This window comes from Acinetobacter sp. AR_0276 (assembly GCF_003000705.1).
Taxonomy (GTDB): domain Bacteria; phylum Pseudomonadota; class Gammaproteobacteria; order Pseudomonadales; family Moraxellaceae; genus Acinetobacter; species Acinetobacter nosocomialis.
Window position 1 is genome coordinate 634038 of sequence record NZ_PSQO01000004.1, and the last position, 115343, is coordinate 749380.

Sequence of the window (115343 nt, forward strand, 5' to 3'; positions counted from 1 at the left end):
ATCGCGATCTAAGCGTAATTTACACGGACGGCCTGTTTTTTTCGCTGCCAAAGATGCAATACACGCCCACTGCGCCGACTGCGATTCTTTACCACCAAACCCCCCCCCCATACGACGGCTTTCTACACTGACCTGATGCATATTCATGCCTAGTGCATGACAAATTAGTAACTGCATTTCGGTTGGATGCTGTGTCGAGCAATAGATTTTTAAGCTCTGATTTTCTTGTGGAATCGCATAGGAAATTTGCCCTTCTAGATAAAAATGCTCTTGTCCACCAACCTGAATATTCCCTGAAAGATGATGTGTAGCATTTTCAAAAGCCTGTTCAACGTCACCGTGGCTAAATTCAACAGGCGGTAACACCCACGATTCTTTTTTAATCGCATCTTGAATTGTTAAAATCGGAGTTTCGGGCACATACTCAATTTTTGCTAAGCGAACTGCCTGACGGGCTTGCTGATAACTCTCGGCCACAACCACAAATAAGGCTTGTCCATAAAACTCAACCTGCTCCTCGGCAAAAATTGGGTCATCTTTAACAATCGGCCCCCAATTATTTTCAACCTCAATATCCTTTGCCGAAAAAACTGCATGGACACCATCGGCCTGACGTACTGCATCTAAATCAAACTTACTGATTTTGCCTTTGGCACAATTTGAAAATCCAACTGCCAAATGCAACGTATTTTCAAGCTCGGGTAAATCATCAATATAAGTTGCCTGCCCCGTCACATGTAAATGCGCACTCTCGTGTGGAATCGAATCACCTGCTTTAGCGGATTTTTTAGAAACCCTTAAGTCAATATTTTGATTCATGTCAGATCTCCACCATAGCAATCAAGTCATTTACTCGAGTGATTGTCCGAGACAGAACTTTTTCTACATAAAAACGCTGTAAACAGTTTTTTGCGACGTGTAAACGATATGCAGAGCTAGCACGTCCATCATCTAGAGGCTGATAGTCTTGCGACAATGCTTCTTGTGCCTGAACGATCAATTCTGTTGTAAGTTGTTGGCCTTCCAATACGGCTTCTGCATATTTTGCACGTTTGGGAATAGCAGCCATGCCACCAAAAGCAATTTTCACATTGTGAGCGACACCATCATTATCTAGCTCACATGAAATAGCAGCGCATACTGCAGAAATATCTTGCTCAAATCGTTTGGCAATTTTATAGCTGGCAAATTTAAAACGCGTCTGTCCGTCACGAAGTGGAATAACAATCGACTCTATAAACTCACCAAGCTGTAATGCTGTTTTTTGATAATCTAAATAAAAATCTTCCAAGGCAATTTCACGAGTCTGCTCACCAACGCGCGAAATCAATCGTGTACCTAACGTAATTAATGCTGGCATTGAATCACCAATCGGCGAACCATTGGCAATATTTCCCCCTAACGTTCCTGCATTTTTAATGGGCATGGAAGCAAAACGGCGCTGCAATTCTTGAAAGTCGGGATAAAAATTTGAAATTTTAATGAGTGCATCACTCAAACTTACATTTGCCCCAATTGTTAAAGCATGGTCTGTGACTACAATCTTTTTGAGCTCTTCAACCTGACCGATATAAAGCATATCGCCCAAATCACGGCCCTGCTTTGTTACCCACAAACCGACATCGGTACTCCCTGCAACAATACGCGCATGCGGCAACTGTAAGCGTAATACGGCAAAATCCTGCAAAGTCCTCGGTGCAAAAAATTGCTGCTTTTGATCATTCAAATGCAATGCTGGTAATGCTCGTATCTCTTTTAATACATCAATTACTTTTTGACGCTTTAATGCCACACGTGGATAGTCATAAGCTTTTTGTGCTGCATCTAAAATAGGGCGATAACCCGTACAGCGACATAAGTTTCCAGAAAGATAATCACTGATTTTATCTTTGCCTGGGGGCTGTTGTTCATTTTCGTACATTGACCATAACGACATGATAAAACCGGGTGTACAAAAACCGCATTGTGAACCATGCATATCGACCATCGCCTGTTGTACCGGATGAAGCGTGCCATCTTGTACAGGCAATAAGCTATGAAGGTCTTCTACTGTAAATAGCGCTTTGCCATCTAACGTCGGTAAAAACTGAATACACGCATTCACGCTCCGCAATTGCAGGTTGTCATTGACTAACTCACCAATCACTACTGTGCATGCACCACAATCGCCCTCAGCACAGCCCTCTTTTGTACCAGTCTGTCTGGTTTTACCAGTTTGGGTATATTCTCGTAGAAACTGTAAAACCGTCATTGTGGGTAGAATATTTTCTACTTGCTGCTGACCGCCACGAAAAAAGAAGGTGATTGGACGTTCTGACATGTTTTATCCTTATGTTTTATAATAATGCTTTTGTGCAAATATGATGCCATGAAGCGATCATTTAGAACTTACCTATATTAAACGCACATTTCATATCCAACCACTTGACTCTTAACGATAAAAAGCATGAATTTTATTCATCTTTTACTAAGCGTGCGCAAAACCAAAATAAATATAGTGTGAGGATTTATGAACATCAGGGCATGTTTCTGATACAATGCCGAGCTTGTCTAATAGAGTAAATTTATACGTCTTATGTCAATGCAGCAATCGTACGCAAATATTCTGACTGCCGTCGGTGAAGATCTTAATCGTCCCGGCCTTAAAGATACGCCTGTGCGTGCGGCTAAAGCTTTTTCATATTTAACTTCTGGCTATAGTAAAACTTTAGAAGAAGTCACCAATAATGCTGTTTTCCCATCAGATAACCATGAAATGGTATTGGTGAAGAATATTGAATTTTATTCGCTCTGCGAACACCATCTCCTCCCATTCTATGGCCGTGTTCATGTTGCCTATTTACCAGAAGGCAAAGTGCTTGGCTTGTCTAAATTTGCACGTATTACCGAGATGTTTGCTCGTCGTTTGCAAATTCAGGAAAACTTAACTCAGCAAATCGCTGAAGCTGTTGCAGAAGTCACTGGCGCTCGTGGTGTTGCTGTAGTCATTGACTCTGCACATATGTGCATGATGATGCGTGGTGTAGGTAAACAGGAATCTACTACTCGTACAGTTTCATTTGTCGGAGATTTTAAAACCGATAAAGAAGCACGCCGTGAATTTTTAAGTGCTGTACCAGAAAGCTACTAATATAGTTTTACTGCAAAAAGCCCGACCATGTTGGGCTTTTTTTATAGCTAAACGCTATAAACCTTCAATCCAACTCTATAAAACATAACAATTAAATTAGATGATTTTTGTTATAAAAGTACGCATCTTTCTTTTTAAATGATTTATGAGCGAATCATGCAATTTAAAAAAATTTCTTACTTACTTTTACCTTCTCTTTTTATTTTTAATACCTCAATTTATGCGGGCAATACTTCTAAAGACCAAGAAATTAAACAATTGGTAGATCAAAATTTTAAACCCTTATTAGAAAAATATAATGTGCCGGGTATGGCGGTAGGTGTTATTCAAAACAATAAAAAATATGAAACGTATTATGGTCTACAATCCGTTCAAGATAAAAAAGCTGTAAATAGCAATACCATTTTTGAGCTAGGTTCTGTCAGTAAATTATTTACTGCGACGGCAGGTGCTTATGCAAAAAATACAGGAAAAATCTCTTTTGATGATACGCCGGGCAAATACTGGAAAGAGTTAAAAAACACCCCAATTGATCAGGTCAATTTACTTCAACTTGCCACCTATACAAGTGGTAACCTCGCCTTGCAATTCCCAGATGAAGTACAAACAGATCAACAGGTTTTAACTTTTTTTAAAGATTGGAAACCTAAAAACCCAATCGGTGAATATAGACAATATTCAAACCCAAGTATTGGCCTATTTGGGGAAATAGTTGGTTTATCAATGAAGCAGCCTTTTAGTCAGGTCTTGGAAAAAACGATTTTTCCGGACCTTGGCTTAAAACATAGCTATGTCAATGTGCCTAAAACTCAGATGCAAAACTATGCATTTGGCTATAACCAAGAAAATCAGCCAATTCGAGTTAACCCTGGCCCACTCGATGCCCCAGCATACGGCGTCAAATCGACCCTACCCGACATGCTGAGCTTTATTCATGCCAACCTGAATCCACAGAAATATCCGGCAAATATTCAATGTGCAATTAATGAGACACATCAAGGTCGCTATCAAGTAAATAGCATGTATCAGGCACTCGGTTGGGAAGAGTTTGCTTATCCGGCAACGTTACAAACTTTATTAGACAGTAATTCAGAACAGATTGTGATGAAACCTAATAAAGTGACTGCTATTTCAAAAGAACCTTCAGTTAAGATGTACCACAAAACTGGTTCAACAAATGGTTTCGGAACCTATGCCGTATTTATACCTAAAGAAAATATTGGTTTAGTCATGTTAACCAATAAACGCATTCCAAATGAAGAACGCATTAAAGCAGCTTATGCTGTGCTAAATGCAATAAAGAAATAATTTTTCCCTAAAACAAAAAGAGAGAAATAGTCTTCATCTATTTCTCTCTTTTTTATGAATATATGATTTAAAAGAACCAAACATATCCAAGACTTGATTTCATCCAGTCCAGATGATTCTGTTTTTCATAATCCCAATTAAGCCGAATAGCATTATTGCTATTAATGGCATATTGCCACTGTGTATTTAAACGTAAGTTCCATTGGTTTTTGTCTTCCCAATATGGCAACTCCACTTGCACCACTGAGTTAAACTTTTCAAACCATTGATTCATACACCCTAATGTCGGCCCTACTCCTACACGCCAACCTTTATCTAAATTTGAACCAGCTTGGACGTAAGTTTGTACCTGCCCATAGCAAATATGTTTGCGCTCATAATCTGCAAGACTGTAACCAACCTGAGCATTAAAACTCGCGACGCCATGCTGCTTTTCATCACTATAAACACCGTCATGAACCGCTTCCTGACGCCAACCTAAGTTAAATCCCCAAGTCAGCGGTGTTTTAAATGGTTGAATCGGGTTATAGGAGTTCACCTCTAATAGATCAAGATGCTCAAGTTTTAGATGATCGTTACGCCACTGCGCATTACCATTTAAAAATAATAATTGAGTACCGGCACGGTATCCGCCTTGAGGATCTATTAAGTCATGATAAGCCTGTCTATGACCTATCTCGATAAACTTGTCACCTTGCACTTCGCCCAGTTTTAGCGAAACATTACGTGCATTATGGCCTTGTGTTGGCTCGGTAGAAGGTCGTTTCGGTTCTTGGCGCTGTTTATCTAAATCAATCTGACTTCGTAGTGCTAAAAGCTGTCTAAGCTGTGGCTGGGCAAAGCTTTCTTCAACTTTGCGACCAATAAATTGTAGATATAAATCATCGTAAGCCATCTCAAGAATTTTGGCCTGATCTGATGGGCTAAATGATTTAAGTGTTTCTGTAGACTGTTGAATTGGCTTCATTGCTACTTGATGAGCAACTTTTGCTAAAGACGCACCATGTTGATGAGCTTGGGCCAATAATTGAGTTTCTAAAGCGGGTCGATACACAGGAGCTTTGGTGAGTCCTTGTTGTTGCATCGCTTTAATGGTTTCCATTGGAATGGAAGCATAATTAAACTTTTCTTGTAGATGAGACTCAGGTTTAACTAAATCGACTAAGCCCAGTAACCGATAGGCACAGTTGTCACTCACAAAGTAATAAGGAAAGCTCACATGTTGCATTTCCCAAATATGGCTCACCAAAAAACGTGTTTCTTCAGGAGATAGATTTAACTCATATTCCCATAAATCACGGCTTTCAAAATCACCATACTCTTTTACCTTACGATAATAAGGCATAAGTGAATATTCACCCGGATACTGCCCTGTTAAGCCTTTCCAAGCATATGACCAGTTGTCATTGCCTGCAACAGTGGCCGCATAATTTACAGCATAAGAAACGAGGTTTAACTGCTTTTGATCTTTAGGGTCTAAGCGTAATAAGGTATGTCCAAACATTGAGCTTGGATTGCCCATAAAGTCAGTCGCATAAATTAAAGTCGCTTTATAAGGCTTAATCTGGCTAATCCAGTTTTCAAACTCTGAACATTTTACTTGTGGCAATTCATTTTCCTGAATGCCTAATTGCTTTATAAGCCACTGACTACGTGCCGGAAATTTACAACGTATTGACTGATTATCTGGCGCAGGTGTAAACAATGCCGCGATATCGGCTTTTAACTCTTCTTTTAAATTATTTTTTCCATTTGCTGCAATAAAATAACCTGAATAACTCACTTCACTCTTCTGGTTTTTATTGGCATACATGAGCCGTTGCCATGTAATGGCTTGGTCTAATTTTTTTTGTTCTGCAATAGACCAATAGTTTTGAATAGATGGATTTATTTCTGCAGAATACGCAATATTAACTGCCAATGAGGCAAAAATTAAAGCAACCGATTTCATTAAGCTCATCAATTTTTATCATTAAATATAAGAAAAACCCTGCCAAATGGCAGGGTTTTCAATTTCAAACTTATACGTAAGCTTTTAAAACTTCGTCTTTAGCCATTACGTTTTGTAATGATGCTAATACTTGAAGTGTGTTTTGGTTGTTTGTTGAATAGATTTCACCGAAGTTTGCTTTTGAAACTTTGAAGAAACGGTCTTTGTCTTGTGGTTTAATTTGCATTAACTCAGCAAGTACGTTCAGGCTTTCACCTTGGCCTACAGCCATATCACGCGCTAAAGCTTCTGCATTTTCATTTGTGAAGGTAACAACTTGAGCTGTTACTGTTCCGCCTTGACGGCAACCTAAAGTACCGAAAGTAATACCTAATAATTGGTTAGTAAAAATACCGTTTGTTGTTGCAGCAAGAATTTTCGGCACCACTCCTTTTTGGCCAGCCCATACTTGCGTACCCACACCACAACCTACATCGTTATCAGCCATAGCAACACTTGAACCAGCTGCTAACAAAGCAGCTAAAGCTAATTTTTTTAACATAGATGTATATCTCCAAAATCATTATTGATTGTTTCTTATGTATTGTTATGTGTAACTATTGTTACACCCTTCAAAGATAGCGATATGCTTGTCATTTAGCAATTAAAAATTAAATAATATGATAAAAAGTAAAAAGGAAATTTTTATTTTAAATTCCAATTACCTTGATTATCTCGATGACCTAATATTTTAAGAACTAATACTAAACTTAGTAGTAATAATAAATACCATGAACCAAGTTTACCCCATCCCACCATATGCCAAGCATTAATCTGACTTGGATAAACCCAAATTTTATAAAATGTACTAATATTTTCAGCAACCCAAATTATGAATGCGAGTGTCACCAACACAGGGAGCATTGGAGTTTTAAACTTACGTTCATTTATTTGAAAATAAAGTGTAGTTTTCCAGAAAATATAAACACTAAAAGCAAATAAAATATAGCGAATATCTGGTATAAAAAATTTACTCATAAAATTAATATATGAGAAAAATGCGAGAAAAAGCATACTTCCAAAACTTGGAAGTTTTTCAAAAGAAACTTGAAATAAACGGATTGAGCGAGCAAAAAAGCTACCTACAGCCGAGTACATAAAGCCTGCAAATAAAGGCACAGTAATAATTTTAAACACAGCAGGCTGCGGATATTGCCATGAAGCAATGCCAGGGTGTGTCAAAAAGATTTCCATGACCATTGCCATGATATGAAATAAAGCAATGACCTTGGCTTCTTGCCAAGACTCAAGCTTTAAATACAACAGGCAAATCTGAATAATGAGCGCATAGATGAGTAAATAATCATAACGATAAAAACCCATATATTCATGGCTTCCCATCGGCGCGGTTAAAGCAAAAGCAATTAAAAGCAAAATACCAAACAAGGCTGCCGAAACAGCCTTGCCAATAAATTGAAAGGTTAAAGAGAGATATTGCACAAAAAACTATCCTAGATATTTAGCACTATACTCATGTACTGTATCTACAAAGATTTTTGGCTGGGCCGGATCTACCCATTGGGTAATGCCATGGCCTAAGTTTGCAACATAGCCTGTCTTCTCACCATTTGCATAAGCATCATCTAGCATGGCTTTCACTGCTTTTTCAATTGAAGCCGCTGAACCATATAAAACAGCCGGATCAAGGTTTCCTTGTAGGGCAACACGGCCTGCTACAGTTGTACGAGCTGTATTTAATGGTGTGGTCCAGTCTAAACCTAATGCATCTGCACCTGTTGTAATCATTGGCTCTAGCCACTGACCACCACCTTTAGTGAATACGATGACAGGAATACGGCGTCCATCTTTTTCACGTTGCAGACCTGCAATAATCTTTTTCATATAGTTCAGCGAGAACTCTACATATTCACGGTGTGCTAAAGCCCCGCCCCAACTATCAAAGATTTGAATTGCTTGAGCGCCTGCATCAATTTGCGCATTTAGATAATCAATGACTGAATCTGCTAAATGGTCAAGCAACGCATGCAAAACTTCCGGCTGGGCATACATCATTTGCTTGGTAAAACGGAACTCTTTGCTTGAACCACCTTCAACCATATAAGTCGCCAGTGTCCAAGGGCTACCCGAAAAACCAATGAGTGGAACCTGACCACCTAAAGCAGAGCGAATTGTGCTTACTGCGTTCATGACATAATCAAGATCAGATTTAGCATTTAACTTGGGTAAGTTTGCTACGTCTTGTTCAGTACGAACCGTTTTATGAAACTTAGGGCCTTCGCCTGTTTCAAAATAAAGGCCTAGTCCTAACGCATCCGGAATCGTTAAAATATCTGAAAATAAAATTGCTGCGTCTAAATCGTAGCGACGCAAAGGTTGTAAAGTTACTTCACAAGCAAACTCTGTATTTTTACATAAAGATAGAAAGTCACCAGCTTTTGAGCGTGTTTCCCGATATTCAGGCAAATAACGTCCTGCTTGGCGCATCATCCATATTGGAGTGGTATCTACAGGCTCACGTAATAAAGCACGTAAGAAACGATCATTTTTAAGTGTCGTCATTGCCGATCTCTATCTTTTTCATGTGGCAGCATCATATCAAAAAGGTGAATGTTTTTATAATTTCAATTTCATACAAAAAACTTGTCAATCTACTAAAAAATGCATATTTACACAAAAGTCTACTGCAAGAAGCTCGGTTTTCTGCAATACTTGCAACATGTTACATCGGGTTTATTGATCTTCCTTTAATGATTAAATTCACCAATACTTAAATACGCATACATTGCGTTATCGGTGATTTTATAAACTTTAGGATCAGTCTCCTTACCCTATTGCTTATATGAAAATTCTTAAGGTTGAATTACATGTTTGTTCGCTCATTACTCGCTATGAGTTTAAGTTGTATTATTGCTAATGTTGCTTTGGCTGCGTCAACAACTGAGCAACCAGTCACTCCTAAAAAAGTATCTGCTCCTGTAGAAGATCCGATTGATCCGCTTGCTGTAGATGCTGCTTCAACTGTTAAAGCCCAAACTCAAGCTCAAGCCCAGACACAGATTACAGCTCAAGAACAAAATGACTTAAATCGAGCGTCTACAACATTACAAAATTTACAAAAAGCTGAAGATCCAAATGCCGATTCAGGTATTGCTGCTTCAGAACCAACAGCGCCAGCTAAAACAACAACAGCATCTAAGACTGCTACTTCTGCTCCAGCCGTTTCATGGACATTAGATGGCTTAAACAATGCTGTTTGGTACGAAAATATTGGTAAAGGTCAATTACCAGTTTATGCACGTGCCCATGTCATGCTAAACAATGCGCATGCTTCACCGGGTGCAATTGATGGCATGAGCGGTAAAAACACGCTTAAAGCAATTGCATCTTTCCAGCAAATGAATGGTTTATCACCTACTGGTGAACTTACTAAAGAAACTTGGGATGCACTTGTTGCAAAACAGACAAAACCAGCATTTATTGAATACACCATTACTGATGCAGACCTCAAAGGTCCGTATGCTGAGTCAATTCCTTCTGACTATGCATTACAAGCCAAAATGAAAGGTTTGTATTACACTCGCGTGAGTGAAATGTTGGGCGAGAAGTTCCATATTGATGAAGGTTTCTTAAAGAAACTAAACCCGAAAGCAACCTTCAAAAAAGTTGGTGAGAAAATTATTGTTCCTAACGTACGCAATGACTTACCAGAAGACATTCATTTAATTATTGCGCATAAAGGTGCTAAACAGTTGTATCTGTTTAATAGCCGCAATCAAATGATTGCCTCATTTCCTGCAACAATTGGCAGTACTGATACGCCATCTCCGACCGGTACTTATAAGGTAGTTGGTATTGCGCGTAACCCTTGGTATAGCTATTCACCTTCGAACTTCGTACAAGGTAAAAACTTAAAACCACTTTCTTTACCACCAGGTCCTAACGCTCCTGTAGGTAACATCTGGATTGGTTTAAGTAAAAAATCATTCGGTATTCACGGTACACCAAACCCGTCTTTAATTTCTAAAACTGCATCACACGGTTGTATCCGTTTAACAAACTGGGATGCTAACGATTTAGGTAATAAAGTACGTTCAGGTGTCACTGTTAAATTCTTAGAATAATCTTTTAAAAGAAAAAGCCTGCTTTATGCAGGCTTTTTTTATATCTAAAATTTAAAACGAAAATTTCTAGATGTCTTGATCATATTAAAAACGCAACAATATGTTGCATCTACTCTATTTTTAGCTTGTTTCTACAGGTTTAACATAGTCCTCAAGAGATCAATAATAATTTGAGGAGATCGAGTCATGAATGCTTATTTGCATCGTAGTGAAGATCGTGGTCATGTTAAAGCAGGTTGGTTAGAGTCTTACCATAGCTTTTCATTTGGTAACTGGTATAACCCTAAATATATGGGTGTAAGTGCATTACGCGTGATTAATGATGACCAAATTGATGCCCATAACGGTTTCGGCACTCACTCTCATGACAACATGGAAATTTTAACATGTGTGCTCGATGGTGCAATTTCACACCGTGACACGATGGGAAATGAAGGCCAAATTAAGGCAGGTGAATGGCAACTTATGAGCGCTGGTACAGGCGTGGCTCATAGTGAAATTAATAACACTGATACACCCGTACATCTCTTACAAATATGGATTATTCCAGACGTAAAAGAAGCCGAGCCAAATTACCAACAAATTAGTTTGGACCCACGTAAAGATCCAAATAAATGGCATTTAATTGCAGGTCCCGATGCAAATGCTCCAATGCACATCCGCCAAAACGCAGAGGTCAAATCTGCTGCATTGAAAAAAGGAAATGAACTTCCTGTTGAAACATCAAAACGCGTAAATTACGTTCATGTCATTTCAGGTGTAATTCGTATTGGTGATCAAGAAGTTAAAGCGGGTGATGCTTTAGTGTTTGAAGATAACGCCGTGATTCATGCACTTGAAGACAGCCAATTCATTTGGTTTGATTTACCTTAAATAGCTAAAAGCCCTTTTATATGAAAGGGCTTTTTTAATCGCTTCCTCCACCCCCATCGCAACTACCTGAATCTGAAGACGATGAACAATCATTTGAATAATTAGAGCTATGATGATGACTAGAACTATTATCGTGTAAATGATGTGTTGAAGATGAATAATCATGATCACTCGATGGTGAATAACTTTTTAAATTTCTGAGTAGCGCGATTAAACAGATCAGTCCAATACTCGAAAAAATGGCTATAAATATAATAATAAATAACTTCAAATAACGACCTCCTTGATTAGGCTATAGAGATACTTATTGTGTCCCTATCCATTTATTTAAATGAGCTATGTTGAATAAACAAGTTGTTTTTTGATAGATAAGATAAATCTATTAAGTTTCTTTTACATACAAATAGGCACTGGCTCTTGATATACCTAAATGTTGTGCCACTGTCTCGACAGCCTTTTTAATATCTAACAAACCGTTATTTTTTAACTCATGTACTAATTGTTTACGCTCATTGAGTTTTAACATACGCGGTGTCGTAGCATGCTTTGAGGCAAATTGGTCAATATATCTTCGAATTGCCTCTGTACCATTCGGTTCTAAATTTTCAATAATGTTGTCAGTTTCAATTTTAGTAAACTGCTCTAAAGCGCTTTGCATCCCCCTAAATAGGGTTAAATCAATATTCATACATAAAGCGGCTACATACTGGCCTTCTTCATCTTTAATTCCAATAGACGTACTTTTGGCGGGCCGACCATCAGCAAACTGGTTTGCATAGTTTGAAATGAGGTTTGGAAACTCTGGAGACATGATTCTAGCCAGCCCTAACTCGGTTGCCGGATCTCCAATTTTTCGACCAGATAAATTGTTATGTATAGAGAGTATGGCATGCTCAGGATTTGTTAAGTCATGGACAACGACCTCACAAAAAGGAAATAGCGTTTCACTTAACCCCTTCGCGATGGTATCTAGTTGAGTGAGCAAATGTTTATCACGATTTCCCAAGGTATTTCCTCCAAATGACTTACTTACTATTTCAAACTTTAGAATGAAGCATGTAATAGTAATTTAGACTTTTTATCTAATTTTAAACTTAATGTAAATCAAAATCTTATATCTCATTGTTATCACATTAGAAAATAAAATTAGACATTTTATCTAAACATATATATTTTATCTAAACAAGGCTACTATCTTGTGTATTCCTTGAGCAATACCAAATCTTGCATCCGAAAACATGAATAGAATTAGGTTTAATTATGAAAAATTTAACCCTTCCCACTTATGAAGATGTCGCAGCCGCTGCTGAACGTATAAAAGGTTTTGCAAATAAGACTCCTGTTTTAACTTCACGTACTGTTAATAATGAATTTAAAGCAGAAGTATTTTTTAAATGTGAGAATTTTCAGCGAGTTGGTGCTTTCAAATTTCGTGGTGCAATAAATGCGCTTTTGCAATTTAATGAAGCTCAGAAGAAAGCTGGCGTGGTCGCTTTCTCTTCGGGAAATCATGCACAAGCGATTGCGCTCGCATCAAAAATTCTTGGTATTCCAGCAACAATCATCATGCCTAAAGATGCCCCTGCTGCAAAAATGGCAGCGACCCGAGAGTACGGCGGCAATATTGTTGAATTTGACCGTTATACCGAAGATCGGGAAAAAATTGGTAAAGAGATTGCCGAAAAAAATGGCCTGACACTCATTCCATCTTATGACCATCCACATGTAATTGCGGGTCAAGGAACGGCTGCAAAAGAGTTATTTGAAGAAGTCGGCGAATTAGATTACCTGTTTGTATGTTTAGGTGGTGGCGGTTTATTGGCTGGTTCTGCCCTGTCTGCTCGCCAGCTTTCTCCGAACTGTAAAATATATGGCGTTGAGCCTGCTCTAGGAAATGATGGACAAATGTCTTTTAGAAAAGGAGAAATTGTTCATATTGATACACCGCAAACTATTGCCGATGGTGCTCAAACGCAATATTTAGGCAAATTAACATTCCCTATAATTCAACAAAAAGTTGATGATATTTTGACAGTCACAGATGAAGACCTCATTAGCTGTATGAAGTTTTTTGCTGAAAGAATGAAAATGGTCGTTGAACCGACAGGATGCCTCGGATTTGCTGCTGCGCGTAATTTAAAGCATGAGTTAAAAGGCAAACGTATAGGCATCATTATTAGTGGTGGCAACGTTGATATTTCTAAATATGTAGAGTTTTTATCTGCTTAATAAAAGTCGATGTCTATCTATGAGGTTAGGTAAAGCTTCATAGATAGACCTCCAATCTGTATCAACTTTTCGATTTATTTCGTCTTAATTTAAATAAAATGTAGTGTTAAATCAGTCCTCGCAGAAAATACTCAAGCATCTTCTCTTTTTGAGTTGTCTTATCTGAACTTAAAAGCTGAATAATGGCGCCCTCAATCATATATAAAAAGAGTTTGGCATCGGTAAAAGAAGCATCGGTTTTAAGTAATCTAAGCTGACTATAAACTTCATTGGTCAGCCATGTTCTGTATCTCACCGCGGTTTTATAAGCTTTTGGATAACTATTTTTAGTTTCAAAAATAGCCTTAAATAATAAATAGTACGGGCCTTCTAAGTCGGTATGTAGAACATACAACTTCTTGAGTTTATCGATAGTGCTTGTGTCATGGTCATACTCGACCAGTGCAACCACTTGGTCTTGGAGGCGTTCTTTTTGTACGATTAAACAGATTTCGATGAAGCGTTCTTTAGAGTGAAAATAATTATAAAATGTCATTTTATTCACTTCGGTTTCCTTCACAATTTTGTCGACACCGACCATGTGAAATCCACCGTGATGGAACAAATTTATTCCTTTTTTTACAACTTCTAAAGCACGTGTTGGGAGAATAAAATTTGACATAGTTTTACCGTTATAAAATAAATTTTTGTTGTATATAAATGAGATAAAAAAAGCCTGTGCCCTTTCTGGGAGAAAAAAGGCACAGCAAAGCCTATAAAGACTGTGCTTGGCACATCTCAAGTTTTATTGTTGATGCAAGTTTTATGAGCCGTAATGACTGAAAGCCTGAAAACCCTATAGGTCATCAAGCTGCTTTAAATTTTTAAGTGGTGTCGTTATAGCTTTTGGCAACGGCTGCCAAGAAATAATGGATGTGCAAAGCCAACTCCTTTTTATAGAGAGTTCTGCCAGACATTTATAGAATTATGGTGGCAGAACGGAAGAAGGTTGACAGACTAGTAATAACTCAAACTAGCACACCCGAAGGTGTCCCTCTCCCGTCCTACCGCTACGGGAGGGAACGAGTGGTCCACCACACACAAAACTATTCCTCAGAAGGAAAAGCTCTGATGCGGGAGTTATTATTCAGCCTGTCAAAGCCGGCTGGCAATGTGGCCAGCAGGCAAAGAATAGTGCCCAACCCTTTTGCAGTCAAGCACACAAAATGACATTTGCTTTAATTTAGATCATTAAAAAGTAAGAATAAATAATGAGTAAGTTATTGTTTAAGAGGGGTTTATAAAGGGGGGTGGGGGGTGGTTTTTTTGGAGGTGAGAATGTGATTATCTAGTTTTCATCAGCCTCTATTTATAACTAAGCCTATAAAGCTATTTGAGTTTAATGGCTTGATAGATGTATCTAACATCAAGAATTATTAAATTAAAAGCTTTTAGTTACAATAACTTTAGTCAAATTTAAGTAGTACTAACTCATAATATCTTGTAAATTAAAACATAATATCTAATTCCCATAAATTTTCAGATAGAACTCATCATAAAATCGCTAAACTTAGAAGTTATTTTCTTATAGGTCAGGACGGCACAGATGTAATTCTTTCAAAAGAAGCTTAGGTGAATGAATAATTAATTTGTTTTAAAGAAACAAAAGAGATTGTAACAGCATGGCCTGACCAATGGTTTCAGATTAGGACTATGAGACTTAACTAGTATAATTTTAGGGGATTATTAATGAAAGACAATGAGTTAAGAAAATTATATACTATTGAAGCTTTCCTTAACTATGGAGATCTACCCAATACTTTTAGAGAGGGTTGGTCCCCAAGTTATGGTCTTCACTTTGAAGAAAAGAATATTAGTTTCAATGAAAAAGCCCAAGTCTATATCAGCTTGAATGGCAGATTAAAAAAGACAAAATGTGAATTTATTCAAGATAGGATTTTGGCTGAAAAGCTTTTAAATTATGTTGAAGTAAAACTTAAAAAGCTTTATCCAAGTATTATATTAAATATTAGAACTGTTGAATCAAGGGAATTAGACTACAGGAGAAAAAAAGCACTAGAAGAAGCAAAATTGAATAGTGTTAAACTTAGAGAATTATTAGAATAGAGATTATTAAAACTCGTTTTATAAAGTATAGAATTTAGGATACGGTAATGGCAATTAACACATCACTTGAAGGGAGACTAAGAAATACTACTCTGCCATACAATCAATGTTTAATGCCATTATTTGAAGCCGTAGTTAATTCAATCCACTCTATAGATGAATGTACAAATAATCCCGACCCTTCTATAAAAATCTATATTGATCGTAATATTCAAAGCACGCTAGCACAAGACATCGCAGCTGAAAACAATTCACCTATTTATGGGTTTACAATCATTGATAACGGTATTGGATTCAATGAGGCTAATATGAACTCATTTGAAACGTTAGACAGTGAATATAAAGCAAAGAAAGGATGTCGAGGTGTAGGTCGTTTAATGTGGCTAAAAGCTTTTACGAATGTATCAGTCGAAAGTAATTTTATAGATTCAAAAAATGAAGTACAAAAGAGGAAATTTAACTTTAATAAAAAAAATGGTATTTATCTTTCATCAATAAATGCAATAGAGAAAACAGAACCTCTGTCAACATCTATTAAACTTGAAGATTTTATTGATAAATATGAAAAAAGATCACCTAAATCTTGCAGTGCAATCGCAAATCATATCCTAGAACATTGTTTGTGGTACTTTGTCAGAGAAGGTGGAGCTCCAAATATAACTATCTATGATCAAGATGAAACTATTAATTTAAATGAATTATTTGATACACAAATGTTTGAATCTGCCTGCCCAGAAAGTTTTGAAGTTTCGGGGATTAAATTTGAACTTCTACATATTAAATTGAAATCAAAAACCCGCCCCCCGTGTATTGCTTGGTGTGCTGCAGGACGAGTTGTTAAAGAAGAAAATCTGATAGGAAAAATTGCAGGTTTACATGGAAAAATTCAACACACAAATGGTGACTTTACATACTGTTGCTATCTAACATCTACATATCTTGATGATGTTGTCAGACCTGAACGAATAGACTTCAATCTCGATCAAGACGAAACCGATTTATACTCGAACGCTATAAATGAAGTTCAAATTCGTGAAACTGTGTACTCGAAAATCACAGCTCATCTCAACGAGTTTTTAATTCAGTATAAAGAGTTAGGTCGTCAAAGAGTGTACAACTATGTTTCAACTAAAGCTCCTCGCTATAAATCAATTTTAAAATATATTCCGAACGAAGTTTTTTTTGTTAATCCAGAAATTTCTGACAAAGAATTAGATCTACTTTTACATAAATATTTGACTGATATTGAAAGCCAAATTCTTTCTCAAGGACATGATCTTATTGAAGATGTGGATAAACAAGAGAAAGACATTCAATCTCGAATTACTGATTATATGCAAAAGGTAGATGATATAAAGAAATCTGACCTAGCTGGTTATGTTTGCAACCGTAAAGTAGTTTTAGACATTCTTGAAAAAGCAATCCAACGAGGAGTCGATGGTAAGTATTCAAGAGAGGATTTAATCCACCAACTTATAATGCCTATGCGTCAAACTTCCGAAGATATTGGTTTAGATAAATGTAATCTATGGCTAATAGATGAGAGATTAGCATTCCATGATTATTTGGCTTCAGATAAAACATTGTCCTCAATGCCTATTACAGACTCAAATGAAAATAAAGAACCTGATCTTTGCGCATTGAATGTATATAACGAACCCCTTCTTATATCAGAAGGTAAAAAACTACCTTTAGCATCTTTAACAATTGTAGAAATTAAACGCCCTATGCGTAATGATGTTAAAAGTGGCGAAGATAAAGATCCTATAGAGCAAGTATTTGGTTATTTACGTCGTATAAGAAATGGAAAAGCTACTACTGCTACAGGAAGACCTATTCCTGACTCTAAAGATGTGCCAGGTTTTTGTTATGTAATCTGTGATTTGACACCAAGTATGAGTGACAGATGTAAAGAAATCCATGATCTTACTGAAACCTCCGACAAGCTAGGTTTTTTTGGTTATAAGAAAAATTTGAACTGCTATATTGAGGTTATTTCTTTTGATAGATTAGTTAATTCTGCAAAAGAGCGGAATAGAGCTTTCTTCGATAAACTAGGTTTACCATGCAATTAAATAATGATTTAAACAATATGCAAATCTACTGTGATGAATCAGGTTTTACAGGAAATAGATTATTAGATGCAGATCAGCCAATTTTTACATTTGCATCTGTAGCCTCAAATGAAGAAGAAGCTCAATTTATTGTAGAAAAAATCATCAAGGATTATGGAATTCAAAATGGTGAAATTAAATCGGGAAATCTAGTAAAAAATCCGAAAGGTTTAAGAGCACTTGATGAGATTCTAGAAATCTTGGACGGAAGATATAAGATATGCATTTGTGACAAAAAATATACTATCGCTGGTAAATTCTTTGAATATATTTTTGAACCTGCTCTATCAGCAAAAAATTCTATTTTTTATGGAATGAATTTTCACAGATTTATTACTGATTATCTTCATTTAAAATTAGTTACTCAAGATAAATCAGCTGAAGTTATTTTTGAAGAATTTTATAAGGTTATGAAAGAAGGAGTAGATACGCCTACAAAATCTTTATTTCAAATAATTAACAGCCAATCAGATCTAGTTTTAGATCAAATTCAAAAGTTTGCTCATTATAATAAAGACTCCTTTTTATCTGAAATGGATGGTTATTTGGGAGAAGGTTCAGGAAAATGGATTCTAGATATCACAACTGAATGCTTATTTAGTAGTTTAGGCAAGTGGGGACAGAAAATTGATATATTGGATGTTTATTGTGATTCCTCAAAGCCATTAAATGCCAATCAAGAAATTTTTAATAGTATGGTTGGAAGAACTGAAAGAAAATCTCAAATTTATGAACAATTCAACCTAGAACTACCTCTTACATTTAATTTAAAACAACCTATACAAATGGTAGATTCTAAAAGTTTTTACGGCATTCAATTAGCAGATGCTATTGCAGGTAGCTTTAATTATGCATATAAAAACATTAAAGATAAACAAAATACATTTTCCCTAAAATGGATGAACAAAATCTTTCAAGATGAAAGTATTTTAGCAACTTATTTAGGCGGTGATTATGAATATGCCAATATTAAAAACGCCAGTGCAATGTTGAACTGGCTAACTCTAAATCATATAGTCCAAAAGTGTGATAATGGATTACCAATTTTAGATAATATTAGTGATGAGATTCTTTCCTTAAGACAGCTTATGTTGTTAAATCCCCCTCCAAATGTAACATTGTGGAATATATAAAATAGACAAAATTATTTTTATAAAAATTTTCAAAGAACTATAAACCAGCAATTAGAAAACCCGAGAATTTCGGGCTTTCTAATAGAGCCTTAAAAGCTGTTGTGTGCACATTCAGGGAATGTATTGATCCTCTTAAATTCTATCCCTATAACATTCTTCGCAACGACAGAGTCTATCTGCATCAAATATAATACAACATCCATCACAAATGAGCACTCAGAGGCCACCACCTGTGCACCTACTAGGCATTTAGGCGAAACATCTTTTTATAATAGTCACCAAATTACCTAGTTCTCATCTCATATAAGAGTTTTTGAATTTCATTTGGATCTAAGAACTTAATGATATTTAAAACTGAATCTGGATTAATTTGATAGAAACCATCAATCGAGTAGTTATGAACCGCTACGATAGTAGCGATAGTTGGCCATGGCGTTATAGTAAATAGATAATCATTAAAGTCGTTACGTGATGCTATATTTCCACAATTTTTCCAATCTTTTTCATCTAGAAATACGCTCCCATCAAATATAGGATTTATAGAAGTGTCATTAAGATAGGAATTATGCTTTACATTCCTTGACAATCTTTTTGTTAAAGAAATCAATGGATTTTTCTCGTCACTGTGGAGAGACAGCAAACAATCCTCCACGACATCAAGTACATCATTAGAAATTTGGAGACGAGAAGCCCTTTCAGTTAATTTTTTCAAATCAACCTTAGGTACATTTTGGTATTTGTCTTTTGAAAGAACACCATTTGCTTTTAATGCAGCATAAGTATTGAAACCAAAGAAAGCTGCTATTAACTCAAAGCAGTGACCATAGCAAATATGTAAATTAGATTCTTGTACTGCATCTTTAACTGTATCAGCAAAGTAATCTTTCAGCGAAATAAAATAAGAATAATCAGGCATGAAAACACCCCTAAAATTGAATCATGTATGTGTGCTTTAGTTTTTGTATTGGTGGTTTTTTTATGCAATACAAATGAGGCACACGATTAACTCAAAATAAGGCGCTTCAATTTGTGTTAGATCAAATTCGACCATTTAGGAAGTTAGCTTAACCACTCGCTGGTTACCAAGTCATTGATCTAGAATTATTATGTAAAAAAATTAATTTGATGTAAATATTTTTTGGCAAAATCATACAAAAAGATTTTTTTATTTCAAGCTTATCTACTAATCAATTGTCAATGTACTAAGCTAGTCTCATTGATCCTCTTATTTAACTATACTTAAATGATATAAATTCAGAAATGTCATATCTATTTATATAACATTATACAAGCCCATAAAAAAACCATAAAATATAATAGTTTAGGGATTTTTAAGTCATGTAAAGCTATTTAATTTTATATAAAAATAGACAGATCTGTATATTTTTATTTATTATCATTTACCCAATTCATGAAAATAAAAGGCTTAAATCTTCTAAATTTAAGCCTTAAAAAGCCTCTTATTTCCGCATATATAAAATCAATCAAGACATCCCTAAATCTCTACTTGGCTCCCCATTTCCACCACTCGGTTAGCTGGTATCTGGAAGAAATCACTAGCAGGACTCGTATTAAGTTGCATAGAAATGAACAGTTTTTCACGCCATGAAACAATACCATCACCTACGTTATGAATTACACGTTCACGTGATACAAAAAAGCTTGTGTCCATAATGTTATATGGTTGATTCAACTTAGTTAAAGCTTGTTCTAATGCTTGAGGTACATTTGGCTGCTCTTTAAATCCATAATAAGCACTAACACGTAAAAAATGTTTATCTAATACTTCGACATCCATACGTTCAGATTCATCTACATAAGGAATGTCACGAGTATTTATGGTGATCAAAATATTACGTTCATGAAGTATTTTGTTATGTTTTAAATTATGTAATAAAGCATGAGGAACAACTTTTGGACTACTTGTCATAAATACAGCCGTTCCACTCACCATATAAGCACTAGACTCTAAGCTCTTAATAAATAAATCTAATGGCATAGTGTCATTTTGCAACTTGTTCAGTAGTAATTCACGTCCACGGCGCCATGTTGTCATAATTATAAAAGTGATCGCACCCATCATTAATGGGAACCAGCCGCCATCTACAATTTTTAGTGAAGTTGAAGCAATAAAGAGGAGATCTGGAATTAGCAAAGGTATCGCAATTAACAACATGACCCACGAAGGCCATTTCCATAAGTGATACATGATGAAAGCAACTAAAATCGTATCGCAAAACATAGTCAAAGTTACTGCAATACCATAAGCCGAACCTAGATTAGCGCTAGATTGAAACATAAGTACTAAACTAATAATCATACCAAGCAACATCCAGTTCAATGCTGGTATATAAATCTGACCAATTTCAGATTCAGAGGTATGGTCAATCGCAAAACGTGGTAAATAACCTAATTGCATAGCTTGACGTGCCATAGAAAACACACCTGAAATAACTGCCTGAGAGGCAATTACTGTCGCAGCAGTTGCTAAAGCAATCATAGGATATAATGCTATTTTAGGTACCATCATGAAAAAAGTATTCTCGATGGCCTGCGGGTTTTGCAAAATTAATGCGCCTTGTCCTGCATAGTTTAATACCAAGCATGGTAGCGCAACCAAAAACCAAGCTAATTGAATTGGCTTACGACCAAAATGGCCCATATCCGCATATAGTGCCTCTCCACCTGTAATCGTCAATACTACTGCTCCCATAACTACAAATGCAGTCACGGGGTTATTTTCAATGAAAGGAAAAGCCCAATACGGATTAAGCATATTTAAGATATAAGGGTTCTTGATAATGTGAGATAGGCCAATAAAACCTAATGATAAAAACCAGATTAGCATGATTGGTCCAAAAAAACGGCCTACGGATCCAGTTCCCTTCTTCTGGATCATAAATAATCCAATTAGAATCACAATCGTAATTGGTATTACATACGGTGTAAAAATAGGGGTTGCTACCGACAATCCCTCTACTGCTGACAATACTGAAATAGCGGGGGTAATAATGCCATCACCCAAAAACAATGAAGCACCAAATAAACCAATTGTAATTAACCCAAAGCGCACTTTAGGCCCAATTTGCTTATTGTGCATGTTAAGAGCTAATAAAGCTAAGATGCCCCCTCACCATGATTATCAGCACGCATAATTAACATACTAAACTTCAAGGACACCACGATCATCAGTGCCCAAAAAATCAATGATAAAATGCCTAGAACATTCACTTCATTTATAGGAACATTATGTGATGTATGAAAACATTGGGTAAAAGCGTAAAGTGGGCTAGTACCTATATCACCAAAAACCACCCCTAAAGCACCCAATGTCATTACAGACATTTTTTGACGTCCAATCTCATGTGAACTCATCCATATCTACTTGATATGAAATTATTATTCTTATTTAAAAAGCACTAACACCTATAACCCACTATCATTGATCAAAATATAAAAATCAAGAGCATTAATAATCAATAAGATATTACTTCCTATAATAAAGGGGACTAATAAACACAAAAATTAGTCTACTCTCATAGTATTTGAATTCAGAATACTTCTATCAACTTTACCTCTCTTACTTATGTGGTAGATAGCTATGTCACATTAATAAAGAAAAAATATATCTATTCAAATATCGTTATATAAAGCAATAAAAAGCCCTAAACCATTGTAGTTTAAGGCTTTATAAACCATTTAGAGCTATTCAAGTTTACATAAAAATAGACAGATCTGTATATTTTTCTTTGTTATCATTTGCCTAATTCATGAGAATAACAAGGAATGATAATTTGGCTACACCCTATATAACCATAGGTTGCCCAACCACGGGCGGCGGTAAAGTAATTAGTGGAAATTCATTATTTCTCATTGATGGGAAAGCCGTAGCTTGCACAGGTGATAAAGCCACCTGCCCTACACATAAATTAGTAGCCACCATTGTATCAGGCGATCCGTGCATGAATATTTTTGGCAAACTGGCTGCGCGTGTTGGTGACTCTCTGTCTTGTGGCTGTAAGCTACTTCCGCAACAAAGTTTAGTTGTTCAAGATAACGGTGGTGGAGCGGCTCAAGGTTCATCTTCAAGCACAGCACAAACTCAAAATAGTTTTGCACCTCAAACTGACGAACACGGACTTAAGTTCCAACTTAAAGATCAAGAGACAGGCAAACCACTTGCACAACAGTATTTTAAATTAAAGAGTCCTGACGGAACCGAAATTGAAGGATTTACTGACAAAAGTGGTTATACAAAATTAATTAAAACGGGTACTGAAGCCAAAGAAATTGATTTAACAACTTTTGATTTATCCGAACCTATGGCTGAGTGGAATTAATAATGTCAGATAAAAATTTAAGAAACCCTTATAGTCGTAATATACCTGACACCTCGCCCGCTTGGGATGCTTATCCAACCGAACAAAAAGTTTGTGAAATTACTGAACCACTTTGTAATGAACATATAAAAATTAGAAACTATTACATGGCAAGACCATACAATTTTATGATGAACATAAATCAATGGTCAGAAGTCAAAAATGATATTGAACTATTAATGGCTGTACGTTTTGGTATGGAATGGGATGTAAATAAACTTCCTTCAAGTAATATGTCTGATCCTGCTTTTCATACAGGAATGTATATAAAGTTTCATAATTATGTACTCAAACATGCAATGAAAGAAGGTGCGCGAATTGTTGGTGAATTTCAGCAAACAGCATTTAAAGTTCGCTTCTTAAGTACATTTGCCGTAGATGAACTTCTTGAACTTCGTAATTTAAGCAAATTCGACCAAGGCAAGGAAATTTACTCAAAAATTGGAGACTTAAAAGATACACTTTCAAAATTAAATGCTGGATCAGCAAGTGCCGATTTGACAAAATTACGAAGAAATAATGGTCCACTTTTCATCAATAGAGAAATGTTTAAAAAAGTATTCAATCAGGATTACAACCCTAAAATGATCCAGATTATGAAAGAAAATAGAGAATACAATGGAGATCCTCACAGTGTTGGCAATCAGCAACTTTTCTAAAAAATTTATTGTACCTTTACTATTACTTGCGATTACTGGCTGTGCTAATACACAAGTAAATAATGACCGTGAAGCTTTAGTAAATGCGACACGTGGAGCAGTGAATATGGTGATCACAGATCATCATGTTTATCAAAAGGCTTTAGCTTCTGAAACAAGTGAAGTAAAGAAAGCAATGATCTACTCCACTTTAGAAAAAGCAGATATTTTGCGAACTTTTGAAACGGAAATTGGAAAGGATTTCGTTATTGAAGAAAGTTTGAATACGCGTAAATTAAATGATTTATGCTGGATGGCTAAATTTATTAGACAATCTAAAAATGAACTACCATCTAAGGATCAGACTATCTACAGCGATATTTTTACTTGGATTGGTGAGAAGGAACAGTCGTGGTTAAAGAAACTTAATCAATCATATAGTAAAGACGAACTCGGTGAAGACGATTGTCGAAAGTGAGTAATAAAAAAGCCCTAATTATTTAGGGCTTTTTTCTATATCTGCTATATCTATAAAAATACTTATTTAGCTGGTAAATATATGCTTTGTATATACTGAAAATTGATTGCTCATAAAGAAAACAAATCTTTCAAATTAAGCCAAAACAACCTATGTATAAGTAAAGCTTGAATGCTATATTCGGCCCATGACTTAGCTCTATTTGCTTAAATGCTTAGGTGGGCTAACTTGCCAAAGCCATTTTATGAATAGCTTAATGACCTGCTTCTTGTCGTGATCATTTTTACAACTTAATCTCAATGGGGGCAGGTCGCCATCTCACCCACTATCCCGCTTCAATCTTCGCTGTTGATTTTAACTCTAATCAGTTTAATTCCAAAAACAGGCATTAAAAAAGGGCTTACATGTTATTAAAACAATGTAAACCCTTTATAAATCTTGGTAGGTATATCCAGACTCGAACTGGAGACCTCTACGATGTCAACGTAGCGCTCTAACCAACTGAGCTATACACCTAGAATGGAAAGCATCATATTCATTTTTCAAAAGCAAAACAAGAGATTTGCCATTGAAAAAAATACAAATGAGCAGACTTTGAGCAAACTCTTTTTCATTTCCCAAAAAGTAAAACGGTACATGGTTCAACCACATACCGTCTTTGGTTAGCCAAATATCAAGCTCAACTTAACATGGGCATTTCTTCAAAGTACCACCTGCCGATGGATAACGCACATCAACACAATGTCGATAGAAAGTCTTTGCATCCATAGGTGTTAAATCTGGATGATGGGCTTTCATATGCTCCAAATATGTTTGATAGTCCGGCACACCAACCATCAATCGGAAGCTTTGCTGTAAACGTTGCCACAAGGTTGCTATACGCGACCAGTTCTTTGGAGAAAGTAATAGCTCTTTTTGCGAGAGCACTGTCATTTTGATGATTTTCGCAATAATGACAGTTCCATTTTTTGCAAATTTAAAATTCATCTTTATTCTCCTCGAGTGGTAACCACTTCAGGATCGGCATATACCGCAGGCGCTTCATTTACAGTCGGTTTTGGACTCGCTAAAGCACGGCGAACAATACCAATTGAGGCAATAATCATGACAATCGAAACAATCATAAAGAAGCCACAAAGCGCAGCATTAATCTGATTCGACATCACAATGTTTTGCATCTCAGCAATAGTTTTGGCTGGTTTAATAATTTCACCATGAGCAATCGCGTCAGAGAACTTATGCGCTTGCGCCAAGAAACCAATTTTTGGGTTTTCGTGGAAAATCTTTTGCCAACCCGCAGTCATACAGGTCACGAACAAGAAAATAGTCGGAATAATCGTTACCCATACATATTTTTCTTTTTTCATTTTAAACAGAATGACTGTACCTAAAATGAGTGCCATAGAAGCCAGCATTTGGTTACCAACACCAAACAGAGGCCATAATGAGTTAACACCACCAAGTGGGTCAATTACACCTTGATAAACGAAGAAGCCCCATCCACCTACTGCAACCGCTGTACCAACCAAATTACCAAAGAATGAACCTGATGCTTTAACCGCAGGAATAACAATACCTACCGTGTCTTGCACCATGAAACGACAAGCGCGAGTACCGGCATCGACAGCAGTTAAAATAAACAATGCTTCAAACAAAATGGCAAAGTGATACCAAAATGCCATCATTTGGCGGCTATTAAAAATTTCAGAAATGATATGAGCCATACCAATAGCGAAGGTAGGTGCACCACCTGTACGTGAAAGAATCGAGCTTTCACCTACTTCTTGAGCCAACACGGTCAGCATTTCTGGGGTAACAACAAAACCTAAGTTACGTACAGCCTCTGCCGCAGTTTCTACAGTTGTACCGAGTACTGCCGCTGGCGCATTAATCGCAAAGTACACACCTGGGTCTAACACTGTCGCACAGATCATTGCCATGATCCCGACAAAAGACTCCATAAGCATACCGCCATAGCCAATCATGCGCATGTCAGCTTCGTTATTGACGAGTTTTGGTGTTGTACCACTAGAAACAAGCGCATGGAAACCAGAGATGGCACCACAGGCAATGGTAATAAATAGGAATGGGAATAAGCTACCTGAGAAAACTGGACCTGTACCATCAATGAAGTGGGTTACAGCCGGCATTTTCAATTCAGGTAATGCAATGATAATACCCACCGCCAAACCAAGAATCACCCCGATTTTGAGGAAGGTAGATAAATAATCACGCGGTGCTAATAACAACCAAACTGGCAATACCGATGCGATAAAACCATAAATGATGAGACACCAAGTAAGTTGTGTACCCGTTAAAGTGAAGAACTCACCCCAGTACGGATCTGCTGCAACATGTCCACCATAGACAATTGCCAGCATCATTAAAACAAAGCCAATAATTGAAACTTCTGCAATACGTCCCGGACGGATAAAGCGCATATAAACGCCCATGAACAATGCAATTGGAATGGTTGCTGCAATACTAAAGACACCCCATGGACTATGTGCAAGTGCTTTAACAACCACTAACGCCAGTACGGCAAGGATAATAATCATTACCCCGAGTGCACCGAGCATCACCACAACACCAGCAAAAGAACCAAGTTCCTGCTTTGCCATTTCACCAAGTGAACGACCATCACGACGTGTTGAGATAAATAAAACTAAAAAGTCTTGTACTGCACCCGCCAACACAACACCGACCAATAACCAGATCGTTCCTGGTAAAAAGCCCATTTGTGCAGCCAGAATTGGTCCAACTAACGGTCCTGCCCCTGCAATTGCAGCAAAGTGATGACCGAAAAGTACATATTTATTAGTGGGTACATAATCCAGACCATCGGCTAAACGATGTGCTGGGGTTAAACGTCTTGGGTTTAATTCAAATACTTTAGTTACAATAAATAGACTATAAAATCGATATGCGATGCTATATACACATGCTGCAGCCAGTACAAGCCAAACCGCGTTAACATGTTCACCACGACTGAGTGCCAGCATCCCAAAAGAAATTGCACCTATAATTGCCACTAGGCTCCAGACCAGCTTGGAGGGAAGCGTAGATTTCGCTTGCATTGTGTCCATTCTTAACCTCTCAATAAATAACTACAGCATTTTTATATTGTTATGTACTGTTTCTCTTAATCCCTGTGACTCTACTCCTCCTTTTTCTTTTTTCCTCTTATACTTTCGCATAAAAAAAGGGATGATTTACATCATCCCTTCGATAATAGTTTATTTTTTAACTATTATGCACGCTCTAAATACTCACCAGTACGAGTATCTACACGAACGCTTTCTTCTTGCTGAACAAATAACGGAACACGAACAACCGCACCTGTTTCAAGCTTAGCTGGTTTACCGCCACCGCCAGATGTATCACCACGTACGCCCGGATCAGTTTCAACGATTTTTAATACAACGAAGTTCGGTGGGTTTACAGTTAAAGGTACACCGTTGAACAACATAATTGTACATTTTTCATTTGAATCGTCTTTTAACCATTTAGCAGCATCGCCCATTGCAGTTTTGTCTGCAGCGATTTGCTCAAAAGTTACAGGATCCATGAAGTTCCACATTTCACCATCGTTGTATAAGTAATCCATTTCAACTTCAACGATGTCAGCCGCTTCTAAAGAGTCACCTGATTTGAAAGTTTTTTCTAATACTTTGCCAGTTTTAAGGTTACGTAATTTTACACGGTTGAACGCTTGACCTTTACCTGGTTTTACATATTCGTTTTCCATGATAGAACATGGGTTACCATCAAGCATAACCTTAAGGCCAGCTTTGAAATCATTTGTAGAATAATAGGCCATGAAAGGCACACTCCAAACTTAACAAGTCAACTATGCGATATAATGCGTTGTTGCATTATCTTAATCGTGTCAAATGATAAACTATTTATACCAAGAGCAAAACTGGCAATCACAACTCAGTGACCTTATTACTGATCCTTCTGAACTGCTAAGCCTACTCGAGTTATCCTCAGATCAGCTATTATCAGGTGCGATTCTGGCTTCTGAAAAGTTTAAATTGCGTGTTCCTCGTGCGTTCGTCGGAAAAATGAACGCTAAAAACCCGCTTGACCCGCTTTTACTACAAGTATTACCTCATCATTTAGAGCTTGAAGAGCATCCCGAGTTTGTAACCGACCCTTTAGGTGAAGAAGCAGCCAATCAGTTACCGGGTGTTTTACATAAATATAAATCTCGTTTTTTACTGACCTTAACAGGCGCATGTGCTGTGCATTGTCGTTACTGTTTCCGCCGTCACTTTCCCTATCAGGAAAATCTGCCAAAAAATGATGATTGGCTCAATATTAAAAATTATATCGAAGCTAATCCCGATATTAATGAAGTGATTTTAAGTGGAGGTGACCCCCTTACACTTTCTAATCGTAAGCTTGCACTTTGGCTAGAACGCTTATCATCTCTCAAACAAGTTAAGATTTTGCGAATTCATTCACGAGTTCCAATTGTCATTCCAAATCGAATCGACGAAGAGCTTATTTCTTTATTAAAAAACAGTAGGCTGCGTATTATTCTGGTGGTACACTCAAACCATGCTTCTGAACTCGATGACTTTACTTGTTCAAAGTTGATGGAGTTATCTTCGCACCACATTACTGTACTAAATCAGGCTGTATTGCTAAAAGGTGTCAATGATTCTGCTCAAACTTTAACTGATTTAAGTTATCGTCTATTTGAAGCTCGCGTTATGCCATATTACTTACACGTATTAGATAAAGTAAAAGGCGCACAACATTTTGATTTAATGCCATCTGAAATAGATGCGATATATCAAGACGTGTTAGCGAGCCTACCTGGATATCTGGTTCCTAAACTCGTCAGGGAAATTGCGGGCGAAAAGAATAAAACACCGCTTTTTGGGGCTACAACTTTTTGAGTTATATAATAAGTGATGATGAATAATGCACTTTCGGACATTTTTCACAATCAAACCTCACGTACCCGTGAACGGTTAAGCTTTTGTGAAGCCAACATTAAAGATCTTAATGAATGGGTCACTACCCTTTCTATTATGCAATTGGGTGATACTTCAAAAGCGCTATTTACCGCAATTTTGGAGTTAAATGAATTAAATTGCAGTGAAACGCTCCGCTTTGACTTAATTCAAACGCTTCACCCAACTATTAATAATGTTTTGGCAAGCTTAGAAAAAAACTTCTTTAACCAAGGGGTGATTAGTACCGACCGTAACGAGCATATTATTGAGCTGGCAATGCTGCTGCGTTGTTATTTTGCCAGCATTTATTTAAATATTGCACAGACCAGCCACGAGCAGCTACAAAGACAAAAATTCTCTTTATTTTCTTTTAAACAAAAGAAAAACTTACAAACTGCGCGTATTTTGGCGACATTCCATGCATTGCAGCAACTCACCAACCTTTTATACCAACAGCATATGCTCTACAGCGAACCTGTAAAAGGCCAATGGTTAATTGCACATCAACTTTATGAAACAGCCGTTCAGTATAAATATCATTTAACCAATATTAATCATATTCAAGGTGTACAGCACCCTTTAGCAAATATTACACAGGCATATGCTCAGCTGATTTTATTAGATATTTTTAATACCAATCAGATTCGTCAATCAGAAATTCAAGCTTTGTTTCAATGTAGTTTTGACTGGGCACGCATGATTCAAATCTTGCCTAAAGACTCTGCTTTAACTAAATATGTAGTCGATCCGACTAAAGACCATCCACCTGTATATAACAAAAAGCAAAGCTCAAATTTCAACCCAAGCATTTTCATTAGTACACAAGCCTTGCTTGAGCATGTGACTGCCACCATGCATAAAAATGCTCAATACATGTCTAAAAATGAAAAGATTTATTTGAGTCCAGCACTAAAATTCCACGTTCAAACCATTTTGGGTACCACAGCACAGCGCCGTCATGAACGTTATGAATACAATGCTGCATTGCAAATCTGTTTTGGTTTAAGTACTGCTCATTTTTATTTATCTAAAGCAAAAAACTTTGAAGAAACGCTACAGCTTAACAACAACTATAATCTACAAAGTGAATCGAAAGTCTTATCAAACTTAGAAAAAAAAGAGCAACAGACCAGCTCGTATCAGCGCTTGAGTCGTGAGAGCAAGACGATTTACCAAACTACAGTGCTTGATATTAGTGTTAATGGCTATCGTATTAAATGGTCTGGTGAAGCTCCTAAAAACTTAAGAACTGGCGAATATATTTTAGTCAAAGAAACGCTGCATGGTCAGTGGCGTGGCGGTGTGATTCGCTGGATTAAACAATCGACTGAAAAAAGTCTGGAGCTGGGTTTAGAAATTCTTTCGCAAGCCATGTTCCCTTGTGCCGTACATATTCAGGCAGAGCGCCATACTCGTAATTACCACCCTGCACTATTACTACAAACTCAAAACCTAGAAGAAATACAAAACACGCTTATTTTACCGGGGTCTCAAATTTTTAGAGAGCAACAAACAATTCATTTACGATTGGGGACAGAAGAAATCAAAGTGTATCTACTCAAAGCACAACTCATTACTCAAAGTTTTATTCAATTTCAATTTGAACTTTTGAATGAGCAACAACAACATCTGCTTGATCAGTTCATGCTGAAAAAGAATAGTAACGCGAATAACCAAGATTTATGGGAAGCATTAAAGTGAGAAACTCTTTACTATCTAAAAAGTTAAAACGTACTGAAATACGTTTACTCATTATTGATGATAACCAGTTACGTTATAACCAAATTTTAACTTTATTATCGGGGAATGATTATCAAGTTAATGCCTTATTACTTGATGATTTAAAAAGTTTTGAAAAGCAGTTAAATACATCGTGGGATGTCATTATTTTTGGTCGTGCGTATGATTTGAAAATTGAACAAACTCTCTCCCTTGTTCAAGCCTCAGAACAGCCGCAGCTTCCAATTTTACTTTTACAACCAGATGACTACCAATCATCGCAATATCAAAACTATATTCAAAAAGGTATTTATGATGTAGTTCCATTAGAACCTTTGGACTATTTCTATATTACGCTTGTTCGAGCGCTGTCATATAGCCGCCTTTTACAGAAAGAACAGCGCCTTTTGGCTGAGCTTGATACCATTCATACACATACGCAAACACTGGTCGATAGCAGCCATAAAGCGGTCGCTATTTTTCAAGAAGGTATACATATTAAGGCAAATACCGAATATTTGAATCTTTTTGGTTTCCAGCAAGAAGAAGATATTATTGGTTTGCCGATTTTAGATGTCTTACAACCTAACGATTTAAATATTTTTAAACAACGTTTTAAGAAAATTTCTTTAGGCCAGTTTGATCAAGCACGTTTCGAAATTCAAAGTCAGCATCAAGCTATTTCTGGTAATAATGCTTTAAAACTGGAATTTATTCCGAGCCAAGAAGAAGATGCTGTACAACTGACCATCGACTATCAAGTTGATTTAAAAACACCAGCAAATACAGCACTAACCGAGAAAACGACTGGATTAAGTGCAGCTTGGCCACAGATTAATCGTCATTTATCGACCCACCCTGCCCAAGCAAATGCTCTAGTTCTATTTAGACTTGCACAGTGTCCAGAACGACTTTTTCAACAAGGTTGGCAAACTTTAGGACTTTATTTCAATGAGCTACATGGTTTTTTAAAAGACCATGCTCAGATGCCGATTTTCCAAGTCGACTTGGGCAGTTATGTCGGGATTTTACAAGCTGAAAATAGTACGGTTTTAAATTCTCAGTTGACGAGTTTACAAACTTTGCAAAAAGAACACTTGTTAAAAGTGAATGAGCAAAACTTTTCGGTACAGTTAAAACTTGGCTATGCTCAACTTAACCAACCATTAACTGAAACTACATTTAGCTCATTACTTAATGAAGCTGAAAAGCAGAACCTACCTCAAGTTACTCCTCAGCTTGAAATAACGCCTATTGTAGAAAAACCAGTTTCGCCGAGCATTGAAGCTGTTCCTCTTGATTTAACGATTGAGCACTTTGAGGTGACTTCGCAGTCTTCTTTGCTACAGCAATTAAGACAAAAATTAGCTAAAGGTGAGATACATCTTAAGTATCAGCAAATTTACGATAAACATGATGAAGAAACTCATAACTATGAAGTAACGAGTGGCTTTATTGCAGACGAACAATGGCATGATTTAAATGACTTAGCTGAATTAAAAGAAGATGCTGAACTATCAATTCAACTAGATCGCTGGATATTAGTAGAAGCCTGTAAACAGCTTCATAATTTCATTGCTCAGTATCCTAAAGCAAGGCTCATTATTAACCTTAATATTGATATTTTGCTGAAAGATAAAACCTTCCCTGAGCTGATTTCCAAACTGCTTACTATCATTGGTAGTAAACTTGAATGTCCTTTGATTTTGCAATTTTCGGAACAAGCTCTTCAGCACTACCTTCCAACAGTACAACCGCTGATTGGTCGTTTACGTCAACATGGTGCAGAAGTTTCAATCCGAGACTTTGCTTCTTCTATATATAGCGATTCAATTTTACAGCAGCTTGATATCCAGCTTGTAAAACTGCAGTCTAGCAAAACTGATCTATTAAGCTCAGACCAAGGACTCAATAGCTTGCAAGAAAAAGTATTGAACTATTTGACTGTAAAACCAATTGGAATTTTATTAGCTAACTTAAATGATATGAATCTGTTTGCCAATGCATGGAATGTGGAAACACGTTTCTTACAAGGTGATTATTTTCAGAAGAAGCTTGATCGTTTAACAGATGTGCAAGACCAGTAATGGTCTTGGACGCTAAAAACAAAAAACGGGCATAAGCCCGTTTTTTGTTTCGTTTTGAAGTATTAACGCTTGATAGAGCGAGACATACCAGCAAAACGTTGTTTGAATTTGTCGATACGACCACCAGTGTCTACATTCTTTTGTTTACCAGTGTAGAAAGGGTGGCAAGCTGAACATACGTCAAGGTAAATAGTTTCTTTACCTAAAGCAGAACGAGTTTCGATTACGTTACCGCATGAGCAAGTTGCAACTAATTTTTCATATTTTGGGTGAATATCGGCGCGCATCGTCGATTACTCCTAATTGAAGAAAGGCTTAAGCTGTCATCGCAATTGATCACTCTCAATTAAATTGAGGAAAGCTTTTACAAGCAGATCAACACCACAACAGACCATTCTTTTGGCCCACCGAAACCTCTAGGGTTAGAGCTAAGCACAACAAGTGGACAGTATTATACGCCATATAATTTTTTTTTGCGAATTAATCTTGGGATTTAGCCCAGTAATTTGCGATTACTCCACACACCATTAACTGTATTTGGTGAAATATCATAATTGGCAATACAATCATTCCTAAAGGCTGACCAATAAATAAGATTTGTGCCATTGGTACACCACTTGCCAAGGTCTTTTTTGAACCGCAAAAGAAAACAGTAATCTGATCGGCACGACTAAAACCAAAAGCACGCGGTAAATACAGGGCAAGCAACATAATAATAGTCAGTAATACAGAGCAAGCGAGCGCCAAAAGAAGTAAGGTTTTCCAGTTTACTTGATGCCAAAGTCCAGCAACCACCGCCCCACTAAATGCGCCATACACCACCATCAAAATTGAGCCTTGATCGAACGCTTTTACAATACTTGGTACTTTTGCCATATATGGAAAAACATAAGGACGAAGCAATTGCCCTAAAACAAATGGTACCAATAATAACAGCGTAATTTCTATAATAGATGATGTTGGATCAAAGCCATGCTGACTTTGTCCTAAAATAAAGAAACTCACTAAAACTGGTGTAATGAACATGCCAACCAAGTTTGAAAAAGATGCACTACATACCGCACCTGCTACATTTCCTTTTGCCACTGAAGTAAATGCAATAGAGGACTGAACCGTAGAGGGCAAGAAACACATAAACAGAAAGCCCCAATAGAGCTGCTGTCCTAATAAGGGCAAAAGAATAGGTTTAGCCAATAAACCAAGGGCAGGAAAAATAAAGAACGTAATTGCAAATACCAGCAAGTGCATTTTCCAATGCAAAATACCTTCAATGACTGCCTCACGAGATAACTTAGCACCGTGCAGGAAAAATAAAATTGCAATCGCGACTGTAGTTAGTGTATTGAAATACTGCGCAGCTTGACCACTGACTGGAAAAAATGTTGCTAGTAGCACCATACCAACTAACAAAATTGTAAATCGATCAAGTGCCAAGAACTTCAGCATGTTCACATCCTATGATTATTTTAGACAAATAAAAACCCAGTTGATAAATTGACCATTTGGTCAAGCCTTCATCATACTGGGCTATAAAAATAAAGCTAGGCTTTTAAGACCTAAATCTTAAAGCGCCTGAGTCAATTACTTAATTATTTCTAGCGTTTGCATCTTGCTGAATGAGTTCGATTTTATAGCCATCTGGATCTTCAACAAACGCAATCACTGTTACACCACCCTTCATTGGGCCTGCTTCACGCACAACTTTACCACCACGTGCTTTGATTTCTTCACATGCTTTGTAAGCGTCTTCGACACCAATCGCAATGTGACCATAGGCATTGCCTAAATCATAACTTGATGTATCCCAGTTATGCGTAAGTTCAAGCACGGTATTATTTTCTTCATCGCCATAACCAACAAATGCTAGTGTAAAACGACCTTCTTCATAATCACGCTTACGAAGTAACTTCATCCCTAATACTTCGGTATAGAACTTTAAAGATTGTTCTAAATTGCCTACTCGCAACATTGTATGAAGCATTCGCATGTTTATTCACCTGCCTTTTCTGTTTCATGTGTTTGATGATCTTTGAGTAGTTTGCCAACCCAAACCACTAAAATTAAGATTGGAATCCCGATCAATGTGGTCATCAAAAAGAAGTTTGGATACCCAATATTACTCACTATGGTACCTGAATATCCACCTAAAAGTTTTGGTGTAAGGGTCATGAGTGAACTAAAGATCGCATATTGAACAGCGGTAAATGACACACTGGTTAGGCTCGAAAGGAATGCAATAAATGCTGCACCCGCGAGGCCCGAAGCCATATTATCCACAACAATTGCAAAGTAGAGCCACAGCGAACTATAAGGCTTAATGACTTTACCGCTAATCTCGACCTCTTTACCTGACTGAGTATCAATGTATGGTAGAGGATCAATATTTACATCTAATTCAGCTTTGGTTACAGAATTTGAAGCAACATTATAATGATGGGAAACGGATAATACTTTTTGGTTTCCTTCTACAACTGAAGCAATAATTTGTTTGCTTGGTGATGACAGTAATTTCTGCATATCAATTGCAGCGTTAAATACACCTTTTTGATCTGTCATTTTTGCATCAAAATTCTGTCCATCAAGATTCAACACAATCTTTTGGTTAGGCGATAAAGCTTTACCAAAATACTGACCACGAACAACCACACTGCCTTCAGAAGATTTAGCAGTGATTTGGTCACTTCCCATTAAAGGTAAAATCTGTAGGGGTACATGTTCAGCATGCGTTGTTACTAAAGGTTGAACTCGGACTATGGTCTCTGCTTGTTGACTTTGCAAAGCATAGCCAGCTTTTACATCAACTTGTTTTGTTCCATCAAAATTGGAACTCGGGACTTTAATCTTCCAATAACCGACTTCATCCGGCTGAGCTTTATAATGTTTGTCTCCCACTTGAACATCTACCATATCAAGGGGTTTGCCAGATTTCACTAAACCAATGAAAATGAGGTTAGTAGAACTTGCCAATACAGCACCAACAAACATCAGTTTCATGATGTTCATACGCTGTGCTAATAAGCCTCCTAAGAAGCCTCCAACCAAGCTAAAGATCACACCATAAACTTTTACAGCTTCAGCAATTTGTTCTTTGCTAAAGTTTAGATCTTGATAAAAGACATTTGAGATCACACCGGCAATAATGTCTGAAATACGGAAAAAACCAATCAAAAATAGAAGCACTAACGCGAGTTTGACACCATAACGTTTAAAGAAATCCAGAATTGGAGCAATCCAAGTTTCTTTTGCCATTTGCTGGTTGACCACCCCCATCTTAACTAACACATAACCAACTAAAATGGCAGAACCAGTTGCTGTTAAGAATCTTAAAGCCTCTAAACCAAATAAAGCTGCACTATCTTGAATATTGCCAGCTTTGGAAATTGCCTCGGTAATTTGACCTGAGTAAATATAAGTTATGACAAACGAAATGACCGCTACAAAGAAGACTAAAACCAGACGGTAATAATCAGTAGTTTTATAGTTTTTATATACGCGATTAACCTTAGGTTCACGGACAAGCAAGGTTGTAACAATACCAACCAACATGACTGCTGCCATGGTTAAATAGGTGGTTTTCCACGCCTCGTAAATATAGTTACCTTTAGCTGTTCCTAAATGTGCTGCTAAAAATAATGCACCAGCACCAGCTACAATCATACCAATACGGTAGCCAGCATTATAAGTCGACGCCAACACCGTCTGCATTTCAGTTTCAGCTAATTCGATACGATAAGCATCAATTACGATATCTTGCGTTGCTGCCGAGAAGCCAAGCAACACTGCACCTGCTGCCATTTGAACCAAATAGCTATGGCCTAAAGCTGGGTCGGCAAAAGCCATGGTACAAATCGCAAGCACAATTAAACACTGAGCAATAAGCAGCCAAGCACGTCTTCGACCTAAAGCCTTGGTCAAGACCGGTACTGGTAATTCATCAATGAGAGGTGCCCAAACAAACTTAAAGGAATATCCCAAAGCTGCCCAACTGAAAAAAGTGACTGCACTTTTATCAATGCCCGCTTCACCTAGCCATAAAGAAAGACTAGAGAAAATTAGTAAAATAGGTATTCCGGCAGAAAAACCCAGAAATAGCATAATTAATGCACGACGGTCTAAAAATGCTTTAAACGCCGAGACCCAACCAGAGGTTTGTGTGGTCATTCGTTTTTTATTTTCCATAAATTATAAATGCGTCTATTCAATCGCTTCTTACAATTGCTTTCAAGATTCTTTCTGCAATCAAGTTTTGTTTTGGTGATAAAAGCAGCAAGTTTGCTTGATATTTTATGCTAAACCTGTATACCTTTAATCTTCAACCTTCGTTTTCTTTTGCTGGATATCAACAGTGACACAAAAACTTGATCAAGTGACAACTTCAACTTTATCACTCGCTAAAACAAACACCACAAACGTCACAATAAATGCATTTCCTTCAGCTTTTGAGCAACCTGATATAAAAATGACTTTGGATAAAACAGCCTTAAAACCCGAACAACTTACACATATTCCAGATTTTGAAAATATTCCAGCCTCAACAAAACGTATAAAACCGCTTAATAACTTTTTAGGACAAGATCGTGCCAAAGCTTCAGTAGAAGCCGGCATTTCTTTACCCTACTCTGGTTATAACATTTTTGCAGTAGGAACGGCAGGTTTGGGTAAACGCACCATGATTAAGCGTTTACTACAACAACATGCCAAAACAATGCCTACTCCAGATGATTGGGTATATGTTTATAACTTTAAGCAAGCGCGTCAGCCAATTGCGCTACGCTTCCCTGCTGGGCAAGGAACCAAGTTTCAACATACTCTTCATCAAACTTGGCAAATTATTTTAAAACAGCTTGAACGCCGCTTTAGTGCCGAGACTTATCATAACCGTATTGAGCGAATTCGTCAGGAAACTGGAGATGAGCAGCAAGAAGCGCTTGTTGAGTTAACAAAAGAAGGCGAAGAGCTCGATTTAAAATTAATTTCTCGAAATGAGAAGCATGGTTTTGTGCCTGTCCAAGTAAAAAATGATCAGGTTCAAGAACTGACCCAAGCAGAAATTGATGCTTTAAATAGTAAACAGCGTGCTGAAATCGCGGCGAATATTCGCTATATGGATAAAAAGCTTGAGCGTCTTGGTTTGCATTTAGGCGATTTAGAAGACGATGCACGAGACAAAGTCTCTGTTTTAAATCGAGACATCGCGACTCAAGTGGTTATGCCACGAATAGATTTAATTTTAAATAAGTATGGTCAAGTTAAAGGGCTTGAAGATTATTTAAAACAATATGCACAAGATGTAATTGACAATGTTGAGCTCATTTTAGAGCAAGAAGAAGATGACTTTGCTCCTGCTATGTTCAATCGTGTACCAGCACGTTATCAAGCAAATGTAATTGTTTCAAATAAACCAAACAGCGGTGCACCGGTTATTTTTGAAGATTTCCCAACTCACTACAACTTGCTTGGTCATGTAGAACAGCTTACGCACAACGGTACAATTACCACAGATTTCACACTCATTCGCCCTGGTGCTCTACATCAAGCGAATGGTGGTTTTTTAATGCTTGAAGCCGAGCAATTACTCGAACAGCCTTATGCATGGCAGGGTTTAAAGCGTGCTTTAAAATCAGGCCAGCTCAAGCTTTCTTCTCTTGAACACATGTTGACGTTAACAGGCTCTATCTCGATAGAACCTGCTGCAGTTCCACTTGATATTAAAGTGGTTCTTATGGCAGAACCTGAAATTTATTATGAAATTTTAGAAGTAGAACCAGAGCTTGGTAGTGTATTTAAAATTCGTGCAGATTTTACCGATACATTACAGCGTAATGACGAAAATGAACAAGCTTACATGCAGCTAATTGCTGACTATGTACAAGCAGATAAACTACTTCCATTTGATCGTAGTGCCTTAGCAGCTTTACTTACCGACTCAAGCCGTCAGGCGGAAGACCAAAGCTCACTATCATTACATGCTTCAACTTTGGGTGACCTCATTCGTGAAGCACATCATCATGCATTTAAAGCCAATGAAAAGATTGTAACTGACCAACACATTAATCTTGCATTACAACATAGACAATATCGCTTAGGCTATTTAAGAGAACTTTACTGGCAGGATCTATCGCGTGGAACTCAGTTAATCGAAACTTCGGGCCACCGTTTAGGTCAAATCAATGCCCTCTCCGTTATTCACTATGCAGATGTTGAGTTTGGTTTACCTTCACGTTTGACCGCCTCAGTTTATCAAGGTGGTGGTGATATTCTTGATATTGAACGTAGTGTAGAACTAGGTGGTTCACTCCATGCCAAAGGCGTGTTGCTCATGTCTAGCTTCTTGAAAGCTCACTTTGGCCGTGAACAGATTTTACACTTCTCTGCTGCGCTTGCATTTGAACAAAGCTATGGGCAAGTCGACGGTGACAGTGCAACGGTTGCCGAGCTTTCTGCATTAATTTCTGCAATTAGCCAAATACCAATTGATCAATCATGGGCAATTACTGGTTCTATGAATCAGTTAGGCCAAGTTCAACCAATTGGTGGTGTAAATGCAAAAATTGAAGGCTTCTATGATGCTTGTAAATTACAAGGTTTAACTGGCAAACAGGGTGTCATTATCCCACGTCAAAACATGCAACATTTGATGTTACGCCAAGATGTAATTGATGCAGTAAAAGTTGGTCAGTTCCATATTCATGCGATTGATACGATTGACCAAGCACTTGAAATTTTAATGGCTCGTCCAGTCGGTACACTCGATAAAAAAGGCAAGTACAGTAAGCACTCTATTTATGCGGCTGTAATGGAGCAACTTGAATATTGGCAAGCCATCGAAGATGGTGCAGAAATTGAAGAGGAACCAAAGAAGAAAAAGAAAAATAAGAAAAAAATCAAAAAGCATGAAGAGCTCACAGCTGATGATCTTCCACAAGAGACTCAAGAAGAAGTTGCGACTCTGAAGCAAAAATAGCACTAAGTAAAAAAGGGCTTGTAATCACAAGCCCTTTTTTATGAATAAGGTAAAATTAGCGAACAATTTGCATGGCCCTTCCGCCAGCCAATTGACTAAAATACTGTTTAAGCGCTTCAACACAACGCTGAATCTTCATCGGCTGTTGATCGTGTTTGGCGATCTCTGCATATAAAGTGAAAGCTGGAAGTTTCCAATCTGGAAGAATTTCAATTAAAGAACCAGCCTTCAATTCTTTTTGAGCATCTAAATATAAAATTCTAGCAATACCATGTCCTTGCTGACATAAGGCTTTAGCAACTTGCAAATTATTACTTTGCAAACGGCTTACCATCTCAATATTTAATTTTTCACCTGTTTTAGCATGCTGGAAGTTAAAAGTGCGTGATTCGTTCATTGCATTGATAGAAAGCAACTCATGGTTGTTTAAATCGTTGGGATGCAAAATCGGGCTTGATTGATTGAGATAGCTGGGAGAGGCTACCAAAATCTGATCGACAAAAGCCATAGGAACTACAGAACTACTCTCTTCTACTGGCGTAGAGCTCATACGTACTGCAATATCAATTCGCTCTTCAATTAAGTCGATATAACGATGCCCCACTTCAAAATGAACAGATAAACCGCGATGGGCAGACATCCAGTGAGATAAAGCAGGAATAATGTGCTGAACTGCTAAGTCTGGGGTTGTTGCAATACGCAAATCACCAATCAAGTCATCTCGCAATTCATTGATTCTGATTTTGCCTCTTTCTGCTGCTGCCAACATTTCTTGGCAACTTGAGAAAAAAGCCTGTCCAGCCTCTGTCAAACTAAGTTTTCGAGTAGAACGGTGTAATAAAATTACATCCATTTCATTTTCAAGAGAACGTATTTGCTGACTGACAGCACTTGTTGTAATGCCTAATTCACGTGCCGCACCACTAAATGAACTTTTTTCAACCACACAAGCAAAAACACCCATCGCACGAAGCTGATCTAACATAGGTTTCCTCAAATCTAATTCTAAATTTATAAAAAATGCTTATTGTTGTAATGAAAGCAACCAATTACATTATACGAGGAAACCTATATTTATTGCATTAGCTAATTTGGTAAAAGATTTGCCGGATTGATTGGTTTACCGTCAAGGCGAATTTGGAACTCAAGCATGACACGAGAAGCCCCTGAAGACCCCATTTCAGCAATCTTTTGGCCTGCGGTTACATTGTCTCCACTCTTCACCATCATCTTGCTATTGTGGGCATAGGCACTGATATAGCCATCAATATGTTTGATTAAAACGAGATTACCATATTCTTTTAAACCATCGGCTGCGTATACAACTTGACCGTCAGCTGCCGCATAAATAGGATCACCTTGGTTACCACCGTAACGAATTCCTTTGACATTATTCGCCAAATTAAATCCTTGGATAACCGGACCATTATTTGGTTTCACCCAACGCAAGCTTGAACTTGGAATTGAAGCCCCTACGCTAGTATTGGTTGTTGGTGCAACTGTTCTTGGCGGCGGTGTAGTAACCGTTGTTGTTGGCGGAGTTGTGGTTGTCGGTAATGCAATTGTTTGGCGCTTAATTGGCTCTTGTTGCGCCATGACTTGTGTCGACACGGTTTTTGGTGAAGAAGATTTTTTCAATCGTAATGATTGATTAACATAAATACGATATGGCGGAGCAATATCATTCATCTCTGCAATACTGAGATAGTCCAAACCATAACGCATTGCAATGCCACTTAAAGTATCACCTGAACGAACGGTGTAATAGTTAGGAGCCATTGAATAGCGAGAACTATTATTAATTTGTGGTTTAGAAGCACATCCTGCCATTGCAACAGTAAAACCTACAGCTACAGACAACATCATAATTTTCATTATATTGTCTCTTTGAATATGCGATCTGCTTTGTTGCCCAGTTAAATGCATCGATCTCCCTCACTAAATGCTACAAATCATTTCGGCTAAGAGTACCAAAAAAGTAAGAGGAAACATGTTCCTCTTTTTCTATATTCACAAAGTTATAACATTCGGGCCAAATTATTGACCCAAGCTTGCCTGTAAATCCTCTAAAACCGCATAGTTTGTTGCATCCATCTGAATTGGGGTCACACTTACAAAACCGTTTGCAACCGCAAAAAAGTCAGATTGAATTTGGCTAGCAATACGCTGCGGGTCCGTAACTGCTTCACCTGCCAGACCAATCCAGTAAACCTGTCTTCCTCTTGGGTCGACATGACTTGTGATGGGTTTAGACTGAGCACGGCGTCCTTGATAGGTAATTTGAGTCCCTTTAAGCTGTGGCACATCCGGAATATTAATATTAAAAATATGTCGAGGTGGTAGCGCAGGTAAACCTTTGGCAATAAAGTCATGTACCCATTTGGCTGCTTGCGCATAATCATCTTTATGGTTGTATGAACGCACATCAGAACCCGCTAAAGAAACCGCAATTGCAGGCTGTTTCATTAAGCGTCCTTCAAATGCAGCGCCGACTGTTCCCGAATACAGAACATCATCACCTAAGTTTGCACCACTGTTGATTCCACTAACTACCAAGTCAAATTCGAAATCAAACAATCCATTCATAGATAAATAGACGCAATCGGCTGGCGTTCCATTTACAGCCCATACATCTTCAGCAATTTGAATAGGACGTAAAGGACGATCTAATGTTAACGCGCTCGAAAATCCACTTCTTTCACTTTCTGGAGCAACTACTACAACACGGCCTAATGGTTTTAACGCTTCAGCTAAAGCCTGTATACCTGGTGCAAATACACCGTCATCATTCGCAATTAAAATATTCACAAAAAATCTTTCTCGACAAATAAACCCGAAGGTTTTCTCAATTGAATTATTTGTTGAATTATATATATTTATGCCTCCATAGCATTATAAAATTGTGAAAAAATGAAAACTTTCGCTCCTTTTTTTCAAGTATTGGGGATCAGTATCACATTGTGTACGCAAACGGTTTTTGCTGATGAGGGTATCTCGACACAAGAAGCTGATAGCTTAATTAAAGATGACATTGCATCTACTCAAGTTTTACAAGAAATTTGCCCTAGTTTTGTTGGCGCAAATAAAAATCTTGAAACGAATACTAAAAAGATTATTGCAATGTACCTTGGTGGTTATTCCAATAAGTCAATTACCTTTTCTGCCCTACAAAATGATGCAGAATACAAGACACTTTTAAGTGAAGCTCGCCAAGCTGCAAAAGAAATGGATCACCATGAGCAACACGAACTTTGTCAGGAAGTGGTAAATTACAAAGATTAAGTTTATTTGACTCAATACGCTTTTCTTTGAAGGGTTTTCTGTTTATGTAAAGCAGAAAACCTACATAACAATACATTTTTTCCATTTTTTTAGCGTTTAAATTGTTTAAGCTATCGGCATATTTCAAATTTTTGTTTCAGGTTATCCATGTTTATGAAAAAAAGCTTAGTTCAATCACTTTCTGTTGTTTTACTCATGACAATGGCAACAGTGGGTTATGCTGCTGACAAGAAAAAAACAGCTGAAAAGAAAACTGAAAATGAAAATGTTGTTGAAGTTACGCCGACTAAAGGGACTACACCCGAAGAATTAGCAGCAATTCAAGTACTTTCTGAAATTTGCCCAAGTTTAATTGGCAAAAAAGATGCTGAATTTGCCCAAGGTTATGAGCGCCTTGTGAAAGATTATTTACCAAATGAAGCAGACCCAGTTGCAGCTTTAGAAAAACGTAGCAAAGACAAAAGTTTCAAGAAAGTCTTAAAAGAAGCACGTAATGATGCAAAAGCTGCTGGTAACGAGCAAAACAAGTTAGTTTGTCAAGACGTAAAAGCTTATCAATCGCAAAACTAAATTAGTTAAAAACTCTCTAGTTACAATACTGTTTGAAAAAGCCGACTTCCCCCATAGAAGTCGGCTTTGCTTTGTCCTAAAATGCTAGGTTCTTCTGCTTCACACAAGATATTGGAATTACCTAGAATGACTCGAAAAAGCGCTATTGCTGCACTCCTCCTCTTACCAAGTTTTTCTTATGCAGCAACTGTCTTATCAGCTCCGCCAGAATTAAATAATAAGTCTTATGTATTAATGGATTACGAGACAGGACAGATTCTCGCTTCTAAAAATGAAAATGAAAAGCTTGCGCCTGCTTCTATGACTAAAATGATGACAAGCTACATCATTGAACAAAAACTATTAAAAGGTGAGCTTACCGAGAATGAAAAGGTTCGTATGAACGAATCTGCTTGGTGTAAAGGAAGCAGCGCTGAATCATGTATGTATGTACCATTAAATGGTACTGCAACAGTTTTAGAAATGCTTCGAGGTATTATCATTCAGTCTGGTAATGATGCGTCAAAAGCAATGGCTGAACATATTGCTGGAAATGAAGGTACTTTTGCTCACCTCATGAATCAGGAAGCAAAACGTATTGGTATGACAAATACCCAGTTTATGAACTCTACGGGCTTACCTGCAGAAGGTCATTATTCAACTGCAAAAGATATGGCTGTTCTAGCTCAACATATTATTAAAGACAGCTCAAGATACTACCCAATTTACTCTGAGAAAGAATTTACATTTAACGGTATCAAGCAAGGTAACCGTAATGCGTTACTTTATACTGACCCAAGTGTTGACGGTTTAAAAACAGGCCACACAGATGAAGCTGGTTACTGCTTAACAACTTCAAGTAAACGTGGCCCAATGCGCTTAATCTCAGTTATTTTTGGTACTGACAGCGTTAATGAACGTGCTAACCAAACACGCGCGTTGTTGTCTTGGGGCTTTGCGAACTTTGAAACTGCAAATGTTCAACCTGCAAACCAAGTTCTTGCAAAAGCTAAAGTATGGTTCGGTAAAGAAAATGAAGTTCAAATTGGTTTAGCAGAGAACTTCAATGTCACTATGCCAAAAGGCAAAGCAGGTGGTATAAAAACTCAATTGGTTGTTCAACCAAATTTAAATGCTCCTCTTCAAAAAGGCCAAGTGGTAGGTAAACTTGTTGCAAGTTTAGATGGCAAGGTTATTGCTGAAAAACCTCTTGTTGCATTAAAACCAGTTGAAGAAGCAGGCTTCTTTGCACGCATGATCGACCATATCAAACAATTCTTTAGTAACTTATTCTAATTTTAGAATAGTTCAATTAAGCACTCATGCTATTAGCTTGAGTGCTTTTTTATTTTATACTTCTATTAAATTTTATTTTGATGCTTCTCATGACAAAAAACATCCGTCCTTATTTAGATCATCATCCACAAATTGATCCAAGTTGTTACATTGATGAAATGTCCGTGGTTGTCGGTGATGTTAAATTGGCCGAAAATGTTTCGGTATGGCCTTTTGCAGTCATTCGCGGAGATGTAAATAGTATTCAAATTGGTAAAAATAGTAATGTACAAGACCATTGTATGTTACATGTCAGCCATAAAAATGATGCCAAGCCTAATGGTTCACCTCTTATTATTGGTGAAGATGTGACGGTGGGTCATCATGTGACTTTACATGGCTGTACTATTGGTAACCGCGTACTAGTCGGGATCAATACCGTCATTTTAGATGATGTCGTTATTGAAGATGATGTAATGATTGGTGCGGGAAGTTTAGTTCCACCTCGTAAAGTCTTAAAAAGTGGTTATCTCTACGTTGGAAGTCCAGTACAGCAAGTACGTCCTCTAACTGAAAAAGAATTGGCATTTTTACCTTATTCAGCAAGACATTATGTAAAAGTGCAAAATAACCATAAAGATAACCAAACCAATTAGTACATACTCAATTTTTCAAACGATAGAGCTTTTATAGTTCTCTATCGTTTGTAAGATCACCGTAGCCAAAAACCCCTAAATTTCGTATCATACGACTTTTAAATTCATGGTGCTTTTTTATGGCCGCATGGACTCCTCATGTCACTGTCGCTACAGTCGTAGAAAAAGATGGACGCTATCTTTTTGTCGAAGAACATAGCGAAGGTTTTGTACACACTGTGTTTAATCAACCTGCTGGTCATGTGGAATGTGGTGAAACGCTAATAGAAGCTGCTATTCGTGAAACACTTGAAGAAACGGGTCATCATGTTGATATAGATGCCTTACTTGGTATTTATACATATACTCCGCCTATGTTTCCGGATCGTACTTACTATCGCTTCTGCTTTTTAGCACATGTCACTCATGTCGAAAGCGACCCAAAACTTGATACAGGTATTGTTTCTGCTGTCTGGATGACTCTAGATGAGCTTCAAGAATCTGCCCGCGCTCGTAGTCCTCTGGTCATTAAAGCGATTGAAGATGCCATAAAAGGTCACCATTATCCTTTAGCTCTTATTTATGAGCACCCTTTCTCTCCCTCATTAACTTCTCATTTGGATGCCTAGTCCTATGCAACAACGTGTCATCGTCGGTATGTCTGGTGGCGTAGATTCATCTGTTTCTGCGGCACTCTTACTTCAACAGGGTTATCAAGTTGAAGGTCTCTTCATGAAAAACTGGGAGGAAGATGACGGCACGGAATACTGTACAGCAATGGAAGATTTAGCCGATGCTCAAGCAGTAGCAGATAAAATCGGTATTAAACTTCACACTGCAAACTTTGCGATGGAATATTGGGATCGTGTATTTGAACACTTCTTGGCTGAATATGCAGCTGGCCGCACTCCAAACCCAGATATCTTATGTAATAAAGAAATTAAGTTCCGTGCGTTTTTAGACCACGCCATGACTTTAGGTGCCGACTTTATTGCAACAGGTCACTATGCTCGTCGTGCTGAAACTGCATACAACTCTAAAGGTGAAGCATATGCACCTTTATTACGTGGTTTAGATAATAATAAAGATCAAACTTATTTCTTGCATGCAGTGCATGGCCGCGAAATTAATAAAACGCTCTTCCCTGTTGGCGAAATTGAAAAACCGGAAGTTCGTAGAATTGCCGAAGAGCTGGACTTAGCAACTGCGAAGAAAAAAGATTCAACTGGTATATGTTTTATCGGTGAACGCCGTTTTAATGACTTCCTTAAACAATATTTACCCGCTCAACCAGGTAAAATTGTGCTGGATAATGGTAAAGAAGTTGGTGAACATCACGGTCTGATGTACTATACGCTCGGTCAGCGTGGTGGTATTGGTCTGGGCGGTATGAAAGGTGCAGCTGAAGGTGCATGGTTTGTACTTCATAAAGACGTTGCCAATAACCGTTTAGTTGTAGGCCAAGGACATGAACACCCACTTATGCAAAGTACGCAGCTTTGGAGTGAGTCTATTGACTGGGTAGCTGGTGAACAACATATTCCGGCTGAAGGATTACGCTGTACCGCTAAAACACGCTATCGTCAGCCTGATCAAGCTTGCACAGTGTTTATTGATGAAAATAGTGAGCATGGTGTTCGTGTTGAATTTGATGAACCTCAACGCGCAGTTACACCAGGTCAAAGTGTTGTATTTTATTCAGATGAAGTTTGCCTAGGCGGGGGTGTGATTCACCATACAAATGCCCCTACACCAAATTTTATTTAAGGGAATGAATGGCATGGTGGAGTTACCCTTTCAACAATCACAAGCCTTGAATGTTCGCCAAAACCGTGCCCTTGCCTTGGCGGGGGTATTTCAAGCGACCCAGCTTACGCATATGACCGCTATGACAGGTCAACAAAGTATTGGTGAAAGTGGTAACTTCTATTTTGAATTATTAATAAAGGCGAGTTTAAATATTCGCCCTACAACAAATAATAATACCGTTCAGACATTAGATTTTTTTAATCAATTGGCTGATATTTCTCTAGGTCTTAAAACTCTTGAGAATTGTATTACCCAGCCTTTTACCAATGCGCCCAAATCTCGTTTGCCTAAAATGCGTAGTGCAAAACTTCCTATGTCTTACGCGATGTCACTTTTGCAGCTAGAAAAGAAGGTCTATAGCAATCCTGAATATGTGGCCATTATTGAAAAAGCACAGCAGAAGATTTTAAAACAGCTTTCTTTTTTCGATAATAACTATTTACACCCCAGCATTTTAGCTAATTTGGCACAAACCTATGTTGATACTGCCGGGCAAATTAATCCACGCATTCTTGTTCGTGGTAATGCTGAGGCATTTAAAGATACCAACCATACCAACCGTATTCGTGCTTGTCTGTTTACAGGGCTACAAATGGCTCATTTATGGCGACAACTCGGCGGTAGTTCATGGAACATGATTTTTAGCAAACGTAAATTGCTACAGGATATTCAAGCTCTTGCTCGCTTACAGTACCAAGTTATCTAAGGCTGTAACGAGATTATTTTTGTTTTATGTTTATTCCAGCATTAAGGAATCGTTATGAACGCTTTAACCGCACTATCACCATTAGATGGACGTTATGCCAGCAAATGTGATGCGCTACGCCCTTTTCTTTCTGAGTTTGGTTTAATTCATGCTCGTGTCACTGTAGAAGTGCGTTGGTTACAAGCGCTTTCTAACCGTCCAGAAATTATTGAAGTTGCTCCTTTCTCAGCTGAAACAAATGCAGCTCTAGATGCAATCGTAAGCAACTTCTCTGAAGAAGATGCGAATCGCATTAAAGAAATTGAACGTACAACTAACCATGACGTAAAAGCCGTTGAATATTTCTTGAAAGAGAAAATTGCTGGTATTGCTGAATTACAAAATGCGGGTGAGTTCATTCACTTTGCTTGTACATCAGAAGACATCAACAACTTGTCTCATGCGCTTATGCTTAAAAACGGTCGTGAAGTTTTAGTATCAAGCATGAAGCAAATTTTAAATGCAATCTCTGCTTTAGCAACGACTCATGCTGAACAACCGATGTTGTCTCGTACACATGGTCAAACTGCTAGCCCAACAACTTTGGGTAAAGAAATGGCGAACGTTGCATATCGTTTAGCTCGCCAAATCAAGCAATTTGAAAATGTTGAGTTACTCGGCAAAATCAATGGTGCAGTAGGTAACTACAATGCTCACCTTTCTGCTTACCCAGATGTTGATTGGCCAGCCCATTCACAAGCTTTTGTTGAATCTTTAGGTTTAACATTTAACCCATACACAACTCAAATTGAGCCACATGACTACATGGCTGAATTATTTGATGCGTTACGTCGTTACAATACAATTTTGATCGACTTTAACCGTGACGTATGGGGTTATATCTCTTTAGGTTACTTCAAACAAAAACTTAAAGAAGGTGAAGTTGGTTCTTCAACTATGCCGCACAAAGTTAACCCGATTGACTTTGAAAACTCTGAAGGTAACTTAGGCATTGCAAATGCTGTGTTGGCTCACTTAGGCGAAAAATTACCAATTTCTCGCTGGCAGCGTGACTTAACTGACTCAACTGTACTTCGTAACATGGGTGTTGGTTTTGCTCAAAGCTTAATTGCTTTTGATGCTTGCTTAAAAGGTATTGGCAAACTTGAATTGAATGCAAACCGCTTGAATGAAGATCTTGACCAAGCTCAAGAAGTTCTTGCAGAGCCAATTCAAACAGTTATGCGTCGTTATAACGTTGAAAAACCATATGAGAAGTTAAAAGCTTTAACTCGTGGTCAAGCAATGACTCGCGACATGATGGTTGATTTCGTAAATGGTAATGAACTTGCTCAAGTACCAAGCGAAGAGCGCGCTCGTTTAGCTGAGCTTACACCTGCAACTTACACAGGTAATGCAGCTGAACAAGCAAAACAAATTAACGATTTAATTAGCAAAATCTAATTAAAAAAATTTGATAAAAGCGAAGCTTAGGCTTCGCTTTTTTATTACACTCATATTCATCAAAAGAAATCTTATTTAGAAAATGATCGAAAAAAAATTTAAGCTTAAACATTATATTGCGCTTAGTCTGCTTTTCATTGCCATTATCATTTCAGGTATACAGCCTCTTGAGTTTGAAGCTTATTTACTTCATCAGGCTGGAACTGTTTTGATGCTGATTCTACTTTTTATTATTTTTAAAAAAATTGGTCTCGATTTTTTAAGTTTTTGTTTTTATTTACTGTTTCTTTTAATCCACGTAATTGGTGCTCATTATCTTTATTCATACGTTCCATACAATGACTGGATTCAGCACATCTTTCATTTTAATTTAGATGGATACATGGGTTGGTCTCGCAATATGTATGATCGACTTGTACACTTTTCATATGGCGCTTTGCTCTACCCTCTTATTTATCGCGTTTTTCAAGTTTGGTTGCCGACTGCACGTCCGTTTTCCCTATTTTTACTTGTAGTTCAATTCGTGATGGCATCGAGTGTTTTTTATGAACTGATCGAATGGGCAATTGCTATTGGCTTATCACCTGAACAAGCTGAAAATTATAATGGGCAACAAGGCGATATGTGGGATGCTCATAAAGACATGTTACTCGCCACAATTGGATCAATTGTTTATGGAGTTATTACTCTTATAACAACACCGAAAATCAAAAATTAGCCATAAATAAAAAGCGCTCATTGAGCGCTTTTATATTTTACATAGAGTCTTTTAAACAACTGGATAAGTCTGTTCTAAAATATTTTGCAAAGGTGAAGAACTCGTATTTGGTAAAATTTGATCAAGATTTGTTGTTTGATCAATTGAAGTATTTACATCAGTTTGCTCAGGTATCTGCGTTGTTTTCAATGCTGTCGATGATAGAAGTTTTGAGACAGGATCTGAATCGTTTAAAGAAGAGCTTTTTAGCAAATCATCTACAGGAACAGTTTTCTGCTGATTCGTAGGCTCAGTTGTCGTACTTTGCGTAACCTTTAAAGTGTGTAACCCAACACTATCTGCTAAAGATGGTGTTTCTGTACTTAAAGTATTGACTGAAGCATCAGCCAGACTCGCGACTTTCGGTGCAACCACATAAAAAGTAAATGGAGAGCTTGCTTCACTGGTCAGCCCTGCTGCATCAGTTTGGGTTAAAGTAATGCTGTGCTTACCAAGAGTTAAATCCTTATCAAAAGTAAATGACCAAGATCTACCAGCCGTTACAGTCACCACCCCAATTGCAACACCATTATCATAAATCGTAAGTGTCGCATTCGCTTCACCTGAACCTGTAAGTTTTGGCCTAGCATCGTCAGTTTCAGAACCTGCTGCAATAGCACCTTTTATGTCACCTACATCATCTTCTACACTATTTAAGATAGGTTTTGTCGGGGGTATGGTATCTTTTGTCCCCACAATGTCGAGACTTTCAGATCTATTTCCAGCACCATCGATCACTGAAACAGCACCATGGTTGTTATCAGTTAATGCAGGCGAAATAGTAATCGTAAATTTTCCATTCGCATCTGCCGTTCCGGTACCAATCACTTTACCAGTTGCATCTTTAATTTCAATTTTGGCATTGGCTTCCGCTGTACCAGTTACCGAAGTTCCATCTGCATTAATTTGAGCCGTTGGTTTATCTGGTGCAATCGAGTCAAAGCCCGGCTTAATTTCAACGGGTTTAGACATATTACCGGCTGCATCTTCAACAACCACTGTACCTTTTTGGGATTCTGTTAAAGCAGGTGAAAGTGTAATTTGAAAGTCACCTTGAGCATCGGCGGTCCCACTTCCAATCACTTTACCATCGGCATCTTTTATTTGAACTTTCGCATTTGCTTCAGTTTTACCATGTATTACTGACCCTTCTTTGTTGACTTCAACAAAAGGAGAAGCTGGTGGCACGGTGTCTTTACCCGCAATAATTTTAACTTCTTCAGATTTATTACCAGCAGCGTCTTCAGCAACAACTTTACCGCCCGCTTCACTGGTTAATGGCGGAGTAAGCTTTAAAGAATAAATACCATCTTTATTTGCAAAAACAGAACCTAATACTTTGCCAGTGGCGTCATAAACTGTAATTTTGGCATTTGCCTCTGCCTTACCAGTCAACAATGAACCATCATCGCTCAATTGGGCCTGCGGAGCATCTGGAGGTATTGTATCTTTTGTACCTGTCACAACAGTCGCTTTAGAACTATTTCCAGCCGCATCTTGGGCAATAACGTTTAATTTGTCCCCATTCACGAGCGGCTTATCTAATTTAACAGTGTAGTTACCACTTGCATCTGCAACACCCGATGCGACTGTATTGCCTGCAGCATCTTTAAGATAGATTTTTGCATTTGCTTCAGTTTTACCAGTCACTGTCACGGTATCATCAGCAAGCGTAGCTGTAGGAGCAGCAGGTGCGATTAAATCAGGTGCACTTGATGAGTCATCCTTATCATCTTTCTTAAAAGCCCAAAGATATAATCCTTCCGCAGCTAAAACTGCTAAGCCTGCTTTGAGTACATTACCCATCGTAAAACTTGGATCACTATCAACCGCCATAGTTGCAGCTGCTGGACTCGTACTGGCATAGCCTAAATCTGTAACATGATTTAAGCCTTTATAATCGATCACTTTACCTTGAGCATCGAATTGCGCTTCAACAAATTTTCCATGTTCAGTCGGAAAAACAAGTGAATGCTCTGTTGTATTTGTTGCTTCATTAAAGAAATTTTCTAAGACAATAGTCTCTCCATTTTTTAAATGGATAACTAAGCGCCCACCCTGTTTTTCCATGGATGCAATATCTTTTTGGCTTACACCAATCTGAATAATAGTAGGCTGATTTAAAATTACTTTATTGAGTTGACCATCTTGCAGAACGTCCAAACCCTCTTTGGATGCCACAATTATTCTTGTCATTATTTCCTATCCTGAATTTCAGTTATATTTTTAAATGTGTAACTTTTTAAATGAAACAGGCTTTGTTGCACAAAGCTATTCTTGAAGGCTTCTTCAGTAATATAATTTCCAGATGAAGAAGCCTACACCTAAAATCTATCGTACAACCAATTGGTCCTCGTATAACCAAGCTTTAATCAAGCGAGGAAATATTTCAATCTGGTTTGATCCTAAGACGCAATGGTATGCACAACCACAAGGCAAGCAAGGACGAAATCAAACTTATTCCGATACAGCGATTCAATGCTGTTTAATGATCAAATCTCTATTCCGTCTTTCTTTACGTATGGTTACTGGCTTTGTTCAAAGCCTGATTAAACTCTGTGGCTTGAATTGGACAGCACCAGATTACTCCACCCTTTGTAGACGACAAAAGCATATTGATATTGCGATAAGCTATCAGAAAAGTCATGATGGGTTACACCTACTTGTCGACTCTACGGGTTTAAAGTTTTTAGGTGAAGGCGAATGGAAGCGTAAAAAACATCAGCCTGAATACCGTCGGCAATGGCGTAAACTGCATATTGGTATAGATGCTGAAACACTGCAAATACGTGCCGTTCAGCTTACTACAAATAATGTCAGTGATTCACAAGTACTAGGTGATTTACTGGATCAAATTCCACTAGATGAGCGAATAGATTCTGTCTATACCGATGGCGCGTACGACACGAAGTGCTGCAGAAAAGTGATTTCAGATCGTCAAGCACATGCAGTAATTCCACCCAGAAAGAATGCCAAGCCCTGGAAAGATTCTAAAATAAGTTCAATAGAACGAAATGAGTTACTTCAAACGGTTAAACATTTAGGCAGAACCCTATGGAAAAAATGGTCGGGTTATCACCGTCGTAGTTTGGTGGAAACCAAGATGCATTGCATCAAATTATTAGGTGATAGGCTGACGGCAAGACATTTTCAAAGTCAGGTCAATGAAATTCATGCGCGTGTGGCAGTTCTGAATAGATTTACGGAATTAGGTAGACCTCGCACCCAAGTTGTGTCTTAAATTTGAATGGATTGGGGAGAACTCAGCTTTTGAATGTTTATGCAACAAAGCCAATGAAACATCTAAAAGCTATTTTATTGTTGCCTAAAATATCAAAATCACTTATCTATCACAATTCAATAAGTATATTTATCAACAATATTTTTTGAATTTTTATTAAAAAATAACTTCGAATAGAGTTTATATAAAACTTATATATTACATTCTTAAATAAACAAAGCTAAAAGCTCCTACAAGAAATAAGATGAATAATGTCATAAATTTAGTTATTTTTTTATCTGCCCATGTCATTTTAAGCATCGTCCAACCCTGAAAGCGTTTAGCAAGAATGCTATTTAAAATAAGCGTTGAAAGATGCAATATAACCAAAGCTAAAAATAAGTTTGCGAAAAATGAATGTAAGTCTCTCAAAGCATAAGTAAAGTGTTCTGTTCCGTATCCAAGTACTACAACAACAGGAATGAGTATGAAAATAAATACAATCGAAGCTTGAAATAGCCCAATACTGAACAATTGAATTGTATTTTTCGAAAAAAGACTGACTGAATTTGCATGGCTAAAGGACTTTTTAATTGCATTAAATGCCATAGTGCTCCGCTTCTTTAAGCCAAATGGCGCAGTACTTGAAACACGTGGACTTAAAAAGTGCCAAATAACCCGTGTAATAATGCCAATCAGGAGAATATAACCAAACATCATATGCACCTGATGTAAGTCCTCGTTATCTCCTGTAAAATAAGCACCAACGAAAGAAACCATAATAATGATGTGCAAAACTCTTATAAGAATATCAATATGCGATAACGTTTTTGACATCACAAAACTCAAAAATTTAAAAATAATATTAACTTTGGCAATTAAAACTTAAATAAATATTAATCAAATTTGGTTTAATCAATTCCATAAAAAAAGAGCACCTATAAAGGTACTCTTTAGTTAAAAACATATCTTAATTAAAATTTGGTATCGCGCATTTGCACTAAAGTTGAATTCGCTTTTGCCAACGTATCTGCAACTTTATGCATTACTGCGGGAATTAAGCTATCTGCCATTTGTGCTGCTTGTAAACCTAACTTTTCACCCAAAGTCGCCTTTTTGCGTGTGTTAATCACATAGACGTCATGCTGAGGTAACAACGCTAATAAATATTCATCGGAAGTTTGTAATTTATCTACAAGGTTTAAATCAAGCGCATCTTGTCCATACCAGTGCTCACCTGTAGCAACTTTATCTACATTAAGCTGTGGACGATACTTTTCTACAAAGTGCTTAAACAGGATATGCGTCTGTTGTAGCTCTTCTTCAAACTTCGCTTTACCTTCAGGTGTATTTTCACCGAACATAGTCACAGTACGCTTATATTGCCCTGCTGTGTAAAGTTCAAAGTCAACGTTATGCTCTTTTAAAAGACGATTGAAATTTGGAACTTGAGCAACGACACCAATTGAACCCACAACAGCAAATGGTGCAGAAATAATTTCATTTGCAATACAAGCCATCATATAACCGCCACTTGCAGCGACCTTGTCGACACAAATCGTTAAATGAAAGCCTGCATCACGTAAACGAACTAACTGAGCTGCTGCTAGTCCATAACCATGAACCATACCACCCGGACTTTCAAGACGTACCACTACGCGGTCACGTCCAGCTTTAGCGGTAGCTAAAATAAGTGTGATTTCTTCACGGAGGTTTTCAACCGCAGATGCTTGAATATCACCTTTAAAATCTAAAACAAAAATTTTCTGATTGTTCTTACGGCGGATTTTAGCTTCTTTCGCAAGTTGTTGAGCCAATTGTAAAAGCTCTAAACGGCTTGCTGTCGTTTGTGCAATTTTTTTTCTCTGTTCATTTACACGTGCATTTAAATGACTAACACGTATTTCCGCAGGGAGTTTAGGCAAATGGAATAACATAAAATTCTATGCTCATAAGTTTGTCTTTATAGCCTTAAGATGTGGTTCTTTTGATTAAAATTCAATAGCGATTTTGCAAAATAGATTCATTTTCATTTATTAAATAAAAAAAAAGAGCACGAGGCTCTTTTTCTTTTATAACTATAAATTAACCGAAACGACCAGTAATGTACGCTTCTGTCAATTGATGGTCAGGTTGAGTAAATACTTTCTCTGTAGAGTTTACTTCGATTAGATCACCTAAATGGAAGTAAGCAGTACGGTCTGAAACACGCGCCGCCTGTTGCATTGAGTGCGTTACAATCACAATCGTATATTGGTCAGAAAGTTCTGAAATCAGTTCTTCCACTTTTGCTGTTGCAATTGGGTCAAGTGCAGAACATGGTTCATCCATCAAAATGACTTCAGGACTTACCGCAATTGTACGCGCAATACATAAACGTTGTTGCTGACCACCAGATAAGCCTGTACCCGGCTGATTTAAACGGTCTTTAACTTCTTCCCATAGACCAGCTTTACGCAAGCTATTTTCAACAATTTCTTCTAGGTCGTATTTATCACGTGCTAAACCATGTAACTTTGGTCCATATGCAACGTTATCAAAAATAGACTTAGGGAATGGGTTTGGCTTTTGGAATACCATGCCCACTTGAGCACGTAGTAACACTACATCCAGATTCGGATCATAGATATTTTTGTCATCTAAAGTGATCTTACCTGTTACACGACAACCATCAATTGTGTCATTCATACGGTTTAAGGTACGCAGGAAAGTCGATTTACCACAACCTGACGGCCCGATAAATGCAATCACTTCATTTTGATAGATATCTAAATCAATGCCTTTAATCGCTTCGAAGTCACCATAATAAACATGGGCATCTTGTGCACTGATCTTGATTTCGGTTGAGTTTGGCTTTTTTGAAGTATGTGGCTCAAAATGCGAAACATACGAAGTGCCATGATGCAGTTGTGTATCTGTAAGTGGAGATTGTTCAGTATTCACTAACTTATCCTTTTCTAAGGAATTCGTAATATCGATAGTATTCATTATTTATCCTCTATTACCAACGCACTTCGAACTTTTTACGTAACCAAATTGCAAGGCTGTTTAAACCAATCATTAATGCAAGGAGTACGATAATCGCAGCAGCTGTACGGCCTTCGAAGAAGTTACGCAACTCATTACCTTGCCATAAGTAAACTTGAACAGGTAAAGCAGTTGCTTGATCAAATGGAGTGGTTGGAATGCTTGCAACGAATGCACTCATTCCGATTAAAAGTAACGGTGCAGTTTCACCAAGCGCATGTGCCACACCAATAATTGAACCTGTCATGATGCCCGGCATAGCCAAAGGTAAAACATGGTGGAAAACAGTTTGTACTTTAGATGCCCCTAAACCAAGAGCAGCTTGTCGAATTGATGGAGGTACAGCTTTTAAAGAAGCACGTGTTGTAATAATGACTGTCGGTAATGTCATTAAACTTAATACCAAACCACCAACAAATGGAGCTGATAATGGTAAATGCATCCAGCCAATGAAAATTGCAGCACCAAGTAAACCGAATACAATTGAAGGAACAGCAGCAAGGTTATTAATGTTGACCTCAATGATGTCGGTAATAAAATTCTTTGGAGCAAACTCTTCAAGATAGATAGCGCTGGCAACACCAATTGGGATCGAGATAATGATCACAATCAACATCATGAATAATGAACCCATGAATGCGCCTGCAAGACCACTAATTGCTGGTGAGCTACGAGAATCCGGATTCTTAAATAAGTTAGTATTAAACGTATTTTCAAGAATACCTTTTGCTTTCAAATCATCTGCAAGCTTACGGATTTCCGGATCGAGCTGCTGCTGGTCATCTGGTAATGAACGGTCAATGTTACCTTTTAACCAGACATCTACGTTAGCATCACCCAAGAAAGCAAGATTCTCTTTTTTACCAATGAGTGATGGGTCAGCAAATACCATGTCACGTAAACGATAAGCTTCCGAGCTTGCATAAAGGCTACGTAAAGAATCACGTTGTGACTCAAGTGAAGGGTCTTTAGCAACTATTCCATTTACGATGAGGCTGTCCCAATCCACCATACCCATTTTTGTTTGCCAAGCCACATAACGTTCTTGATAGTGAGCAGGTGTTTCACCTTGTGCACGTACTGGCAATGGACCGGCATCAATCACTTTAGGATCGAAGTAAACTGGTACATTCATACTGGTTTGCCAAAAAGCAGGTAAACCTTTTGCCAAAATACTGCCAAACAATAGCGCTACGAATGCAAGGCCAATAACCACTGCCGATAAACCAGCAATACGGAAAGCTTTTTCTTTACGGTGACGTTTAGCCAATGACTTTTCAATGACTTTTTTACGGCGATCACGTGCCTGAGCAGCAGCTTGTGGATCAAATACGTTCTGATCCATAGGAGACGATGTATTTGATGTACTCATTCGTATTGCTCACGGTATTTACGCACAATGTACAGTGCAACAATGTTTAATCCCAAGGTGATTACAAAGAGTGTTAAACCCAATGCAAATGCCACCAAGGCCTGTGGGCTTGCAAAATCGGTATCGCCAGTTAACTGTTTTACGATGGTTACGGTAACTGTCGAAACAGCTTCAAACGGATTTGCATGTAGAAGTGGACTGTTCCCCGCTGCCAAAACCACAATCATGGTTTCCCCCACGGCGCGCGATACAGCCAATAAAAATGCCCCTGTAATACCCGGTAAAGCTGCTGGTAAAACCACTTGGCGAATTGTTTCTGATTTAGTTGCGCCAAGTCCAAGTGAACCATCACGAAGTGCACGAGGTACTTGAGTAATAATGTCATCAGATAAAGATGAAACGAACGGGATAATCATGATTCCCATTACGAAACCAGCAGTCAAAGCACTGGTTGCATTAATTTCAATACCGACATGAGCACCAACAGCTTTAAAAAATGGACCAATAATCATCATGGCAAAAACACCATACACAATTGTTGGAATACCCGCTAAAACTTCAATCGTTGGTTTTGCCCATGAGCGCAACCATGGTGACGCATATTCAGCTAAATAAATGGCAATCATTAAGCCAACCGGTACTGCAACTAATAAGGCAATACCACTGACCATGAGTGTACCCCATAGCAATGGTAATAACCCATAGCTACCTTCGGCATTGCCTGAAGTGCTAAAGCCGGGGTTCCACTCTGTACCAAAGAAAAAGTCGATTGGACTTACAAAATGGAAAAAGTGCATTGCTTCGCCAAACATCGACATTACAATGCCGATTGTGGTCAAAATTGCCACGCCAGAACACAAGATCAAACCAACATTAATCGCACGTTCCACTTGGTTACGTGCACGATATTCTTGGCTAATTTTTTTCTTTGCCCAGACTAGACCTAATAATGCAGCACAAACAACAACAGCAAATTTTGCAAAAGAGCCAATAGTTTGAAATTTTGCATATTGCTGAGCAGCAGCCAACTCATAAGCAGCTGGATGATCACTTACCCCAAAACCAGAAGCAATCGCTTGAACTCGATCAACAAGTACACTTCTTGCTGCTTCGTCAAGAGAAGCTGACACAGAAGCTGGAATATTATTAAAGATAATATGATTTAAAATATTTGGTTCAACCAAGTTCCAAATTATCAAAATTAAAAAAGCAGGGATACCGCACCAAAGTCCAACCAGTGCGCCATAATAACCAGGACGAGAATGTAATGTCGCTGAGTTGCTTCCCTTACCTGCTAGGTTACGGCTTTTTCTCAGCCCAAGTTGATATGCAATTGCCACAAGGGCTAACAACACACCGATAAGTAGCAGATTCATGTATTCTCCACTGTTTTCTCAATTGTCATAATTTGGGAAAAACGTGTTAGACAAAAAGGCTGATGATCACTTGGGATCACCAGCCCCTATTCAAAACAAATTATTTAACAGTTTTACCTGCTTTAAAGTCAGCTAGGACTTTAGCGCGTTCTGCATCAGACATCGCGATTAAGCCATCACGCTCAGCTTTAGAACCTTTACCAGTCGCTTTTTTGCTTAGGAAGTATTCTACATACTGTGGTAAACCTTTAACTGATTTTAAGTGTTCGCCTTTCACATAGAAGAATAATGGGCGAGATACAGGATATGTACCGTTTAACACAGTTTTCTCAGAAGGAAGTACGTTGTTTACTGATGCTACACGTAACTTGTCACGGTTCATGTCATAGAAACTTAAACCAAACACGCCTACTGCACTTGGAGAAGTTTTTAAGCGAGCTAAAGTTTCTGTATAGTCACCAGCAATTTCAATTACACGACCGTCTTTACGGAAAGTCGAACATGCTTTCTTCTGAGCATCTTTATCTAAGTTTTTGAAGTATTCGTATGATTCACAACCAGCATCAACCATTTTCTCTTGGAAAACTTCACGCGTACCGTGGTTAGACGCAGGAATTACAAGTGTAATAGGTTCATTAGGAAGTGATTTGTCGATTTGATTCCAGTTTGTATATGGGTTTGGAACCAATTTACCTTTTGAAGGCAACTGTGCAGCTAAAGCAGCAAACACATGGTAAGGTTTTAATTTATAAGCTGCTTTGTGTGAGCTAGACGCGAATACAATACCGTCATAACCAATTTTGATTTCTTGAATTTGTTTTACACCAGCTTTGTTACAAGCTTCAATTTCAGTGCTTTTAATTTTACGAGAAGCGTTTGCAACGTCGATCGTATTGTCACCAACGCCTTGACAGAACTGTTTTAAACCAGCAGAAGAACCACCAGAACCTACAACAGGAGTTTTAAATTGAGGGAATGTATTACCAAACTCTTCAGCTACAACGCTGGCAAACGGTAATACAGTTGAAGAACCAGCAATTTGAATCGTATCACGAGCTGCATTTGCAGTCGTTGTTACAGCGGCCCCAGTTACTGCTAACGCAATTGCGATTTGACGTGGATTTAAGCGCATTCTGTTCTCTCTCATTAATGCAATAGGTTGTACGTCACTTTTTGTTTAGTGCTTGTACGCTCTTCGATAGCTGCATTGTGAATAGAAAATATGACAAATAAGTTACAGTATTATGACGCTTTAATGATTTTTATAATGTTCATTGTCACATTTTTAATTTTATTTTATATCAAGCATTTAAACTTATTTTATAAGGCTTAGAGAACCTAATTTTTATATTAAATATGACAATCATCCCAATTACCAAATTTACAATTATTCTTAAATTATAAAAACTTAAAGAATTTAATAAATTGTTATTACAAATTTAATTTTTGACACATTTCTCAAATTTTTAGATGACATATTTGTTTTTAAAAAATTATTTCGTTCAAAGATGAAAATATTATGACAAAAAGATAAACGGTTACCTGCTTTTTGTCAGATAACCGCAATATCATTGTAAATTAAGCTTATCAGTTTGATTGTACTTCTGGCATTGGGACCATTTTTTTACGGTACTTCAAGAAATACATAATGGCTAAAACAGCAAGCCAGATCGGCCCCAAAATCACAGCTAGTCTCATATCTGGAGTCATTGCCATAATAATAAGAATGAAACATACAAAGCTAATGGTTAAATAGTTACTCCATGGGCTCATGATGCTTTGAAACTTAGTTTGACGACGTTGTAATTTCATTGCTTTAGTAAATTTTAAATGCGTGACAGAAATCATGAGCCAGTTAATGACAAGCGCTGCAACAACTAACATCATAAAAAGCTGAAAAGCTTGGCTAGGAATTAAATAGTTCACCACCACACAGACTGCTGTGATTGATGCAGACACCACTGCTGCCGGAACTGGAATACCACGGCTATTTACTTTTTTCAAAATTGCTGGCGCATTGCCCTGCTCTGCTAAACCATGCAACATACGACTATTACAGTAAATACAACTGTTATAAACCGAAATAGCAGCAATCAAGACCACAAAGTTCAGAACATTGGCAACGCCATTACTATTGAGTGACTGGAAAATTAAGACAAATGGACTACCGCCTTCTGCCACCATATTCCAAGGATAAAGACATAAAAGAATACCAATTGCACCGATATAAAAAATCAAGATGCGGTACACAATCTGGTTCACTGCTTTTGGAATTGTTGTTTCAGGTTTTTTGGTTTCTGCCGCTGCAATACCAATAAGCTCTAAACCACCAAATGCAAACATAATGACAGCCAAAGCCATAATAAAGCCATGAATACCATGCGGAAAGAAACCACCGTGTTGCCATAAATTTGCAACACCTGCTTGCGGACCTGCTGAGCCTGAAAGTAAAAGATAAGCACCGAAGCCAATCATACTTAAAATCGCAACAATTTTAATGCAGGAAAATAAGAACTCGGATTCCCCAAAAAAGCGGACATTTACCAAGTTAATGCCGTTAATTAAAATAAAGAAAAATAATGCAGTCATCCATGTTGGAATTTCAGGCCACCAGAACTGTATAAACGTGCCAATTGCACTCAGTTCGGCCATACTTACCAGTACATACAACACCCAGTAGTTCCAACCAGACATAAAACCAGCCATTTTGCCCCAGTATTTGTTCGCAAAATAACTAAAAGAACCACTTACCGGTTCTTCAACAACCATTTCACCTAAATGACGCATAATTAAAAAGGCAATCACTCCTGCAATTGCATATCCTAATAAAATTGAAGGACCAGCCAATTTAATTGTTTGAGAAAGACCTAAGAATAACCCAGTTCCGATCGCCCCTCCGAGTGCGATGAGTTGAATATGTCGATTGGATAAGCCTTGTTTTAACTCGTGCTTATTGTTTGCATCCATAACATTATCTCCAATGTTGGTGTCACTTCCTGTACACCTTTATTCAGCACCACATCCGAAGATCAGAAACCGACCTTCGGACATAAATTGCTTTAATATGAGTCCATTTAATTTTGAGAAGACGTGTCCTATCTTCTATTTAAAACGAGCTTGCATCCTTACATTTAATAGGTTGGGAACGCTCCTTTAAAATTTCGTAGCCACGATCGCCGTAATCAAAACGTGCAATCACAGAAGCAAATTTTTTCAAACTCACCGGGGCATCCATTGCTGGTAGTTTTAATTCAATAAAAGTTAACTGGTCATTTTGCTGAACGTTGTCTAGAACACTCTTTAACTGCCCTGCGGTTTCAACCACATAAGTTGTATGGCCTTTCTTACCGTTAAATACCGCTGGAATTTCAGTGTATTTCCAGTTTTGCACGTCGTTATATGCAGCGTTTTCACCCATAATTAAGCGCTCAATGGTATAGCCGCCATTGTTCAGCAAGAAAATAATTGGTTTTAAACCATGACGGATAATTGTAGAAAGCTCTTGGACCGTAAGCTGGAACGAACCGTCACCAATAAACAAAATTTGACGGCGTTCAGGGGCAGCCAACAAACTACCAAGCAAAGCCGGTAAGGTGTAACCAATAGAACCCCAAAGCGGCTGTGCAATATATTTAGCTGTAGCAGGCAGCTTTATACCTGACAAAGCAGAGTTTGATGTCCCGACTTCCCCAATAATCACATCATCTTCTTTTAAGAAACCCGAAATGTAGTTCCAAAGCACATCTTGGCTTAGTTTCTGTTGAGCTGGCGCTTCAATTACTTTCTGAGGTTGTTTTTCAAGAAGGGGGACTGACGATTTACGTGGCGCAACTTTTTTATTTAGCTCAACAAGTAATTGTCCAATTTCAATACCTGGAAAATCCTGCCCAAAAATATTTAAGCCATAAGATTTAATTTCGATGTAGTTCTTGGTCTCAATTTGATGAGTAAATACAGCTGAGCCTACATCGGTAAAGCGCGCGCCAATACCAATTAAACAGTCAGATTGTTCAATGATATTTTTCACATGCGGTTGGCTTGCCCCACCCACATAAGTTCCGATATAACGAGGTGAACCTTCATCCATAATATTTTTTGCAGTATTCATACCTGCAAATGGAATTGAGCATTTTTGAGACAAATCATTTAAAAGTGAAGTTACGCCAAAAACTGAAGCTTCATTATCAATTAAAAGCGCTGGACTTTGAGCATTCTCAATAATGTCACAAAGTTTGCTCACCACACTTTGCAATAATTCAGGCTCAACAGCTGGATAACTTAAGTCGAGCGGACGCTCAGACACTTCAATTTTAACGTGGGTAATATCACCAGGTAGTTGGATGTGTACAGGACGGCGTTCAAGGAAACACTGACGTAACACACGATCAATTTCAGAAGCTGCATTTGCAGGAGTTAAACGAGTTTGGGCAACTGTGAACTCTTTCATACAGTTCATAATATTGTCATAGTTACCATCGACAAGCGTGTGGTGAATTAAAGTGCCCTTTTGAACTGCATGTAAAGGTGGAATACCTGAGATATGAATAAGAGGCACATTTTCTGCATAGGCACCTGCAATACCATTAATGGCACTTAAGTCACCTACACCATAAGTAGTAGCCAAAGCAGAAAAACCGTTAATTCGTGCATAACCGTCTGCTGCATAGGCAGCATTTAATTCATTACAATTTCCAATAAATTCGAGTTGTGGGTCTGCTTCAACTTGTTCTAGATATGAGAGGTTAAAATCACCAGGTACACCAAAAAGATGTTGGATACCCATTTGTTTTAGACGAAGATTTAAAAATTCACCAATTTCTATGAACATTGCTCTATATCCTTTGAGACCAATTTTTATTCCATAGAAAAATAATATTTCATCTATCTTTTAGATTTCGTGCATAATGAAAACGCATTTTAATAAAAATACATGATTTGTGTATCATAAAAGGATTTTATGCAATGGATAAGTTCGACTGGCAAATCATTCAGGCACTACAAAAGAATGGACGACTCACCAATCAGGAAATTGGAGATTTAATCGGTTTATCTGCTTCTCAATGTTCAAGACGACGTCAATTGCTTGAGCAAAAGGGTGTGATTCTTGGCTACACGGCACGCATCCAGCAACAGGCGCTAGGGCTTGAAGTTACAGCAATGATTCATATTAATTTAAGGACACACGAAGCCAAATCACAACAAGCTTTTCAAGAGCTGATTGAAGCTGAAGATAACATTCAGGATGCTTTTTCAATTAGTGGCGATGCAGATTTTATTTTAAAAGTTGTTGCTGAAAACTTAGAACAGCTTTCTCAATTTGTGACTGAAAGATTGCTTTCTTATAATTTTATAGGTCACATAAAGTCTTACATCGTTCTGAAAAAAATTAAAGAACAGAATCATTTTTTAATCAAGCCTAAAAGCATGAGCTATCATCACTCTCAATAAAATAACTCAGCTTTTCACTCTTAAAAGTGAAAATAAAAAGGCGGATACTAAATCCGCCTTAAAATTAATATTTAGATTTTACTAATATGGACCGTTTGTCCAATCGTATTTTCAAGCAAACCTTCCAAACCAAACTCAGCGCCTAAGCCAGACATTTTCCAGCCACCAAAAGGTGCATGAGGCAACACTTCTGCATGGGTATTAATCCAAACCGTTCCGCATTGAAGCTGTGTAGCGTAGGTCTGTGCGGCTTTAAGATCAGAAGACCAAATTGAACCGCCTAAGCCAAACTCACTGTCATTGGCACGGGCAATTGCATCGTTGATATCGGTATATTTTAAAACAGGCAACACTGGACCAAACTGCTCCTCTTGCACCACGCGACAAGAGTCAGAAACTTCAGTCAAAATAGTTGGCGCAATAAAGTAGCCTTGCTCTGGTAGCTGTTGTTGTCCAGAAAGTGCTTTTGCACCTTGTTCAATCGCTTCAGCAATAAGAGCTTTCACCTTGTTATATTGCATTTGGTTTTGTACTGGACCAAATGTTGTAGAAGATGCCATACCATCTCCCACCACTTGAGCGTTGGCAATATCAGCTAACTTTTGAGATAAAGCCTCATATTGGCTTTCATGTACATATAAACGCTTCAATGCCGCACATGTTTGACCAGCGTTTAAGAACGCCATATTAAAAATCTTAGCTGCAATTTCATCGATATTTGCATCTGGTAATACAATACCAGCATCATTGCCACCCAACTCTAAAGTTAAGTTTTTTAGCTGTTGAGCTGCACCAGCCATAATGTGCTGACCAGTTCGAGTTGATCCCGTAAACACGACTTTTTGCACATCTGGATGAGAAGATAATGCTTCGCCAATCTCACCAGCTCCAACCACAATTGAGATTACACCTGCCGGAACTTCTTGCTGGATAATTTCACATAAACGTAAAGTCGATAGTGGTGTGTATTCAGAAGGTTTGCTAATCACAACATTACCCGCACGCAATGCAGGCATGATATGCCAAACCGCAATCATGAGTGGCCAGTTCCAAGGAGTAATAGAAGCCACTACACCTAAGGGTTGGCGATGGCGCTCAATCCGTTTGGTTTCACTGTCTTCAATTACTTCTACCGGTAAATCCATAGAAGCCGCATAACGCGTCCAGCCAATTGCACCCTGCACTTCCATTTGAGCAAGTGCCAGTGGTTTACCTTGTTCAAGAACAACCAGCTCTGCAAGCATTTCAGCGTGCTTTTCAATGCCATCTGCAATTTTATTTAGGATTGATTTACGTTCATCATGCGAGACTTGTTGCCAAGCTTTAGATGCCTGTTTAGCTGCACTCACTGCCTGGTTCACCTGCGCAACTGATGCTTTTGCACAACGTGCAGCAGTTAAGCCAGTAGCAGGGTTAAGAATTTCTAGTTCACCTTGTTCACCTGAACAACGTTGACCGCCAATAATGAGTTTAAATTCATTGAGCATATTCGCTTGTTGCATTTCTTCTTCCTTGTCTTAATTGTAATTACAGCCACTTACTTTTTTCAGTTAAAGCGGGATTATTTAAAGTAAGTGCGATATTGATATATCAATACAACCCAAAATATCTGGAACCTACCAATACAATAAGAAATTTGCTCCCCATAAATCATGCATAATTATTTTTGTTTTTTGAAAATATGCATATTTTGTGCATATTAGTCTTTTCCAATGCACACTTTTAATAAAAATAATATGTAATAAAAAAGCCCGGCAATAAACCGAGCTTTTTTAGTATCAACCCAATTAGTCGATTGGTGGTACGTAATTACCAGAAGCAATCGCATCTTTAATGCGGTCAGCTTCAGCCAATACTTGAGCTAAAAGGTTTTTAACATTTTCAAATGTTACAACAGGACTTAATGTAGTCATTTTCAATGACTGTACATTACCAACTTTTGTTACACCGATATTTGCTTCACCACGTGCAAACAATTCGTCTGCTACGTTTTGATTTAAGCTATCGATAAACTCAACTGGATAACCTTCTGGAACAACACGGAACAATACCGAAGCAAATTGTGGTTCAACTAAAAGCTCTAAACCGTTAGTTGCCTTGATGTAATCTGCAACTTCACGAGTCAGTTTTACACCATGGTCAATCATTGAACCATATAGGTCTTCACCTAGAGATTCAATTGTCATCCACAATTTTAATGCATCAAAACGACGAGTCGTTTGTAATGACTTAGACACAAGGTTAGGTACACCATGTTCTTCGTCATAAGCAGAGTTCAAGTACTCAGCTTCATAGTGCATGAAACGATAGTTCGCTTCGTCTTTTAACAAGAACGCACCACAGCTAATGCTTTGGAAGTAATGCTTATGGAAGTCGAGGGTGATCGAGTCAGACAACTCAATACCATCTAGCATTGCACGATAGTCATTTGACAAGATCAGTGCACCGCCCCATGCAGCATCGATGTGCATCCATGAACCATATTTCGTTGTGATTTCACGAATTTTCTTCAATGGATCAATTGCACCAGCATCGGTTGTACCTGCTGTCGCAACAACACAAGCAACAACTTTACCTTCAGCTTGAAGATGCGCCATCGTTTTTTCAAGAGCATCAACATCCATCTGAGCATTTTCATTCACAGGTACAGTTACAACTGACTGGAAGCCCATGCCCATCATTGCCATGTTCTTTTGCACAGAGAAATGCGCATTTTCAGAACAAATGACTTTGACGTTTTTCATTGCTTCAGCTGGAATACCATCACGCTGTACAGACCATGGATTACCATTTTCGTCTTTCCAGTTTTTCGCAATGCACCAGTCACGAGCAAGCAACACACCCATCAAGTTAGATTGAGTACCGCCAGAAGTGAAAACACCTGCCTGACCAGAACCATAACCTACTTTTTGACGCAACCAATCAATCAGCTGAACTTCCATTAATGAACCTGCCGGGCTTTGATCCCATGAGTCCATAGACTGGTTAGTTGCATTGATTAACACTTCCGCGATCTGGCTCATCACCATAGTTGGGCAGTGTAAATGCGCTAATGAATGTGGATGGTGTACTTTCAAGCTTTTATTTAAGAAAAGCTCAATCATACGTTGAAGAGATTGTTGTACACCCATACCTTCTTTTGAAGGTTGAAAAGAAATTGCTGAACGCAATTCTTTAATGCTACCGCCTGTGTACATTTTTTCATTTTGCAACCATGCTGAAACGGCTTTTACCGCTTCGCCCATTGCTGACTCATAGTCAGCAATGGATTGTGCATCATTGCAGAGTAACGCTTTACGATGTTCTGCAAAATCCACCATATTTAAGCGCCTCGTACTGCAACCAATGCTTCTGCAACTGCTTTCTTGAAGCGGGCAATTACTTCAACACACTCTTCTTGAGTAATGATGAGTGGGCAAAGTAAACGAATTACTGTACCGTTACGACCGCCTTTTTCAAGCAATAACTTGTTGTTAAAGCAAGCAGTCTGGATCGCAGCTGCTAACTGAGAGTCAGCAGGATGAGAACCGATACGGTCAGCAGGTTTACGCTCGTCAACGATTTCAACGCCGATCATTAAACCACGGCCACGTACGTTACCGATACATGGGAATTCAGTAGCTAATTTTTTCAATTCAGCTTGTAAGAAGTCACCACGCTCTTGCGCATTTTGAGCAAGATTTTGTTCGCTAATCGTTTTTAATACGACAAGACCAGTACCCATAGCAAGTTGGTTACCACGGAAAGTACCCGTATGACCAGCAGGCTGCCAAGCATCAAATTTACGTTTAATACCTAATACTGCAAGTGGTAAACCACCACCTACTGCTTTAGACATTACAACAACATCAGGTTCAATACCTGCATGTTCAAATGCAAACATTTTGCCTGAACGTGCAAAGCCAGCTTGAACTTCGTCTAAAATTAAAACGATGTTGTGCTTTTCAGTTACTTCACGGATTTTTTGCAACCATTTTACTGGAGCTGTAACAACACCGCCTTCACCCTGAATTGCTTCAAGAATAACAGCTGCAGGCTTAGTTACACCGCTTTCAACATCTTCAATAAAGTTTTCAAAATAGTAAGTTAAAGCATCAACACCAGCTTCACCACCTAAACCAAGTGGGCAGCGATATTCATGCGGATATGGCATGAATTGTACGCCTGGCATTAAACCATTAACTGCATTTTTCGCACTTAAGTTACCAGTCATTGCTAGTGAACCATGGGTCATACCATGATAACCACCAGAGAAACTGATTACTGAACTACGACCAGTGTAAGTCTTAGCAAGTTTAATTGCTGCTTCAGTCGCATCTGCACCAGCAGGACCACAGAACTGTAAGCAATACTCTTCTTTACCACCTGGTAAATATGCTAACAACGCTTCAGTAAACGCATCTTTTAAAGGTGTGGTTAAGTCTAAAGTATGCAATGGCAAACCACTTGCCAATGTGTCTTGAATACTTTGAATCACCGCAGGATGATTATGACCTAAAGCCAATGTACCTGCCCCAGCTAAACAATCAAGGTACTGTGTACCTTCAACATCAGTAACCCAGCAACCTTGTGCTTTCGCTATCGCTAACGGTAATTTACGTGGATAGCTACGAACATTCGATTCCATTTGACTTTGGCGAGTCAAATAATATTCGTTAGTAGCATTAGTGGCAGGGTTGACAGAAGTAACGCTCATATCGGATTACCATCTCTGATAAGGGTAGAAAGAAATAAGTCTGGTGACTTTTGGTCCTTTGACTCGGTGCTTTATAGAACTAGCGAAGACACATATTTTATATCTTGTAACTAGGAGCGCGATGATACCTAATTTTGCAAGAAAAAAAACGTCTTTTGTGTACTTTACTCATCTAATCTTATTGAAAAAATGTATTATCCCAATAGTTATGATGAATTATCATCATACTATGTGACAACCTAAAGAAAATATTCTTTTTTTATATTAGTTTGATTTTTTAAGTTACATTGAAATACTTTCTTTTTAAGTTTTTATTTTTTAAAGCTTTTGTCTGCGCCAAAAATTAAAAAACTTGATTTAAATATTACAAATACCCCACAAAATCTGCAAAAGTTATGCATAACTTATGTTTAACATTTCTTAATGAAAAAAAATTAAATTTATATTAATTTTTAAAGGATAAATTTATGCGTACTTTAGCAATATCTACTCTTCTCCTTGGTACGGTACTCAGCCCTATGGTTTTTGCCCAAGATGATAATGCACTTCACTACAATATTGTAAATGTTCAAGCAGAAGCTTCTCGTCAGGTATCTAACGATGAAATGCATGCAACTTTATATATTGAAAAAAGTAACAAGCAGCCTGCTGAACTTTCAAATCAAATTAACCAGTTAATGAATCAAGCACTGGCGACTTCACGCAAATATCCACAGGTAAAAGTGGAAACCGGTGCTCAAAGCACTTATCCAATTTATGACAATGACAGTAACAAATTAAAAGAATGGCGTGGCCGTGCAGAAATCCGTTTAGAAAGTAAAGATTTTAAAGCAGCAAGCCAATTAATTAATGAGTTACAACAAAGCTTTCAAACTCAATCCATTAATTTTAGTGTTTCAGATGAGCAACGTAAAAAAGTTGAAAATGAGTTAATGGTTGAAGCGTCAAAAAGCTTCCAGCAACGTGCTCAAATGTTGACTCAAGCTTGGAATAAGAGCCAATACACGTTAGTTAATCTAAACCTAAACACGAATAACTATTTTCCTCAGCCTGTAATGCGTGCAAGTATGGCTAAATTTGCGTTGGCCGAAGCTGCAGCCCCAGCTCAAGATATGGCTGCTGGTGAGTCTAAAATTACCGTAAATGCAAATGGTTCAATCCAGTTTAAATAATTATTTTTCAAACTAAAAAACCGCATTCTTAATGCGGTTTTTTATACTCCACATTATTGTTCTAAACATAAATCTTGCAATGAACTCCATGCTGCTTTGGCTAACAAGTCTTTATAGATTTTAGGGTCAGACTTTACACGTTGTGATAACCACGCACGACAATAACTTTCTGTAGAACCAATGACCAGTGACAACAAAAGTTCATGTGGAATCATATGGAATGCTTTAAATTCTTCAAAATCTGCAATCAAACTGAATATCTTTTTGTTTCTACTTTTATTTTTTTGAGCAAGTTGTTGCTGTTCTTCCCCTTGCATAATATTGAAATGAGCAGTAATTAAGAATTTTGCAAATTCGGGTTGTTCACTTACCCAGTCTACATAACTATGAATTAAACCAAATACCACCTCTTGTAATGTTTTGGCCCGTTTTAAATATTCATCTCTTAGTGCTGTCTGGTCATCTAAAGCTGAAAAAAATAAAGCCGCGACGACTCCCTCTTTATTTTTAAAATGGTGATAAACCGCTCCAACACTCGTTTCTGATTTGGCACGAATCATTTCAATGCTGGTCGCTTCAATGCCATGCTCTAAAAAACAATCTAAAGCATCTAACAATATTTGTCGTTTTAACGCAGCCCTTCTTCCTGGATACAAACGTTCTAATAAATTTTGAGCAGACACCATTTTGTATTCTCTGACCAGTCATCGGAGTTATTTTGAATGACTTGACGCATATTTGTAAACAGAACTATATTCTTTAACAGAATAATATTCTGTATTTTCAAATTAAAGGAAAATTAATTATGGCAACAACATTAGAACTCTGGAATAAAGTCACTGCTTTCCCTAAAGGAAAGTGGACTTTCTCTCGTATGCTGTGCCTAAAAGCACCCTATTTCGGCAGTATTTCTCCTCTTTTTATTGAGCTAAAGCCAAATTATTGTGAAATTTCCATCAAAAAGAAGCGTTCTGTGCTTAACCATATTGGAACAGTACATGCAATTGCCATGTGTAATATGGCAGAGCTCGCAGGTGGAACTATGACAGAAGTTACTGTCCCTTCTACTCATCGCTGGATTCCGAAAGGCATGACTGTTGAATATTTAAAAAAGGCAGAAACAGACCTTATTGCTGTAGCGGCGCCTGTACACACGAATTATGACTGGGAAAAGGCTGGAGAATATTTAGTTAATGTAGATGTTTACGACACTCACAAAGACAAGGTATTCCACGCCACTATTACGATGTGGATTTCTAAAAAGAAATAAAAAAAGCCCTGAACTCTCAGGGCTTTTTCATATTATTTTTTAAATGGGAAAGCATATTTTGCAATACGCCCGACCACTTGACCGAACTGTTTAACAAAGCTGGCATTGTTATAGTTCAAACCATATTTTTTACAAACTGCTTCAACTTTTGGAGCCATTTGACGATAACGACGAGCAGGAATATCTGGGAATAAGTGATGTTCGATTTGATGACTTAAGTGACCAGACAAAATATGAAATGCTTCTGAACCTGTTAAGTTAGAAGAACCACGAATTTGGCGCATATACCAGTGTCCACGGCTTTCTTCCTGTAAAACAGATTTTGGAAATACTTCTGCATCTTTTGTGAAGTGACCACAGAAAATAATACTGAATGTCCAGATATTACGAAGACCATTAGCGACTAAGTTACCCGTAAATACTGGTAAAGCTGCTGGCCCTGCAATGAGAGGGAAGAAAACATAGTCTTTAAAAAGTTGCTTACCAATTTTTTTATTCACTGGTTTTAACTCTTCTAAAAATTGTGCCTTGGTCTTACGTTTATAAAGCACACGCCCAATTTCAAGATTCTGAATTGCTACGCCCCACTGGAACAATAAGCAAAATGGAATACTATAAATCGGTTGCAGTAAAAACCCTGGTTTCCAACGTTGCTCAGGGAATAAACGGAGTAAGCCATAACCAATATCATCATCAATACCTTTAATATTGGTATAAGTATGATGTTTATAGTTATGAGTTTGGCGCCAGTTATCAGATGTACCTACCGTGTCCCACTCATAAGTTTGGCCATTAAATTTTGGATCATTCATCCAGTCATATTGACCATGCATAACATTATGACCAAGCTCCATGTTCTCCATAATTTTAGAGAAACCTAATAGACCTGTACCCAAAATCCATGCTGGTGGGAACCAACCTGCAAATAAGCATGCTCGTCCTAAAAGACTGCTATAGCGAACGGCAGCATAAACACGACGGATATATTTTGCATCTTTTTCACCCAAATCATCCAATACTTCTTGTTTGATCTGGTCAAGCTCTTTTGCAAATGCTTCAAGTTCTGCTGGAGTCAAATCGCGATTTTTAGGATTTTTAAAATATTCGACTTTCACTGGCATATTCATAAGAGGTCTCTCTTAAAGATCAATAACTAGATCGGATTGTGCTGAGTTCACACAAATTTTAAGTAACTGGCTTGGTTCTGTATTTTGACTACCGTTTAGTAGGTTACGTGTAGAACCTTGCGTTTTATTACAAACACATTTATTACAAATTCCCATACGGCAACCGTGTGTTGGCTTAACACCTTCATGCTCAAGGCTCACCAAAATCGATTGTCCCTTAGGAATTGCAATCACTTTATTAGACTGAGTTAATGTGACATTCACATAACCGACATCATCTGCAGAACTTGCATTGCTTAAACTAAACGCTTCAGTAAGCACGGCTGGTGCTTTTTCAAAAAGCTCTTCGACAGTTGAAACAAAGCCAGATGGACCACATGCGTAGACCGTGCTGTTTTCAATATCATCAACCAAAGCAAGATGTTCGGCATTTAAGCGCTCATCATTTGGTGTTTCTTGTGTGTAAAACACCTGATAGCTGAAATTTGGGTTTTGTTCAGCCACTTGCTCGAAATACTCTATAAAAGCAGCATCAGAACGCTGTTTTACCCAATATAAAAGCTGAACCTGCACTTTTTCTAATTGCTGGCTTTGCTTAATTGCTGTGATTAAGCTCAACATTGGTGTAATACCACTACCAGCAGCTAACATAATTAATTTTGGTGTCTGGATATTTTGTTGCATATCACCATAAGGTTGACCAAGCTCAAAAATATCACCAATCTTACTTTCAGCAATGAACCAATTACTAACAACACCATCAGCAACTTTTTTAACGGTTAAACGTAAGTGCTCTGCATCGATTTGGGTCAAGCTATAAGTACGTTCATAACGGCGGCCCGCAATTTCAACAATCACTGGATGATGCTGACCTGCTGCTCCCATTTTGACCAAACGGTTGCATTTTAAAGTAAGGCTCACAGTGTCATGAGCTACGAATTTTTTTTTTACAATTTGAACGAGTCCGTGCTGTACAGACCATAAGGGATTTATTTTTTGTAGCCAGAAACTCGCCATATCTTTATCAAATACGGCTTGTGTTAATGAATTGAATAGAGAATTTCTCTTTTCGATTGCTTGCATAACTGAGGGCTCTGTCGCTCTTTTTTAATTATTATACACATGTATATATATTTGTATATACACCCGTACTTTTAATTACAATTTCACAAGTTCCCTGTCTAACGCTATAATCCAGAGAGTTTAAGAATATATTGAAAAGCATGACCCAAACCTCACTTTCTCAGAGCCAAAATGACACAAGCTCTTCACAAGATGTCATTGAAATAAAAACAGTAACGCGTTCTGTTGGAAGAAAAGCGACGATTACTAAAGAGGAACTTTTTCAGGCTGCACTTAACCTGATTGGTCCACAAAAAAGTATCGCCTCACTCAGCTTACGTGAAGTTGCGAGAGAAGCTGGTATCGCACCAAATAGCTTTTATCGTCACTTTAAAGATATTGATGAATTAGCCATTTCACTCATTGACCGTGCAGGTATCGTTTTACGTAAGATTATTCGTCAAGCTCGTCTACGAGCATCTTTTCAAGACAGTATTATTCGTAGTTCTGTAGAGATTTTTCTTCAGCAGCTTGATGCAGATGAAGGTAATTTAAGTTTATTGTTACGCGAAGGTTTTACAGGTTCTGCATCTTATAAAGCTGCTGTAGACCGCCAGCTCAACTTCTTCCAACAAGAACTACAAGAAGATTTAATCCGTCTAGAGCGATTAAACAACAACCATCTATACCATCCAGAACTCGTTGCAAAAGCAATTACGCAACTTGTATTTCATATGGGTGCTAAGGTGATTGATCTTCCGGTTCATCAACGTGCAGAAGTCGCAGAACAAACCATGATTATGATAAGAATGATTTTAGAAGGTGCCCGTCATCTAGACGAAGCAAAAATACGATAAATTCAACATAAAATGGTTTGTGATTTTACAAGCCATTTTTTATACAGATATACCAGTTTCTTGATAAAAATATAATTCGTAGATTGAAGCAACCAACATGCAAGAGTATAAGTAATTATTATTCTAGCAATACATACCCATATTTCCCCACGATATTTAGGGATTCACATGCAAAGTTTGAGTAATCGTCAAAGCCTGATTGCAAGTTATATTCTGATGGGCATTTTTTTGCTTTCGGTTATCCCCTTGCATCTCTTAGCAAGCTTTTTTGCTGGCTTTCTCATTTATGAAATTATTATTAGTTTAAGCTCTATTGTTGAACGTTATATTGACGGTCAAAGAGCCCGCATTTTTATTAGTATTTTACTCAGTATTATCACGGTTTCACTCATCGCCTTTTTCATTACAAGTTTAATTAGCTTTGTGGTTTATGACTTAAAAGGTGTAGGTATCCATAATATCAACAATAAAGTCGATCAAACGCTATTACACTTACAAACCGAAATTGGCAAATATCTTCCAGGTTATATTCCAGACAGCGTTACAGAACTAAAAGATGAAATTTTTGCGTTTATGAAAGATAACGTGACGACATTAAAAAATGCCAGTTCCGATATCTTACATAACTTCGTAACGATGATTATGGGCCTTATTATTGGTATTTTGGTGGCTATTCATGGCTTTCACCGTCGAACACCACAGCCTATATTTAAGTCTTTACTCATCCAACGTATTCAAAAGTTATCAATTTCTTTTAGAAACGTCGTTTTTGCTCAAATTAAAATTTCAGCAATTAATACGCTGCTCTTTATATTATTTGCGTTTGTAATATTGCCGATTTGGGGTGTTCACCTCCCTTTCGCTAAAACCTTAACCATTCTTACTTTTTTGTTTGGTCTCATTCCAATTTTAGGCAACTTAATTTCAAATACGCTCACTTTTATTGCTGCATTGACGGTTTCACTCGGTCTAGCAGGCGTTGCTCTGCTCTATCTCGTATTAGTACATAAGTTAGAATATTTTATTAATGCGAAAATTATTGGACATAAAATTAATGCCAATGCATGGGAAATTTTATTGGCAATGTTAATTTTTGAGTCAATTTTTGGTTTAGGTGGATTGATTGCAGCACCAATCTTTTATGCGTATTTAAAACTAGAATTAAAAGATGCCAGAATGATTTAATTAAATTTTACTCAATAAAAAAGCGCCGTAACGGCGCTTTTTTATGATTGCTTACTTATGGTTTAACCACCACAAGTACTTGAATCGCTTCCGGAGTTACAGTTAAGCCATCGAGTAAACTCAAGCCTTCTTTTTGCAACTTCTGTAAGCGCTCAATTTCGTCTTGACGAATACTTGGGTTGAACTGTTTTAAATAAGTTAAGCGGTCAATCTCGTATTGCCATTTACTACCATAATGCTCTTTTGCCTGCTGTTGTAACTGTGGCAAGCCTACTTTAGCAATATCAAGCGCTTGTCTATAACGCTCTTCAATTACTTCACGGCGAGCTTTAACCACTTGGCGGCAGCTATTGCCATCTAAATGGTGCAAATATGGTTTTAAAATGGTTGGATCAATCTTTTCAGATAAGTCCTGACCATTTTCACTTAACAACACGCGAATGAGCTGTTTCGGTAAGCTTGATGGCAAGTTCAAAGATTTTGGTGCAACTACATCAACTTTAAACCAGACTTCAAGTAATACAGAACCTTGCTTTAATGCATTTGACTTAAGAACAGCAACATTAGTACTACCGAAGGATTGTGTACGGATCATTTCCATTACACTTTCAATGAACGGATGCTCTAAAGTCAGGTATTGAGCATCTTCACGCATTTGTGCTTGATCACGATAGAACGTCGCAGTCATACCCTCTTCGTCTAGTGCCAAACCTTGAACTTGCATTTGGTCTGTTGGACGAATAATAACAGTACCGTTACTTTGCTCATCAAAATCGATATTGGTTGAAGACATAAAACGCTTCACAAACATAGGTAATGTTGTGTTGTCATCGTAGTCTTCTAAGGCTTGAACAATTTCTTGTGCAACGATAGGACGACATGAGTTGTATTCAAGCAAGCGATCTCGACCAGCTTGTAGCTCTGCTTCTAAAGCTTGACGTTGAACATTGACTTCTTCGAGTAAGTCTTCAAATGTTTGGCCTTGATCTGAAAGTAAGCAGTCTTTTAATTCAACAATAAAGTTTTCTTGCAACGTTTGAGCTGTTGGAGAAATATTGCTAAAAATATTTAATGCTTCATTGTACCAACGGAACATACGCTCTTGAGCGGTGCCCATTAAGTAAGGTACATGAATTTGAATACGGTTTTCTTGACCAATACGGTCTAAACGACCAATACGTTGTTCTAAAACATCTGGGTTTGCAGGCAAATCAAATAAAATGAGATCACTCGCAAACTGGAAGTTACGACCTTCTGAACCAATTTCAGAACACAGTAAAATTTGAGCACCATAGCTTTCTTCTGCAAAGTAAGCAGCTGCTTGGTCTCGCTCAAGTAAACTCATGCCTTCATGGAACATAGCAGTACGAATACCTGCATGCAAACGAAGTGCGCTTTCTAAAGATTCAACTACAGGACCACTACGTGCAATTAAAAGAACTTTTTTATGTTTAAGTTCTTTACGTAGAATTTCCATTAACCATGGCACACGTGGGTCATTTTGCATCCATGATCCATCAATTTGTGCTTCTTCTGGCCACATTTGCTCACGTAGTTTACCGTCTTTTGACCAATCTTCTGGCGCTGGCAAAGGTGCTGGTTGGCAATCACGGCCAGGGAAACCTTGAATCGCTTCACGCGTATTACGGAATAAAATGCGCCCTGTACCATGACGGTCTAACAACTCATGAATCGCTCTGAAACGTTGTTCAGGCTGATCTTCAATTGAATGACCCAATAAACCTTCTAAAGCAGTTAAATGCTCTTGAGTTAAAGGTTCATCTGACATCAATACTTCTGCAACTTGAGCAGTTTGCTGATATTGCGCTTCTTCATCTAAGAAACGCTCTAAACTACTAAAGCGCTGCGGATCTAACAAACGTAAGCGTGCAAAGTGACTTTCTACACCAAGCTGTTCAGGTGTTGCTGTAAGCAATAATACACCAGCCGTATTTTCAGCAAGCTCTTCAACTAAGTCGTAACGATCATTACCGCCTTCTTCTTCGCTCCACATTAAATGATGCGCTTCATCGACAACGAGTAAATCGAAACCAGCTTCTAGTGCTTGCTCACGTAAATCGTCATGGTCCACCATCAAGTCGACGCTGGCAATAATGCATTGCTCTGTTAAGAACGGGTTAAGCTCTGGATCATGTTCTTTAATAGACGCAGTACGGGTTAAATCAAACAGAGAAAATTGCAAGTTGAAACGGCGACGCATTTCAATCATCCACTGATATTGCAGCGAATCAGGGACTAAGATGAGGATACGTTCTGAACGACCAGTTTTAAGCTGTTGATGGATAATCAAACCAGCTTCAATTGTTTTACCTAAACCTACTTCATCGGCAAGCAAAACACGTGGTGCAAAACGTTTACCGACTTCATGAGCAATATAGAGTTGATGTGGGATTAAACCAACGCGTGCACCAACCAAGCCGCGTAATGGACTGGTTTGCATTTGCGCTTGCATTAGCATGGCTTCAATGCGTAAGTCATACCACTCTTTATAATCGATCTGGCTTGCTAGCAAACGATCTAAAGGTTTTGATAATTGAATTTGTGCACCGATACGAGTTTCATTGAGCGCTTTACGTTCTTGTTCGCCATTTTCTAAGGTACGAACTACGTTGTAACGCAAAACGCCATGGCGGTCTTCAACCGACTCAACAATCCACTTTTGGCCTTCTTGATCTTGAACTTCATCGTTTGTGTTAAAGATGATACGAGATAATGGTGCGTTATTACGTGCATAGACACGCGTTTCATCACTCTTGGGGAATAAAATGCTGACAGATCTTTCATCTACATCAATAAGAACGCCTAAACCGAGCTCAGTCTCTGTATCTGATAGCCAACGTTGACCAATAGCATACTGCTGCAATTTTTCCACCTTTTTCTCAAGTTCGCACTACATATTGTACGATGCAAATTAGCTTATTTTTGCATCTTTTTATGTAGTCTTTAAAGCAAAATTTTGCAGCAGAAACCAATTAAATTATTTCGCTACAAAAATTACTCATTGAAAGTTTTTACATTAAAACGGTACAGGACAGTTAAAAGTTAATGATTCCCCTGTGACAGGATGATTAAAGCTTAACTGTTTGGCATGCAAGCACAGACGAGGAACAAGTAATTGTTCCGGTGTTGCATACAATGTATCACCTACAATCGGATGTCCCAGATATTGCATGTGTACACGAAGTTGATGAGAACGTCCGGTAATTGGTGTTAATTTGACACGCGTAACCGGTTGTCCCTGAATCTGAAAATGTTCGATCGCCTGCCAATGTGTTAAAGCAGGTTTATTATGAGAAGCATCGACAATATGTAAAGGTGGTCGACTCGGGTCATAGACGACAGGGATATCAACAGTTCCTTCGCCGTCTAGATGGCCTGCGACTAACGCTTCATATATTTTCGAAGTTTGACGGTCTTGAAATTGGCGTGCAATCGCACTTTGTCCACGCTTAGATAACCCAAAAACCAAAATACCCGAGGTATCACGGTCAAGGCGGTGAATGAGCAAAGTTCGTGGTTCAATTGCCACCAGTCTTGTCAAAACGCTGTCATGTAAATCACCTTTCCCTGGCACACTCAAAATGTCCGAAGGTTTATGAATCACCATAAAATCATCATCACGATAGATCAGATGTTCACTTAGAAAATCACTCAAAGTTGTATTCCCAAGGTAAGATGAAAAACAAGCGGGCAATAATAAAAAGCTTACGTCCGAATTACAATGCCGTTCGGGTAAATTAACAACAGAATTTGCAAATATTATGATTCACTTTATGGCTAAAGCCGATTAGTGCTTCAATAACTGCATAATATGTTGCAACGTAGGTGTTTGCATCAGCTCTTCAGCACTTAGACTCGCACCGTTCGCACGCCATAATTCCACCAGATAATTGACTCCAGCAGTGTCTAGACCATAGTTTCTTAAATCTATTTCGGGATGAATTTCCATTGGATGCCGCCCAACCTGTTCAGCAACTGCCAATAAAACTCCTTTATCGGATAACACCTGTGACGACGGTGCACTTAAAGACCATAAGCGCATTAAAGTCTGTGTGTTTATATGTTGAATGGAGTCAAAACTGATTTTTTCAATCCATTGTATATGCTGCTCTAAACTACTCGCCAAGATTGCATCATTTACAACAGCTACATAATCTGTAATGGATAAAACAAGCTGCATGACTTGCTTAAATAGCGGTGATAAATTTCCCGCCATTATCACTTGTGCTTGAGTGTTTGATGACAACTGTTGCCCAAGCTGTAACATGGCCTGTTGAAGTTACGATGACTGAATCATCATAACTGGAATTTCGAGTGCCTGTGCTCTTTTGCTTAGCATTTCTAAATGATCGGCTAATGGTTGGTTCATCCAGTCAGGGGCATTTTCAAGTTCATTTAACCCAACCATGAGCAAAATGCTATGCGTAGATTCAATAGGCCAATTTGAAGTACTTGCGGCTAACTGGATTTTTCGAGGTAAGGGATAAAACATTGTTCTCTACAAATATAAAAATAGCTCAAATTAAAAGGCCCGTTTAAAACGGGCCTTTTTGCTTACTTCATTTCGGCGAAGGTTTCTTTTGCAGCCTGAATCGTATATTCGATATCTTCATCTGAATGAGCAGATGAAATAAAGCCTGCTTCAAATGCTGACGGCGCCAAGTTTACACCGCGCTTTAACATGCCATGGAAGAACTTTTTGAAAGCTTCAATATCACATGCCAACATAGAGTCAAAGCTTGTAATATCTTCTTGGTCGGTAAAGTAAAGGCCAAACATTGCGCCCGCTTGCTGAGTTTTAAATGGAATACCTGCTTCATCTGCTGCTGCTTGTAAACCTGCAAGTAACTTTTCAAGTTGAGCCGATAATTTGCTGTAAAAATCCGGTTGACGTAAATGTTTGAACATTTCAATACCTGCGCGCATAGCAAGTGGGTTACCAGATAAAGTTCCCGCTTGGTATACACCACCTAAAGGTGCGATGCATTCCATGATTTCTCGCTTACCACCAAATGCACCTACAGGTAAGCCCGCACCAATAATTTTACCCAAAGTCGTTAAGTCAGGTTTAACGTTGTAAACTGACTGAGCACCGCCTAATGCAACGCGGAAACCAGTCATTACTTCATCAATAATAAATACAGATTTGTATTCATCACATACATCACGAATCGCTTGTAAGAAACCATCAATTGGTTTCACCATATTCATGTTACCTGCGACAGGTTCAATAATAACGCCTGCAATTTCATGACCAAATTTTGCAAAGCATTCTTTTAATGCTGCAATATCGTTATATGGTAGTGTTAAAGTGTGTTTAGCGAAATCAGCTGGTACACCTTTCGATGTTGGTTCACCCTCACCTTTAGTTAATAAACCAGAACCTGCTTTTACTAATAAAGAGTCAGAGTGTCCGTGGTAACAACCTTCAAACTTCACGATCTTGTCACGGCCAGTATAACCACGTGCTAAACGAATAGCAGTCATAGTTGCTTCTGTACCAGAGTTTGTCATACGTACCAATTCAATAGATGGCATGATTTCACAAATAATATCTGCCAACGTTGTTTCGTGTACGGTTGGTGCACCAAAACTTAAACCATCTTCTGCTGCTGTTTGTACAGCTTTAATAATATCTGGATGAGCATGGCCCAAAATCATTGGTCCCCAAGAGCCAACATAATCTACATAGCGCTTGCCATCTACATCCCACAAATATGCACCTTTGGCTTTCTCGATGAAAACTGGTGTTCCTCCAACGCCATTAAAGGCACGTACTGGAGAGTTCACACCACCTGGAATGTGTTTGCTGGCTTGTTTAAATAACTGTTCTTGCTTTGGAGATAAACTCATGGAAATGCTCGTCTTAAATATCTAAAAATAATTTTGAAAGCTTAAGAAAATAATTGTGCCCATGCTTGTACACGGGCAGGAATTTCAGCAGTTGATCGACCTAATATATCACTAATGACTGCGCAGAGGTCAGCTCCAGCCTCAATCACGGGTTTTGAGTTTTCAACTGTTAAACCACCAATTGCACAAATAGGTAAATCATACTGAGCTGCTGCTTGCTTAATTACCTCAATGCCAACATTACCTGCTTCCGGTTTAGTCGCAGTTGCATACACAGCGCCAAAGGCAACATAAGTTGCGCCATCAGCAATTGCTTTTTGGGCAAGTTCTAATGAGTTTAGGCAAGTACGGCCAATAATGACGCCTTCTGGTAACTGCGATTTTGCATCGGTAATTTCACCATCACTTTGTCCTAAATGCACACCTAAACCAAACTTTGCAGCCAGTTTTAAATCATCATTAATGACAAAAGGAACCTGATATTTTTCACATAAACCTTTAATCTGTTCAACTTCAGCAGGCTGATCGGCTTTGTCTACTTTTTTACGGCGGTACTGTAAAATTGCGATTTGATGGGTTGCGAGTGCAGCGTCTAGTTTTTCTAATAATAATTCGATTGGGTCATCATTGGTAATGAGATATAAACCGCGCATACTCTACTCTCGCTTTTGAAAACTTCGCTAGTATAACGGATTTATAAGTCATCATAAGTACCGATTGATATAGGCTTACCAGTACCAATCGGTATATTTAAAAAAACAAATAAATTAACTTGGAATTTTATCATGCTTACGATCAATCAAACTTAATCGACCCGTTGCAACATCCGAAAGCATTCGCCAATCAGAAATAAAGCTATAAAGTGGCTGTTTAAAGCTGGCAGGCTTATTTTTTTCAAACACAAAATGTCCAACCCATGCATTTGCGTAACCCGCTACCAAACCATAGAGCACATATTTAGCTTGTTTCTTACGAATCGCTTTTGAAAAAAAGTATAGACCAATGCTACTTCCCACCACATGTAAGCGTCTGCTCATAATGTTACGGTGTTCGGTTAAGTAAAAACGATAAAATTCCTGATAGTTTTTAATCGGTAACTCAAACTCTGGCTGAGTTTCATGGCTAAAGTTTACTGGTGCATTCACGATCATCTTCCTGATTTTTATTTGATCAAAACATCACCTGATTGTACACCTAAATAAAAGTGTAGCGTCATATGTTTGATTGTAACTTTCTCTATCAAAAACATTATTTTTAGCGCTAAGCTATTATACTTATTCAAGATAGTTTAAATACCTGATTCAGGGAGATCCATTATGGTTGAAGTTGAGCTTAAGTTTCAGTTACCTGAATCGAAGAAAAAAACTGTTCAACAGTATTTAAAAAAGCATAAAGCGCAGCATATTCATTTACAGGCCAAGTATTACGATACACCAAATCGCCTACTCGCAAAAAATGGCATGGCTCTACGTTTACGTAAAGAAAATGATCTGTGGGTACAAACCTTTAAAGCCGCTGGCCAAAGTCATTTACATCGTGTTGAAGAAGAAGTTTTTTTAGGAAAATGCGAACAAGAACCTGAACTAAACCTTGAGTTATATAAAGACAATAAAGTCGTCACAGATTTGATTACTCAAGCTTTAGGCTCTGAAGTCGAAAAGCTAAGCTTACAGTTTGAGACTGATGTACAACGTACTTATCATGTTTTTGAAGCAGATGACACAGCAATTGAAGTCTGTCTTGATGACGGCGTCGTAAAAACAGCAACAGCACAAAGCAAAATTTGCGAAGTTGAGTTCGAACTTAAACAAGGTGCAGTTAAAACACTTATTCAATTTGCTCAGCAATGGATTAATCGTTATGAACTTTGGCTCGATGTTAGAAGTAAAGCCGAGCGAGGTAATTTACTTGCATTGGGGCAAGCTGCTTCACCGGCTGTTCACGCAAAAAATCTGAACTTAGATAAAGACGTTTCAGCAGAACAGGCGCTCAAAAAAATTGTAGAAAACTGTTTGGGACAGTTCTTGCCGAATATGGCTGTAATTGCTGATGGTGTTGCCGACGCTGAACACATTCATCAAGCACGCGTGAGCTTACGCCGTTTACGCAGCGCACTTCACCATTTTGCAACATGGTCAGACGAGTTAAACCCTGCGTGGGAAGAACAAATTGCCGAACTGTTCCGCCAGCTTGGAGACACGCGAGACGAAGATGCCATTCGTACCGAAATTTTACCGATGATTGTGCAGCATGGTTCACCTGAGCTTTTACTTCCGATCTCTGAACAGCCATTAAAAGACCTTGCCAAGCTGTTTAAATCCGCAGAAATCGTTAAGCTCGTGCTCGCATTACTGGCATTTGCTTATTCAGAAGAAGATGATCAAAACGCCAAAGGAAAATTGAAAAAATATATAGGAAAAAGCTTAGACAAGTTACATCATCAAGTGGTGAGTAATGCCGATCATTTCACTGAACTTGAAGTCACTGAACAGCACAAAATACGTAAAAAAGCGAAGCAATTACGTTACTGTATCGAATTTATATCAAGCTTATATCCACGTAAAAATGTTCAGCAGTTTTTAAAAAAATTACAACCTGTGCAAAATACCTTAGGCCTTTATAACGACTTGTTTATTGCTGAAGATCTCTTTAATAAAGCAACTGAATATGACCCACATTTTTGGTTTGCATTAGGATGGATTAAGGCCAAACAGCCTTATTTACAAAATCAGTCTGCCGAAGCTTTGCAAAAATTTAAACAGGCAAAAATATTTTGGTAAGAATTTTAAAGTCGCGGCAAATATGCCGCGACTTTTTATCTATATTTACCAAATACTTTCCATACACCATTATCTGCTAATGGGTCGCTATAGCTATCACTACGCTGTTTTCTTGGCTTATCACGAGCGTCAACAAGTTTAAAGTGTGGCTCTACCCCTAACACAATCCCATTGGTATAAAAACGTGAACGCGTATATTCACTTTGACCATGCTGGAATACATAAGTTCTTAAATCGATAAATTCACGGTGTGCAACTAATGCTGCTGTGTCGTCACTCTGCAACCATTCTTGCATGGTAAATATCTGATCTGTTTCAAACTGCCCACATTTTTCAATAAGACTCGCCACACCACGGAAAGTTTTCGATTCTTTTGCGCGTGTTTTATTAATCCGAATACGGTCCACATGAAAAAAGAATAAAGGTAAATTTAGATGGCTTGGTAAGTGTATTGCATCTGGTAATTCATCTTCCATAAAAGGTTGAAAAAGCTCTTGTGCCCTTTCTATTAAATCTTTCCATTGTTGATAATAGGCTAAGACTTCTTCTTGCAAACCATAATAAATTGGCAGCCCTTCGACATGCTCCAAATATTGAGGCGGAAAAACATGCTGACGTAATAAAGCAATGTCTGTTTTTAGACTTTGAACGGCAATTGCATCTTGCATATTATAACTCCCAATACTTAGGCTATTTACAGACTAAGGCAAAGGTTTTGTTTCCGCAAGGCTTTGCCTATAATAAGCAGCTCTATTTTTGCGGGAATAAGTCATGTCTCAAAAGATTAATGCAACAGATATTACTGAAGAAGAAGCGTTAAATGCTGTTTTCTTTGAGCGTGCGGATGAATTCATTAAACAAGCGAATGATTTTTGTCGCCCGCCTAAAGGCCAAAAACCTGATCCAGCTGAGCTTCGCGGTCAAGTGAGTGCTGCGATGTTATTTGCAACTGCCCGTTTTAATACATGGGTCGCTGCCAATAATTTTAAAGATGGCAATGAAATGCGTGATGCAAAAGAGCAAGTGATGTCTTATCTGCTTCAACAATTTCAAATGATGCTTGAAGATAACTTTGATGAGTACTGTGAACAGTTCGAAAACTATTTACGTTTCCGTAAGAATGAAGATTTTCATACTCACAAGCATGACCATGATCATTAATAAATTTTAAATACCCAAATAAAAAGCCACTTCATGTGGCTTTTTATTTAGCAAGTCATTTATTGCTTTTGCGGTTGACCATATTGGTCAGCCATCACTTCAACGAGATTGGAAAGCTTAATATATTTTTTAATGACTGCATTTACATCAGCAACAGTTAGCTTTGTTAAATCTTGATCATGCTTAACACGATCCAGTAATGTTTTACCTGACTCAAGCTCAATATTTAACATACCGTGAATATTACGCTCATCCTCTAATGCAGTAACACGTTTTTTCATGAGATCTGCTTTAGCTGCTGCAAGCTCTTGCTCGGTAATACCATTGGTTAATAAGTCATTTAATACCTTATGAACTGAAGCAGAAACTTGTGCCGAACGCCCAGCTGTATAGTTTGCACTAATACTTAATGCACCCACATTGGTGTCCTGATCAAGTTGCAGTCCTGTTCCAAAACCATAAACTAATGCATTTTTTTCACGAAGCTCTTGAGCCAAACGCGAAGAAATTTGAGAATCACCTAAAATATAATTCATTAAAATTAAGGCAGATGCATCCGGATGATTTTTTCCAACCGGTATCGCAAGTACGCTTTGATAACTACCAAACTCACGTTGTTCAGATAAAGCATGTACTTGCTGAGCAGGAAAATCGACGTGTTGAATTAAGATTTTTTCATATGGTTGTTTACTGTTCCAACTACCAAACTCCTGATTTAATAGTTTTTTCATTTTTTTGGCATCAAATGCGCCGGTAATTGCAATTTGGGCATGGTTCATTGCAAAGAAATGCTGATATAACTCTTTGACTTGTTCTTGGGTCACATCCTTTAATTGTTTTTTGGCTAACTCAGGTTCAAAGTGGTAGCGTAAATCACCTGGCTGATATTCTTCAACTAAACGTGACAACGTTAAACCTGCAACTACATCAGGTTCTGTATAAGGTCGATCAAGACTAGATAAGCTTTGAGATTTAATTAAATCGAATTGAGATTGTTCAAATTTAGGGTTTTTCATAACCTCTAGAACAAACTTGAAGAATTCATCAAACTTTTCAGTTTTAGATTGAATATTAATGGTCATGCCATTGCCATCAGCACTCGCATAAGCCGCGCCACCAGCATCAATCGATTTATCGGCAATATCTTGCAGGCTATATTTATCAGAACCGCGGAGTAATAAATACGAAGTTAAATCAACTACCGTGCCTTTATTAAATAAAGATTTTTCTGTACCAAAATCCATAGTAATGGTGGCATAGGTACGATCATCACGGGTTTCCACAGGGAACAAAGCATACTTCATTCCATTTTTAAGTTTTCCACGAATAATCTTTTTTTCATTACTCTCAGCATATTGCTTAGAAGTTTTTAAAAACTCGTTAACTTCTTCTTGATAAACTTTCGGGTCTTTTAAAGGTTCTGGTTTAACATCTGTCTGATCTAAAGTTTTAGGTTTATCTTTTGGGTCGAGTTGCAATGCTTTCTTTTGATCTTCAGGTGTTGGCAAAATATCGCCATCAATACGATGCCCAGCAATAAGGAACTGTTTTAAGGTTTGATTTACGTCATTGAGCTTCACTTTCTCAACTGCATCTAAATCTTTAAAATATTGATCCCACTGCCCACCAGCTACGCTGTAATCACTTAAACGAGAACCCAAAGCAACGGCGTCTTTATTGACTAACTCGCTTTGTGTTTTCATTAAACTTTTTACACGTTTTAGCTCAGTCTCTGTAAAAGGTTTACCTTTTTCAATTCCAGAGAGCAAAGCGCTTTCTACTTTGTTGGGGTCGTTTTTAGGTGAGTAGACCGCCCCTAAAAATACAACATTAAAATCTTGGTCTAACCATGTTGATGCCTGAACGTCTGTACTAATACCTGTTTCAACCATATTCTGGTACAAGTGACCACTTGGCTGCATGGTATATAACATTGGTGCTAAAGCCAGTGTCGGCTGAATTTTGATGTTTTTCCCATTCATATAAATATGAAATTTGGCTAAATCACTGCCTTTTTTCACTACAAATTCACGATTCTTTATTTTTGTAGAATCTAACACAGGCACCTGAACGCGCTTAGGCACAGCTCGCGCAGGAATTGGACTAAAATATTGGTCTATCGTTTTTAAAACATCAGTTTTATCAAACTTGCCTGAAATCACCATGACCGCATTATTAGGTGCGTACCAACTACGGTAGAACTGGTTCAATTCCGGCATTTTAATTGACTTAAGCTCTGGCAAATCACCAATCGGTAATCGTCCTAAATACTGGTTTCCATAAGCCGATTTCCACATTTGATCCATTAAAACAGCAAAAGGCTGATCCATACGGACTTCACGTTCACGCTTTACGATTTCAATTTCAGAAGGAACAAATTTTTCTTGTAAAACCAATTTGTCCATACGCTCAGATTCAAGATACAGTACTTGATCAAGTGCAGTTTTTTCTGGACGGACAATATTCGTGTATTTAGTTGAATAGTAATCCGTGCTCGCGTTCGTCATTAATGTATATTGATCTAAACGGCGTTGGAATTCTTCACCTTTTACATTTTGCGTGCCTTTAAAGGCCAAATGCTCAAGTAAATGTGCTAAGCCACCTTTACCTTGCGGATCATTTAAAGAACCTGTTAAATAAATGGTATTAATAAAGATTTTATTTTCTTTGTCATTCGGGGCAAGTACGACCCGAAAACCATTATCTAATTTATATTCCTCAATATTTTGCTTACTTTTTACTAATGTTGTTTGTGCAAAAGACGCAGCACTTAAACCAAGAATACATAGGGAGAGAGTCAGTTGTTTAAACTGCATAAACATATAAATACCAATTAATTTGAATAATAAAAAATCAATAGTTGTGGGACTATAGTAGGAAATTTAAGCTGACATTAATAGTAAAGATTTGAAAAAAAAGCCGTTTATTTAAACGGCCTTATATTTTAAGGAAAAATTTCTGCTTGCATATAAAGTTTGCCATAGCCTGAAATTTCAATACGCTCCTGGTTCAGCACATTACAATACAAAACGCCTCCACGGTTAGAAGCCTGATAAGCAGTAATATTATTTTTAGCGAGTTTCTCTGCCCATAGCGGTGCTATTGCGGTATGAATTGAACCTGTAACAGGATCTTCTTCTATACCTGCGACAGGAGCAAAATAACGCGATACGCAATCATAGTGTTGATCTGCTCTTGACGTTATTGCTACATCAAGACCACTGGTGGTAATCGCAGTCCGCTTACCTAAGGCTTTAAGCAAGTTCATGTCAGGCTTCTCATCCAATACATCTTGAACTGATTCATATTCAACAATGTAGGCTTGAACATTTTGATAAACCGCTTTAAACGGTTTTGTTAATGCTTGACGTAAAACATCCGGATAATCTTCAACTTGATGAGCCTGTCGTATGGGAAAGTTCATTCTGATTTTGCCGTCTTCATCTCGATGAACGACAAATAGGCCTAAGTTTCGTACATGAAAATTAAGAGTCTTTTTCTCGGTAAAATCTTTAAATAATACGAACGCACTGGCAAGAGTCGCATGCCCACAAAAATCGACTTCAACTGTTGGAGTAAACCAACGGATTTCATAATTTTCAGAGTCTATAATTTTTACAAAAGCAGTTTCGGATAAGTTATTTTCAAGCGCTATCTTTTGCATTAAATCTGCATCTAGCCACTCTTTTTCAACTACTACAGCAGCAGGGTTTCCACGAAATAACTCTTTGGTAAAAGCATCGACTTGATACATTTTCATGTTAGTGCTCTCTTTCTTAATAAGCTCATTTTTAAAAATTATTTAAAAGAAAAACAGATACAGTTTTTTTAAAATTAACATCACAATAGCAATTTACGCATATAAAAAAATGGCTCATCCAGATTGGATGAGCCATTTTAATATTAACTTTTAATGATGTTGAGTTAATTCAATTTCATCTTCGCTATTCATTATAGCTTTGTCGGTCTGCCCCATAAATTGGCTTGTAACGACACCAGCAGTCATCGAACCATTTACATTTAACGCAGTACGACCCATATCAATGAGTGGTTCAATTGAAATAAGAAGTGCAACCAATGTTACAGGTAAACCCATAGCAGGAAGTACGATCAATGCTGCGAAAGTTGCACCACCACCAACACCTGCTACGCCAATTGAACTTAAAGTGACAATACCCACTAACGAAGCAATCCACATTGGGTCTAGGGTGTTAATACCCATAGTTGGCGCAACCATGACTGCGAGCATGGCTGGATATAAACCCGCACAACCATTTTGTCCAATAGTGGCACCAAAAGAAGCAGAGAAACTTGCAATAGACTCAGGCACGCCTAAACGACGAGTTTGCGCTTCAATGCTAAGTGGAATACTTGCTGCACTTGAACGACTCGTAAACGCGAATGTTAGAACTGGAGCAACTTTCTTGAAGAATTTAAGTGGAGAAACACCAGTCAGAGTCAAAATAATGGCATGCACGACAAACATAATCGCCAAACCTAAGTAAGACGCGACCAAGAAACCACCTAGGTTCAAGATATCCGCAACATTTGAACTTGCCACAACTTTTGTCATGAGAGCAAAAACACCATACGGTGTAAGCGTCATTACTAAACGAACAAGCTTCATGACCCATGACTGTAAAGTCTGAATAGCCGTCAGAATACGTTGACCTTTTTCTGCATCATCTTTCATCAAGTTGAGTGCTGCTATCCCTAAAAATACAGCAAAGATAACCACGCTAATAATCGAAGTCGGATTTGCACCCGTTAACTCAGCAAAAGGGTTACTCGGAATAAAAGAAAGAATAAATTGCGGTACACTTAAGTCTGTTACTTTACCCACATAGTCAGTCTGAATTGCAGTAAGTCGAGCTGTTTCAGCCGCCCCTTGTACCAAACCTTTGGCAGTTAAACCAAACAAGTTCGTCACAAATACTCCAACCAGCGCAGCGATGAGTGTGGTAAATAACAAAGTCCCGATGGTGTAGAAGCTGATTTTTCCTAAAGAAGAAGCTTGGTGTAGCTTCGCTACCGCACCTAAAATCGAAACAAAGACCAAAGGCATCACGACCATTTGTAAAAGTTTTACATAGCCGTTACCAACAATATTAAACCAGCTAATAGATTCAGCAAGAATCGGATGGCCACCGCCATAAATCAAATGTAGTCCTAAACCAAACACTACACCTAAAATTAAGCCAGCTAGAACTTTTTTAGATAAGCTCCAGTCCGTTTTACGTGTTTGGGCGAGTAAAAATATTAACCCGACAAAAACCACAATATTGATGATTAAGGGTATATTCATTCCCAAACTCCAACTTATTGCTTGTGTCATCTTTTAAGGGGGCATATTTGACCATAGCCGGCCTATATAAACTACCCTTTTCAACAATTTTCTAGCATGCAGATCATTACTGATCTGAATGAGAATATAAAATGACTTTTAAATACATATATATCACTTTTAAAACATAAGATAAGTAGGATATTTATGTATAAAAATTAAGCGCATTTCTGTATAAAGTTTTGCTCAATAAAACAAATAAATTGCTTTAAATTACTGCCCCATGTTTCAGGAGGCTGAGCAACCAAATAAGTAGTGAAATGTGCAGATTCAGTGTTAATTTCAAAACAACTTAATGAGACTTTATCGGCTACTTTGCTCAGATATGACTTGGGCAACAAAGCAAAACCGACTCCTAATTCTACACAGCTCACAATGCCATCGAGACTACCCATTTCCATAATTTGTGAAGGTGGAACACTATGATCATTTAAAAACAGTTCAATTGCATGCCGATAAGAACAGCCTTGTCGAAACGCAATAAAACGAGTCTTTGCGAGGGTGGTAATGTCGGGAAAGTGAGTTTGTTGTTTTGGGCAAACTAAAACCAGTTGTTCTTGCCACACCGGAAAACTATATAGCTCTGGAATTACATATTTAGAAGCAACAAACGCACAATCGACTTCTCCTTGTTGCACCGCGTTTAACAAATATCGTGTTGGGTGAGTTTGAAGCTCAATTGGTAAATTCGGATATTGCTGCATACATTGATTAAGCAATTGAGGAAGTCGTATTGCTGCTGTTGTTTCCATACTGCCCAAACGAATGGTTTCATTCGGGTCAATATCACCTTCTTGAAAAATTTTTTTCGCTTTATTATGCAGTGCAATCATTTGCACAGCATAACTATGTAGCTGCTGCCCTGCATTAGTTAATGTAACGGGGTTATGACGATTTAATAAAACCACGCCTAACTCTTCTTCAAGCTTTTTCACATGACTTGTGATGTTCGATTGAACCGTATACATTTTTTGTGCAGCTAGTGAAAAACTTCCACTCTCTGCAACCGCTAAAAAAAACTCTAAAGACTTAAGCAACATGCCACTATCTCAAAACAAGATAATTAATATCATATTAAATCATTTCTAATGATAAATAAACTCGCTTTTAATAATAAAAAAATTGAGAGACTTCTCATGTCTACGTTCTATCGAATGAGCCTGCTTGTCTTTTTAGCGACTTGTCTAGGAATTGGTATTTTTAGGTTTTCATATACTGCGCTCATGCCGATCATGATTGTGCAATATGGATGGACTCATGATTTTGCAAGCTATTTAGGAAGTGCAAATTTATTGGGCTATCTGGTTGGCGCACTATTAGCACTGTTTAGCATTAAAGAAAAATCTATTCCCGCTTTGATCACAAGTTCAGCTGTCTTAGGCAGTTTAAGCCTGCTCTGCTGTTCGTTTATACACATGCCTATGGCTTGGTTTGTTCTCTGGCGTACTATTTCAGGTGTCGCGGGTGGCCTACTCATGATTTTAGCACCTAGCTTTGCTATGAAAAATATTGCAATTAGCCAAAGACTTAAAGTTAATTTTTTAGGGTTTAGTGGTATTGGCGCAGGCGTATTATCTGCTACTCTCATTATTCCTGCACTCAAAAACATGTCTGTTCAATATGTATGGAGCATTTTTGCAGTACTCTCTATTATTGGCAGTTTCGTTCTTTTCCGCTTATTAAAATATCAGTCTACTCAGGCCGTACAAGTCACAACGCAAGCTCCTCAAAACTTCAAACACTCACGTTTGGGGCTTGTCATTATTATTGCTTATATGTGCAGTGCTTTTGCTTATATTCCCCACTCTTTGTTCTGGATGGACTACTTATCGGGAACTCTACACTTTCCCTTGCAACAACGAAATTTATTTTGGGTTCTTTATGGGACAGGAAGCTGTATTGGCGCCTTTGTAGCTTATTGTTTAAGCCGCTTTACTGGTTATTTACAAGCCATTAAATGGCTATACGGTGTCTACTGCTTGGCAGTTGCTTTACCATTCTTTTCCCATACTACTGCTTTACTCGCCTTATCGTCCTTTCTTACAGGTCTACTTACACCAGCCACTGTATTTATTAGCTCTTATAGTCTGCTACAGATTTATGAGCAGCGTTATCAAAAAATCTGGAGCCTTGCCACCATTGGGTTTGCCAGCACTCAGCTATTAGGTGGCGTTGTTATTAGTACTTTACACCACTTGCATTGGTCTTATGCCCATTTGTTTTTAATGGGAGGCATTGTTTTGTTATTTGCATTGAGCCTTTTAATTCGCACCCATTCTTCCATACGAAATTCTCTCGGAGAAACCAAACTATGAAAACTTTGTACTTTCCTCTCTTTTTAATTGTCTTTGTACTTATTATTCAGGCTTTAGACCAAAGCTATCAAAAGAAAATTGGTAGCTCTAAGCCCCAGAAACATCCGGAATTTATGCAATAAAAAAAGCCCCTATACATAAGGGGCTTTTCATTGAGTAATCGTAGTTTGTCAAAATTAAAATTAATGAGTAGATCAGTAGAGCTAACTGCATAACACCTATGTCTATACGCCTACTCAGTAAGCTCAACTGACAAAAAATGTCATATTATGTCAATGTAGAGTGTTATTTTCTGATCTATATTCGATAAAAATTTATAATTTTTAATACTTAAAATAGAGTAAGACATGAGCAATAACAATTATATTGATGAGCTTTTAAAGCTCTTGGCGATGTTTGCTTTTATCTGTGTTTCATTACTGGCATTTAAATGCCGGACCATTTTTGCACTGGATATCACAACATCCTATGAGGTCTCTGTAAAGATCATTATCTATATTGCCACAGCAGCTATTCTTGGCTTTTTAACACGCGATCATATTGAGTTTACAACACAATTTTTAATTGCTGTTCCATTCGCGTACTTTTGGCTAGAACCAATTCTTGATTATAAAGCCCTTCAAACCATCCCAGATGTTCCGTTTTATCTCTCGGGTCATGGTCAAAGTTTAGGTCTACTAATAGTCATTATATTCTGTTTTGCCTTATGGGTATTTAAAGAGACTAGTTCAAACTCGCGTGAGTCGCAAAATGTCTAAATCAGATTTTTTGAGGAGTTTTATAAAGTTAAAAATAGTCAATGTACTATACTTTTTTATAATATATATTTTATTCAAATTAATTTATACCAATTAAAAACTTTAAAAATGTACAATGTATCAAACCCAGCAAATGCGGTTGTTGTCGGCATTATTACAATAATTGCTACAGTTAGCCTTCTTATATGGAAGTTTAATTTTTATATTGGCATAGATATATATACCAGTGGTGAAGTGCTTTTCAAAACGCTGCTATATGCGGCTACGATAGGGCTATTTAGTTACTATTTCCGCTATAGCATTAAAATTAGTAATACAGTGATTTTATCATTACCTCTTTTTTTCTTTTGTATCAGGCCTGTTTTGAACTATAAAATGACGCATAGCATTGGTAATGTACCTCTGTATGCTACTCATCACGGACAAGGTTTAATATTGCTAAGTTTTACAGTATTGGCTTGTTTATTATGGGTATACACTGCCCACTCTTAGCTTTAATTTTTAATAGCATAAAAATGTATAAATACTTATATACATAAAAAACCCTCGTTCGAGGGCCTTTTTATTTAAGTTTAATCTTCCATATGTTGAATTATGGCATCACCAAATTCAGAGCAACGCAATAAGGTTGCGCCCGGCATTAAACGCTCAAAATCGTAAGTTACCGTTTTAGCTGCAATCGCTCCTGAAATTCCTTTAATGATCAGATCAGCCGCTTCAGTCCATCCCATGTCTCGAAGCATCATTTCAGCAGATAGAATAATTGATCCGGGGTTTACTTTATCTTGCCCAGCATATTTAGGTGCTGTTCCATGTGTTGCTTCATAAACTGCAATAGCGCCACCAATATTTGCACCGGGTGCAATTCCAATCCCCCCTACTTCTGCTGCTAATGCATCGGAAATATAGTCACCATTTAAATTAAGGGTTGCAATCACAGAGTAGTCAGCAGGACGCATCAAAATTTGCTGTAAGAAAGCATCTGCAATTACATCTTTAATAATAATGTCTTTACCATTTTTAGGGTTCTTAATTTTAACCCAAGGGCCACCATCTATGAGTTCACCGCCGAAACGATCTAGTGCTAACTCGTATCCCCATTCTTTAAATGCACCTTCGGTATATTTCATAATATTGCCCTTGTGAACAAGAGTCACCGATGGTTTGTCATTATCTATGGCAAACTGGATGGCCTTACGAACTAAACGTTGCGATCCTTCTTTGGAAACGGGTTTAATACCAATACCACATCCTTCAGGAAAACGAATTTTTGTGACCCCCATTTCTTCTTGAAGGAATTTAATAACTTTTTTAGCTTCTTCCGAATCGGCTTTCCATTCAATACCTGCATAAATATCTTCCGAATTTTCACGAAAAATAACCATGTCGGTTAATTCAGGATGCTGAACAGGTGAAGGGACGCCTTGGAACCAACGCACAGGACGTACACATACGTACAAATCTAATTCTTGACGTAGTGCAACGTTGAGTGAGCGTATACCGCCACCAACTGGAGTAGTTAGGGGGCCTTTAATTGAAACGACAAATTCACGCAGGGCTTCAAAAGTTTCTTCTGGCATATAAGTGCCATAAATTTTATTGGCCTTTTCACCACAATATACTTCCATCCACTCAATGGAACGTTTGCCGCCATAGGCTTTTAAAATTGCCCCATCAACAACTTTTTTCATTGTAGGTGTAATATCTACACCAATACCATCACCCTCAATAAAAGGAATAATTGGATGATTCGGTACATTCAGTGACAGGTCTGCTTTTACTGTAATTTTATCACCGTCGGCAGGAACAACGATCTTCTGATAACCCATTGTGTAGATTCTCCCTTTTATAATATTTAACTAACCAAACAAAAATAATTATCGATAAACAATACTTTCAACTTTTATTCACGCATAATAGCTTAATCGAATTTAATCCTTTTTGAGATTTATGTGGGAAATAAGCAAATTTCACACTTAAATATTGCTCAATGTTTTTACCTCTTATTTGAAAGAAGAAGTCATTTTTTATGAAAATCGTCATTCTCAACAAACCTTATGACGTGCTCTCCCAGTTTCGTAAAGACGAAGCGCATATGACGGTGTCTGACTTTATAGATGACCCGACTTTACGCATAGCAGGCCGTCTTGATATGGACTCTGAGGGTTTAGTTTTTTTAACCGATCATGGTGGTTTGAATCAGTTCATTACCAACCCTGCGAATAAAAAATACAAAACGTATTTAGTTCAAGTTGATGGCGATGTTACCGAAGAAGCGCTTGAGCAACTTCGTAAAGGTGTTGAACTTAATGATGGTATGACCTTACCAGCTAAAGCAATTAAGGTAAGTGAACCTGAATGGTTATGGGACCGAGACCCTCCTGTACGTTACCGTGCCAGTATTCCAACATCTTGGATTGAAATCTCTATTTGTGAAGGTCGTAATCGCCAAGTTCGTCGCATGACCTCTGCGGTAGGTTTCCCGACTTTACGTCTCATTCGTACTAAAATCGGTTCAATTGATTTAGTCCAATTAGGATTACAGCCAGGCGAGACCAAAGAAATCGAACCTCTACTCTACCCAGACTTTAAAGATGTTCCAGCCGAGCAACCTTATCGATCACGCTCGTATGTGAAAAAACCTGGGGGTACAGGTGGCAAACCAATGGTTCGTAAGAATAAAGATGGTTCTGTTAAAAAGTCTGGTACAAAGCGTATCTGGCAAATGGATGAAAGTGAAAAGCCACGTCGTAAAACTAACGGTACAACTCGTCCAAATACTAAAGCACCTCGTGGTCGTAGCCGTAATGGTCGATAAAAACATTTAATTTTTAAAAGCTCACATAAGTGGGCTTTTTTAATAGCTATTATTTATAAAAATAAAAAAGCCGGCGCATATGCACCGGCTTTTCAGCTATTTACTAACGAATTAGTTATTAAGCTTGAACAGTTGAAAGCGCCGCATTAAATGTAGCACTTGGACGCATTACCGCGCTTACTTTCGCAGGATCAACTGCATAGTAACCACCGATGTCAGCTGCTTTACCTTGTACTTGAGCAAGCTCAGCAACGATCTTCTGTTCGTTTTCAGCTAATGCTTTTGCAAGTGGAGCAAATTTAGCTTTCAACTCAGCATCTTCGTCTTGAGCTGCAAGTGCTTCTGCCCAGTAAAGTGATAAGTAGAAATGGCTACCACGGTTATCAAGCTCACCTGTACGGCGTGATGGAGACTTGTCATTATCGAGTAATTTACCAGTCGCTTCATCAAGTGTTTTCGCAAGTAACTTCGCACGAGCATTATTTTCTTTAATACCCATTTCTTCTAAAGAAACTGCAAGCGCAAGGAACTCACCAAGCGAATCCCAACGTAAGTGGTTTTCTTCAACAAGTTGTTGTACGTGTTTAGGTGCTGAACCACCTGCACCAGTCTCGTACATACCACCACCCGCCATAAGCGGAACAATAGACAACATTTTCGCAGAAGTACCAAGTTCCATAATTGGGAACAAGTCAGTTAAGTAGTCACGTAAAATGTTACCAGTTACAGAAATTGTATCGAGACCACGAACTACACGCTCAAGTGTGTAACGCATAGCACGTACTTGAGACATGATCTGGATATCAAGACCAGTCGTATCGTGATCTTTTAAGTACTTCTGTACTTTCTTGATCAATTCATTTTCGTGTGGACGATATGGGTCAAGCCAGAAGATCGCAGGCATGCCTGAGTTACGTGCACGAGTCACTGCAAGTTTTACCCAGTCACGAATCGGAGCGTCTTTCACCTGACACATACGCCAGATATCGCCTTCTTCAACATTTTGAGTCAATAACACTTCACCAGTGTCAAGATCAGTAATGTTTGCGATACCTGCTTCAGGAATTTCAAAAGTCTTATCGTGAGAACCGTATTCTTCAGCTTTTTGAGCCATCAAACCAACGTTTGGCACTGTACCCATAGTCTTCGGATCGAAGTTACCATGCCATTTACAGAAATTGATCATTTCTTGGTAAATACGGGCAAATGTTGATTCTGGCATTACTGCTTTAGCATCGTATTGCTTACCATCAGCACCCCACATTTTACCACCAGCACGGATCATTGCAGGCATAGAAGCATCTACGATAATGTCGTTAGGCGAATGGAAGTTAGTAATACCTTTTGCTGAGTCAACCATCGCAAGTGCAGGACGGTGTTCTTGGCAAGCATGTAAGTCTTCGATGATTTCTTCACGTAATGATGTTGGAAGAGTTTCGATTTTCTCGTATAACCCAGCCATACCGTTATTTACGTTAATGCCTAATTCATCAAACAACTTACCGTGTTTTTCGAAAGCTTCTTTATAGTAAATTTTCACACAGTGACCGAAAACAATCGGGTGTGAAACTTTCATCATTGTCGCTTTAACATGTAAAGAGAATAAAATTCCTGCTTCTTTACAATCATCAAGTTCTTTTTCATAGAAATCACAAAGTGCTTTCTTGCTCATGAACATTGAGTCAATGATTTCGCCTTCTTGAAGCGCAACTTTTGGCTTAAGAACAATACTCTTACCACTGTTTGTGATAAGTTCCATTTTTACGTTGCGTGGGCGGTCAAGCGTCATTGACTTTTCACCGTGGTAGAAGTCACCTTCTTCCATGTGTGAAACGTGAGTTTGTGACCATTGTTTCCACTCGCTCATTGAATGAGGGTGTTTCTTAGCGTAATTTTTAACGGCAGCAGGAGCACGACGGTCTGAGTTACCTTCACGAAGGACAGGGTTTACTGCTGAACCTAGGCATTTGCCATAACGAGCTTTGATTGTTTTTTCTTCTTCAGTCGCCGGGTTTTCCGGATAGTCAGGAATTGGATAACCTTTAGATTGAAGTTCTTTAATACATGCTGTCAATTGCGCAACAGAGGCACTAATATTTGGGAGTTTGATAATGTTAGTATCTGGATCTTGTGTAAGACGACCTAGCTCAGCAAGGTTGTCGGATACCTTTTGCTCTTCACTTAGGTAGTCAGCGAATTCTGCGAGCACACGTGCAGCTACAGAGATGTCACTTTTAACAATCTCGATACCTGCTGGCTTAGTAAAGGTCTCAATGATCGGCAGTAGCGAATAAGTCGCCAATAATGGCGCCTCGTCAGTCAGTGTGTAAATGATAGTTGACTTTTCACCAGCCATATATAGCCCCTTCCGTTGAATTGAGTTTTGAGGACCGAGCTTTTGGCCCAGTACCTACGAACCGATATGCTTAAATAAAACCCTGAGAGTATCGGCTCTCATTGGCTTTCAGTCAACGAAATATCCAGTGATAACGACATTTCGCAGCGAAATAATACATAATTTAAATCTATTGATAATAATCTTATACCTAACTTATGGTAATACATGCACGATTACCAACTTTTTAGATATAGGACATTGTTAAATTACATGAGATATCTTTCAGAGTTCTGACAAATATTATACTTTTCATTCAAAATAAACTCAAAGATAACACCTATTTCAATTTTTATAATCTACTAAAAAGTAAAAAACCGATGTACGAAACATCGGTTTTTTATAAATTAATTCACTGTTATTTAGGCTTTTAACCATTTATCAGCTTTGCTTTGATCTTCAACAACAAGTTCAACTTCAGTTAAGTTGATACTGTCGCCTGTAACCTCAAATGATAACAACTCATCACGGCGGAAAGCCAAGACTGGGTAACTGCCCTTTTGTTTAGCATATTTTTCAATAAGTTTTGTGGTCGCTTTTAATCCATCAATTGCAATAATGACATCATTGGCAGAAATACCAGCTTTTGCACCAGCTCCTTCACGGTGAGCATTTTGTACTAATACGCCCTCCGGCTTATCAGTTAACTTTAAGCCATAAGCCAAGGTCTTATCATTTTTAAGCGTATAGCTTAAACCAAACTCAGGAAATAACTGATCAAGCGGTAATTCTTCAGTGGTATTAATCAAATGATTAATCTGCTCAACCCAACTATCGCCAGTTAACTCTTCACATAAATCAAAAACAGTACGCTCATTGACCTGAATACCATTTTGCGTGTTTTCATACAAACGACGCATTAAGGCATCTAGACTGGAACCACGTAAACGTAAGCCTAAATCTAGACATAAGGCAACTAATGCGCCTTTGTTGTAATAGCTCGTACCAGCATTATTCGTATTTTCATCTGGACGATAAAACTTAATCCATGCATCAAAACTTGATTCAGCTACTGTTTGAACAAAGCGCCCCGGATTTTGTAAATAACGATCAAGCTGTGACTTCAACAAATCTAGATAAGACTTCTGAGAGATCACACCGCTACGTAATAAAATGAGATCATCATAATATGAAGTAAACCCTTCAAAGATCCACAGTAGCGAGGTATAACCTTCTTGATGCAAATTGTAGTTCGCAAAGTTTTCTGGACGGATAAACTTTACTAACCAAGAATGAAAATACTCGTGGCTACATAAACCTAAGAAACGTTGATAATCTTTCGAAGGTTCAGTTGGTTCATTCGATTTTGGTAAATCATCACGTGGTGTAATCAAACTTGTGCTGTTGCAATGCTCTAAGCCACCATAACTATTCCCTGTAGCCATCGTCATAAAGGTATAGTTTTTAAATGGAGCTGAACCAAACATTTCAATTTCGGCTGCACAAATTTTTTCAATGTCTGTTTTTAAACGTTCTACATTGGTATTGTGCTGTCCAGAAATTGCAAACTCATGTTCAATTCCATGAGCTTCGAAGCTAAACCGTGTTTGCTCCGCAAGTTCAAATGGACTATCTATGAGTTGATCATAATGATCAGCTTTTAAGGTAAAACGTCCCTTAACTAAGCTTTTTGAAGCTAAACCAGTTGCTAATTGAAAGTGTTTCAGCTCATCAGGCAAAAAGACTTCTACTTCACAAGCAGATTGCTCTTGACCTTCCAAGCCTAGACACACACAGGCAGGGTTAATATATAGACGCGTTTGATCTACATAAGCACCACGTACCGACAAATCATAAGCATACGCATCATATTCAACAGTAATTAACTCATGATCGGTATTAAATAACCGCCAGCGATTTTTTTCAGTTTTTTTAATATTGAGCATGCGTCCAGCTTCATCATAGGCCTTTACAGCCTCAATATGCTTAGAAAACTCACGAATTAAATAACTGCCTGGAATCCACGTTGGTAACCATAGTTCCTGATTTGGATTCGCTAAAAAACGAATTGTTACGTGAACAAGGTGTTGTTTGTAATCATCGAACTCTATTTGATAATGCAACATAAATTCTTCAATTTAAAATAAGAACGGTTTCACATTAGATTATCACTTTTTTGTATCGACTTGCGTAGATGTATTTTTTGGCAACAATTCACACTAGCCTTCTACAAAAAAAAGGCATAGCATGCTGGGCATCTGTGTTCCGTATTTGCCAGTAAACGTCAAGGTCACCTAGTGAAATTCTTCCTATCTCTTTTTACACTGTTTAGTATTTTCTGTACTACTCTTACCAATGCTGCTCTACTTAATATTGCTCCTGAAAGTGTTGAAGCCGCTGCATGGACAATTGTAGACACTCAATCTGGACAAATCATTGCTGAGCATAATAGTCATGTACAACGTGCGCCAGCATCTTTAACCAAAATGATGGTGGCCTACATTGCATTAAAAGAGATTAAGGCTGGAAAGCTAAAACTGAACGAAGTCATTACCGCAACACCAGTCGTAAGCGTGGTGCAGTGGGATGAATCACAAATGTACCTTAAAGCAGGCGAGCAAATTTCAGTTGATCAGCTTTTGGCTGGTTTAATTGTGATGTCGGCAAATGATGCAGCTGTGACTTTAGCCGAAAAAATTTCTGGTGATGTGCCTCATTTTGTACAACGTATGAACCAAGAAGCTCAAGCTTTAGGCATGAAAGACACGCATTTTAGTAATCCTGCCGGGATTACAATGCCTGATCATTACACGACAGCGCATGATTTAAGCTTATTAAGTCAGGCAGTGATTCACCAAACTCCTGAATATTTACATTATTCAAAAATGCCAAGCTTTAGCTACAATCAACGTTTTCACCATGCAACTAACCTTGCTCTGAAATATGATCCATCTGTAGATGGTTTAAAAACTGGCTATACCAAAGCAGCAGGTTATAACTTGGCTCTAACGGCTTCACGTCCTTCATTTTCACCCAACTTACCGCAAAGACGTTTACTGGTTATTGTTTTAGGTACACCAAGTGCCGTGAAACGTGCTGAAATTGCCGATAAATTAATGAACCTTGCTTATGCTTATACACGTGATGAAGTGGTTATTCCTGAACAAAAATTGATTGCTGAACTACCTGTCATTAAATCAACTTTAAAAATGTTTAAAGTAGAAACTAAGCAGCCGACCATTGTCACAACTTCTTTATATGCTGAGCCAGCACCAATTGATTTAAATACATTTGACTACGCTACACAGCGAATTCAAGTTCTTGATAGCAATAAGCAACCGAAGACTATTGTTCCACTTGAAACAACCCAAACTCGTGTAAATATTCAGTTAAATGAGCAAAAGTTAACTGCGCCTTTAATGAAAGCCATGAACTTGGCAACTGTTTCAATTTATCAAAATAATCAGCTGATTCGCAGCTTACAAATTGAAAATGATGTGCATATTGAAGAAGCGAATATTTTCCAAAGAATCGTGATGTGGTTCTCAAATTTGTTCTCTATTTTTTCATCGAGTAACCATAGTGCCGCAAAACTTTACCCGGTAGATTCGCACTAAAAACATCAAATTGTGCACAGAGGCACAATAAATTTTATAAATAAAAGATGGCATAATTTAGCCATCTTTTTTTATAGAAAAATAATTAGGTGATAAAAATGGCCGAAAGTTTACATCATATTGTTATTGTCGGTGGTGGTGCGGGTGGTTTAGAACTTGCCACACAACTCGGTGAAACTTTTGGAAAAAATGGTAAAGCTAAAATTACATTAGTCGACCAAAATTTGACTCATATCTGGAAGCCTCTACTTCATGAAATTGCTGCGGGTTCCTTAAACCCTCACGAAGAACAAACCAATTATTTTGCCCATGCAGAAAAACATCATTACGAGTTTGTATTAGGAACACTTGTTGCGTTACACAAAGATCAAAAAATAATAGATGTCGTACCACCTCAAGTATCCAAAGAACAAAACACGCATGTTCAACAACTGAATTATGACACGCTTATTTTAGCACTTGGTTCAGTGTCAAATGACTTTAACACACCTGGGGTACGCGAAAACTGTCATTTCCTCGATAGCCGAAAACAAGCAGATATTTTCCAGCAAGATCTTTTGCATTTATATATCGAAGCACAAAATCAACCAGACCAACGTACATTAAATATTGGAATCATTGGTGCGGGTGCAACTGGTGTTGAACTTGCAGCAGAACTGATTGAAACAACCAAAAACTTTTATCGCTATGGTTTGAAAAAGATCCATCCTAAACAGGTCAAAATCACACTGATTGAAGCATCAGAACGAATCCTGCCTGCTTTAAGTGAAAAAACGGCTGAGCATAGTGCAAAACAGCTCCAAAAAATGGGCATCGAAATTTTAACTCAACACCGCGTTGAAAAAGTTGATAAACACTGCATTTATTTCAGCAACGGTAATCAACTCACAAGTGATATTACGGTATGGGCAGCTGGCGTAAAAGCGCCAAAAGTTCTTGAAAGTTTTACTGATTTCGAACGTGACAATATTAATCGTTTAATGGTCTACGCAACTCTGCAAACTTACTCCGATCCAAATGTATTTGCTTTCGGTGATTGTGCACACTGTCAACTCGACGCAAGAAATCCCCCACTCGGACCACGTGCTCAAGTTGCCAGTCAACAAGCAAGCTTTTTAGTCGATGCAATGGCTGCTCGGCTGAATGGCCGCTCACAGCCAATGTTTACATTTAACGACAAAGGTTCGCTTGTGTCTTTAAGTCGTAATAAAGCCGTTGGAGAATTGCTGGGGGATGTCAGTGTACAAGGATATATTGCTAAAACGATGTACGTATCTTTATATCGTTTACATCAAGCAACAATTCATGGATACACTCAAGCTGGACTACTCACAGTGAAAGATTTACTTACAAGACGAGTACGTCCAAAAATTAAGCTGTATTGAGTTGAATTTTTTAAGTTCATCCCTATATAGATAAAAACGCATTAGAAAAAGTGTTAAAGATTGAGATTTTGTAGTCTACAAAATTTATTTTTCACTTTATGATGTACGCTTTAATTGATTGAATGGATCAAAAACATGACTGCAATTGCAAATAACCACGTGGTTTCATTCCACTATAAATTAACAAACGCTGAGGGTGAAACACTTGATCAATCTCAAGGTGAACCACTTGCCTATTTGCATGGCGCAGGCAATATCATTCCAGGTTTAGAAAATGCATTAACTGGTAAAACTGTTGGTGATAAATTCACTGTAAACGTACCAGCTGCTGAAGGTTATGGCGAATACAACCCAGACCTAGTACAAGAAGTTCCAGCTCAAATGTTCCAAGGTGTTGATAACATTCAACCTGGTATGCAATTCCAAGCTCAAACAGATGACGGCGTTCAAATCGTTACTGTTAAAGCGGTTGAAGGCGACAACGTTGTAGTTGATGCTAACTTCCCACTTGCTGGCCAAGATTTAACTTTTGAAGTTGAAATTGTAGAAATCCGTGAAGCTTCTCAAGAAGAGTTAGATCACGGTCACGTACATGGTGCAGGTGGTCACCACCACTAATTCATCTTTCACAAGATGATAAAAAGCAAAGCTTCGGCTTTGCTTTTTTTATGCGTTTATTTTATATAATATTTAGTAAGTTAATTTATTATTGGACTATGCATGTCAAATGCTTATCAATTGATTTGGTTCCGACAAGATTTACGAATACATGATCATGCAGCTTTATGGCATGCCTGTCAGCAAGGGCCTTCAATTGGATTAGTCATCTTATCGCCAGAGCAATGGAAACAACACGACGATGCTCCAATAAAAATTAGTTTTTATTTACGGCAGCTCAAAGAGCTTCAAAAAGAATTAGCATCACTTCATATTCCACTTGTTATCCAAGTCATTCCTTATTGGGAAGATACTGCTAAGTTTATTTCTGATTTCAGCAAGAAATATAATATTGAAAATGTCTATGCCAATATTGAAATGGGTGCAAATGAATTAAAAAGAGATAAAACAGTACAAGATTCTTTAAATAAGGAAAACAAAGAGCTTTTTTTATTTCATGATCGTACAATTTTCCCTTTACGTTCCATTCGCAATCAATCACAACAACCCTATCAGGTTTTTAGTGCATTCAAAAAAGCATGTTATGCAAAACTAAATACCAGCGGTTTACCTCAATGCTTCCCTTTACCACGTAAGCAAAATGAAATTTCATTAGAGTTTTTAGATGAAAAAAGTGTGGACTTGGCAGAAATTGAAAAACTATTTTGTTCATCTATTTCTAAAGAACAGCAAGATTTATGGCCTGTTGGCGAGTCATATGCATTAGAACAACTAGACCAATTTGTCGAAGATTCTGTATCCCATTATAAAGTTGAGCGAGATTTTCCTCATGTGCATGGCACAAGCAAACTTTCTCCTTATTTAAATATTGGAATCTTATCTGTAAGGCAGTGTTTACAAGCACTCTTTCGTAATCAACACGGCAACTTTCATTTAGACAATGAAGGTCAACAAACATGGCTAGATGAACTTATTTGGCGAGAGTTCTACCAGCACATCTTATTTGATTTTCCGTATGTTTCTAAGCATCTTCCATTTAAGAAAGATACTCAGAAAATTAAATGGAACCATAATCCAGAGCATCTAAAAGCTTGGCAAACAGGACAAACTGGTATTCCTATTGTGGATGCCGGGATGCGCCAACTTTTACAAACAGGTTGGATGCATAATCGAGTACGTATGATTACAGCCATGTTTTTATGCAAAAACTTATTGATTGACTGGCGTATTGGTGAACAGTGGTTTATGCAACATTTAATTGATGGAGATTTGGCAGCAAATAATGGGGGGTGGCAATGGTGTGCCTCAACAGGAACAGATGCTGTGCCTTATTTTAGAATTTTTAACCCGATTTCCCAATCACAAAAATTTGATCCTAATGGGGACTATATTCGTAAATGGGTGAAAGAACTGGCTCATCTGGACAATAAATCCATTCATGACCCCTACTCAAGCAAAATCAACTTGAGTTTAAATTATCCGAAACCAATTGTAGATTTAAAAGAAACACGATTAAAAGCAATTGAAACTTTCAAGCATATTTAGATAAGAATTGCGTCTTATCTGTTTATTTTTGATTAAAAAATAAAAACGGGATTTGACTATAAAGGGACTTTCATCTACAAATAAACATAGCAGATACTTAAAAAGGACAGAAACAACAACAACTTCGCAAATGGACACCTTTCATTATAAAAGTATAAAAAAATTAACATTACAAAAAAGGTAGCATAGCTCGCATGCAACAAAAGAACCCAGGTAGAACACTCGTCTTATGGATTATCGCAGCACATCTATTTATGGGAATGGTTGCATATGAGTGGTTGCCTGTTAGTTTTAGAGGAAGCTGGATCTTTATTCTTCTTCTTTTAATTTCGGGTGCTTTTTTAGAAGTTGGCTTGTCTTTAATTGTTGGTTTACTCGCATTTATTGGAGTTGCTGTATATTTTCTACTCGACTTAGGTGCACAAACTCATATTGAGCGGCAGCTTCTCTTACTGTTTATTATTCCTCTTATTCCGCTGTTTTTAAGTGCTGTACGCCACAATATTGAAATTAATGTTCAAAAATATCGAGATATTCAAAGCTATGATCGAAATTATCGCCGCGATATTTTCCCTATCAGCGCTTTGAAATATTTCCAGCGTAGCTTTTTTAAGCTTCTTGATCACCATAATGTACAAGACTATGAAGTCTTTTCAATCAAGATTCTTAATCGTAGCCTCATTAAAGAAATGCTAGGTGATGATGTCTGGAAAACTACTCAAAACGAAATGATCAAAATTTTGAGTCAGCATCAGCCAGAGGTGGTCCCACATGTTTGAACAACTAAAAGCTTATTTATAAGTGATACTCTGCTCTAGTTAAGCTACCTTATTTTGTTGTGGTAGCTGGTCATAGTAAAACTCATCTGGAGTCATTTTGTCCAGACTCGAATGAGGTCGTTTCAAATTATAAAATTCAAAATATGCGTTTAATTGCTTCTTCGCATCCAAAACATTGCTGTAGGCTTTGAGATACACCTCTTCATATTTAACGCTCCGCCATAATCGTTCAACCATCACATTATCAACCCATCGACCTTTACCATCCATACTGATTTGAATGCCATTTGATTTCAATACATCAATAAATGCATCACTGGTAAACTGACTGCCTTGGTCTGTATTAAATATTTCAGGTCGACCATATTTTTCAATAGCTTCATTTAATGTTTCTATGCAAAATGTAACCTCCATACTAATCGATACTCTATGCGCAAGTACCTTGCGGCTATGCCAATCAATCACAGCACATAAATAAACAAAGCCTTTTGCCATAGGGATATACGTTATATCCGTAGACCACACTTGATTACTGCGCTGAATAGCCAATCCTTTGAGCAGATATGGATATTTGCGGTGAGCTTGATTAGCCTGGCTTAAATTTGGTTTGCAATATAACGCATTAATGCCCATTTTCTTCATTAAAGTACGTGTATGACGTCGTCCTATATGATGTCCTTGACGATTCAACAAATCACGCATCATACGGCTACCTGCAAAAGGGTATTGCATATGTAACTCATCCATACAGCGCATCAGCTTCAGATCTGATGCACTCACAGGTTTTGGGCGATAGTAATAACAACCACGGGAGACTTTCAGCAGCTGAGCTTGCTTAGATACTGAAATCTGAAGTGAGTCATCGATTAACTTTTGTGGTTGAAGCGGCCCAGTTTCTTCAACACACCTTCTAAAAAATCAATTTCTAATGCCTGCTCACCGATTTTTGCATGTAGTTTTTTTAGATCGATGGGTGGTTCTGTTGGAGCTTTTGATTGATCGAAAGCTTGCGAGGAAGCTGAAATCAGTTGATTTTTCCAGTCGATAATTTGGTTTTGATGAACATCAAATTCAGCACTCAATTCAGCAAGTGTTTTTTCTGCTTTAATCGCAGCAAGTGCTACAGAGGTGGTCCCACATGTTTGAACAACTAAAAGCTTATTTATAAGTGATACTCTGCTCTAGTTAAGCTACCTTATTTTGTTGTGGTAGCTGGTCATAGTAAAACTCATCTGGAGTCATTTTGTCCAGACTCGAATGAGGTCGTTTCAAATTATAAAATTCAAAATATGCGTTTAATTGCTTCTTCGCATCCAAAACATTGCTGTAGGCTTTGAGATACACCTCTTCATATTTAACGCTCCGCCATAATCGTTCAACCATCACATTATCAACCCATCGACCTTTACCATCCATACTGATTTGAATGCCATTTGATTTCAATACATCAATAAATGCATCACTGGTAAACTGACTGCCTTGGTCTGTATTAAATATTTCAGGTCGACCATATTTTTCAATAGCTTCATTTAATGTTTCTATGCAAAATGTAACCTCCAAACTAATCGATACTCTATGCGCAAGTACCTTGCGGCTATGCCAATCAATCACAGCACATAAATAAACAAAGCCTTTTGCCATAGGGATATACGTTATATCCGTAGACCACACTTGATTACTGCGCTGAATAGCCAATCCTTTGAGCAGATATGGATATTTGCGGTGAGCTTGATTAGCCTGGCTTAAATTTGGTTTGCAATATAACGCATTAATGCCCATTTTCTTCATTAAAGTACGTGTATGACGTCGTCCTATATGATGTCCTTGACGATTCAACAAATCACGCATCATACGGCTACCTGCAAAAGGGTATTGCATATGTAACTCATCCATACAGCGCATCAGCTTCAGATCTGATGCACTCACAGGTTTTGGGCGATAGTAATAACAACCACGGGAGACTTTCAGCAGCTGAGCTTGCTTAGATACTGAAATCTGAAGTGAGTCATCGATTAACTTTTGTGGTTGAAGCGGCCCAGTTTCTTCAACACACCTTCTAAAAAATCAATTTCTAATGCCTGCTCACCGATTTTTGCATGTAGTTTTTTTAGATCGATGGGTGGTTCTGTTGGAGCTTTTGATTGATCGAAAGCTTGCGAGGAAGCTGAAATCAGTTGATTTTTCCAGTCGATAATTTGGTTTTGATGAACATCAAATTCAGCACTCAATTCAGCAAGTGTTTTTTCTGCTTTAATCGCAGCAAGTGCTACCTTAGCTTTAAAATCATTTGAATGATTTCTTCTTGGTCTACGTGCCATAAAATACTCCATATATTGATGTTTATAACATCATTTGGGGAGCAAAATATCACTTATAAGTGTTGTTCAAATTTCCTGATCCACCTCTCTACCTTAGCTTTAAAATCATTTGAATGATTTCTTCTTGGTCTACGTGCCATAAAATACTCCATATATTGATGTTTATAACATCATTTGGGGAGCAAAATATCACTTATAAGTGTTGTTCAAATTTCCTGATCCACCTCTGCCCAATGAAATTGTTTTTCAGTTTGCAGATGATGATCTCGAAAATATATACAGTATTATGATTCGTCAGCAAAAAACTGAACAAGAACCTGAATTTATTAAAAAATTAAGAGAAATTATGACGTTGCGTCTTGAGGTGGAATATAAAATTATTCCAATTCCACCTGAGGAGATGAATTAATGTCTAATCTTCTTAACATTTGTGGAATTGTGATTGCATCTAGCCAATATCCAGATGCCACTCTACAGCAATTCTATCGGCAATATTATCATTGCGAAATTAAAGCAGAACAAATAAAAACTGAAGTGCAAAGTTCTAACGATCTTTCCATGTTTTTTCCATATCAAGATACATGGTGGCCTGTCTTCACCCTTGATCAGATTAGTTCCGAAAGTTTTCAAAAGTTTGTTCACAACGGAATTCGCCCCGGCATTATCTTGCCAGATGAAGTATTTAGTTTCCCCCACTATTTTTTATTAAAAGAAGCCGTGAGCCAAGGTGCTATCCCCATCGTGCTTTTTAAAACTGAACAACCTCAGTATTTTGCCGCAAAGGCTACTTTTTCAACTGCTATTGGTTTAAGGCCAATGGCTGCTTTCGTAAGTACAGGATGGGATGAAAATTTAATTTCACAGCCAGCTGGAAGTTATATTGTCCAGTTAAATTCTTCAGCCGTCCCTTTACCATCTAGAGAAATCCGACAAGGTCAGCATTTATTTTATTCGGCCAAAGACTTTAATGGCCATGTATCAGGTTATGAGATTATTATTAATCCTCCTGCCGACTTACCCCTATCTAATATTCGTTATCCTCAACTCGGTATTTCATGGAAATTTAATAATATTGATTATGCCAGTACTCCTGAACATGTGAATACGAGTCTTGTAGGTTATATATTTATTGGTTTAAGTGTTGTTGTAGTTCCTCTTGATCTGATTTTAACAACAACTTATCCAGATCTTCTGGGTACATTTGGTAGCTATATTTCATGGATCTCCTTAGTAGTGGGATTAATTCTATTATTAGTACTCATCTCTTCTATTATTAGGAGGGTCCGTAAAAATGGCTCCAATTGATATCCTGTTTTTATTTGGCTTTTTAGGTATTTGGATTCCACAAGCTTTTTGGGCATGGTTAAGTTATCAAGCGTGGAAGTATTCTAAAACAGCTGAAAAAGAGCTGCAAAACTTACCAATACCTGAAAGATGGCCCATCTTAAGTGTTTTGATCCCTGCTTATAATGAAGGCGTGGTGATTGAAGACACTTTGCATGCCATTGCTCAACAGGATTATCCAGCAGAGTCTTATGAAGTCTTATTGATCAATGATGGCTCCAAAGATAACACCCTTGAAATCGCAGAAAACCTCGCAAAAATTTATCCATGCATAAAAATTGTCAACGTTCCCAAGGGAATGGGCGGTAAAGGTAAATCACGGACCCTCAATAATGGCCTTCCTCATGCCAAAGGTGAGCTAATTGTTGTCTATGATGCCGATAGTACTCCTGAACCCGATTGCGTTCGTTTACTTGCTCAAACTTTATTGGCAGACAAAAAGTTAGTTGCTGTAAATGGCAAAGTAAGAACCCGTAACTGGCAAGATAGTATTTTGACTCGTTTTATTGCGATTGAATTCATCTTTTTCCAATGGATCTTCCAAGGTGGGCGTTGGCAACGTTTCGAGTTATCAACATTAATGGGTACCAACTACGTCATTTGGCGCGATGCGCTGGAAACTTTAGGCGGTTTTGATGAAAAATCGTTAGTTGATGATACAGAAATGAGTTTCCGAATTTTTATTGGACAAAAACGAATTAAATGGGTTCCCTATGCTATTGGTTGGCAACAAGATCCCCCATCATTAAGTGTATTTGTTAAACAGCGCTCGCGTTGGACACAAGGTAACTTTTATGTGACACGTAAATATTTACCTGTAGCACTTAGAACACCTTTCCCAATCGGGATTGAAATTCTGAATAACATTATGTGCTATATCCTTTTCGTACCAGCTCTATTCTGGAGTCATATTACTTTAACGCTTGGGTTACTTGATATCGCAGGTATTTCCGTTCCGGGACCATTTACGCTCTTGTGGGGTCTTTCATTTTGTCTCTATGTGGCACAAATGTGGTTTACTCTTTCCTTAGAAAAAGTTAAACCGGAACTCTATTTTTACTCTGTCTTATCTTACGTCAGTTACTCACAAATCTTCTTATTTATTGTCTTTAAAGCCGCATTTGACATGCTAAAAAATAAAATACAGGGCAACTCCCTTCAATGGTACAAAACAGAACGTAGCAAGGAGAAAAAATAAATGAAAAAGACTTTCGATCTTTACCAGACAGCTCAAGTGCTCCTTGCCAGCACCAGTTTTTTACTTGCCATATCTGCTCATGCATATACATGGAAACTGGATGATATAAGTACCTCGACCAAATATACGGTCGAGCCTCATTTTTTCTATGTTGGAAAAGGAGCTGAATGGCAGAATATTCAGTTCTCTAGTGACTATTCAACTGAGAATGACACAACATTACTGGTGAAATATGACGATAAACTAATCTATAACACGACCTTAAATGGTGATGGCCAGTTTAAATTCAATATTCCTGCCAGTCCAAGTGGCTTTCATCGTTTAGATTTTATTATTCAACAATATGCTAAACCAACGACTCTCAACCAGACAAAAGAGACTTTCTGTACCGAAGATATCGACCATTTAACCTATTTGAGTAATTCTCAACTCGACTTTACTCCTGTTCGAAATATATACCGTTTAAAAGATTTACCAGATGCTCTATTTAACCCCCAAGCTAGACGTCCTACCCCATTTGTTGGAATTTTAAAATATAACCGTAAGGAAATTACCGAAGCATCCATGCTAGCTCGTTTGGCAAGTTCTTGGAGCTCAGTAACTCCTATTGAATGGGTTGATTCAGGTCAAACGAACCTGAATCCTGAAACAAACTTTATTATTGAAGTGATCAAATCCACAGCTCCACTTAAAAATGGAGCGTTTGTACAAATTTCAAAACCTGCAGATGGGGTACCTACTCTCTCTATCACTTACCATACCGCCCAAGAGCTTACTGCTGCGATTAATGGACTAATTAATCCGGCATACGTACAGCAGCTTAATACAGGTAGTGCTATTTTTCCCACTACAATTTCACCACCAGCATGGGCTCAATTTAGAAAAATTGATACGCTTGCAGATTTAGGTATTGATGACTTCAGACTCAACCACGCTGAAAAGAACCTATTCCTTGATTTTCCAGCAGTGTGGCAGCCTACTGATATTTTACAGGGACAAATTGCACTTCGTATTCAAAGTGGTTTATTACAAGGCTCTAGTATTACAGCATGGCTTGATGGTGGCCTTGCCGGTAGTATGAAAACGGCGGATCTCGCTTCTGACCCAGTAAACCGACAGTTCAACATCTTTGCTAAGGAAATTTCAAATACAACAAACTTTAGCTTAAAACTGGAAAACTCAGTTATTGCAAATTCTCAATGTTTACCAAATGCTCATGGTTCACTTTGGGTAGATACCGCCAAATCAACGGTAAAACTTCCACATAAACTCAAAAATGGTGTGGCAGCGCTTTCAATGACATTAGCAACCAAACCAACGATTGCAATTGATGACCAATCAGGGGCATTAAATATTGCCATCATTTTGGGACAAGTCGCTAAAAATATGCTGCTTACACAGGCACCAATGCCTCTCAATCTGGTACGTTTCTCACCAAACGCTCCTCAAGCGGTCAATGTGAGAGTAAATAAAGAGATTTATCAGCAACAAATCTTAATGCATCAAAACATTATTTATGCGCCTGCGGCAGCCAACGGTTTTATTGTGAGTTATAACAATAACCGCTTTGATGTGATTACCGATTCTGAAACCGGTGCACTCACCTTTATGCATTTATGGGGAAAAATACAGCATAAAATTCCAAATAATGTGACCAAAATGCTGGTTTCAGAAAACGGCAATATTTATGTTCTCCAAAAATTAATTGTAGGTAATCAAAAAGCGCCATTAGTTCAGCAGTCTTCATTCTTTTTATTAGTTGTGATTATCTCTGCAATTATGATAATAGTGATCTTCTTGTGGTATTGGTTACGACGAAATAATGAGAAAACAGATACCAATTAAAATAACTGCTTTTATTATTTTAATTATATGTAGCGTAGTGGCTTATGCGGGGTTGTTCAAAAATCATGGACAACCTCCCATTATTGAAGGTATTTTTTGGCAACCTGACAATAATACTACTCCCCCTAAAGGAAATTGGCATTACTTAGGTGTGAACACCTTTGTTCCTCAATGGTCAGTCGTTGAATCTAAATCGTGGTGGAAAAACTCCAATCTTCCTCAATGGGAAAATGCCATTGATATACAGAAAATTAAACAACAACCGTGGGCTAAAAATCTTATTTTGGGTTTAGCAGGTGAATATAATGAACATGAAGCACGTGCAAATGTCGTTGCTTTAGGAGAAAAATCTGCACAAATTATTCAAGAACAAAATGATGCATCGTTAAAAGGATACTACTTTCCAGTAGAAGCCGATCCCACATGGCTAAGAGTAAGTACATTAGGTCATGTTTTAGAAAAGCTACCCTCACCTGTTTGGGTTAGTGTTTATAGCGGTGAAACTGAACCCGAAAATTATGATCTCTGGGTTAAAAGTTGGTTACCACAACAAGCGGGCATCTTTTTTCAAGACGGCGTAGGTGTGGGAGTAAGAACTCCCGAACAAGCTAGACGTATTCTAGACCAACTTGAACAAACACTTGGAAAAGATAAAACGGTGATTGTGCTAGAAGCCTTTCGCACCAAGAAAAATGGACAATTCCGGGCAGCCTATCCTTGGGAAATTATTTCTCAAATTAAAGCTTATGAAGGTAAAACTATTTACATTTTTGATGGTCCCCACTATATGGGACGCTGGTCAGTTTATATTGTCGGTTTATGGTATCGGCTCGTTTACGGC

At 37.9% G+C, this 115343-nt stretch carries 95 protein-coding genes, 1 tRNA gene and 4 pseudogenes (2 of these 100 cut by a window edge); 47 read left to right on the top strand and 53 right to left on the bottom strand.

The annotated features are described in order from the left end of the window. Both xdhB and xdhA read right to left on the bottom strand, forming a co-directional pair. Positions 1 to 819, bottom strand: the 5' end (the start) of a protein-coding gene (xdhB, locus tag CSB87_RS03880; RefSeq protein ID WP_106105037.1) for a xanthine dehydrogenase molybdopterin binding subunit. The gene continues 1557 nt to the left of window position 1, outside the view; 819 of the gene's 2376 nt are visible here — the first part of the coding sequence; it begins with the start codon at positions 817 to 819; the stop codon falls past the left edge of the window. A 1-nt stretch (position 820) separates the two neighbouring features. Then, entirely contained in the window at positions 821 to 2320 is a 1500-nt protein-coding gene (gene xdhA, locus CSB87_RS03885; RefSeq protein ID WP_031952980.1) for a xanthine dehydrogenase small subunit, read from the bottom strand. Between the two features lie 261 nt (positions 2321 to 2581). Here xdhA and folE point away from each other — a divergent pair, with 261 nt between their 5' ends. Together folE and blaADC are read left to right on the top strand one after the other, a co-directional pair. Next, the gene (gene folE / locus CSB87_RS03890; RefSeq protein WP_001187844.1) at positions 2582 to 3130 is read left to right on the top strand and encodes a GTP cyclohydrolase I FolE; all 549 of its coding nucleotides are present in this window, start codon (positions 2582 to 2584) and stop codon (positions 3128 to 3130) included. Between the two features lie 156 nt (positions 3131 to 3286). Next, a complete protein-coding gene (gene blaADC / locus CSB87_RS03895; RefSeq protein ID WP_031952983.1) occupies positions 3287 to 4438 on the top strand; it encodes an ADC family extended-spectrum class C beta-lactamase in 1152 nt (383 codons plus the stop codon). A 67-nt stretch (positions 4439 to 4505) separates the two neighbouring features. Here blaADC and CSB87_RS03900 read toward each other — a convergent pair whose 3' ends face one another. The 4 genes from CSB87_RS03900 to hemE form a co-directional block, all read right to left on the bottom strand. After that, entirely contained in the window at positions 4506 to 6398 is a 1893-nt protein-coding gene (locus CSB87_RS03900; protein ID WP_031952984.1) for a DUF4105 domain-containing protein, read from the bottom strand. A 61-nt stretch (positions 6399 to 6459) separates the two neighbouring features. Continuing rightward, positions 6460 to 6930: a DUF3015 family protein gene (locus CSB87_RS03905; RefSeq protein ID WP_000914200.1), complete on the bottom strand. Its 471-nt coding sequence runs from the start codon at positions 6928 to 6930 to the stop codon at positions 6460 to 6462. Positions 6931 to 7073: 143 nt separating this feature from the next. After that, positions 7074 to 7868: a DUF817 family protein gene (locus CSB87_RS03910; RefSeq protein WP_002052947.1), complete on the bottom strand. Its 795-nt coding sequence runs from the start codon at positions 7866 to 7868 to the stop codon at positions 7074 to 7076. A gap of 6 nt (positions 7869 to 7874) precedes the next feature. Next, positions 7875 to 8948, bottom strand: a complete 1074-nt coding sequence (gene hemE, locus CSB87_RS03915) for a uroporphyrinogen decarboxylase (protein ID WP_002052969.1) — start codon at positions 8946 to 8948, stop codon at positions 7875 to 7877. Positions 8949 to 9253: 305 nt separating this feature from the next. Between hemE and CSB87_RS03925 the strand changes: the two genes are divergently transcribed. Then, positions 9254 to 10510 (top strand): L,D-transpeptidase family protein, encoded by a 1257-nt coding sequence (locus CSB87_RS03925; protein WP_106105038.1) that lies wholly within the window; start codon positions 9254 to 9256, stop codon positions 10508 to 10510. 186 nt (positions 10511 to 10696) lie between these two features. Then, a complete protein-coding gene (locus CSB87_RS03930) occupies positions 10697 to 11383 on the top strand; it encodes a pirin family protein (RefSeq protein ID WP_031952987.1) in 687 nt (228 codons plus the stop codon). 34 nt (positions 11384 to 11417) lie between these two features. Here CSB87_RS03930 and CSB87_RS20245 read toward each other — a convergent pair whose 3' ends face one another. Further along, positions 11418 to 11654: a hypothetical protein gene (locus CSB87_RS20245; protein ID WP_079377406.1), complete on the bottom strand. Its 237-nt coding sequence runs from the start codon at positions 11652 to 11654 to the stop codon at positions 11418 to 11420. Positions 11655 to 11765: 111 nt separating this feature from the next. After that, on the bottom strand, positions 11766 to 12389 hold the full coding sequence (locus CSB87_RS03935; protein WP_002052706.1) for a helix-turn-helix transcriptional regulator: 624 nt from the start codon (positions 12387 to 12389) through the stop codon (positions 11766 to 11768). A gap of 254 nt (positions 12390 to 12643) precedes the next feature. On the opposite strand from CSB87_RS03935, the gene CSB87_RS03940 reads away from it, so the two are divergent. Beyond that, a complete protein-coding gene (locus CSB87_RS03940) occupies positions 12644 to 13612 on the top strand; it encodes a threo-3-hydroxy-L-aspartate ammonia-lyase (protein ID WP_004886089.1) in 969 nt (322 codons plus the stop codon). A 106-nt stretch (positions 13613 to 13718) separates the two neighbouring features. On the opposite strand, the gene CSB87_RS03945 is transcribed toward CSB87_RS03940, so the two are convergent. After that, positions 13719 to 14273, bottom strand: a complete 555-nt coding sequence (locus CSB87_RS03945) for a TetR/AcrR family transcriptional regulator (protein WP_031952988.1) — start codon at positions 14271 to 14273, stop codon at positions 13719 to 13721. Between the two features lie 1067 nt (positions 14274 to 15340). Between CSB87_RS03945 and CSB87_RS03950 the strand changes: the two genes are divergently transcribed. Genes CSB87_RS03950 through CSB87_RS03960 form a run of 3 tightly spaced genes read left to right on the top strand, consistent with a single transcriptional unit; the run spans position 15341 to position 18965 of the window. Beyond that, positions 15341 to 15718, top strand: coding sequence for a hypothetical protein (locus CSB87_RS03950; RefSeq protein ID WP_031952989.1), 378 nt, complete (start codon positions 15341 to 15343; stop codon positions 15716 to 15718). Between the two features lie 47 nt (positions 15719 to 15765). Continuing rightward, the gene (locus CSB87_RS03955; RefSeq protein ID WP_031959601.1) at positions 15766 to 17793 is read left to right on the top strand and encodes a hypothetical protein; all 2028 of its coding nucleotides are present in this window, start codon (positions 15766 to 15768) and stop codon (positions 17791 to 17793) included. Then, positions 17784 to 18965 (top strand): DUF3800 domain-containing protein, encoded by a 1182-nt coding sequence (locus CSB87_RS03960; protein WP_031952995.1) that lies wholly within the window; start codon positions 17784 to 17786, stop codon positions 18963 to 18965. The genes CSB87_RS03955 and CSB87_RS03960 overlap by 10 nt, the downstream gene beginning before the upstream one ends. Positions 18966 to 19248: 283 nt before the next feature. Here the strand turns inward: CSB87_RS03960 and CSB87_RS03965 are convergent, their stop codons facing one another. Continuing rightward, positions 19249 to 19881, bottom strand: coding sequence for a hypothetical protein (locus CSB87_RS03965; protein WP_031952997.1), 633 nt, complete (start codon positions 19879 to 19881; stop codon positions 19249 to 19251). A 579-nt stretch (positions 19882 to 20460) separates the two neighbouring features. Continuing rightward, positions 20461 to 22340: pseudogene (locus tag CSB87_RS03970) on the bottom strand (potassium transporter Kup). 419 nt (positions 22341 to 22759) lie between these two features. On the opposite strand from CSB87_RS03970, the gene CSB87_RS03975 reads away from it, so the two are divergent. Genes CSB87_RS03975 through CSB87_RS03985 form a run of 3 tightly spaced genes read left to right on the top strand, consistent with a single transcriptional unit; the run spans position 22760 to position 24460 of the window. Beyond that, the gene (locus tag CSB87_RS03975; protein WP_031952998.1) at positions 22760 to 23305 is read left to right on the top strand and encodes a PAAR domain-containing protein; all 546 of its coding nucleotides are present in this window, start codon (positions 22760 to 22762) and stop codon (positions 23303 to 23305) included. 2 nt (positions 23306 to 23307) lie between these two features. Continuing rightward, complete coding sequence (locus CSB87_RS03980) at positions 23308 to 24003, top strand: hypothetical protein (protein ID WP_031952999.1); 696 nt, start codon at positions 23308 to 23310, stop codon at positions 24001 to 24003. Next, the gene (locus CSB87_RS03985; RefSeq protein ID WP_079377792.1) at positions 23963 to 24460 is read left to right on the top strand and encodes a hypothetical protein; all 498 of its coding nucleotides are present in this window, start codon (positions 23963 to 23965) and stop codon (positions 24458 to 24460) included. Before CSB87_RS03980 ends, CSB87_RS03985 begins: the two co-directional genes overlap by 41 nt. Before the next feature lie 439 nt (positions 24461 to 24899). Here the strand turns inward: CSB87_RS03985 and CSB87_RS03990 are convergent. The 4 genes from CSB87_RS03990 to efp form a co-directional block, all read right to left on the bottom strand. Next, positions 24900 to 24976, bottom strand: a tRNA-Val gene (locus CSB87_RS03990). Between the two features lie 168 nt (positions 24977 to 25144). Continuing rightward, the gene (locus CSB87_RS03995) at positions 25145 to 25447 is read right to left on the bottom strand and encodes a YbdD/YjiX family protein (protein ID WP_002052430.1); all 303 of its coding nucleotides are present in this window, start codon (positions 25445 to 25447) and stop codon (positions 25145 to 25147) included. A 2-nt stretch (positions 25448 to 25449) separates the two neighbouring features. Then, the gene (locus tag CSB87_RS04000; protein WP_031953002.1) at positions 25450 to 27546 is read right to left on the bottom strand and encodes a carbon starvation CstA family protein; all 2097 of its coding nucleotides are present in this window, start codon (positions 27544 to 27546) and stop codon (positions 25450 to 25452) included. A 164-nt stretch (positions 27547 to 27710) separates the two neighbouring features. Continuing rightward, the gene (gene efp / locus CSB87_RS04005; protein WP_002052936.1) at positions 27711 to 28280 is read right to left on the bottom strand and encodes an elongation factor P; all 570 of its coding nucleotides are present in this window, start codon (positions 28278 to 28280) and stop codon (positions 27711 to 27713) included. Between the two features lie 73 nt (positions 28281 to 28353). Here efp and epmB point away from each other — a divergent pair, with 73 nt between their 5' ends. From epmB to CSB87_RS04020, 3 genes are read left to right on the top strand one after another with little or no spacing between them, the layout of a single operon-like run. Next, a complete protein-coding gene (gene epmB, locus CSB87_RS04010; RefSeq protein WP_002052728.1) occupies positions 28354 to 29370 on the top strand; it encodes an EF-P beta-lysylation protein EpmB in 1017 nt (338 codons plus the stop codon). Positions 29371 to 29385: 15 nt separating this feature from the next. Continuing rightward, entirely contained in the window at positions 29386 to 31131 is a 1746-nt protein-coding gene (locus CSB87_RS04015; protein WP_004707685.1) for a hypothetical protein, read from the top strand. After that, positions 31128 to 33236, top strand: a complete 2109-nt coding sequence (locus CSB87_RS04020; RefSeq protein WP_079377851.1) for an EAL domain-containing protein — start codon at positions 31128 to 31130, stop codon at positions 33234 to 33236. The genes CSB87_RS04015 and CSB87_RS04020 overlap by 4 nt, the downstream gene beginning before the upstream one ends. Before the next feature lie 62 nt (positions 33237 to 33298). Here the strand turns inward: CSB87_RS04020 and rpmE are convergent, their stop codons facing one another. The 4 genes from rpmE to CSB87_RS04040 all read right to left on the bottom strand — a co-directional run bounded on the left by rpmE (position 33299) and on the right by CSB87_RS04040 (position 37415). After that, entirely contained in the window at positions 33299 to 33523 is a 225-nt protein-coding gene (rpmE, locus tag CSB87_RS04025) for a 50S ribosomal protein L31 (RefSeq protein WP_001200845.1), read from the bottom strand. Between the two features lie 193 nt (positions 33524 to 33716). Then, a complete protein-coding gene (locus CSB87_RS04030) occupies positions 33717 to 34688 on the bottom strand; it encodes a bile acid:sodium symporter family protein (RefSeq protein ID WP_006580654.1) in 972 nt (323 codons plus the stop codon). 133 nt (positions 34689 to 34821) lie between these two features. Beyond that, on the bottom strand, positions 34822 to 35223 hold the full coding sequence (gene gloA / locus CSB87_RS04035) for a lactoylglutathione lyase (protein WP_002052709.1): 402 nt from the start codon (positions 35221 to 35223) through the stop codon (positions 34822 to 34824). 2 nt (positions 35224 to 35225) lie between these two features. After that, positions 35226 to 37415: an AmpG family muropeptide MFS transporter gene (locus tag CSB87_RS04040; protein WP_079377793.1), complete on the bottom strand. Its 2190-nt coding sequence runs from the start codon at positions 37413 to 37415 to the stop codon at positions 35226 to 35228. A gap of 166 nt (positions 37416 to 37581) precedes the next feature. Between CSB87_RS04040 and CSB87_RS04045 the strand changes: the two genes are divergently transcribed. Further along, entirely contained in the window at positions 37582 to 40200 is a 2619-nt protein-coding gene (locus CSB87_RS04045; RefSeq protein ID WP_004707676.1) for a Lon protease family protein, read from the top strand. A gap of 55 nt (positions 40201 to 40255) precedes the next feature. Here CSB87_RS04045 and CSB87_RS04050 read toward each other — a convergent pair whose 3' ends face one another. The 3 genes from CSB87_RS04050 to surE form a co-directional block, all read right to left on the bottom strand. Continuing rightward, positions 40256 to 41185 (bottom strand): LysR family transcriptional regulator, encoded by a 930-nt coding sequence (locus CSB87_RS04050; RefSeq protein WP_002052792.1) that lies wholly within the window; start codon positions 41183 to 41185, stop codon positions 40256 to 40258. A gap of 101 nt (positions 41186 to 41286) precedes the next feature. Further along, on the bottom strand, positions 41287 to 42126 hold the full coding sequence (locus CSB87_RS04055) for a peptidoglycan DD-metalloendopeptidase family protein (protein ID WP_016804676.1): 840 nt from the start codon (positions 42124 to 42126) through the stop codon (positions 41287 to 41289). A gap of 111 nt (positions 42127 to 42237) precedes the next feature. Further along, a complete protein-coding gene (gene surE / locus CSB87_RS04060; protein ID WP_002052561.1) occupies positions 42238 to 43008 on the bottom strand; it encodes a 5'/3'-nucleotidase SurE in 771 nt (256 codons plus the stop codon). 102 nt (positions 43009 to 43110) lie between these two features. Here surE and CSB87_RS04065 point away from each other — a divergent pair, with 102 nt between their 5' ends. The 9 genes from CSB87_RS04065 to CSB87_RS04105 all read left to right on the top strand — a co-directional run bounded on the left by CSB87_RS04065 (position 43111) and on the right by CSB87_RS04105 (position 50617). Beyond that, positions 43111 to 43482 (top strand): MCR_0457 family protein, encoded by a 372-nt coding sequence (locus CSB87_RS04065; protein ID WP_004886002.1) that lies wholly within the window; start codon positions 43111 to 43113, stop codon positions 43480 to 43482. Between the two features lie 147 nt (positions 43483 to 43629). Beyond that, positions 43630 to 44052 carry an MCR_0457 family protein gene (locus CSB87_RS04070; RefSeq protein WP_002052886.1) on the top strand — a complete coding sequence of 141 codons (423 nt, stop codon included), beginning with the start codon at positions 43630 to 43632 and terminating at the stop codon, positions 44050 to 44052. A gap of 126 nt (positions 44053 to 44178) precedes the next feature. Then, positions 44179 to 45327, top strand: coding sequence for a D-alanyl-D-alanine carboxypeptidase PBP5/6 (dacC, locus tag CSB87_RS04075; RefSeq protein ID WP_002052555.1), 1149 nt, complete (start codon positions 44179 to 44181; stop codon positions 45325 to 45327). A gap of 89 nt (positions 45328 to 45416) precedes the next feature. After that, complete coding sequence (locus CSB87_RS04080) at positions 45417 to 45962, top strand: gamma carbonic anhydrase family protein (RefSeq protein ID WP_004707665.1); 546 nt, start codon at positions 45417 to 45419, stop codon at positions 45960 to 45962. 119 nt (positions 45963 to 46081) lie between these two features. Then, positions 46082 to 46570: an NUDIX hydrolase gene (locus CSB87_RS04085; protein WP_004707663.1), complete on the top strand. Its 489-nt coding sequence runs from the start codon at positions 46082 to 46084 to the stop codon at positions 46568 to 46570. A 4-nt stretch (positions 46571 to 46574) separates the two neighbouring features. Beyond that, positions 46575 to 47708: a tRNA 2-thiouridine(34) synthase MnmA gene (gene mnmA, locus CSB87_RS04090; RefSeq protein ID WP_002052965.1), complete on the top strand. Its 1134-nt coding sequence runs from the start codon at positions 46575 to 46577 to the stop codon at positions 47706 to 47708. A 13-nt stretch (positions 47709 to 47721) separates the two neighbouring features. Next, positions 47722 to 48456, top strand: coding sequence for a high frequency lysogenization protein HflD (gene hflD, locus CSB87_RS04095; protein WP_000229973.1), 735 nt, complete (start codon positions 47722 to 47724; stop codon positions 48454 to 48456). Positions 48457 to 48510: 54 nt separating this feature from the next. Then, entirely contained in the window at positions 48511 to 49899 is a 1389-nt protein-coding gene (gene purB / locus CSB87_RS04100; protein ID WP_002052704.1) for an adenylosuccinate lyase, read from the top strand. 82 nt (positions 49900 to 49981) lie between these two features. After that, entirely contained in the window at positions 49982 to 50617 is a 636-nt protein-coding gene (locus CSB87_RS04105; RefSeq protein WP_004707660.1) for a DUF2238 domain-containing protein, read from the top strand. Between the two features lie 51 nt (positions 50618 to 50668). Here the strand turns inward: CSB87_RS04105 and blp2 are convergent, their stop codons facing one another. Further along, entirely contained in the window at positions 50669 to 52852 is a 2184-nt protein-coding gene (gene blp2, locus CSB87_RS04110) for an Ig-like repeat protein Blp2 (RefSeq protein ID WP_031953012.1), read from the bottom strand. 112 nt (positions 52853 to 52964) lie between these two features. Between blp2 and CSB87_RS04115 the strand changes: the two genes are divergently transcribed. Further along, on the top strand, positions 52965 to 53897 hold the full coding sequence (locus tag CSB87_RS04115) for an IS5-like element ISAha3 family transposase (RefSeq protein ID WP_004812228.1): 933 nt from the start codon (positions 52965 to 52967) through the stop codon (positions 53895 to 53897). A gap of 198 nt (positions 53898 to 54095) precedes the next feature. Here CSB87_RS04115 and CSB87_RS04120 read toward each other — a convergent pair whose 3' ends face one another. The 8 genes from CSB87_RS04120 to CSB87_RS04155 form a co-directional block, all read right to left on the bottom strand. Then, the gene (locus CSB87_RS04120) at positions 54096 to 54713 is read right to left on the bottom strand and encodes a cytochrome b/b6 domain-containing protein (RefSeq protein WP_031953014.1); all 618 of its coding nucleotides are present in this window, start codon (positions 54711 to 54713) and stop codon (positions 54096 to 54098) included. Between the two features lie 137 nt (positions 54714 to 54850). Further along, complete coding sequence (gene sohB / locus CSB87_RS04125; RefSeq protein WP_002052504.1) at positions 54851 to 55813, bottom strand: protease SohB; 963 nt, start codon at positions 55811 to 55813, stop codon at positions 54851 to 54853. A 148-nt stretch (positions 55814 to 55961) separates the two neighbouring features. After that, a complete protein-coding gene (pstB, locus tag CSB87_RS04130; protein ID WP_002052705.1) occupies positions 55962 to 56864 on the bottom strand; it encodes a phosphate ABC transporter ATP-binding protein PstB in 903 nt (300 codons plus the stop codon). A 13-nt stretch (positions 56865 to 56877) separates the two neighbouring features. After that, entirely contained in the window at positions 56878 to 58275 is a 1398-nt protein-coding gene (gene pstA / locus CSB87_RS04135; protein WP_031953017.1) for a phosphate ABC transporter permease PstA, read from the bottom strand. Continuing rightward, positions 58272 to 59651 carry a phosphate ABC transporter permease subunit PstC gene (gene pstC / locus CSB87_RS04140; RefSeq protein ID WP_004707651.1) on the bottom strand — a complete coding sequence of 460 codons (1380 nt, stop codon included), beginning with the start codon at positions 59649 to 59651 and terminating at the stop codon, positions 58272 to 58274. The genes pstA and pstC overlap by 4 nt, the downstream gene beginning before the upstream one ends. 100 nt (positions 59652 to 59751) lie before the next feature. After that, complete coding sequence (locus CSB87_RS04145) at positions 59752 to 60783, bottom strand: substrate-binding domain-containing protein (RefSeq protein WP_004707648.1); 1032 nt, start codon at positions 60781 to 60783, stop codon at positions 59752 to 59754. A 455-nt stretch (positions 60784 to 61238) separates the two neighbouring features. Next, entirely contained in the window at positions 61239 to 62618 is a 1380-nt protein-coding gene (locus CSB87_RS04150; protein WP_031953019.1) for an amino acid permease, read from the bottom strand. Between the two features lie 139 nt (positions 62619 to 62757). Beyond that, entirely contained in the window at positions 62758 to 64479 is a 1722-nt protein-coding gene (locus tag CSB87_RS04155) for an alpha-keto acid decarboxylase family protein (protein WP_031953021.1), read from the bottom strand. A gap of 134 nt (positions 64480 to 64613) precedes the next feature. On the opposite strand from CSB87_RS04155, the gene CSB87_RS04160 reads away from it, so the two are divergent. Continuing rightward, positions 64614 to 65099, top strand: coding sequence for an Lrp/AsnC family transcriptional regulator (locus CSB87_RS04160; protein WP_000357090.1), 486 nt, complete (start codon positions 64614 to 64616; stop codon positions 65097 to 65099). A 71-nt stretch (positions 65100 to 65170) separates the two neighbouring features. Here CSB87_RS04160 and CSB87_RS04165 read toward each other — a convergent pair whose 3' ends face one another. The 3 genes from CSB87_RS04165 to CSB87_RS04175 form a co-directional block, all read right to left on the bottom strand. Then, complete coding sequence (locus CSB87_RS04165) at positions 65171 to 66601, bottom strand: aldehyde dehydrogenase family protein (protein ID WP_031953022.1); 1431 nt, start codon at positions 66599 to 66601, stop codon at positions 65171 to 65173. 285 nt (positions 66602 to 66886) lie between these two features. Continuing rightward, positions 66887 to 68419 carry a pyridoxal phosphate-dependent decarboxylase family protein gene (locus CSB87_RS04170; RefSeq protein WP_031953023.1) on the bottom strand — a complete coding sequence of 511 codons (1533 nt, stop codon included), beginning with the start codon at positions 68417 to 68419 and terminating at the stop codon, positions 66887 to 66889. A gap of 2 nt (positions 68420 to 68421) precedes the next feature. After that, on the bottom strand, positions 68422 to 69795 hold the full coding sequence (locus CSB87_RS04175) for a diaminobutyrate--2-oxoglutarate transaminase (RefSeq protein ID WP_002052610.1): 1374 nt from the start codon (positions 69793 to 69795) through the stop codon (positions 68422 to 68424). 467 nt (positions 69796 to 70262) lie between these two features. Between CSB87_RS04175 and CSB87_RS04180 the strand changes: the two genes are divergently transcribed. Further along, positions 70263 to 70967 (top strand): SIMPL domain-containing protein, encoded by a 705-nt coding sequence (locus CSB87_RS04180; protein WP_002052708.1) that lies wholly within the window; start codon positions 70263 to 70265, stop codon positions 70965 to 70967. A gap of 53 nt (positions 70968 to 71020) precedes the next feature. Here CSB87_RS04180 and CSB87_RS04185 read toward each other — a convergent pair whose 3' ends face one another. Beyond that, complete coding sequence (locus CSB87_RS04185; RefSeq protein ID WP_031953025.1) at positions 71021 to 71653, bottom strand: TetR/AcrR family transcriptional regulator; 633 nt, start codon at positions 71651 to 71653, stop codon at positions 71021 to 71023. Positions 71654 to 71772: 119 nt separating this feature from the next. On the opposite strand from CSB87_RS04185, the gene CSB87_RS04190 reads away from it, so the two are divergent. Then, positions 71773 to 72237, top strand: coding sequence for a hotdog fold domain-containing protein (locus tag CSB87_RS04190; RefSeq protein ID WP_031953027.1), 465 nt, complete (start codon positions 71773 to 71775; stop codon positions 72235 to 72237). Positions 72238 to 72269: 32 nt separating this feature from the next. Here CSB87_RS04190 and CSB87_RS04195 read toward each other — a convergent pair whose 3' ends face one another. Together CSB87_RS04195 and CSB87_RS04200 are read right to left on the bottom strand one after the other, a co-directional pair. Further along, positions 72270 to 73364 carry a fatty acid desaturase family protein gene (locus CSB87_RS04195; RefSeq protein WP_002052591.1) on the bottom strand — a complete coding sequence of 365 codons (1095 nt, stop codon included), beginning with the start codon at positions 73362 to 73364 and terminating at the stop codon, positions 72270 to 72272. A 12-nt stretch (positions 73365 to 73376) separates the two neighbouring features. Beyond that, the gene (locus tag CSB87_RS04200) at positions 73377 to 74447 is read right to left on the bottom strand and encodes a ferredoxin reductase (RefSeq protein ID WP_106105039.1); all 1071 of its coding nucleotides are present in this window, start codon (positions 74445 to 74447) and stop codon (positions 73377 to 73379) included. Positions 74448 to 74587: 140 nt separating this feature from the next. Between CSB87_RS04200 and fabR the strand changes: the two genes are divergently transcribed. Then, entirely contained in the window at positions 74588 to 75283 is a 696-nt protein-coding gene (fabR, locus tag CSB87_RS04205; protein ID WP_004707630.1) for an HTH-type transcriptional repressor FabR, read from the top strand. Positions 75284 to 75451: 168 nt separating this feature from the next. Next, on the top strand, positions 75452 to 76468 hold the full coding sequence (locus CSB87_RS04210) for an AI-2E family transporter (RefSeq protein WP_002052593.1): 1017 nt from the start codon (positions 75452 to 75454) through the stop codon (positions 76466 to 76468). Between the two features lie 55 nt (positions 76469 to 76523). Here the strand turns inward: CSB87_RS04210 and rapA are convergent, their stop codons facing one another. The 6 genes and pseudogenes from rapA to CSB87_RS04240 form a co-directional block, all read right to left on the bottom strand. After that, complete coding sequence (gene rapA, locus CSB87_RS04215; protein WP_031953031.1) at positions 76524 to 79361, bottom strand: RNA polymerase-associated protein RapA; 2838 nt, start codon at positions 79359 to 79361, stop codon at positions 76524 to 76526. Between the two features lie 144 nt (positions 79362 to 79505). Then, positions 79506 to 80144, bottom strand: coding sequence for an RluA family pseudouridine synthase (locus CSB87_RS04220; RefSeq protein ID WP_004700090.1), 639 nt, complete (start codon positions 80142 to 80144; stop codon positions 79506 to 79508). Between the two features lie 132 nt (positions 80145 to 80276). Further along, positions 80277 to 80981: pseudogene (locus tag CSB87_RS04225) on the bottom strand (acyl carrier protein). Positions 80982 to 81043: 62 nt separating this feature from the next. Further along, positions 81044 to 82342, bottom strand: a complete 1299-nt coding sequence (gene hemL, locus CSB87_RS04230; RefSeq protein WP_002052888.1) for a glutamate-1-semialdehyde 2,1-aminomutase — start codon at positions 82340 to 82342, stop codon at positions 81044 to 81046. 41 nt (positions 82343 to 82383) lie between these two features. Continuing rightward, positions 82384 to 82995: a thiamine phosphate synthase gene (thiE, locus tag CSB87_RS04235; RefSeq protein WP_004885946.1), complete on the bottom strand. Its 612-nt coding sequence runs from the start codon at positions 82993 to 82995 to the stop codon at positions 82384 to 82386. A 114-nt stretch (positions 82996 to 83109) separates the two neighbouring features. After that, positions 83110 to 83493, bottom strand: coding sequence for a DUF962 domain-containing protein (locus tag CSB87_RS04240; RefSeq protein WP_017398143.1), 384 nt, complete (start codon positions 83491 to 83493; stop codon positions 83110 to 83112). A 165-nt stretch (positions 83494 to 83658) separates the two neighbouring features. On the opposite strand from CSB87_RS04240, the gene CSB87_RS04245 reads away from it, so the two are divergent. Further along, on the top strand, positions 83659 to 85122 hold the full coding sequence (locus CSB87_RS04245; protein WP_031953035.1) for a CYTH and CHAD domain-containing protein: 1464 nt from the start codon (positions 83659 to 83661) through the stop codon (positions 85120 to 85122). 35 nt (positions 85123 to 85157) lie between these two features. Here the strand turns inward: CSB87_RS04245 and CSB87_RS04250 are convergent, their stop codons facing one another. Continuing rightward, positions 85158 to 85790, bottom strand: a complete 633-nt coding sequence (locus tag CSB87_RS04250; protein WP_017394321.1) for a hypothetical protein — start codon at positions 85788 to 85790, stop codon at positions 85158 to 85160. Positions 85791 to 85893: 103 nt separating this feature from the next. Between CSB87_RS04250 and CSB87_RS04255 the strand changes: the two genes are divergently transcribed. Beyond that, positions 85894 to 86283 carry a DUF3144 domain-containing protein gene (locus tag CSB87_RS04255; RefSeq protein ID WP_002052603.1) on the top strand — a complete coding sequence of 130 codons (390 nt, stop codon included), beginning with the start codon at positions 85894 to 85896 and terminating at the stop codon, positions 86281 to 86283. 59 nt (positions 86284 to 86342) lie between these two features. Here CSB87_RS04255 and CSB87_RS04260 read toward each other — a convergent pair whose 3' ends face one another. The 4 genes from CSB87_RS04260 to CSB87_RS04275 all read right to left on the bottom strand — a co-directional run bounded on the left by CSB87_RS04260 (position 86343) and on the right by CSB87_RS04275 (position 92667). Next, positions 86343 to 89105: a M16 family metallopeptidase gene (locus CSB87_RS04260; protein WP_031953038.1), complete on the bottom strand. Its 2763-nt coding sequence runs from the start codon at positions 89103 to 89105 to the stop codon at positions 86343 to 86345. Between the two features lie 122 nt (positions 89106 to 89227). Next, on the bottom strand, positions 89228 to 90043 hold the full coding sequence (locus CSB87_RS04265; RefSeq protein ID WP_031953041.1) for a PhzF family phenazine biosynthesis protein: 816 nt from the start codon (positions 90041 to 90043) through the stop codon (positions 89228 to 89230). A 150-nt stretch (positions 90044 to 90193) separates the two neighbouring features. Continuing rightward, on the bottom strand, positions 90194 to 91588 hold the full coding sequence (locus CSB87_RS04270) for an L-cystine transporter (protein WP_001025080.1): 1395 nt from the start codon (positions 91586 to 91588) through the stop codon (positions 90194 to 90196). Positions 91589 to 91785: 197 nt separating this feature from the next. Then, complete coding sequence (locus tag CSB87_RS04275; RefSeq protein ID WP_031953042.1) at positions 91786 to 92667, bottom strand: LysR family transcriptional regulator; 882 nt, start codon at positions 92665 to 92667, stop codon at positions 91786 to 91788. 96 nt (positions 92668 to 92763) lie between these two features. On the opposite strand from CSB87_RS04275, the gene CSB87_RS04280 reads away from it, so the two are divergent. The 4 genes from CSB87_RS04280 to CSB87_RS04295 all read left to right on the top strand — a co-directional run bounded on the left by CSB87_RS04280 (position 92764) and on the right by CSB87_RS04295 (position 95192). Next, positions 92764 to 93942, top strand: a complete 1179-nt coding sequence (locus tag CSB87_RS04280; protein WP_031953044.1) for a YbfB/YjiJ family MFS transporter — start codon at positions 92764 to 92766, stop codon at positions 93940 to 93942. Next, entirely contained in the window at positions 93939 to 94064 is a 126-nt protein-coding gene (locus CSB87_RS04285) for a hypothetical protein (protein WP_017394326.1), read from the top strand. Before CSB87_RS04280 ends, CSB87_RS04285 begins: the two co-directional genes overlap by 4 nt. A gap of 225 nt (positions 94065 to 94289) precedes the next feature. Then, on the top strand, positions 94290 to 94700 hold the full coding sequence (locus CSB87_RS04290) for a hypothetical protein (RefSeq protein WP_002052664.1): 411 nt from the start codon (positions 94290 to 94292) through the stop codon (positions 94698 to 94700). Continuing rightward, the gene (locus tag CSB87_RS04295; protein WP_079377796.1) at positions 94701 to 95192 is read left to right on the top strand and encodes a hypothetical protein; all 492 of its coding nucleotides are present in this window, start codon (positions 94701 to 94703) and stop codon (positions 95190 to 95192) included. An 80-nt stretch (positions 95193 to 95272) separates the two neighbouring features. On the opposite strand, the gene icd is transcribed toward CSB87_RS04295, so the two are convergent. Then, positions 95273 to 96529 carry an NADP-dependent isocitrate dehydrogenase gene (icd, locus tag CSB87_RS04300; protein ID WP_017394328.1) on the bottom strand — a complete coding sequence of 419 codons (1257 nt, stop codon included), beginning with the start codon at positions 96527 to 96529 and terminating at the stop codon, positions 95273 to 95275. Between the two features lie 200 nt (positions 96530 to 96729). On the opposite strand from icd, the gene CSB87_RS04305 reads away from it, so the two are divergent. Beyond that, the gene (locus CSB87_RS04305) at positions 96730 to 97518 is read left to right on the top strand and encodes an rRNA large subunit pseudouridine synthase E (protein WP_004707608.1); all 789 of its coding nucleotides are present in this window, start codon (positions 96730 to 96732) and stop codon (positions 97516 to 97518) included. Positions 97519 to 97636: 118 nt separating this feature from the next. Here CSB87_RS04305 and CSB87_RS04310 read toward each other — a convergent pair whose 3' ends face one another. Together CSB87_RS04310 and CSB87_RS04315 are read right to left on the bottom strand one after the other, a co-directional pair. Continuing rightward, complete coding sequence (locus CSB87_RS04310; RefSeq protein ID WP_002052445.1) at positions 97637 to 99874, bottom strand: NADP-dependent isocitrate dehydrogenase; 2238 nt, start codon at positions 99872 to 99874, stop codon at positions 97637 to 97639. Positions 99875 to 100275: 401 nt separating this feature from the next. After that, on the bottom strand, positions 100276 to 101979 hold the full coding sequence (locus CSB87_RS04315; RefSeq protein WP_004885915.1) for a M61 family metallopeptidase: 1704 nt from the start codon (positions 101977 to 101979) through the stop codon (positions 100276 to 100278). Positions 101980 to 102150: 171 nt separating this feature from the next. Here CSB87_RS04315 and CSB87_RS04320 point away from each other — a divergent pair, with 171 nt between their 5' ends. The 5 genes and pseudogenes from CSB87_RS04320 to CSB87_RS04340 all read left to right on the top strand — a co-directional run. Continuing rightward, positions 102151 to 103470, top strand: coding sequence for a D-alanyl-D-alanine carboxypeptidase PBP6B (locus CSB87_RS04320; protein WP_002052978.1), 1320 nt, complete (start codon positions 102151 to 102153; stop codon positions 103468 to 103470). A 98-nt stretch (positions 103471 to 103568) separates the two neighbouring features. Then, positions 103569 to 104855, top strand: coding sequence for an NAD(P)/FAD-dependent oxidoreductase (locus CSB87_RS04325; protein ID WP_017398142.1), 1287 nt, complete (start codon positions 103569 to 103571; stop codon positions 104853 to 104855). A 135-nt stretch (positions 104856 to 104990) separates the two neighbouring features. Continuing rightward, positions 104991 to 105473 carry a peptidylprolyl isomerase gene (gene slyD / locus CSB87_RS04330; protein ID WP_002052512.1) on the top strand — a complete coding sequence of 161 codons (483 nt, stop codon included), beginning with the start codon at positions 104991 to 104993 and terminating at the stop codon, positions 105471 to 105473. Positions 105474 to 105575: 102 nt separating this feature from the next. Further along, positions 105576 to 107018 carry a deoxyribodipyrimidine photo-lyase gene (gene phrB / locus CSB87_RS04335; RefSeq protein ID WP_016805077.1) on the top strand — a complete coding sequence of 481 codons (1443 nt, stop codon included), beginning with the start codon at positions 105576 to 105578 and terminating at the stop codon, positions 107016 to 107018. A 194-nt stretch (positions 107019 to 107212) separates the two neighbouring features. Further along, positions 107213 to 107785: pseudogene (locus tag CSB87_RS04340) on the top strand (hypothetical protein); the annotation flags it as partial. Between the two features lie 51 nt (positions 107786 to 107836). Here CSB87_RS04340 and CSB87_RS04345 read toward each other — a convergent pair. Beyond that, positions 107837 to 108963 (bottom strand): IS3 family transposase gene (locus CSB87_RS04345; RefSeq protein WP_228155272.1). Its coding sequence is split into 2 segments (ribosomal slippage): positions 107837 to 108717 and positions 108717 to 108963, totalling 1128 coding nucleotides; the frame shifts between segments, so codons are not numbered across the junction. A gap of 19 nt (positions 108964 to 108982) precedes the next feature. Beyond that, a protein-coding gene (locus CSB87_RS04350; protein WP_106105040.1) for an IS3 family transposase occupies positions 108983 to 110127 on the bottom strand; the annotation gives its coding sequence in 2 pieces (ribosomal slippage) (positions 108983 to 109863 and positions 109863 to 110127; 1146 coding nt in all). A 217-nt stretch (positions 110128 to 110344) separates the two neighbouring features. Between CSB87_RS04350 and CSB87_RS04355 the strand changes: the two are divergent. The 5 genes and pseudogenes from CSB87_RS04355 to CSB87_RS04375 all read left to right on the top strand — a co-directional run. Beyond that, positions 110345 to 110524, top strand: a pseudogene (locus CSB87_RS04355) (hypothetical protein); the annotation flags it as partial. Beyond that, positions 110524 to 111420: a hypothetical protein gene (locus CSB87_RS04360; protein WP_031953050.1), complete on the top strand. Its 897-nt coding sequence runs from the start codon at positions 110524 to 110526 to the stop codon at positions 111418 to 111420. The pseudogene CSB87_RS04355 and the gene CSB87_RS04360, both read left to right, overlap by 1 nt. Next, on the top strand, positions 111407 to 112657 hold the full coding sequence (locus CSB87_RS04365) for a glycosyltransferase family 2 protein (RefSeq protein WP_000035254.1): 1251 nt from the start codon (positions 111407 to 111409) through the stop codon (positions 112655 to 112657). The genes CSB87_RS04360 and CSB87_RS04365 overlap by 14 nt, the downstream gene beginning before the upstream one ends. After that, the gene (locus tag CSB87_RS04370; RefSeq protein ID WP_004707591.1) at positions 112658 to 114502 is read left to right on the top strand and encodes a hypothetical protein; all 1845 of its coding nucleotides are present in this window, start codon (positions 112658 to 112660) and stop codon (positions 114500 to 114502) included. It begins immediately after the preceding gene. Beyond that, positions 114480 to 115343: the 5' portion of a hypothetical protein gene (locus CSB87_RS04375; RefSeq protein WP_031953051.1), read on the top strand. It continues 45 nt past the right edge of the window; 864 of the gene's 909 nt are visible here — the first part of the coding sequence; it begins with the start codon at positions 114480 to 114482; the stop codon falls past the right edge of the window. Before CSB87_RS04370 ends, CSB87_RS04375 begins: the two co-directional genes overlap by 23 nt.

What these genes read in the sequence shown, in the direction of transcription:
- hemE (WP_002052969.1), bottom strand. Translation starts at nt 8,948, where the DNA reads ATGACGACACTTAAAAATGATCGTTTCTTACGTGCTTTATTACGTGAG.
- CSB87_RS03985 (WP_079377792.1), top strand. Translation starts at nt 23,963, where the DNA reads ATGGAGATCCTCACAGTGTTGGCAATCAGCAACTTTTCTAAAAAATTT.
- CSB87_RS04105 (WP_004707660.1), top strand. Translation starts at nt 49,982, where the DNA reads ATGATCGAAAAAAAATTTAAGCTTAAACATTATATTGCGCTTAGTCTG.
- CSB87_RS04305 (WP_004707608.1), top strand. Translation starts at nt 96,730, where the DNA reads ATGAAAATCGTCATTCTCAACAAACCTTATGACGTGCTCTCCCAGTTT.
- CSB87_RS04040 (WP_079377793.1), bottom strand. Translation starts at nt 37,415, where the DNA reads ATGGAAAATAAAAAACGAATGACCACACAAACCTCTGGTTGGGTCTCG.
- CSB87_RS03995 (WP_002052430.1), bottom strand. Translation starts at nt 25,447, where the DNA reads ATGAATTTTAAATTTGCAAAAAATGGAACTGTCATTATTGCGAAAATC.
- CSB87_RS04080 (WP_004707665.1), top strand. Translation starts at nt 45,417, where the DNA reads ATGACAAAAAACATCCGTCCTTATTTAGATCATCATCCACAAATTGAT.
- dacC (WP_002052555.1), top strand. Translation starts at nt 44,179, where the DNA reads ATGACTCGAAAAAGCGCTATTGCTGCACTCCTCCTCTTACCAAGTTTT.
- CSB87_RS04065 (WP_004886002.1), top strand. Translation starts at nt 43,111, where the DNA reads ATGAAAACTTTCGCTCCTTTTTTTCAAGTATTGGGGATCAGTATCACA.
- folE (WP_001187844.1), top strand. Translation starts at nt 2,582, where the DNA reads ATGCAGCAATCGTACGCAAATATTCTGACTGCCGTCGGTGAAGATCTT.
- CSB87_RS04365 (WP_000035254.1), top strand. Translation starts at nt 111,407, where the DNA reads ATGGCTCCAATTGATATCCTGTTTTTATTTGGCTTTTTAGGTATTTGG.
- CSB87_RS04145 (WP_004707648.1), bottom strand. Translation starts at nt 60,783, where the DNA reads ATGCGCTTAAATCCACGTCAAATCGCAATTGCGTTAGCAGTAACTGGG.
- CSB87_RS03940 (WP_004886089.1), top strand. Translation starts at nt 12,644, where the DNA reads ATGAAAAATTTAACCCTTCCCACTTATGAAGATGTCGCAGCCGCTGCT.
- gloA (WP_002052709.1), bottom strand. Translation starts at nt 35,223, where the DNA reads ATGCGAATGCTTCATACAATGTTGCGAGTAGGCAATTTAGAACAATCT.
- efp (WP_002052936.1), bottom strand. Translation starts at nt 28,280, where the DNA reads ATGGCCTATTATTCTACAAATGATTTCAAAGCTGGCCTTAAGGTTATG.
- CSB87_RS04315 (WP_004885915.1), bottom strand. Translation starts at nt 101,979, where the DNA reads ATGTTGCATTATCAAATAGAGTTCGATGATTACAAACAACACCTTGTT.
- CSB87_RS04310 (WP_002052445.1), bottom strand. Translation starts at nt 99,874, where the DNA reads ATGGCTGGTGAAAAGTCAACTATCATTTACACACTGACTGACGAGGCG.
- CSB87_RS04200 (WP_106105039.1), bottom strand. Translation starts at nt 74,447, where the DNA reads ATGCAAGCAATCGAAAAGAGAAATTCTCTATTCAATTCATTAACACAA.
- CSB87_RS04120 (WP_031953014.1), bottom strand. Translation starts at nt 54,713, where the DNA reads ATGTCAAAAACGTTATCGCATATTGATATTCTTATAAGAGTTTTGCAC.
- CSB87_RS04050 (WP_002052792.1), bottom strand. Translation starts at nt 41,185, where the DNA reads ATGTTAGATCAGCTTCGTGCGATGGGTGTTTTTGCTTGTGTGGTTGAA.
- CSB87_RS04165 (WP_031953022.1), bottom strand. Translation starts at nt 66,601, where the DNA reads ATGCAACAAGCGAATATGCTCAATGAATTTAAACTCATTATTGGCGGT.
- CSB87_RS04360 (WP_031953050.1), top strand. Translation starts at nt 110,524, where the DNA reads ATGTCTAATCTTCTTAACATTTGTGGAATTGTGATTGCATCTAGCCAA.
- CSB87_RS04160 (WP_000357090.1), top strand. Translation starts at nt 64,614, where the DNA reads ATGGATAAGTTCGACTGGCAAATCATTCAGGCACTACAAAAGAATGGA.
- blaADC (WP_031952983.1), top strand. Translation starts at nt 3,287, where the DNA reads ATGCAATTTAAAAAAATTTCTTACTTACTTTTACCTTCTCTTTTTATT.
- pstB (WP_002052705.1), bottom strand. Translation starts at nt 56,864, where the DNA reads ATGAATACTATCGATATTACGAATTCCTTAGAAAAGGATAAGTTAGTG.
- CSB87_RS04185 (WP_031953025.1), bottom strand. Translation starts at nt 71,653, where the DNA reads ATGGTGTCTGCTCAAAATTTATTAGAACGTTTGTATCCAGGAAGAAGG.
- CSB87_RS04270 (WP_001025080.1), bottom strand. Translation starts at nt 91,588, where the DNA reads ATGAATATACCCTTAATCATCAATATTGTGGTTTTTGTCGGGTTAATA.
- sohB (WP_002052504.1), bottom strand. Translation starts at nt 55,813, where the DNA reads ATGTTATTCCATTTGCCTAAACTCCCTGCGGAAATACGTGTTAGTCAT.
- CSB87_RS04070 (WP_002052886.1), top strand. Translation starts at nt 43,630, where the DNA reads ATGTTTATGAAAAAAAGCTTAGTTCAATCACTTTCTGTTGTTTTACTC.
- CSB87_RS04210 (WP_002052593.1), top strand. Translation starts at nt 75,452, where the DNA reads ATGCAAAGTTTGAGTAATCGTCAAAGCCTGATTGCAAGTTATATTCTG.
- CSB87_RS04265 (WP_031953041.1), bottom strand. Translation starts at nt 90,043, where the DNA reads ATGAAAATGTATCAAGTCGATGCTTTTACCAAAGAGTTATTTCGTGGA.
- CSB87_RS03950 (WP_031952989.1), top strand. Translation starts at nt 15,341, where the DNA reads ATGAAAGACAATGAGTTAAGAAAATTATATACTATTGAAGCTTTCCTT.
- CSB87_RS04055 (WP_016804676.1), bottom strand. Translation starts at nt 42,126, where the DNA reads ATGCATTTAACTGGGCAACAAAGCAGATCGCATATTCAAAGAGACAAT.
- thiE (WP_004885946.1), bottom strand. Translation starts at nt 82,995, where the DNA reads ATGCGCGGTTTATATCTCATTACCAATGATGACCCAATCGAATTATTA.
- CSB87_RS04015 (WP_004707685.1), top strand. Translation starts at nt 29,386, where the DNA reads ATGATGAATAATGCACTTTCGGACATTTTTCACAATCAAACCTCACGT.
- CSB87_RS04000 (WP_031953002.1), bottom strand. Translation starts at nt 27,546, where the DNA reads ATGGACACAATGCAAGCGAAATCTACGCTTCCCTCCAAGCTGGTCTGG.
- fabR (WP_004707630.1), top strand. Translation starts at nt 74,588, where the DNA reads ATGACCCAAACCTCACTTTCTCAGAGCCAAAATGACACAAGCTCTTCA.
- CSB87_RS03965 (WP_031952997.1), bottom strand. Translation starts at nt 19,881, where the DNA reads ATGCCTGATTATTCTTATTTTATTTCGCTGAAAGATTACTTTGCTGAT.
- CSB87_RS04150 (WP_031953019.1), bottom strand. Translation starts at nt 62,618, where the DNA reads ATGGATGCAAACAATAAGCACGAGTTAAAACAAGGCTTATCCAATCGA.
- xdhA (WP_031952980.1), bottom strand. Translation starts at nt 2,320, where the DNA reads ATGTCAGAACGTCCAATCACCTTCTTTTTTCGTGGCGGTCAGCAGCAA.
- mnmA (WP_002052965.1), top strand. Translation starts at nt 46,575, where the DNA reads ATGCAACAACGTGTCATCGTCGGTATGTCTGGTGGCGTAGATTCATCT.
- CSB87_RS04255 (WP_002052603.1), top strand. Translation starts at nt 85,894, where the DNA reads ATGTCTCAAAAGATTAATGCAACAGATATTACTGAAGAAGAAGCGTTA.
- CSB87_RS04175 (WP_002052610.1), bottom strand. Translation starts at nt 69,795, where the DNA reads ATGAGCGTTACTTCTGTCAACCCTGCCACTAATGCTACTAACGAATAT.
- CSB87_RS03955 (WP_031959601.1), top strand. Translation starts at nt 15,766, where the DNA reads ATGGCAATTAACACATCACTTGAAGGGAGACTAAGAAATACTACTCTG.
- epmB (WP_002052728.1), top strand. Translation starts at nt 28,354, where the DNA reads ATGATAAACTATTTATACCAAGAGCAAAACTGGCAATCACAACTCAGT.
- CSB87_RS03900 (WP_031952984.1), bottom strand. Translation starts at nt 6,398, where the DNA reads ATGAGCTTAATGAAATCGGTTGCTTTAATTTTTGCCTCATTGGCAGTT.
- CSB87_RS04250 (WP_017394321.1), bottom strand. Translation starts at nt 85,790, where the DNA reads ATGCAAGATGCAATTGCCGTTCAAAGTCTAAAAACAGACATTGCTTTA.
- blp2 (WP_031953012.1), bottom strand. Translation starts at nt 52,852, where the DNA reads ATGACAAGAATAATTGTGGCATCCAAAGAGGGTTTGGACGTTCTGCAA.
- hemL (WP_002052888.1), bottom strand. Translation starts at nt 82,342, where the DNA reads ATGAGTTTATCTCCAAAGCAAGAACAGTTATTTAAACAAGCCAGCAAA.
- icd (WP_017394328.1), bottom strand. Translation starts at nt 96,529, where the DNA reads ATGGGTTATCAGAAGATCGTTGTTCCTGCCGACGGTGATAAAATTACA.
- CSB87_RS04190 (WP_031953027.1), top strand. Translation starts at nt 71,773, where the DNA reads ATGGCAACAACATTAGAACTCTGGAATAAAGTCACTGCTTTCCCTAAA.
- CSB87_RS04240 (WP_017398143.1), bottom strand. Translation starts at nt 83,493, where the DNA reads ATGATCGTGAATGCACCAGTAAACTTTAGCCATGAAACTCAGCCAGAG.
- CSB87_RS03960 (WP_031952995.1), top strand. Translation starts at nt 17,784, where the DNA reads ATGCAATTAAATAATGATTTAAACAATATGCAAATCTACTGTGATGAA.
- CSB87_RS04325 (WP_017398142.1), top strand. Translation starts at nt 103,569, where the DNA reads ATGGCCGAAAGTTTACATCATATTGTTATTGTCGGTGGTGGTGCGGGT.
- CSB87_RS04275 (WP_031953042.1), bottom strand. Translation starts at nt 92,667, where the DNA reads ATGTTGCTTAAGTCTTTAGAGTTTTTTTTAGCGGTTGCAGAGAGTGGA.
- CSB87_RS04260 (WP_031953038.1), bottom strand. Translation starts at nt 89,105, where the DNA reads ATGTTTATGCAGTTTAAACAACTGACTCTCTCCCTATGTATTCTTGGT.
- hflD (WP_000229973.1), top strand. Translation starts at nt 47,722, where the DNA reads ATGGTGGAGTTACCCTTTCAACAATCACAAGCCTTGAATGTTCGCCAA.
- CSB87_RS04245 (WP_031953035.1), top strand. Translation starts at nt 83,659, where the DNA reads ATGGTTGAAGTTGAGCTTAAGTTTCAGTTACCTGAATCGAAGAAAAAA.
- CSB87_RS04180 (WP_002052708.1), top strand. Translation starts at nt 70,263, where the DNA reads ATGCGTACTTTAGCAATATCTACTCTTCTCCTTGGTACGGTACTCAGC.
- phrB (WP_016805077.1), top strand. Translation starts at nt 105,576, where the DNA reads ATGTCAAATGCTTATCAATTGATTTGGTTCCGACAAGATTTACGAATA.
- CSB87_RS04195 (WP_002052591.1), bottom strand. Translation starts at nt 73,364, where the DNA reads ATGAATATGCCAGTGAAAGTCGAATATTTTAAAAATCCTAAAAATCGC.
- CSB87_RS04155 (WP_031953021.1), bottom strand. Translation starts at nt 64,479, where the DNA reads ATGTTCATAGAAATTGGTGAATTTTTAAATCTTCGTCTAAAACAAATG.
- CSB87_RS04285 (WP_017394326.1), top strand. Translation starts at nt 93,939, where the DNA reads ATGAAAACTTTGTACTTTCCTCTCTTTTTAATTGTCTTTGTACTTATT.
- CSB87_RS04280 (WP_031953044.1), top strand. Translation starts at nt 92,764, where the DNA reads ATGTCTACGTTCTATCGAATGAGCCTGCTTGTCTTTTTAGCGACTTGT.
- CSB87_RS03930 (WP_031952987.1), top strand. Translation starts at nt 10,697, where the DNA reads ATGAATGCTTATTTGCATCGTAGTGAAGATCGTGGTCATGTTAAAGCA.
- CSB87_RS03925 (WP_106105038.1), top strand. Translation starts at nt 9,254, where the DNA reads ATGTTTGTTCGCTCATTACTCGCTATGAGTTTAAGTTGTATTATTGCT.
- pstA (WP_031953017.1), bottom strand. Translation starts at nt 58,275, where the DNA reads ATGAGTACATCAAATACATCGTCTCCTATGGATCAGAACGTATTTGAT.
- CSB87_RS04085 (WP_004707663.1), top strand. Translation starts at nt 46,082, where the DNA reads ATGGCCGCATGGACTCCTCATGTCACTGTCGCTACAGTCGTAGAAAAA.
- CSB87_RS04290 (WP_002052664.1), top strand. Translation starts at nt 94,290, where the DNA reads ATGAGCAATAACAATTATATTGATGAGCTTTTAAAGCTCTTGGCGATG.
- pstC (WP_004707651.1), bottom strand. Translation starts at nt 59,651, where the DNA reads ATGAATCTGCTACTTATCGGTGTGTTGTTAGCCCTTGTGGCAATTGCA.
- CSB87_RS04370 (WP_004707591.1), top strand. Translation starts at nt 112,658, where the DNA reads ATGAAAAAGACTTTCGATCTTTACCAGACAGCTCAAGTGCTCCTTGCC.
- CSB87_RS03980 (WP_031952999.1), top strand. Translation starts at nt 23,308, where the DNA reads ATGTCAGATAAAAATTTAAGAAACCCTTATAGTCGTAATATACCTGAC.
- CSB87_RS03945 (WP_031952988.1), bottom strand. Translation starts at nt 14,273, where the DNA reads ATGTCAAATTTTATTCTCCCAACACGTGCTTTAGAAGTTGTAAAAAAA.
- purB (WP_002052704.1), top strand. Translation starts at nt 48,511, where the DNA reads ATGAACGCTTTAACCGCACTATCACCATTAGATGGACGTTATGCCAGC.
- CSB87_RS04170 (WP_031953023.1), bottom strand. Translation starts at nt 68,419, where the DNA reads ATGGTGGATTTTGCAGAACATCGTAAAGCGTTACTCTGCAATGATGCA.
- rpmE (WP_001200845.1), bottom strand. Translation starts at nt 33,523, where the DNA reads ATGCGCGCCGATATTCACCCAAAATATGAAAAATTAGTTGCAACTTGC.
- CSB87_RS03905 (WP_000914200.1), bottom strand. Translation starts at nt 6,930, where the DNA reads ATGTTAAAAAAATTAGCTTTAGCTGCTTTGTTAGCAGCTGGTTCAAGT.
- CSB87_RS04115 (WP_004812228.1), top strand. Translation starts at nt 52,965, where the DNA reads ATGAAGAAGCCTACACCTAAAATCTATCGTACAACCAATTGGTCCTCG.
- slyD (WP_002052512.1), top strand. Translation starts at nt 104,991, where the DNA reads ATGACTGCAATTGCAAATAACCACGTGGTTTCATTCCACTATAAATTA.